We start from the raw sequence: 92,187 nt of genomic DNA on the forward strand, positions 1-92,187 counted from the left end.
TGACTTCACGCACAAGATGACGACCTCGCTCGCACGTGAAAACCAAACGTTGGGCATCGAGGACTTGTCTGTGCAGGGAATGACTGCAAGCGCCAAGGGGAGTGTCGACAAACCAGGAAGAAATGTCCGTCAAAAGGCTGGCCTGAACCGCGCCATTCTCGACGTGGCATTTGGGGAGATTCGTCGCCAGATCGAATACAAGAGCGCTTGGTATGGGACAACACTAGTGACGGCGGATCGCTTCTTTCCTAGCTCAAAGCGCTGCTCATGCTGCGGCGAGGTAAATTCGGCTTTGACGTTAAAGGATCGAGAGTGGACTTGCGTAAGCTGTGAAACGCGCCATGACAGGGACTTTAACGCGAGCGTAAACCTTGAACAAATGATTTCACTACCCGGGGCTATCGGGAAAGTTAAGCCTGTCAGATACGAGCCTGGTCAGTCAGGGGGTTCGGGGCAGGAACCGGACGCGCACATTTGTGCACGTTTTGGATAGCAGCTATTGGCGACTTCTGCGCGATGAATCCGTGGTGGGCATTTTGATAGACAACACAGATCAATCGATCGAAAAATACAAATTAACGAATGAATCGGGGGACCTTATACTCCGCTCAACAACAAGGACGATAGGTGGAGACAACCATGCAAAAGACAGCCAGATTCGTTTCGCTTGCCTTGCTAATCGCTTCCGGCCTCGGAATGCATGGGGTGGCATTGGCGGCTGAAGGCTATCCGTCCAAACCGATTCACTTTATTGTGCCGTACCCGCCTGGCGGGCCGACGGACCTGATGGCGCGGCTGCTGCAAGCCAGCATGCAGTTGCGGCTTGGGGTGCCGGTAGTTGTGGAAAGCCGCCCCGGGGCTGGGGGAAATATCGGTACGAGCGCGGTGGCAAAGGCCGCACCGGATGGCTATACGATCCTGCTTGCCGCAAGTGGCCCGATGGCGGTCAACCCGACGCTGTACAAGCAACTTTCGTACAACCCGCTGACTGAACTGGCTCCGGTCATACAGATTTCCGCGTTTCCGCTGGTGCTGGAAGTGAATCCTGGTACTTCAGTCAAGGATGTGAAATCGTTCATTGCCGCGACCAGAAACAAGCCAGGCGAGTATAGCTTCGCCTCGGCCGGCAACGGCACGCCGCAGCATCTTGCCGGGGAACTGTTCAATACCGCTGTGGGCACGAAGATGCAACACGTGGCATACAAGGGGGCAGGTCCTGCGCTGAACGACGTCCTGGGTGGTCAGGTACCGGTCATGTTCGATATCCTCGCCAGTTCGCTGACCTATATCAAGGCGAGCAAACTGCGTCCACTTGCTGTCACCACCAAAACCCGTTCGCCGGCATTGCCGGATGTGCCGACGCTTGCGGAATCAGGCCTTCCAGGCTTCGAGTTCGTCGCGTGGCACGGTATTGCGGCCCCGGCGGGAACACCGCAAGCTATCGTGCTCAAGCTCAACGGCGTGATCAATGAAATCTTCAAGGATGCGGAGTTCCGCGCGCGCTGGGAGGCGATTGGCACGCCGGTGGTCGGCGGCACGTCTGAGGCATTCGGCGCGCTGATCCGCAGCGAGACTACGCGACTTGGGAAGATTGTGCGGGATACCGGTGCCACCGTGGACTGATATGTATTGACCGTGTCAAGTGCTCGTTTTCGTGTTCATCTGTTGGGTTGAAGTCCATATACGCCGTACGCGTTCATGATAAGCACGGATTTTTCCCCGTGCGAGCGTAAAGAGCGTCTTGAGCCCCAGCCACGGGTTCCGCACGCATCGATATACCTGCTCGCTACGCCCGGCGCCTGACACACACCATGTACAGAAGTGCTCGCAGTTGTTGGTCAGGACCTGATACCTGTCTTCGCCCAGGCGGGACCTAGCTCTTTCCACCACTTCCGTTCCGGCGTAAATGGCATCGGGATCAGCCTGAATGCTGACGCCCTTTCCTGCCGCAAAGCCACGCAACCGGATGTATTCGATGGGACGGCGCTTGGCGGAACGGTCAAAGCCGCCATAGTGAATGACTTGTCCTTCTCCCGCATAAATGCCGTGGTGGGTGTAGCCATCGCGCTCGGTAATCAGATGGGCACCGATTTCGATATGGTGGTCCGCGCTGGCCCACGCTGGCGACGCTGTGAACTGATCAAAATACAGAGTTTCCATGACGAGCGGCTAATAGCTTGAATGCAATGAATTCCGTATCACTAGCGGACCTCATGGATAAACCCACCGACGCGCTGGTCACCGTTGCCTGACTGAAGACAATGGGATCCCGCCGGGGAGGGTCCTCCTCGGGAAAAGACTTCACTGCGTAACTTCGGATTTGCTCCCCGGCGTGGTGCGGTCGCACTGCGAGATTGCACCGGCCATGAGCCAAGGGTAGGCGTCGTGTGCCACGAAGCCCATTCTACGGACGGCTGCTGCTGCCCCTACATAGGCGTCGCCCCCTCATACTCGGGTATATCCACGGCGATACTATGAGCATCGTCGCACGGCCAACGAGCCCGCATGGCGATGCGACGCCCATCGAGAATGAATGATTTTCGCTTTTTTTGGGATTTTTCAGGTGAGCTATCCGTCTCCTGGGGCGACCTGGTGGTTCGGCGGCTTCCGCGGAGGGCGCCACTATTTGGCCCGTTCTGATCATCTAAACTACCTACGGTGATTAGCGGGCGCTGCCCGGAATGGTGCCGGCCGGCAAAAGGAGGCAAGATGAGTTCGTCGTCGCATTCGACATCGGCCCAAAAACCAAACGACCGCAAGGAGCCCGTGGTCTATGTGGTCGACGACGACGAGTCGATGCGGCTCGCCCTGTGCGGTCTGCTGCACTCGGTCGGGCTACGGGTAGAGACCTTTGAATCGTCTCAAGACTTCCTGGTTTTCCCGAAATACGACGCGCCCAGTTGCCTGATTCTTGACGTCAGGCTGCGGGGCGAAAGCGGCCTTGCCTTCCAAGAACAGATCGCGAAGAGCGGCGTGCACATGCCGATCGTATTCATGACCGGGCATGGCGACATCGCGATGTCGGTCAAGGCCATGAAAGCGGGCGCCGTCGATTTCTTCGCAAAGCCGTTTCGCGACCAGGACATGCTCGACGCCGTTGCAAATGCGCTGACGCGCGATGGTGAGCGTCTTGCGGCCGAACAGTCGATTGCGGCGCTGCGTGCCGCCTTGCATTTGCTGACGCCGCGTGAACGCGAGGTCATGGGATTTGTCGTAGCCGGCCTGATGAACAAGCAAATCGCCGCCGAGCTGAATCTCAGCGAGATTACCGTGAAAATCCACCGTGGGCAGGTAATGAAAAAGATGGCGGCGCGATCCGTTGCGGACCTTGTCAGGATGTCCGAATCGCTGGGCGTCAATCCGCAGCCGAAGAAGCCATCTTGAGTCTGGCGCCAGCGGAAAGCGGCGATCCCGCCGGTCGTTGTCCGCTATGGCCGGTCCAGCGCGGTGCTGAGCCAATGCGCAATGGCGTCGGCATCAATCGGCTTATCCAGAACAGCCAGCGCGCCGTTCGCCACGGCCCTGGCCTTCAGGTCGTCCCCCGGGAATGCCGTTATGAAGATGGTCGGCGGCGCGTATCCGAGCGCAAGGATGCGGTCGTGCATCGCGATGCCCGACATGCCGGGCATCATCACGTCGGAGATCAGGAATGAGGTCTCGGCGATGTGGCCGGACGCCAGAAACTCCTCCGCGGACGCGAACAGCCGTGCAGGCCTGCCGAGCGAGCGTACCAGGCTCGCCGTCGCGAGGCGGACGGACTCATCGTCGTCCACAATCGAAACTGTTTGAGCGGAACACAAAAGACCGGCCCTCGACGTTCGGGAATTGCGTGCCACGCAGCCAACGCTCCTCTCATGACCCAGAGGGTACCGGCGTAGCACTACGATACCAAGCATAATTCCCATGACAGCGCCTGGGAATCATACGAACGTATAGGACACCTCAGTCCACGATCAGGAAGAGTCCTGCGCAATGGATGCTGCACTTCCGGCCTCCACTCTCACGCTGCGTTATACCCGAGTATGAGCGCTCGACGCCTACGTAGGATCAACGCCACCGCTCCGTAGAATGGTTTTGCGGCGCCCGCCAGCTACCCTTTGCTCTAGGGCAATGCGATCGCGCAGTGCGTTCGCAAGCGTCCTGAGCAAGCGTGGGAGTCAGCAATGGACCAATCGGATATTTCGCAGCGTGGCTTTCGCGTTGGCTTGCCCACTCCCGCTGACGACTTGTCAGCATGCTTCGCGACAAGCTACACGGGAATCATCGCGTTCATGGCCGTCGCGACGGAGGGAAGCTTCGTCAAGGCCGGTGAACGATTAGGGGTCGGCCGCTCGGCGGTCTGCCGGAACGTGCAGAAGCTTGAAATGCAGCTGAGCACCCGGCTGTTCCTGCGCACCACGCGGTCAACACACTTGACGCGGGAGGGCGAGAGGTTCTTCGAGAACTGCAACCGCGGCGTGGCCCATATTGTCGAGGCGATGAATGACATGCTGGAGCTTCGCCAGGGACCGCCGCGCGGCTTGCTGCGCATCAGCGTGCCCGTCGACTTTGGACGCAAGGTGGTTGCGCCGCTGCTCTCCAGGTTTGCCGAGCTTTACCCCGATATCGCGGTCGACCTGATGCTGGATGACCGGCCAGCGGATTTCGCCGCCGAACAGATCGATGTCGCGTTCCGCAATGGCCGCATCGAGGATGCCAGCATCATCGCAAAGCAACTGACCCCGATGCAGACGGTGCTTTGCGCGTCCCGATCCTATGCCGCAAAGCGGGGGCTGCCCGCCACGCTGGATGCACTGAGCCAGCACGACTGTATCAACTTCCGATTTCCCGGCGGCCGTATCTGCGAGTGGGAGTTCAAAGTTGACGGCCAGCGGCGCAGGTATCTTCCGACCGCCCGGCTGACGTTCAATGACGAGGATCTTGTCTTGCGGGCAGCTCTTGACGGCCGCGGCATCGCCCAGATGGCGGGATACCAGGTACGTGAGCACCTTGCGCGCGACGCGCTTGTCATGGCCTTGGCGCCGCATATGCCGGACGACCGGGGCCACTATATCTGCTACCTCTGCCGGCAGCATTTGCCGAGGCGCATCCGCGTCTTCATCGACTTCATGACCGAACAGGTCCGCGCACTCGATCTGGCCTACCGGGACGGCATCTATGCAGGTGTCGCCAACAGCCCGCCTGAGAAGTTGGCTGCATAAGTGGGGTTCGCCACCAAAGCTGTCCTTCCCGCCCCGCAGCTGTCCCGGCAGACAGATCGGGCCGAGTCCGCCAGGGATAAATCATCACAAAGTGCCTGTTGCGCCACGAACGGGGCGGCGGCGAAATCTGTTACCTGGCCACTGGCTAAAGCGAGCCGCTGCTCTCCCATCCCGCCCATCCCTGCCCTCCCTTCCATCCCTTCCATCCCTTCCATCACGACCGGCGGCGACGCGGTCACCACCGTGTATTCTGTAGGCTTGTCGCCTTTGTGGCGTTGGCTTCTGGCGTGTACCCTGCCCCGGCTGAATCGGACTCATGTCGCCATTCCATTGCAGGTCGGGTGGCAGCCTGATGGCAGCGTGCGGCGGATGGAGAGCTGCATATGGTTCCGGAACCGATGGGTAGCGCCCCTCAGGTCTTGTGGGACGATGGGGAGCGCGTTTTCTGTCGCGTGCGGCGGCCCGGCAACGGCGGCGACCAGGACGTGCTGCTCGCTCGGCCCGCGGCTGAACATCCCCTGCCGGCCAGCCTGGATCGCCTCGCTCACGAGTTCGGCCTGAAGGAGGAGCTCGATGGCAGCTGGGCGGTGCGCCCGCTGGGGTTGGCACGCGAGGCAGGCCGGACCCTGCTGGTGCTGGAGGACCCAGGCGGCGAGCCGCTTTCGCGTCTGCTCGGCGCCCCCATGGAGGTGAGCGAGTTCCTGCGGCTCGCGGTCTGTATCGCTGCGGCGCTGGGCAAGTTGCACCGGCGCGGCCTGGTCCATAAGGATCTAAAACCCACCCATATCCTGGTGAACTGTGCCAACGGCCAGGTGCGCCTTACGGGGTTCGGCCTCACATCGCGGCTGCCGCGCGAGCGTCAGCCGCCCGGGCCGCCAGAGACCATTGCCGGCACGCTTGCCTACATGGCGCCCGAGCAGACCGGACGGATGAATCGCTCGATCGATTCGCGCAGCGACCTCTATGCGCTTGGCGTCACGCTCTACGAGATGCTGACCGGTACGCTGCCGTTTGCGGCCGCCGATCCCATGGAGTGGGTGCATTGTCATATCGCCCGCATGCCGACGCCACCCTGCGCGCGGGAGGCAACCGTCCCGGCTATGGTCTCGCACATCGTGATGAAGCTCCTCGCCAAGACGGCCGAAGAGCGCTACCAGACGGCCGCAGGTGTCGAGCATGATCTGCAGCGCTGCTTGGACGACTGGCACCGGCAGCGCCGCATCGATGACTTTCCCCTGGACGAACACGGCACGCCCGACCGCTTGCTCATTCCCGAGAAGCTGTACGGGCGTGAACGAGAGGTCCACACGCTGGTGGCCGCATTCGAGCGCACAATCAGTAAAGGCGCCCCGGAACTGGTGCTGGTCTCGGGCTATTCCGGCATCGGCAAATCGTCGGTCGTCAACGAGTTGCACAAGGTGTTGGTGCCGCCGCGCGGGTTGTTTGCGTCCGGAAAATTCGACCAGTACAAGCGCGACATCCCCTATTCGACGCTGGTGCAGGCGTTCCAAAATCTAGTGCGGCCGCTGCTTGGCAAACGCGACACGGAGCTGGCGAGTTGGCGCGCCGAGTTGCTCGAAGCGCTGGACCCAAATGCCCGGCTCATGACCGACCTGATCCCGGAGCTGAAGCTCATCATCGGTGAGCCGCCACCGGTCACGGTACTCGAGCCGCAACAGGCGCAACGCCGCTTCCTGCTCGTGTTCCGGCGCTTTATCAGTGTGTTTGCACGGCCGGAACATCCGCTCGCCTTATTTCTTGACGATCTTCAGTGGCTCGATGCCGCGACGCTCGACCTGCTCGAAGACCTGCTGACCGGATCGGACCTGCAGCACCTGATGCTGATCGGCGCCTACCGCGACAACGAGGTGGACGCAACGCATCCACTGATGGTCAAGCTCCAGGAGATCCGCAACGCGGGGGTCAAGATCGATGAAATCACGCTGGCGCCGCTCGCCAGCGAGCACGTCAGGCAGTTGATCGCGGAGGCGCTGCGATGCGAGCCAAAGCGCATCGAGCCATTGGCGCACCTGGTGCATGACAAGACCGGCGGCAACCCGTTCTTCGTGATCCAGTTCCTGCACGCCCTTGTTGACGAGGATCTGCTCGCCCTCGATCATGGGGCGAGGCATTGGCACTGGGATCCAGACCGCATCCATGCCAAGGGCTACACCGATAATGTTGTGGACCTGATGGCCGGCAAGCTGACCCGCCTGCCGGCGGGGACTCTGCACGCGTTGCAGCAGCTTGCCTGCCTCGGGAACGTCGCCGAGGTCGCCGCGCTGTCTACCGTTCTCGGGCGACCGCCGGCGCAGGTCCACGCGGCGCTGTGGGAGGCGACCCGCCAGCAGCTAGTCGAGCGACAGGACACTTGCTACGCCTTTGTCCACGATAGGGTCCATGAAGCTGCATATTCACTGATCCCTGAAACCTCGCGCACCGAGGCCCATCTGCGCATCGGGCGCCTGCTCGCCGCGCAGACCCCCCCGGAGAATCGAGAGGAGGAAATTTTCGAGATCGTTGGCCAACTCAATCGCGGCGCCGCTCTGATCACCGCGCAGCATGAACGGGAGCAACTGGCGGAGTTCAACCTCCTCGCCGGCCAGCGTGCCAAGGCATCCACTGCCTATGCATCGGCTCTCACCTATCTGGTGAGCGGTGCGGAACTGCTGGACGGCGATTGCTGGCCGCGCAGGCACGGCCTGATGTTTGCGCTGGAGCTGAACCGGGCCGAATGCGAATTCCTGACGGGGCAGTTGTCCGTGGCAGATGAGCGCCTGGCGGCGCTGTCAGCGCGCGCCACAACCACGGTCGAGAAAGCCTTGGTCACATGCCTGCAACTGGATGTCTACTTGGTCCTGGATCGCAGCGACCGCGCGGTCGCGGTTTGTCTGGCCTACCTGCAGCATGTCGGCATCCAGTGGTCACCCCATCCGGACGATGCGGACGTGCGGAGCGAATACGATCGCATCTGGTCGCAGTTGGGTGATCGAACCATCGAGGAACTGGTCGATTTGCCGCTGATGGAGGACGCGGCCACCCTTGGGACCGTCGAGGCACTGAGCAAGCTATTCGCGCCGGCCTTGCAGACCGATGCAAACCTGGCTTGCCTGACGATTTGCAAGGCGGTCAGCCTCAGCCTTGAGTATGGCAACTGCGATGCCTCTTGCGTGCTTTACGCCAACGTCTGCCGGGTCGCGGGGCGGCGTTTCGGCGACTATCAGGCCGGATACCGGTTCGGCCTGCTCGGGTGCGAGCTCGTCGGCCGGCGCGGACTCAAGCGCTTTGAGGCCAAGACTTATCTGTGCTTCTCGATTTTTGTCGTGCGCTGGCTGAAACCCGTGCGGACCTGCCGGGAACTGTTGCGTCGCGCCTTTACCGCGGCGAACCGGATCGGAGACCTGCCGTATGGTGCCTACGCCGGCAATAGCCTCAACTCCGACCTGCTGTTTGGTGGCGAGTCGCTGGCCGAGGTACAGCGCGAAGCAGAACAGGGTCTTGCCTACGCCAAGAAGGTGCGTTTCGGCCTTGTCATCGACTTCATCACCACGCAGCTCGCGCTCATCCGAATGCTACGCGGCCTGACACCGAGGTTCGGGTGCTTTGATGACGGACAGTTCGCAGAGCTTGACACCGAAGCCCATCTGGCGAGCTGCCCTGACCTGGCGTTGGCCGAGTGCTGGTACTGGATCCGGAAACTGCAGTCGTACTATCTCGCCGGCGACTATGCGGCAGCCCTGGCAGCCGCAGCGAAGGCGCAACCGCTGCTCTGGACCTCCACGTCGTTCTTTGAGGAAGCCGAGTATCATTTTTACAGCGCGTTGGCTCACGCCACCCGGTGTGACTTCGCGCCCGCCAGCGAGCGGGCGCAGCATTTGGATGCGATGACTGCGCACCACCACCAGATCGAGGTCTGGGCGCAACACTGTCCGGACAACTTCGCGGACCGCGCCATGCTCGTCGGTGCCGAGATCGCCCGCGTCCAAGGCAACGTGGTAGATGCCGAACAGCGCTACGAGCAGGCCATCCGCGCAGCGCAGGACAGCGGCTTTGTCCACATTGAGGCGCTCGCCAACGAACTCGCGTCCCGCTTCTATTCAGCACGTAGTCTCGCGAAGATCGCCCGTGTGTATCTGCAGGACGCCCGCTACGGCTACTTGCGGTGGGGCGCCGAAGGGAAGGTGCGGCAACTCGAGGAGAGCTATCCGTTCCTGAGGACGGAAGAGACCGCGCCGGGCCCGACGAGCACGATCGCCACGCCGGTCGAGCACCTGGACCTCGCCACCGTGCTCAAGGTATCGCAGGCCGCCTCGGGCGACATCGTGCTGGACAAGCTCATCGCCATGGTCATGCGCACGGCTATCGAGCAGGCCGGCGCGGAATGCGGCCTACTGATCCTGGCGGACGGCGCCGAGCAGCGGATCGCAGCGCAGGCAACGACCGGCGGCGATGCCATCGATCTGCAGCTACGCGATGAGCCGGTAAGCGCGCAGATGCTGCCTGAGTCGATTCTCTACCACGTTCTGCGTACCCGGGAGAGTGTCGTTCTCGACGATGCCGCGTCCGAGCCTTCTTTTGCTGCAGATCCCTACATCCGTCAGCGCCGCGCCCGATCCATTCTGTGCATGCCCATGATCAACCAGGCAAAGCTCACGGGCGCGCTTTACCTCGAGAACAACCTGACGGCCTGCGCGTTCAGCCCGACCCGGATTGCCGTGCTGAAGCTGGTGGCTTCGCAGGCCGCAAGCTCGCTGGAGAATGCCCGCCTGTACCGTGACCTCGCGGAGCGGGAGGGCAAGATCCGGCGCCTCGTCGATGCCAACATCATCGGGATCATTGTCTGGAATGCCGGCGGTGACATCATCGAAGCCAACGACGCATTCCTTCGCATGGTGGGATACGAGCGGGAGGATCTGGTTTCGGGTCGCGTGCGCTGGATAGACCTGACGCCCCCGGAATCGCGCCAGGACAGCGAACAGGCCCTGGCGCAGGCGGTGCAGACGGGCCGCGCCCAACCCTTCGAGAAGGAGTACATCAGGAAGGACGGCAGCCGCGTACCCGTCATCGTCGGTCTGGCGACGTTCGCCGACAGCCGAAAGGAAGGAGTCGCGTTCGTCCTCGACCTGACCGAGCGCAAGCAGGCGGAAGAACGGGTCCGCGAGAGCGAGCGGCGCTATCGCGACGTGCAGACGGAGCTCGCGCACGCTACCCGCCTCGCCACCATGGGGCAGCTCACGGCCTCGATCGCGCACGAAGTCAACCAACCGATCGCTGCGACGGTAACCAATGCCCAGGCCGCGCTGCGCTGGCTGAGCGCCCGGCCGCCCGACATCGACGAGGTCGGACAGGTGCTTGGGCGGATCATCAAGGATGCCAATCGGGCCGCTGATGTGCTGCACCGTATCCGCGAGCTGGTCAGGAAGGCGCCACCGCGCAAGGAGCCGGTGGACATTAACGAGGCGATCCGCGAGGTGATCGAGCTGACCCGGGGAGAGACCGCCAAGAGCGGTGCCTCGGTCCGGACGCAACTCTCGGACGGCTTGCCAGATATCGAAGGCGACCGCGTCGCGCTGCAGCAAGTGCTGCTGAACCTCATCATCAACGCGCTCGAGGCGATGCGCGAAGTCAGCGACGGCACGCGGCAATTACTTATCAGCTCAGGGGTTGCGGAACCCGGGTGCGTGCTCGTCACCGTGCGTGATTCGGGGCCTGGCTTTGCTCCGCAGAGTGCCGATCACGCCTTCGTGCCCTTTTATACAACCAAGCCCACCGGTCTTGGAATGGGGCTGTCGATCTGCCGTTCGATCATCGATGCGCATGGCGGTCGTCTGTCGGTCAGCGCCAACCTGCCGCGCGGCGCGATCGTTCAGTTCACCGTGCCCGCCTATCGGTCCGATCCGTCCTGATTGCCGCGCAGTGCGAGGGCCAGAAGTGCCGCAGAGGTGCCCGTTTCGACACTGTTCGGGCCGTCTAATGGGACAAGGCCACATCGGGGAGAAGCAACGTACCAAATGGGAATCCAAGGTCATGTCGCAATCGGCCAGAACAAGGACTACCATTCAAGCCGAGATAGGCGCTCAACTTTGGAGACTGCCACCCGATCTGCACTGCGGGATGCGGCAATGGAGCCGGCACCTGTCGTGAGAACAGGATTCGATGAGGTCAATCCTTCCTCAGCGCAATAGCGATCATGCTGCATTCCATCCCTATACCGCCCGAAACCGTCAAGAAGTGGCAAGAGATTGTCAATCTGCTCGCCGAGATCATGCGCGTTCCTTCCGCACTGATCATGCAAGTAGAGCCGCCGAACATAAAGGTCTTCGTATCCAGCGAGTCCACAGGGAATCCTTACGATCCGGCCGAAACCGCGCCTTTGAACACGGGGCTGTATTGCGAGACCGTGATGAAGACGCGCCAACCGCTGCTTGTTTCTGACGCTCTCCAGGACGAGGCGTGGAAATCGAACCCTGATATCAAACTCGGAATGATCTCGTACCTGGGTGTCCCGATCAGTTGGCCCGATGGCGAGATCTTCGGAACGATTTGCGCGCTTGACAAAGAGAGAAACGACTATTGCGAGCCCTTCCTCAGGCTTCTGCTCATGTGCCGCGACGTGTTGCAGGCTGACTTGAAATCCTTGACGATACTGAACCAACAGCTTGAAGAGCGCGAAGCCAAGATCCAGCGCTTGGTCGACGCCGACATTATCGGCATCTTCATCTGGGAACTCGGAGGCCGCATCATCGAGGCCAACGACGCATTCCTCCGCATCCTGGGTTACGAACGTCGGGATCTCATCTGCAGTCACCTCCGCTGGATCGACCTGACGCCGCCGGAATGGCTGGAGCGCGATGTCCACCAATGGCTGCCAGAGCTCAGGAGGACTGGCCGACTGCAACCGTTCGAGAAGGAGTATTTCCGAAGGGATGGCAGCCGGGTGCCCGTGCTGATCGGCGTGGCGAGCTTCGATGAAAGCGCGGATCAGGGTGTCGCATTCGTGCTCGATTTGACCGAACGTAAGCGCGCGGAGGCCGAAGCGCGCGAAAGCGAGCGCCGCTACCGCGAGATCCAGACCGCGTTGGCACACGCAAACCGCATCACGACGATGGGGCAGATCACAGCCTCGATCAGCCATGAGCTGAAGCAACCAATCTTCGCGTGCGCCGCCAATGCCGAGGCGGGTCTACGCTGGCTTGGCGCCCGGCTGCCAAATTTGGAGGAGGTTCGGCTGGCGTTGGAGCGTATCACCAACGACGCAAAGCGCGCCGGCGAGATCATGAACCGCATACGTGGTCTCGTCAAAAATGCCCCGATGTATATGGAATGTGTCCAGATCAACGAAGCGATTCGTGATGTCATTACCCTGACGCGCGGTGAAGCCATGAAACACAACGTTTCCGTGCAGATGGAGCTTGCAGAGGACCTGCCACTCGTTCAAGGCGACCGGGTACAACTCCAACAGGCGATGCTGAACCTGATTGTCAACGCCATTGAAGCGATGAGCACGGTTGACGACGGACCGCGGGAACTGACGATTAGCACCAGCAAGGATGAGCCGAGTGCCGTCCTTGTAGCGGTGCGCGATTCGGGGCCGGGTGTCGCAGCCGAGAACATCGCGCACCTCTTTGAGCCGTTCTATACGACGAAGAGCGGGGGAATGGGCATCGGGCTGTCCATATGCCGCTCGATCGTACAAGCGCACGGCGGAACGCTACGGCTGGACGCGAATATGACTCGCGGCGCCGTATTTCAGTTTACCGTGCCCGCCTATCCTACCGATTTGTCCTGATAGCGCCTCCATTGCATCGTCCGGATGCCGATAAGGCATGGTAAGCACCGAAGTCATCCCGGGGTAGGCACTTACCGAGCCCCTCGGCGTTTCCTCTTTAGCACCAATGCGTCAGTCCGTAACATGAAGGGGCCAGGCGAGGCGACCACCACCGCGGACACCGTTGTCCGCATTGAATTCAGTCAGACAATTCAGGTCGAGTGCACGGATTTTCTCCGTCATGAAGTCGATGAAGACGCGAATGCGAGTCGGCAAGTGTTGCCGACTGAGGTAGCAGATGTAGTGCCCTCGGTCATCGGGGGCATGCCCGGCCAGCGCCATGACGAGTTCGTTAGCTGCGAAGTGGTCGCAGACCTGGTAGCCGGCCATCTGTGCAATGCCCCGTCCCTCCAGAACCGCTTGCAGCACCAGATCGGCATCGTTGAACGTGAGACGGGCAGTCGGCATGTATTTCCGCACGTGACCGTCGACCTTGAATTCCCATTCGAACACCCGGCCGCTGGAAAAGCGGAAGTTGATGCACTCGTGCTGGCTCAGATCGTCCAGCGTCTGCGGCAGGCCGTGTGTGGCCACATAGGATGGCGCCGCGCAAAGCGCCATCTGCATCGGAATGAGTTGCTTGGCAATGATGCTGGAGTCCTCGATGCGGCCTTTGCGGAACGCGACGTCGATTTTCTCGGAGGCAAAGTCGGTCGGCCGGTCGTCGAGCAGCAGATCGATGCCGATCTCGGGGTAGGCTTTCATGAATATCTCCAGCAGCGGCGCGACCACCTTTCTGCCGAAACCTACCGTCGAGCTGATACGGACAATGCCGCGCGGCGGGCCCTGGCGCAGCTCCAGCATGTCATTCATGGCCTCTACGATGTGCGTGACACCCTGGTGACAGTTCTCGAAGAACCGTTGGCCTTCGCTCGTCAATTGAGTGGTGCGCGTGGTGCGCAAAAAGAGTCGCGTACTCAACAATGCTTCGAGTTTCTGGACGTTCCGGCTGACTGCTGGTCTGCCGATGCCCAAACGCTCGGCGGCCTTGGTGAAACTCCCCTCGTTCGCCACGGCTATGAATGCCATGATGCCTGTATAACTCGCGGCAAAACTCGTGGACAACGCGTCAGCGCGATTCGGCAAGCTGAGACGAATGCCGCGCTCCGATGAGTCTGATTGATCATTTCCGCTGGCCCGAAACATGTCGTTGGTAGCCCGGGATCAGTCTTTTTTGGCCTGCGCGAGCCACTGGTCGAGACTGATGCGGCCAATCCGCGCGTCGCCGAGCGGCACGAGCGACTGTTGTTCGACACGCCCGCCGTAGTACCGCGCGTCGCGATCCGTCACTACCGGGCGTGCGTCGCCCACTGATTTTAGATAACGCGCGACGATGTCCGCGAAGGGTGCGCGGTCCGGGCCCGCGATCTCGACCGTGCCGTTCAGCGGGGCAGCGAGTGCAACCTGTGCGAGAGCGCTCGCGACGTCATTCGCGGCGATCGGCTGAAACAGCCCATCGCCGACGCGCGCTGTGCCGCCCTCAGTGCTGAAATCCGCGATACCGCCGATGAATTCCATGAATTGCGTCGCGCGCACGATCGTGTATGGCACCCCCGCTGCTTCGACCCCCTCCTCCTGCGCGACCTTGGCAGCGAAATACGCGTTCTCCGCCATGCGGTCGGCGCCGACGATCGACAGCGCGACGTGATGGCGCACGCCTGCGGCCACTTCAGACTTGCCGAGATTGCGCGCCGAGGTGCGGAAGAAATCGAGCACCGCCTGGGGCTCCCATGACGGCGCATTCGTCACATCCACGACGACGTCCGCGCCCGCGAGCGCGTCGCTCAGGCCGTCGCCCGTAACTGTGTTCACACCGCTGCGCGGCGACGCGGCGAGCACCTCGTGGCCCGCCTTGCTGAGCAGCGCGGCAACACGCGAGCCGATCAGGCCGGAACCACCGATTACGACGATCTTCATGGCAAATTCTCCCATATGAAAGGAAATGGTTGCGCGGAGGCGCCTGGCGGGTCTCATATCGCGTAATAACGCTCGCCGCCGTCGCATCGCGTCAACCTAGACGAAGCGGCCATACCGGAGATTGGCCAGCATGCGATAACGGAGATGCCAACAATGCACGACACCAAGCACACCCCATGCGCAGAAATGTTCTGCTGTTATTGATCAACGCGTATCCATTTCTTGCATCAATTCCGTGGCCTGTATTGGTTGATCACTCAATGGCAAGCGCACTGACCTCAATGCTGCATTCTGCGCTGGTCAAAGCCGGTGAAGTTGTGAGCCGATTAACATGAGAGCTTCCAAGGCGAGGCACCACCAACGTACCTCCGTTGAAGTCACTATCGTAGGTACGAAGTCCATACCTGGGTAGATACGCATCAGAACACTCACTGTTTCCTCCTCGACACCAATTGGTGAAACTGCGGCACTGTTCCAGAAGCCAGTGGGCAGGCAGCTTGCGGACGACTCTGGCATAAGAGCCCGCATACGCCCGCTAACGTCGTCGAGTACTCTCGCCGAAAGACGCGCGGCTTCTACTCCAGGGCGCAATCCAACCGATGGACCTGGTTGCGAGGGAGTGCGGCTTTGGCAGCAAAGAGCGGATATGCGTGGCTTTACACTTCGGACTCTGCCCCCGCGAATACCGCCTGAAGGTGTATCGACAAGGCGCCAAGTTACGATCTTCTGCCAGCCAACCCCACCTTGATCGACCTTCTCCAGCACCAAGGCCGATGTAGGCTGCCTGCGCAGCGTCTGATTGATGCAAAGTTGGAAACACTGTGCGTCCCGAGCCGATCTGGTGCGGTCTCATGCTTTTACCTAGCATGCAATATTCGTCAACAGGCGCCTGGTGGATATCGTATGGACAACGAGAGATTGCAACCTCCACCCCTTACGTTGCTCGACAAGTACCGGGGGCAAGGATTCACTGCGCTCTATACGACAACGGTCACGGTGTCGGGGGGAGAGTCCGGACACGGCCGTGCATCGGGCGTCGCGAGATCCGACGATGACAACCTCATCCTCGATCTGCGATTGCCCCTCGCGCTGGGCGGGCCGGGAAGCGGCACCAATCCCGAGCAGCTTTTTGCCGCCGGCTACGCCGCTTGCTTTCATGGGGCGCTGAGTCTCCTGGCAAAGCGCGAGCGGATTGATATCCAAGGGGCAACGGTTGCGGTCGAGGTCTCTTTCGGCCGCGATCCTATGGACGGGGGCTATGCCCTGATTGCCGACGTTAGCGTCCGTATGCCGGGCGTAGACAGGCATGTCGCGGAAGAGCTCGTTCGCAATACGGAGCGCCTCTGCCCGTATGCAAAGATGGCCCGTGAGGGGATACGCAGCGTTGTCACGGTTTCGGGCTGAGCATTGGACCTCGATGCATGCCATCGACTGCGGTAAAAGTTCGTGGTTATCTTCAATGCCTGGCGGACAGATTGGTGTCGAAGCGGCAACAGAGTGCGCACCTTGCCGGTACTACTGCCCCCCCCGATGGACGGCTACGATGCATCCCAAGCAGGTCCTGCGGCAAATTGTTCGACGCAGGTTCGGCGAACACAACCCCTCCAGCTCAGGAACAAAGATCATGACGCAACGCCTCAACTACTTTCAGCACTCCTCGGAACTGACAAAAAAGCTCGTGGAGCTTGGCGCGCTGTTTGCGAAAACGACTATCGAGTCGCAGATCCGCGAACTCGTGGAGATTCGCGCGTCACAGCTCAACGGCTGCGCATTTTGCGTCGACATGCATATCAAAACGGCGAAGATCCACGGCGAGCGCGAACTGCGCCTGTATCACGTGATGGTCTGGCGCGAGTCGACACTGTTCTCGCCGCGCGAGCGCGCCGCGCTGGAATGGACCGAGGTGTTGACCCAGCTTCCCGCCCAAGGCGTGTCGGATGATATCTACGAACGAGTACGCACTCAGTATTCCGAAAAGGAGCTGTCAGATCTCACGTTCCTCGTGGGCGCGATCAATAACTGGAATCGCCTGAACGTAGCGTTTCGCATGGTGCCGGGCTCGTTGGACAAAATGTTCGGGCTCGACAAGGCCAATCTGGAGTAATGCCATGAAGGGGCGTCATTTCGATTGCGGCACCCCTGATGTTGTCGTGCCTGCTGGTTGCACAGCCGGCAGTCGCCGAGCCGGAGGCCAAAGTCACGCCGCTGGCCACGGAGCTGTTGCCCGAATATCCGGGCAAGGAAGCCCAGATGATCGTCGTGGAGTATCCGCCAGGCAGTGTCGATCCCGTGCACCGTCACCACGGGCACGCCTTCATTTATGTGATCGAGGGCAGCATCGTCATGGGGGTTAAGGGCAGCAAGGAGGTGACGCTCAAGGCTGGCGATACGTTCCACGAAGGGCCGCAACGACATCCATACCGTCGGACGTAATGCCAGTTCCACGCAGCCGGCCAGGTTTGTCGTTTTCCTGCTCAAGAACAAGGGCGCACCGATCCTGACCCCGGTGAAGTAGAAGAGCCGTTCGCGCAGGCACCGGCAACGCCGGTGCATCTTCTGCGGATAGGAATGACTCCACCGCAGTGTTCCTGCCGCGCTCCCTGTTTTCCAAGAGAGACGATCCGTCGGTCCGCACGCGACCGGGGGGCGGCTCTTTGCCATTCGACACAACACCTGAGCAGGATCATGAGCATGTCGACAACGATTCCCTCGCGCCGCGATCTGCTGATCGTCGCATCGCAGCGCCATCATCGAGCGCGCCGCTTCGCCGGACCCGCCGTTTCCGCGCTGATGGTCGCCGCGTTGGCCGGCTGTGCCAACTATGCCGGCATCAAGAGCGACAAGCACATCACCGACGCCACCAGCTACGCCACCACGCAGAGCATCCCCGCCGAGCAAGGCCGCTGGCCCTCAGCCGACTGGGCCGGCCAGTTCGGCGACACGCAACTCAAAGCGCTGATCGACGAGGCGCTGATCGGCAGCCCTTCGCTCGAAAAGGCCCGTGCCCGCGTGGCCGCCGCTACCGCGTTCAGCGAAGGCGCCAACGCCAACACATTGCCGCAAGTGGGTGCCGGTTACTCCTGGACGCGCCAGCGCTTTTCGGAAAGTACGCTGATACCGCCCCCCTTCGCTGGCTCGTGGCAGTCCGAGAACAAGGGCTTCATTAATGCATCGTATGAACTCGACCTGTGGGGCAAAAACCGGGAGGCGCTCAAGTCTGCGGTGTCCGCGCTGCGTGCCAGCGAGGCCGAGGCGGAACAGGTCAAGCTGGCACTCAGCAGCGCAATTGCCCGTGCCTATAACGAACTAGCGCGCCTCTACGCGCTGCATGACATCGCCAAGGATGAAGTGAAGCAGCGCCGCGAAGTGCTGCGCGTGTCCAACGGGCGCGTCACCATGGGCCTGGATACCGAGGTCGAAAAGCGCACCGCGGAAGCCAACCTGGCCGCAAGCGCAGTTGCGTTGTCCTCGCTAGCCGGCGGCATCCAGCGCACGCGCTACCAGCTGGGCGCATTGCTCGGACAGGGCCCGGACCGCGGCATGGCGATCGACCGTCCGGCCCTCGAAGTCGGCGACGACGTCCGCCTACCCGACAACCTGCCGGCCGATCTGGTTTCGCGGCGCCCGGATATCGTCGCCGCGCGCTGGCGCGTGGACGCGATCCTTCACGACATCAAGGTGGCCAAGGCCGAGTTCTATCCGGACATCAACCTGAGCGCCATGATCGGCCTCGATGCCTTTGGCTGGGGCCGCTTCCTGCGGGCCGCCAGTCGCACCGCCTCGTTTGGGCCTGCGATTCACCTGCCGATCTTCGACGGAGGAGCACTGCGCGCCCAACTCAAGGGCCGCTATGCCGAATTCGACTTCGCCGTGGCCAACTACAACGAGACTCTGGTCAATGCCTTGACCGATGTTGCCACGCAACTCTCGGACATCCGTGCTATCGACACGCAGATCGACAATGCCGTGCGTACCGATACCGCCGCGCAACGCGCTCTGACCTTGGCGCTGGCGCAATACAAGGCTGGCCTGACCACGCAACTGACGGTGCTGAATGCACAGACCAACGCGTTGGCCAGCAGGCAGATACTCGCCAACCTGCGCATGACGCGTCGCGACCGGCAGGTCGCGTTGGCCGCTGCGCTGGGCGGCGGCTATACGGATACCTTTTACTCGACCGGACAAGCGGCGCTCGCCCGCTGATTCCGCTTTCAGTGAACACGAACAGGTGACGCCATGCACGAAACGACCAATTCCGCCCCCGCCGCTGAACAGATCAGCGCCCAGTCAACCGCCGGCACCCGGCCCGCCAGCAAGGACACCCGCAAGCACCTGCTTGCCCTGGTCGGCTTAACCACAGCGCTCGCGGCAGCCAGCTACGGCGTGTACTACTACACAGTGGCTCGATTCCACGAGGAAACCGATGACGCCTATGTCAATGGCAACCTGATCCAACTCACGCCGCAAGTGAGCGGCACGGTGGTAGCAGTCAACGCCGACGATACACAGATCGTCAAGGCCGGCGAGCCCATAGTCACGCTCGACGCTGCCGATGCAAAGATTGCGCTCGCCAATGCCGAGGCAGCGCTTGGCCAGACCGTGCGGCAAGTTAGCGCGCTCTATCTCAACAACAATGTACTGGCCGCGACGGTGCAGCAGCGCCAGACCGACCTCGCTCGCGCAAAGGACGATCTGCGCCGCCGCACCGAGGTTGTCGAATCCGGTGCGGTGGCCGCCGAAGACGTCGCCCACGCCCGCGACGCACTCAAGGCCGCCGAAGCCGCGCTCGAGACCGCGCGTCAGCAGCTTGCCTCCAACCATACACTGACAGACCAGGCCACCGTTGCCGACCATCCCAGCGTCCTGGCCGCCGCGTCCAAAGTGCGGGAAGCCTACTTGGCCCATGCTCGCAACACACTTCCCGCGCCCGTCACCGGCTACGTGGCGCGCCGCTCCGTGCAGGTTGGCCAGCGCGTGGCCCCCGGCAACCCGCTGATGGCCATTGTGCCGCTCGACGGCGTGTGGGTCGACGCCAATTTCAAGGAAGTTCAGCTCCAGCACATCCACATCGGCCAGCCGGTTGAACTGCATGCCGACCTGTATGGCAGCAATGTGACCTACCACGGCAAGGTGGTGGGCTTCTCGGCCGGCACCGGCAACGCGTTCTCGGCCCTACCCGCGCAGAATGCCACCGGCAACTGGATCAAGGTGGTGCAGCGCGTGCCCGTGCGCGTTCAGCTCGATCCGGCGGAGTTGCGCGAGCATCCGTTGCAAATCGGTCTGTCGATGCAGATCGACGTGAAAACGCGCAAGGAAGACGGCTTGCGCCTCGCGAGTGGCAGCCGCAGTGGTAACGAAGCGCCGTACCGCACGACCTATCGCACCGACGTGTTCCAGCGCTTCGGCGAGGAAGCCGATCGCGAAATCGCGCGGATCGTCTCGCAGAACCGTAACGGTACAGCCAGCGCGGAACTGGCGGCTGAACACGCGGCGCAACAAAAGCAGAAGGCCGGACCCCACCCGGCACGGCGCAGTATGCAAGCGGCCCCAGGCGCGTCAGCACATCGCGCCGAGTCGCCAGCCGCATAGGCAGCGCGCTCCGGCAATGGCCTGCCTCTGCTCATAGAGCTGACGCAACGGTTATATCACTCGTCACATCCAACCCGCGAACGCATCATGCAGTCCCAAGCCCAGACCACACTCGTGCCAATCCCATTGACCGGAGCCAAACTTGTAGCGGGTAGCTTCGCCGTGGCTCTCGCCACTTTCATGAACGTGCTGGACTCGTCGATCGCCAACGTCGCGATCCCGACGATTTCCGGCAACCTTGGCGTCTCCGTGGACGAAGGCACCTGGGTCATTACACTGTTCGCCGCCGCTAACGCCGTGGCAATACCGCTGACCGGCTGGTTAACCCAGCGCGTCGGCCAGATCCGCCTGTTCGTGGGTGCCATCCTCATGTTCGTGCTGTCGTCGTGGCTGTGCGGCATCGCACCCAACCTGGCCATGCTGTTGGCCGCGCGCATATTGCAGGGCGTGGTAGCGGGCCCCCTGATTCCGCTCTCGCAATCGATCCTGCTGTCCTCCTATCCCAAGGAGAAGAATGCCGTGGCACTTGCGCTGTGGGCGATGACGGCCACGGTTGGGCCCATCGCCGGCCCGGCCCTGGGCGGGTGGATGACCGACAGCTATTCGTGGTCGTGGATCTTCTACATCAATGTCCCTGTCGGACTGTTCGCTGCAGCCGTCACCTGGGCGATCTACCGTGACCGCGAAACGCCGACGCGCAAGCTGCCGATCGACCTCGTGGGCCTGGCCTCGCTCATCACCTGGGTAGCGTCGCTGCAGATCATGCTCGACAAGGGCAAGGACCTGGACTGGTTCAGCTCGCCGGTCATTGTCACCCTTGCCATCGTCGCGCTGCTCAGCTTCCTTTTCTTCGTGATCTGGGAACTGACCGAAGCGAATCCGATCGTCGACCTGCGCCTGTTCAAGGGCCGCAATTTCCTGACCGGTACGGTCGCCATCTCGGTGGCCTTCGCCGTTTTCTTTGCTAACCTGGTCGTCCTGCCTCAGTGGATGCAGCAATACCTGGCATACCCCGCCGTCGACGCCGGTCTGGCGATGGCGCCGCTGGGCATCTTTGCCGTTCTGCTTGCGCCGGTGGTGGGCAAGATCCTGCCCAGGTCGGACCTGCGCGTCCTCGCCACACTTTCCTTCCTCGGCTTTGCCGGCGTGTTCTTCATGCGCTCGCAGTACAGCATCGGCGTAGACACTTTCACGCTTGTACTGCCGACATTGCTGCAAGGCATTCCAACCGCGCTGTTCTTCGTCCCGCTGACGGCAATCATCCTGTCGGGCCTGCCGCCGGAAAAAATGCCGGCCGCCGCCGGCCTGTCCAACTTCGTCAGGGTGTTCTGTGGCGCAGTGGGCACGTCGCTGGCCACGACCGGCTGGAACAACCGGGCCGTGCTGCACCACGCGCGCCTTGTGGAGCAGGCCAGCCCGAACAACCCACTGTATGGCGCGGCCATCAATTCGATCCAGTCCACTCTTGGCTTATCCCCCCAGCAAGCCATTGCCTGGTTCGAGCGCAGCCTGAACACGCAAGCCATCATGCTCGGCCTAAACGACATATTCTGGATTTCAGGCGTGATCTTCGCCGCCATCATTCCGTTGATCTGGTTCACGAAGCCCGACAAGGGGGCCATGTCCGGCACCGCGGCCTCCGCCCACTGATACTCGGCCTGCGTTCTGCCACACTGCCGCGAGATGCGCATCATGCACTTGGGAAAATCGTACACATTATTCGAATTCACGCTCTGGTCGAGACGGCAACTCTATGCCTCCCTCGCATGCAGTTCGCTGCCCGTTTTCCTCTACCAGTTCCTCGGGGTGAAATGGCTGTCGATCCCGGTCTCCGTTGTGGTGCTGCTGGGCACGGCCACGTCATTCATCGTGGGTTTCAGGAACGTGCAGACCTACGGCAGGGCCCTGGAGGCACAGCAGATCTGGACTGACATCCTGAATGGCAGCCGGAGTCTGGGTGTGATGAGCCGGGACTTTCCGGCAGGACCGGCGGCGGGGCGAGAACTGATTCTCCGGCATTGCGCGTGGCTGACGGCACTCCGCTATCAACTGAGAAGCCCACGCATCTGGGAAAATGCGGGCAAGGTAGCCAATGTGGAGTACCGGAAATACTACCGGGTTCCCGAGTGGGAGACGCCATTGGAACTGGCGCTTGCGCGCTATCTGCCACTGGCCGAACTCGACTCGGTTCTGCACGCCGAGAGCAGGACAACCCGCTTGCTGGGAACGCAAGCGGCAACAATCAGGCGGTTGCTTGATGTCGGCGAGATCAGCAATGCCTTCTATCTGGAATTCGTTGGATCAATCAGGGGCCTCTTCGCGCAGCAAGGAAGGGCAGAGCGTGTCAAGGACTATCCATATCCCAGGCAATACGAGGTCATAAACAAGCTCTTTGTCCGTACCTTTTGCCTGCTGCTGCCCTTCGGCATTCTTACGGAGTTCGAAAAGCTCAATGACAGCGTTTCAGGCGTCATGCATGGCAATATGATCTGGCTGGTCATTCCATTCAGCACGATGATCTCGTGGATGTACCTAGTGCTGGAGCAGGTGGGTGAAAGCACGGAAAACCCGTTCGAAGGAAACCCCAATGACGTGCCCATGGCGCAGATCAGCTGGAAGATCGAAAGCGAGCTCATGGACATGCTTGGCGAGAAGAGCGATGTCCTCGAACCAACGACAGAGCACGGTATTGTCCTCTAGACCATTCACTGGCCCGCCGGACGCCTGCCCTTCGGGCGGGGCGCGAACGTCTGCATCAGGCGATTTTGGGTGATCGTCCCTTTGCTGCAGATTGATACGGCGACCGTCCGGAAAGCCTCTCGCAGCGAGGCTTTCCGACTTCCCTTTATATCGAGAATGTCGAGTCTTTCGCAAATCGTTGATTCACAGGAAATTTGGGAGCGCGACCGTATCAACTTGCAGCAAAAGAACGATCCCCCCTTTCTGCGGGCCGCCACCACGCCGAGCACGTTCCTGACCTCGTCCAATGTGAGTTTCGACATGACCACACTCTTCGCCACAAAAGCAGCCTGCCTTGGCAAATGGGGGGCAGGGAGTGAGCGACGCGCCTGCGGCAGGGCCTACCACACGCTGATGCTACTTCTACTTGCGGGACTCAGTGCCTGCGGGTCGCTTCCTCACAATGCTCCGCGCAATCTGCCTCAGGCCGCGGCTGGCAGCGCATCCGCGGCCATGCGCGAACCCATCGACGTCGTCGACCAGACAGCCATCGCCATGTCGTTCTCTGGCGGTGGCACGCGAGCCGCAGCCTTCGCCTTCGGGGCGCTGCAGGGGCTCAACGCCATGAGAGGTCCTGGGGGCGCGTCCCTGCTCGACGACGTCGCATTCATTAGCAGCGTGTCCGGAGGCTCCATCACCGCTGCGTACTACGGTCTGCACGGCACGGCCAGCCTGGCGACCTTTCGATCAGTGCTCCTGAAGAACGGAGAGGCGGGACTTCGCTTCAGTCTCCTGAATCCGGTCAACGTTGCACGCCTCTTCGCGGGGGGGCTCAACGATCGGGAAGATCTCCAGACATGGCTCGACGAAGACGTGTTCAAGGGCGCGACGTACGCCGACATGTTCCGCCGCGGCAAGCCAATCGTTTGGATCAATGCCACGAACGTCTACTACCGGGTCGCGTTTCCGTTCAGCCAGTTGGCATTCGATGCGCTATGCAGTGATCTTGCGAGCTTTCCCGTTTCCGAGGCCGTCGCCGCATCCATGGCGGTCCCGCTCTTCTTCGCACCGATCGTCCTTCAAAAGCATCCCGAGGCTTGTAGCGCACCGCTGCCGAACCTTGACCACGCCCAGGCGCCTGGGCGATCGCTGCTGCGTGGCGCGTTGGCAAACGCCGTTCGCGGTCTCAGGGACACGTCGAAGGGAAAGTACATCAAGCTGGTCGACGGCGGGGTGTCCGACAACTACGGATTGGCTACCATTCTACAATCGCGCCTGCTGCTGGGCACGGCTTATGGTCCCATGAGCGAGAACGACGCGATCAAGGTGCGGCGGCTACTTTTCATCGTTGTTGACGCCGGTCAGGGCCCGCGCGGCGATTTGAACCAAAGCCAGATTGGCCCATCCGGAATCGAAGTCGCAAGCGCGGCCATCGACGCGGCAATGGCGACCAACGTTCGAATGAGCTATGACGCCTTCGTTCCCATGATGCAGCAGTGGCGCGACGACCTCTTGGCCTATCGGTGTGGGATGCCGTATTCTCGGCAGCAGGAGATCGCTGCACGCCTCCCAGGCTGGCGGTGCGACGAAGTCGATTTCTTCGTCACGCGGATATCGTTTGAGGTCCTCGACAAGGAGCGTGCTGCAAGTCTGAACGATCTGCCGACCAGACTTCGTCTGCCCGAGAAAGACGTCGATAGCCTGATCGAAGCGGGAAGGGATGCCATCCTTGGCAACCCGGTGATCCGCGAGTTCGAGCGCGAATCGACTGCGGCGCGATAGTCCCGCGGCACGCGGCGTGGGTGAGGCCGCGCTCTTGCTGCTCAGCCGCGGCGCTCTCCTGGCGGAGGCACGCTCCGCACGGCCGATCTCGACGCTAAGGCGCCCCGACTCCCAGATGACCGTGGTCCCTTTCCGGCCATCTACGGCCAGTGGTCCGCGCCACTATATGGACATTTGAATGTCGCCTTCGCCCAGACAACGGCCCCTCGCGTGCCGACCGTGTCCGTCGCGTTGTCGGCCGAAGCGGCCGTTCACGCTTTTCCGACCGCAACTTGTGGGCAATGTCAGGTTCCTAACGGGGCCAACCGAGGCTGTCGCCCCCTATGCGGATAGTTGCGACCTACACCGAGCGACGGCGTACTTTGCGAAGGGGGCACGGTGAAGTACGCCTGGATCGACGAGCACCGGGCCAGTACAGCGCGAGCCGCGCTTCGCCAGCATCGGGCCGTCTGGCGCAGCGGCAATCGCCAGTAGCGCGTCGAACCTGCAGTGGTCTCTCGGGTGTTGACTTGCATGCGAGCCTGCCCCGTATTTTGCAAGTGCCGGTGACCTGGCTTGGCGACACCACCTACGCGGCGGATCTAGGACCTCAGGCGGAAGCTGTGGGTCAGCCAAAAATGCAAAGATGGGTCAAACGACGGAAGCGAAAGCCGCCGCCAAAGACGGGCAAGCGACTCCCGCGCCAGATCCGTAGTGATTTTACGGCATCTTTGGTTCGACAGATCGCCATCCCCATGCTGAAACGGTCTAACTGCTATAGACAATATGCCATTGCAAGTTCGTTGCGCTTGTACCAAATTGGCGGTAAGCGTGCGGCGCCCGTCTCACCTTCCTCGGTGGCGAGCACCGGCTTCCAATTGCATAGGTAGCGTAGAGAACGTATGGGAATTTCCAGGATAGTCAGAGCGTGCGATCGGGTGCAGAACCGCGCACTATCCTGCGAGGCGCTTCGCGAGCCGTTAGCAGGGGGGCGATGGCGTGTGGCCGGTATGCCGTGGTGATGCCGCTTAGCGTGCGGAACCGATGGGTGGCAAAGCCGATGCCGGTACCCGGAAACCGGCAGCGATAATGGAGCTGCTCTACAGTCCCGACTCGCCATATGCCAGGAAAGTGCGGGTTGCGGTGCGTGAGAAAGGCTTGCTCGACATCATCGACGAGGTCGTAGTGAATCCCAACGGGAACGGCGCCGAGCTGCTTTCCCTGAATCCTCTGGCCGAGGTGCTGACCTTGCAGCGCGGTAACGGGTCATTGTTCGACAGTCCACTGATCTGTGAGTACCTGGATGGACTGTCACCGATCGAGTCTCTGATTCCGCGAGCCTTTGAACCACGAATCGACGTGCTTAGGCTGCAAGCGATAGCCGACGGAGTCATGGGCGCTACGATGGCTTTCTTTCTTGAGGCGCGAAGAACTGATACGCAGCCCTGGCTTCTCCGGAGGGAGGAGACGATTCGACGTAGCGTGGGGGTGCTGGCGGAGCGCTGGCTCCCTTCGCATACAAACCTCGGCAGCATTTCCGTGGCTTGTGCTCTGGACTACCTCTCTTTTCGGTGCCCGGACATTGAGTGGCGAAAGGAGTATCCCTCTCTGGGGGCCTGGCTTGATCTTTATGTCGATCGACCAAGCTTCTGCGAGACTGCGCCACCGAAGCACTGAAGGTAGTTGAGGAATACGGCCCGGGCAATGTCCTGGCAAGGTTCCGATCTAAGTGGTGCCTAAAAAGCATAGCTGATATAAAAGCCAACCAATTGATGGATAGCCAGATCGGTAGAAGAATAAGGCCATAGCAACTCCATGGAGACGCAGCACACGCTGCACGGAAAAATGACACGCACTAAGACCGCTACCTCTTCCCACTCGATGCTCTCTGTCTTTGCCGCCAATGGTATTGATCGGGTGTTTCTCGTGCCCGGTGAAAGCTACCTAGGCATCCTGGATGCCCTCAATGAATTTCCGGAGATTGATGTCATAACTTGCCGGCATGAAGGCGGGGCCGGCTTCATGGCATGCGCCGATGGCCGGTTGACCCGCCGGCCTGGCGTTGTGATGGTAAGCCGCGGTCCGGGCGCCACTAATGCATCGATTGCCGTCCACACTGCCCAGCAGGACGCCATACCACTGATCCTTGTGGTCGGCCAGATTCCAAAGGCGGATCTCCGAAAGGAGGCCTTTCAAGAAATCGACTATCAGCAGATGTTTGGGTCAATCGCGAAGTGGGTGGTCGAAGTGACCGACCCGGCCAAGCTGGCGGACGCGGCGTTTAAGGCGATCCGCATTGCGACTTCGGGCACGCCGGGTCCTGTCGTAATGGTCGTGCCGGAGGATATCCAGCAGCAGGAAGTTGTACAGCCAGTCTGGCAGGCAGTCCGGCACGAAGCTGTGGTACCAACAGAAGAATCCCTGGCCAAGGTCGCGGCGTTGCTGGACCACGCTAGACGTCCGCTGATTATCGCAGGTGGTGCGTTGGATTCGCCAGCCGGGCGCCATGCGCTGCAGAATCTTGCGGAGAAGTTTCATGTCCCGGTCGCGGTCTCTTTCCGGCAGCACGACATTTTCCCTTGCACGCACCAGTTGTTCGTTGGCGAGTTGGGTCTCGCCAACCCGAAGGACCAGATCGAAGCGTTTGGGACGAGCGACCTGATCATCGCACTGGGTACTCGTCTTGGCGATATCACGAGCCAGGGCTATACGTTTCCCGCGCTTCCGAAACCCCATCAGAACCTTGTTCACGTTTATCCGGATGAGCATATAGTCGGCCTTCATTTCGCTCCCGACATTGGGCTCCTGTGCGACCCCGAACTGTTCGCGGCACAGCTCGCAAATTGCGCGTGCACCTCGATCCCGAGTGAACGCATGGAATGGGCAGGCAATCTGGGGGCTATCCACAAACGAATCTCCGCTTGGCCTCTGCTCCAGGCGAGCGACGGTGTACCCTTTGTAAAGGTGGTGGAAAGGCTTGCCAATGTTGCCCCCAAGAACACCATTGTCTGTCTCGACGCGGGCACGTTCGCAGCTCCTGTCTACCGGCACTTCCCGTTTGTTTTCCCGCAGCGCCTGATGGCTCCTCTCTCCGGCGCAATGGGTTATGGTACGCCGTCGGCGGTGGCCTCTCAACTGCGGTTGAAGGATCATACTGTCGTGTGCCTAGTTGGGGACGGTGGCTTCCTGATGACGGGAAATGAAATCATTGCTGCGGTGGAACGGAATCTGCCGATCCTCTTTATTCTGTCTAACAACAATTGTTATGGCTCCATTCGTGTGCACCAAGAAAAGACCTATCCGGGTCGCCACGTCGGGACGACACTAAGCAATCCGGACTTCATAGGGATCGCCCGTTCGTTCGGTGTTGAGGCGGAGCGCCTCACGAAGCTGGAAGAGATCGACGCCGCCATTGCGCGTGGTCTGGATGCTCGACGCCCCTATTTCATTGAGGTGCAGTCGAGCCTCTCTGCCATCCTTCCCGGCACGAAATCGGAGGTGGCGGCCGTCGAACGATCCGGCAATTAAATCAGATGAATCAGGTCTCGACGTAGGAACTGCGCAACGAGGGAACATCCGCGCTCGGTTCTGTATATGAGACACGCCTGGCAGGCAGGTAGATCAGATCACACCGCCTAGGATGAAACGTTGCGCCGAGCCCGAAAGACCAATACTGGTCCGTGGGCCATGCGGCAAGAGCCAAATCAAGGATACGACATGAAACTCTCTCGCCCCGATCTCTTCCGAGAAGCCGCATACCTTGCGGGCAGGTGGAATCCCTGTGGGAATGAAGCCCTGGAAGTTCGGAATCCATCGACCGGAGAGGTTATTGGCTATGTGCCCAATATATCTGCTGCTCAGACCAAGGAAACCATTGGCGTAGCCGAACTCGCGTTTCATGAGTTCAAGCGACTGACGGGCAAGCAGCGTGCGGCGCTGATCCGCAGATGGTACGAGCTAGTGCTCGAGCACAAAGAGGATCTTGCAGTGATCATGACCGCCGAGCAAGGCAAGCCACTTGCCGAATCGCGCGCGGAGATCGACTACGCGGCTGCCTATCTCGAGTGGTTCGCGGAAGAAGCGAAGCGCGTATATGGCGATACGATTCTTGCGCCAAAATCCTCGCAGCGCATCTCCGTAACCAAGCAGCCCGTCGGTGTCTGCGCGGCAATTACACCCTGGAATTTTCCGTCGGCTATGGTAACGCGCAAGGTAGGTCCTGCTCTGGCAGCCGGATGTACTGTTGTCCTCAAACCTGCACAGCAGACTCCCTTCTCTGCGTTGGCGCTTTGTGTACTGGCCGAAGAGGCTGGCTTTCCTCCAGGCACAATCTCGGTACTGACCGGAGAAGCCGCCGAGATTGGCGGAGAGTTGCTGAGCAACCCGGCGGTCCGCAAACTGTCGTTTACCGGCTCCACGCCTGTCGGCAAGATGCTGATGGCCGCCGCTGCTGAAACGGTCAAGAAGCTGTCTCTGGAACTCGGCGGCAATGCTCCGTTCATCGTGTTTGAGGACGCCGATCTTGATGCTGCCGTCGTGGGCGCCATGGCCTCGAAGTTCCGCAATGCAGGTCAGACTTGTGTCTGTGCAAATCGATTCTTGGTGCATACCTCGTGCCACGACGAGTTTGTTGCCAAGCTCTCCGCGGCAGTGTCTGGCATGACAATGGGGGATGGCTTCGAGCCTGAATCTCAACTCGGCCCGCTCATCGACGAGAAGGCGATCCACAAGGTCGGCAGGCTCGTCAAGGAGGCCGTGGACGGCGGCGCGACTGTGCTAGCGGGCGGCCATCAGCACAAAGCCGGACCGTTGTTCTACGCCCCAACAGTGTTGACGGACGTGACTTCCAACATGGAAATCTCTCGAGAAGAGATCTTCGGGCCGGTCGTAGCAGTACAACGCTTCTCAGACGATGCCGAAGCGGTCCAGATTGCAAACGGCACGCCCTACGGATTGGCGGCCTACTTTTACACCAAGGATCTGAATCGTGCACTACGCATCTCCGAGGCGCTCGATTTCGGCATTGTTGGTATTAATGAAGGCGCTGTTTCAACGGAGGTCGCGCCTTTCGGCGGCGTCAAGGAGTCTGGCTTTGGGAAAGAAGGCTCGATGTACGGGATTGAGGAATACCTCGAGAAGAAGTACGTTTGCATCGGAAACGTTCAATGAATCAACCCGTCGGTTAGTCGGGATGGACAGCGCCTAGCGTGTAGCGCATGTATGGAGCGCGGCCCTGCTGGCACCAGATAGTGCCAAACGATCGCGGAATTGTGACGCGGCGGGAGTGAGGGGACCCCAAAAAACGATAGGTGGTGATAAGCTATGCCGATATTATCTGGGAGTCGCGATGGACCTTCGGCGCTTGGAACTACTGATGCAGGTGGCTGACTTTGGAAGTTTCTCGAAGGCGGCTGCAGTACTCGGAATCGCGCAGCCCGCGCTCGGGCGCCAGATACAAAAGCTGGAAGACGAGTGCGGGGTTCGTCTCCTCTACAGGCATGGCCGCGGGGTATCCCTTACCCCAGAGGGCGAGCTTCTCCTTTCCAGAGCCAAGCCTCTGGTTCGGCAGCTCGAAGCAATCGCTGGAGATTTGCAGTCGGTACATGAAGCTCCACAAGGGACCGTAATCCTCGGTTTGACTCCCACGATATGTAACCTGATGGGCCTCAGGCTCCTGAAGTTAGTTCAGGAGAAGTACCCCAAGCTCAGTGTGAATATCGTCTCGGGATACAGCGGCTACGTCCACGAATGGCTCGTGGACGGCAGACTCGACATCGCTGTGTTGCATGATGCTCGCCGCTCGGCAACGGTTGCCGTTGACGCGATTGGCGCGGCCCGGCTTTTCCTAGTAACACATCCAGGCGCCAAGATACCAAACAAGCGGAAGAACGCTATTTCAATCGCCGATCTGGATGGATTGCCTCTGACGCTCTCGAGCAAGAATCACGGGCTCCGCCGTACCCTAGAACTTGCAGCAGGACATGCTGGCATTACGCTAAACGTCGTCTATGAAGTTGACACGCTGGCATTGGCAAAGGAACTGGTTGTTGAAGGCCTGGCGTCGACCGTGCTTGCTCGTCCGGCTTACTTGACCGAGTTCCAGCAAGGGAAAGTCACCGAAGTCGCGATAGAGAACCCGGTGCTGGAGACTCGGCTCATGCTTGCAGAAGCTTCGAACCGGCCAGTCACAAGGGGGATGCGAGTTCTCAGGCAAGAGATCCAGACTCTCATAGAGAAACTCACCATCGAGGCAGGTCGCGAGTACGGCCTCATTCCGCTAAGCTAGCGTTTCAATCGTGCCGGAATCGGATGCGCACGCGCGGCCTTGCCGTGCCTCCCTCAGCAGCCAGTGCCATTTCAACCGGTGGTTCACGGGCAGATCAGTCGAGTGCTTTGTCGTTTGGATTGATGATCACTGCCCTCCATGTCGTCGGAGCCTGGGAAATCAGGGTTCACTCCTACGCCTTGATACAGTTATATTGAAGGAGTTCTCATGCACTTTGATTTCGCTGACCTTCGGCTGTTTGCACGTATCGCAGAAGAAGAAAACCTATCGCGCGGGGCGAAAAAGGCATTTTTGTCTCCGGCGGGTCATCGAGCGCCAGTTCGAACACGTGCGCAGCGACTTTGAGGAATTCTCCAAGGATTCCGTTGGCCATATACGCATCTTTGCGAATACAACCGCAGTCACGGAATTCATGCCCGAGGTGCTTGCCCACTTTATGGCAGGGCGACCGGCGGTCACAGTGGACCTCCAAGAGCGCCAGACGCGAGACATTATTCGAGGGGTATTGGACGCTAGCGCCGATTTGGGAATTATCTCCGGACCGCTAAACGCGGAGGGTCTTGAGGTCGTCCATTTCAGTACGGACAAGTTGGCGTTGGTGACTCCTGCGGGGCATCCTCTGATGGAAAAGTCGAATGTTTCGCTTCTTGACACACTAGAGTATGAGCATGTAAGCATGCATGAAGGAAGCACCCTTCACGCGTTCGTTCCTTACCGACCTCGTCCGCGACGAGCGGCGCAAACTGCAAATTCGAATTCAGATTCGTAGTTTTGAGGCCATGTGCCGGATGATAGAAGCCGGGGTTGGCATTGATATCCTTCCGCTATCGGCGGCCCTTCGCCATCGTCGGACGATGAAGCTGGAAATCCTGGAACTCAACGAGCCATGGGTCATACGCGAGCGCGTAGTGATTGCTCGGGATTTAGACGGGCTTCCCGGCTGCGCGAAGGCCCTCATTGACGAACTGATCAAAGTCGCGGAGGCCGCAGGGGGAAGTCCTAGTGGAAGCGTTACCTGAGCGGCGGGTCTCACCAGCCTGCAGCATTCCGCTGATTCCCAGCTAAGCATCCATCGCCACGACACAGCATTCATAGACGCCAAGACCTTTGGCGAGATAACTCCATTCTTGTCGCTATCGACATTCATCAGTTTTTTCGGGAGTTCTATGGTTGCGGCCATGACAGTAGCGCATCGGCGGCTAGCTTCTCGAGCGTCACTCCTCCTTTAGCACCAAACTGTAAGCGCCCCCAAAACTGACAACCTCGGGCTCGCGTTGAGGAGCTCGGGCAGATTCGTGAGTGCTGTGCTGTGTACTTAAGCACAAAATAGAAGACTGGCGCGCAAGGCCATGTGATATGGCGCTCACTGTTTCCAAATTTGATGTGCCACGAGGCGCACTATGCCGAAAAGGTCTATCTGCTATAGACGGGATGCCATTGCGAGTTATCTCGATATGGACGAAATTAGCGGTAAGCCAGTCACGCACTGGCCCCGCAGGGTGCAAGCAAGCACCCGACTAATATATGGGTGGAGACAGCATGGCTAGCAACAGCACAGGTGCGGTGTCGAGCGCGACGTCGACCGAAGTACTATCCGGTTCCGACGCGCGCAAGGCGGTCATAGGGGCATCCCTCGGTACTGTTTTCGAATGGTACGACTTTTTCGTCTACGGCCTTGTCGCCACGATCATCGCCAAACAATTTTTCGCGGGACTGGATTCCACCTCGGCATTCATCCTTGCACTCCTTGGTTTCGGCGCGGGATTTATCGTGCGGCCGCTGGGGGCCGCGGTGTTCGGGCGGCTCGGCGATATGATCGGTCGCAAGTACACCTTCCTCATCACCATCGTTCTGATGGGTGTGGCCACCTTCGCCACGGGTCTCCTCCCCACTTACAACCAGGTCGGCATTCTTTCGCCGGTGCTACTCATCGCGCTGCGGATGCTGCAGGGATTAGCCATTGGGGGCGAGTACGGGGGTGCTGCGATCTATGTCTGCGAGCACGCTCCGGCCAATAAGCGCGGCATGTTCACCTCCTGGATCCAGACCACGGGCACCGCCGGCATGCTGCTGTCGCTGGTGGTTGTCATCTCGGTCTCCTACGCCACGGGTGACCAGTACGAGCAATGGGGATGGCGAGTGCCGTTTCTGCTCTCACTACCCTTGCTGCTGGTGTCGCTCTATATTCGTCTTTCGTTGCACGAATCACCGGTGTTCAAGAAAATGAAGGCAGAGGGAACCCGCTCGAAAGCGCCGCTGTCCGAAGCCTTCGGCCAATGGAAGAACTTGCGGGCGGTTCTCATCGCCTTGTTCGGCGTGTGCGCAGGCCAGACCGTCATTTACTTCACCTGCCAATTCTTCCCACTGTTCTTCCTCACACAGACGCTCAAGGTCGACGCCAAGACTGCGAACATGCTCGTGATGTTCGCGCTGGTGTTCGGTTGCCCGCTATTCGTGGTTTTTGGCTCACTGTCCGACAAGATCGGCAGAAAGCCGATCCTGGTAACGGGGTTGTTGCTGGCCGCTGTGACATTCTTTCCGATTTATCGAGGTTTGACGCACTTCGCGAACCCGGCCCTCGAACGCGCGCAGCAGTCAGCGCCGATTGTGGTGCAGGCGGACCCGCAGGAATGCTCCTTCCAGTTCAACCCGACTGGCACCAAGAAGTTCACGAGCTCTTGCGATGTGGCGAAGCAAGTCCTCGCGCAAAATGCCGCCAGCTATGAAACGCTGCCGGCAGCCAGCGGAACCGTCGCCTTAGTAAAAATTGGAAGCCTCGAGATTCCCTCATATGATGCCTCGCGGCTCGCCCCCGCGGAGCTTAAGGAGGCCGAGAAAAAGTTCAAGGCCGCCGTTCTGGATGGTATGACAAAGGCCCAGTATCCGCACGCCGCCGCGCCCGAGGATATCAACAAGGCAGCGGTATTTGCCCTGCTGGCGGTATTGATGATCTACGCTGCAATGACCTATAGCGTGGTCGGTGCAATCCTGGTGGAGTTGTTCCCCGCGCGGATTCGCTATAGCTCTTTCTCGGTGCCGTATCACATTGCCACCGGATGGTTCGGGGGGCTTCAACCTACTGTTTCGTTCGCGCTGATCGCGCAGTTCGGCAATATTTATTTCGGCCTCTGGTATCCCACCATGGTCGTCGCCGTTTCGCTGGTAGTCGCCGTGCTGTTCCTTCGTGAAACCAGGCATGTCGACATCCACGCCTGAGCGCCCATGACGATGATGAAACTGCTCTACAGTCCAGGCTCGCCCTATGCGAGGAAAGTCCGGATCGTGCTGAGGGAGAAAGGCCTGATCGACAGCGTCGAGGAGGCCGTGGTGAACCCTCACGATAACGGCGCCGAATTTCTCTCGCTGAATCCGCTGGCCAAGGTGCCAACCCTGCAAATCGGCAGTGATTCGCTGTTCGACAGCCCACTGATCTGCGAATACCTGGACGGGCTTTCCGGGGTCGGGCCGCTGATTCCCCGGGAACCGGAATCGCGGATCAGCGTACTTTGGCTCCAGGCCCTGGCCGATGGCATGATGGACGCGGCCGTGGCCTCCGTCCTAGAAGCGCGCAGGAGCGATACCGAGCCCTCAAGACACTGGCTGCTGCGCTGGGAGAATGCGATCAGGCGTTCCCTGGCCGCGCTTTCCACGACTATGCTTCCGTCCCAGATGAGCCTGGGCGGCATAGCGGTGGCCTGTGCGCTGGACTACGTCTCTTTCCGTTGCCCGGCGATCCGGTGGCGCGACGAGTACCCCGAGCTTGCCGCGTGGTGCGACCTATACGTCGACCGGCCCAGTTTTGCCGAGACCACCCCTCCACGTTCTTGAGAGGTTCCCAATGGATCCAATGCCGAAGCCAATCATCGCCATCATTGATGACTACGAACGTTTTGTCCCCGGCCTGGCAGCCTATCGGGAGCTAAGGGCGGCGCTACCGGCAGCGGACATACGCCTGATCAGCGAGCAACCGCTAGGGGCCGCCGGGCTGGCGCAGCTTGAGGACGTGGAATACCTTGTGTTGATCCGGGAGCGGACCCGCATAACGCGCGAGCTGCTCGCGAAGCTGCCATCATTGAAGACGATCGTGCAGACAGGCTCTACGGGTATTGGAGTCACAGCTCATGTCGATACCACCGCTTGCGCGGAACGCGGGATCGACGTGCTCGAAGGTAAAACCGATGGGCATTCGGCCGCTGAGCTGACCTGGGCACTGGTCCTGGCCGCCCATCGGCGCCTTCCTCAGTATATCGATAGCCTCCGAACGGGTCGCTGGCATCAGGGCAGCGGCGCCGCCATCGGGGAAACGCTCCGGGGCAAGACCTTTGGCATTCTCGGCTACGGCCGAATTGGCCAGTTGCTGGGTGGCTACGCCAAAGCTTTTGGTATGACCGTACTGGTGTGGGGCCGGCAGCGCTCGCTGGAGGCGGCACGGGCGGACGGGGTCAAGGTCGCGGAGAGCCGTGCGTGTCTGTTCGCCAACAGTGATGTGCTGACGATTCAGTTGAGGCTCAACGAGGAAACGCTGCACTCCGTCAAGCTCGCCGATCTGCAGGCAATGAAGCCAAGCGCAATATTCGTTAATACGAGCCGGGCGGCTCTGGTCGAGCCGGGTGCCCTGGCGGCTGCGTTGAAAGGCGGTACGCCTGGGATGGCCGCCATCGACGTCTATGAAAGCGAGCCGATATCTGCGGACCATTCCCTGCTGCAGCTTGGCAATGTGTTGGCGACACCCCACATAGGATATGTAGAGCGAGACAGCTACGAAATTCTCTTCAGGTCGGCATTCCAGAAACTTGTCGCTCACGTGCAGGGTGACTTCGCCAGGCACTGCCAGGTGCGGTAGCGCCCAACGCCGCTCCGGCCTGACCGGGCTATTCCGTAGCCCCGGAGGCGGTCAGTGCGGGAAAGTATTCTTAAGGAGACTAAAGATCATGCAACAGGTATATGACGCGGCAGATTCCCTAGACATTCCTTTCAGCCCGAGGCCGGAGAAAATTAGCGCGCCTTCGGTCAATGTCCCCGTCAATGCTACCGATTGCCACTTTCATATCTTCGGGCCGCGGCAGCGTTATCCGCTTTCCCTAGGAAGAATGTACAACCCGGAAGAGGCATCAGTCGAATCGTATCGGCAGATGGCAGATACGGTGGGCATAGGACGCATGGTGATCGTTCAGGCTAGTCCCTACGGGATGGATAACCGGTGCCTTCTGGATTCTATTGCTTTGCTGGGTGAGGAAAGGACGCGGGGTATCGCGGTCATCGACCCCGCCATCACGGACGAAGAGCTGGAGCGGATGCACGAGGCGGGAGTACGTGGGATACGTTTCAATGCAATTTCAGGCGGAACGCCGCTTGAACATTTGGATGTGTTGGCTGCGCGTATTGAGCGATTTGGCTGGCATATCCAGCTTTGGGTAAAGGGCGAGCGGATTCCGTCGCTGGAATCGCGTCTGCTGGATCTGCCCGTGCACGTTGCGATCGACCACATGGGCCAAGTCTCCCCGGCGAAGGGGCTAGCCCATCCGGAATTCCTTAGCCTGCTTCGTTTGCTTCGCTCAGGGCGGGCGTGGATCAAGTTGTCCGGATATCGCGCGTCGGCCCAAGAATTCCCTCATGGCGATATGCTCGATCCGATCCGCGCGATCATCGCGGCCGCTCCTGAACGCTGCGTCTGGGGAAGCGACTGGCCGCACCCTTTGCTGGAGCATCGCAAGATGCCTGATGCTGGAAAGCTGGTGGATTTGCTTGCGGCGTGGGCCGGTGATACTGCAATGTTTGAGAAGATTCTCGTAAGCAATCCGGCCAATCTGTATGGCTTCCCCAGTCAGGTGAGTCTGGGAGGACAAAATGAGTCATGAAGCGCACCCCACTGTTACCAGACGAGGAAAGGCCGCTCGCCCTGGACTACCGGATTCGTCAGTCCGAATAGGATTGATCCTGCCGAGCGTGAACACGGTGGCGGAGCCGTGGATGCACGAGGCGACTCCTGCCGGGACAACCATACACACGGCCAGAATGTTGATGCCGGATGCGTTGACTCCGGCGACGATCGAGCGAATGGACTGCGAAGACGGTCCGCGGGCGCTGGCCCAAATCATGACGTGCAGGCCAGCGGTTGTTGGCTACGCCTGCGCATCCAGCAGTATCGTGCAGGGCCCGGAGTACGACCGTCATCTGCAGGGCGATCTTGAACGGCAGGCGATGCGGCCCTGCACCACGGCGATGGGGGCAATTGCCAGTGCACTGCGCGCTTGTGGAATCCGCAGCTTGTCCCTTGTGTCACCGTATGGTCAAGAGATTGCCGCCGCGGAGCATGTCTACCTTGAGGCGCTAGGATTCCATATTGTTGACGAGGTGCATCTCGGCATCAACTCCGCTTTCGATTTGGCGACGCCATCGGCAGACGAGATCTTCGAAGCGGCAAGCGAGACTTTCAACGCGCGCGCGGATGGCCTTCTGCTTAGCTGCATCAATTTCCCGGCGCATGCTGTCATTCACAGGCTGGAGAAAGCAACGGGAAAGCCTGTGGTGACAGCCAATCAGGCGTTGCTCTGGAAGCTGCTGCGGCTTGCCGGGATTGAGGCGCCAATCCATGGTTTGGGTAGGCTGTCCGAACTGGCGTAGGCTCTCAATTCCTCGCATAGGGGAAGACTGATTCTAGTCACCGCAATCGCAAGGGTCGCAGCAATGGCTCGGGCGAGATTTCGGCACAACGCTTCATCCTGTTGGGTCTAGCCAATCTGGTGCTGGGGAAAAGTCGATTGTGGGCGTCTGTCTGCGGGGAGCTGCCCGTCTTGAGCGCGTAAAGCGTGAAATGGCGGAGGAATCGCGCTCAGCCTGCCGTCAGGACACCAGGAGGGCGGAAATGTCCGCAGCGAGAGTCTTCGATCAACTATTAACTAACGATTCGATTACTTTCGGAAGAATCCCAGCGCCATTTTGACCCATTACAACGGGAATTATTCTATTCGTTAAGGAGACAATTCATGCTACACACTCGCCGCTCATTTTTGAGATTGGGAGTGGCGATCGGCACTGGCGCCCTTGCTCTGCACGCACACGCGAAAGAGCTTTTCCCATCTAAGCCCGTCACCTTGGTCGTGCCATTTTCGCCAGGCGGGAATCTCGATCTTGTCACGCGATCGCTAGGAACCCCTCTCGGGAAATTGCTGGGGCAGACAATCGTGGTTGTCAACAATTCTGGAGGATCCGGGTCAATAGGTGCAAGTCTCGTTGCCCGGGCAAAACCCGATGGCTACACATTGCTGAGTGCGACACCTGCGCAGGTGGCTACGGTGCCGCAGTTGCTCAAGACCCCCTACAAGCTCTCGGACTTTACTTCGATCGGAGTCGTCAGCAGGACCGCAATCGTATTGGTGGTGCGAAGGAGTGACACTCGATTTAAGAACTTCGAAGAGTTCTTAGCGTATGCCCGCGCACACCCAGGAAAACTAAATGTGGGACATGCCGGCGCCGGCTCTCCTAATCATCTCGCCGGGCTGCAATTCGAAAGTGCTGCAAACGTCCATCTAGGTTTTGTGGGTTACAAGGGCATGGGTCCCGCGCTAATCGACCTCATCTCTGGTCAGATCGATGTGATATTTGATCAAATAAGCAGTTCGCTGCAGCATTTGAAGTCGGGTAATCTCAAAGCGCTTGTGGTTTGTGGTCCGTCGCCAGCAGCGGCGATGCCCTCGATCCCAACTTTGAAGCAAGTCGGCGTGCCAGAATTTGATGCCAGCACCTATATCGGCATTCTGGCTCCCAAGCAGACACCCCCCGACGTGGTGGCAATCCTGAGCAAGGCTGTGGAGAAAGTTGTATCGGACCCGCAATTCGCGGCGATGTTGCTTGAAATGGGAAGTGGCGCGTATTACGGCAACGGCCAGCGCTTCGATCAGATCCTGAAGGCCGAGGAAGAAGTCGCCGCTGCCTTGATCAAGCAGGGAAAACTCACGGCTGAGTAGCCCCCAGCTAACGCACGACACCGTCCCGAACGCCGCACAAACGCCGCTAGGCTCTGCATTTCCCTCCCAGAATGGATGGCTAAGCATGTGGCGGCGTCGCCGCCAACGGCGCCGGCAAGCCACGATGTGCTGGCATAAGAAGCCTCGCGGTTTCCCCAACAGGGGCTCGGGTGCTCGGCCACATAGCGAGGAGTATGAAAGTCGATCTCAGCGCCATGGGTTGGCAGTCGTCTCTTCAGACGGTAGAGTCGACGCGGTGGCGATAGGTTCAGGTCGTCTGTTGCAACCCTTTCGTCCGGCGATGCCCAAGTAACCTCACCATGGTTCCGTTTTCATACGCCGCTCATCGAACCCGTCGTGCGGATTTCCCGCAATGCGCTCTCCGGACAAGGCATCACCCCTTCGACCACGGCAAGCTACAGCCAAGGACCCGACAGACGAACGGGACCGAAGTGCCCATAGACTACGAGGGTGGAGTTCCCACCCCTACCACGCATGACCTTGTACTTGTTGCGTAACCACAGGCGCAACCGCGCAGCAGTATAGCTATGGAGCGGCTGATACGCGCCGGAACGCCGTCTCGGCCAAGCGGAAGAAGCTACTATTCTGATAGCCTTCCTCGCATCGGAGGCGGCGAGCCATGTAACCGGTACCGATAATCTCGACAGTGATGTCTCTGCAGTGGTGTAAGCTCCGTACGTCGTTCACTTCTTACTGGCGAAGCCATCGTCCACGATGATCTCAAGCAGCGACGGGCCGCCGGAGTTTACAGCGGCAAGAAGCTCCGCTTCAATTGCCGACGGGTCTGAGATACGCTTGGCGTGGACTCCCAAGCCCGTCGCGACACGCACGAAATCGATCGGCGGATCCGTCATGTCCATCGCCACGAAGTGGTCCATACCCCGGAGAGCTTGCGGCCGCTCCTTGACAATACGATAGCTCCGGTTGTTCACTACGACGAAAGGCCGCCGCTGGCAAGGCCATAGTAGCTTCGTGAATCATTGGACTTGAGAACCGAAGCCAACGCGGGTGCTGACGTCAGAGCTTCCTCAACAAGGATCGCGTTCTGCGGCAAGACTTCGCTAATCTGGAGCATCAGATAGTCTTGATGGATCGGCACCTGATCGGCCAGCCTTCGGAGGGCCTCGGCTTTTCGTGCTCGCTTCACGCTCCAGTTCATCGAGGCCAACTGCGCGTTGCGCTCCTTTGCTTGATCGATGTAGGCTTGGTTGCTTCCCGCACGCAACCCATCAAGCAGAGCTCTCAAAGTCTCCTTGACGTCCGCACAGACCGCGATATCAGTCGCATAGTTTTTCCCCAACTCCCACTGACGCTCGGAAAGGTGGATGACCGGAAGGCTTTCGGGCAATGGCTCGATCGCGCCATATGGAGACATGCGGAGCAGATCAGCTCGGAGGCATATCAAGAGGTCGTACTCCGACAACGTGGCCCTCACCAGCTCCTGCTTCCGGATACACCAACATGGTTCGGATGCTCTGCGGGGAACCTAGTGTTGTAGGGCACAGGTTCCTGATAAACCGCGGCCCCGATAAATTCGGCGAACTCCTCCGCCTCCTCAAATGCTTCTCAGTCGGACAACTCCTTGCCCGCCAGTATCACCGGACGCCGCGCCGTCAGAATGCGCAAGGCTAACCTCCCCGCCAACGCATCAGATGGACGGGTGCCGAGTTCGACACGAGAGACGGCTCCCATATCGAGCTCCGCCTCTTCGTCGAGGATACTGCCGGGCAAGCTAGTGAAGACAGGGCCCGTTGGGGGGCGCTAGCGCGATCTTCGCTGCTCGATGGACGATTCTGGGTAGGTCTTCGGCCCGTTGGACCTCGACCGCCCACTTCACCAGCGGCTGGGCGATCGGAACCAAGGGCTTGTAGAGTAGAGGCTCTGTGAGTCCATATCCAATCTCATATTGTCCGGCGGTAACAATGATTGGCGAGCCTGAGAATTTGGCGTTGTACAACGCGCCCATCGCGTGCCCCAAACCCGGGGTGCAATGAAGGTTGCATGCGGTAAGTCTTCCCGACGCGCGCGCATATCCGTCGGCCATACCCAAGACAACAGACTCCTGCAATCCCAGCACATACCTCAGATCCGGGAAGCTCGGTACTGCCTCCATGATTGCCAATTCGGTCGTGCCGGGATTGCCGAATAAGTGTGTCACACCTTCATTCAATAGGAGTTGGAGGAAGGCGCTGCGTCCGTTCGTGTACTGCTTGGGCATGACGTAGATTAGATGAAAAATGCCAATGGACGTTTGCTTGCCGCGTCGGGCAAGTCCAAGCGCCAGACCCAAACTACAGCTTGTAGCTCGGATCCTTGCGGTCCACTAGACGAAGCATCGCGGCCCACTCCATCTCGCCGTAAGGCCTGCGCGTTGTCGGCCGATAGAGATGATGCGTTTTCTCGATCACTTCCTGGGGCGGGTAATACAATTCGCTGTTGCAACCCTGGGCGTCGACCTGAGCCTTGCACGCCATCTCCAACCAGTAAATGGTGTTGAAGGTCTGAGCGATAGTTGGTCCCACGGCAAGCAGACCATGATTCCTGAGCACCATGGCATCCCGATCGCCTAAATCGGCAACCAACCGCTCACGCTCGCTCAAATCCAAGGCGACGCTCTCATAGTCGTGGTATGCAATCTTCGCGAATCGCATCGCAGTCTGAGTCAGCGGAAGTAGTCCGCACTTTAGGCTGGAGATCGCCATGCCCGCGCGTGTGTGCGTGTGCAGAACACATTGAACATCCTGGCGCGCCTTGTGCACAGCGCTATGGATAACGTAACCAGCTTGGTTGATCCCATAGTCAGGATTGGCATTGCGGATCACATTCCCTTGGATATCGATTTTGATCAGGTTGGACGCGGTGATCTCATCGTACATATACCCATATGCATTGATGAGTAGATGGTCGTCGGGACCGGGAATTCTGGCAGTGATATGGTTGTAGACCAGGTCACTCATTCCAAAGTGCGACACTAGCCGATAACATGCGGCAAGCTGAACGCGTGTTTCCCATTCATGCTCACTCATCTCGGAGCTACTCATTTTTCCCATTTCGCTCTGGCTCCTTCCTTCACTCAGCCTTAACATCAAAATCACGCACAATCTTTCCCCAAGAGTCGTACTCACTCTTCATGAATGCCCCGAACTCAGTTGGTGAAGACGTGGTGCGAACTTCGGCTCCTAGCTGAGTCAGCTTCGTTCTGGTCTCTGGTTCTTGCAGGATGATGTTCACCTCCTTCGCCAGTTTTTTCCGGATATCGGCCGACACACCGGCCGGCGTAATGAGCCCAAGCCAAGCCCCCATATCGAAGCCCGGGAACCCTTGTTCAGCCGCAGTCAGCACGCCCGGCAAAATCTCTGTGCGCTTAGGCGTACTCACTGCAAGCGCCTTGAGCTTGCCGCTCTTCACCATAGCCAGTTCCGAAACCAAAGTATCGAACGTGCATGCGACCTGCCCGCCGAGGATGTCGGTCTGCGCCTGGCTGCTTCCCTTGTACGGAACGTGAACCATCTTCACGCCCGCCTTCGACATAAGGACCGACATCACGAGATGACTGGTGGTTCCTACCCCTGTTGTCGCGTAACTCAGGGTATTGGGGGCTTTCCTTGCCGCGTCCAAAAACTGCTTTAGATCCTTTGCGGAGTTCTCTTTGCTGACAACGAACAGATACGGCAGCCACGTAAGTAGACCGATTGGGGCGAAGTCCTTCTGTGCGTCGTATGTCAGCTTGCTGTATAGATGGGGATTGATTGCCTGAGGCGCAGACGCACCGATCAGCAGCGTGTAGCCGTCAGCCTTCGCCCGTGCGCCGATACCCGCGCCGATGCTCCCGCCGGCGCCTGGGCGATTGTCCACGATGAACTGTTGACCAAGCCGCTTCGAAAGACGCTCGGCCATTACTCGGGCGACGGTATCCGTCGCGGTTCCCGGTGGAAAACCGACCACAATCGTCACTGGCTTGCTCGGGTAGACATCTTGTGCGATCGCCAAAACCGAAGCCGAACCAAGGACAACCGCCAGAATGGTCGCAATCGATACAAAGGTGCGGCGACGCATCAACAGGGGTCTGCTGTCTGAATCAAGCGCTTCCTCGGTGTGCGGGATGTGAAAGGTGCTGACTAGCATAAAGTCTCCAGTGCTGTCTTCTTATTCGCTCGCGCGTTAGCCTGGGCACCCAAGCTGCGCACGAACGAGGAGCGTCAATGGCTCCTGCGCACAAGTTCTCATATGCTGACGCTGCCGGCAACGGCACTTCGCATATAGCAGATAGTCTATTTCGGCATGGCCGGGGCGCCTTGGCATTTGGACGTTTATCGAAAGTCAATTGTTGCGAAATGGACTTCGCCGCGGCTCCACCAGTATCTCCACGTGGCGACGAGTTCTACAGCCCAGGGCGAGCCGCAGGCATGAAGCGCTCCTTCGGCGTGAAGGTAGTCCTCTTGTCACAATCACCGCGAGTGCTTGCCGCTGGCAACACAAAGCGAATCATCCTGGTGACGTCCATCGTTAGCCTTGACCACGGCCACTTGACCAAAATACAAGGTGCGCACGAGTCCCGTGTCAAAGATGGGCCGGACTCTGGAATCAGCGCTCCAGGTATGCCGGAGTTCTCGGCGGCGATTGTCAGGCGGAGCGATAACTTCAAGAAGCTGGTGCCGGCCAAGAAATCGCGTTAAGACGCTCACTTAGGGTGTATAAAACCGGACGGCGGAAGCGCTGCTCCTCAAAGGTCATATACGGTGTCGCGCCATCGGGATCGCGTTTTTTCCACTCTTGCTTATTGGACTTGTTCATGGCGTTCCTTCCTGATTCCCTCAGCGCTGACTCCGCAACAGTTTGAAATCCTGATCAAAAGCATAGTCAAGAAAGCATTGCTTGCTGGCGCCCACAAGCAAACTGCTGCCTGCCCAGTCTATTGCGCCGGTATGGTGATAAGCGCCAGCCCCTCCTTGCCCCCGTATCCACCAACGTAAAAAAAGCACAACCCCGGGCATGCCTACACGACAACGATCCGCCCATCGGCAAGCAATTGCGAGAACCAGCTTCCTGTCAGCGCTGCCAGTTCTTCAATCGCTGCGGGTTCCTCGAATACCCTGCCCTCGCCCGCCACCAGCCGCAATTGCCGGGGACAGCGAAGCCTGCCGAACACCAGGTCATTGATCCGAATGCCCTCCGGATCGCTGGCGCCCACCACGAGAAGCGTAGGTATGGTCACCTTGCCCAAGATTTCGGCATCGGCCAGGTCCACGCGTCCCGCGGCAAGGACCAGCGTGCGTAAATCCGTCCCCTCCTCCGCCGCCACGCTCAATGCGGCGGCCGCAGCGGTGCCGGTGCCAAAGCAGCCGAGCGGGAGCGCCGGCAAACGCAGCCGCGCGTGCACGTAGCCTGGCACCGCCTGTATTACCCCGCGCAGCCTGCCGGACAGCATGGCGATGTCCCGGCGCTTCTCCATCCGCATCACCTCTCGTGGCCCGATCAGGTCCACCAGTAGCGTGGCCAGCCCCCTGCCGCGCAGTTTCCTCGCCACATACTGGTTGCGCACGGCATGGTCGTCGATGCCGTTGGCATGTACCATCAGCACCAATCCCACAGGACTGGCGGGGGCGTCGAGCACGCCGTGCAGCCTGATGCCGTCGCACGGGATGCCTACCGGCACAGCGGCCGCCAGGGTTTTCGTTCCGATGGCCTCGGCATTGTGCGGTTCGATATCGCGCCAGAGCAGTGCGCGGACTACTCCGTCGTCCACCTCCGGAAAGCACTGGTAGGCATGGTGGACATCGTGATCTGGCCCGGCGGTGCGCAGGCACACCACCTCATCGGCGCTGGCGCGAACCGCCGCCAGCCCCTGGAGGGTGCCCACGGGAACCGCGCAAACCAGCCTGGCTGGCTGCTGCCTGCGTACCGCGTGGATCGCCGCCATCATGGTGGCGCCGGTGCAGAGTCCGTCGTCCACCAGGATCACGACGCGGCCATGCGGGTCAGGCCGTGCGCGATGCGATGTGTAGATTGCACATTGCTGCCGCAGCAGATCGAGTTTTGTCAGCCGTTCCCGCGCAAAATGCATGGGATCGGGCTGCCCGCCTACCGGGTTCTCCACGCGGTAGGTCCAGCCGTTCTCGGTCACCGCGCCGATCGCGGCGATGCCGTTGGCGGGGCCGGCCAGCTTGCTGACCAGTGCCACATCGAGTTGCCCCTCCAGCGCGTCGGCGAGTCCGCGACCGACGGGTACGCCGCCCTTCGGAATGGCAAGGATCAAGGGATGCTGGCCCCGATATTCGGAGAGTGCCGCGGCTAGCTGCGCTGCGGCTTCCTCCCGCCCCGCAAAGCGGGCAAGTGGCGAATTCATCGATTTGCCTCCCATCCTTCGTGCGGCGGCTGCGCGCTGCGAGCTAGTTCCCGCTTGCGCTCAGAATAGGCCGTAGGCGAAGCCAGTCCTTGTGCTATATCAAGGGTTGGGCCACGGATCCCCGGATAGCGCCTCAGTCAATCGAAAAACGCCGGATCAGCCATCCGCGCAGCGCATAGGTCAGGCAGCAATAGCCGAGGATGATCGGCGGCAGGAATAGCCAGAGCGTGCCCGGCGGGGATAGCAGGCCCAGCGGCGCCGCCAGCGGCGAGTACGGCAGCCAGATGCCGATCAGGCAGATCGTCAATGTGGTGGCAATCAGCGTGGTGCTGCCGCGGCTTTGCACAAAGGGAATGTTCCGCGTGCGAATCACGTGGACGATCAGGGTCTGCGACAGCAGCGACTCCAGGAACCAGCCGGTCTGGAACAGGTGCTGCTGCGCGGGCGTGCTGGCGCCCAGTACCCAGTAGAGCGTCGCAAAGGTGACGTAGTCGAACAGCGAGCTGATTGGGCCGATGCACAGGATATAGCGGCCGAGCTTGCCGATCTCCCAGCGGCGCGGCCGGCCGACGGCATCGTCGTCCACGTTGTCGGTCGGCAGCGCAGTCTGCGAAAAATCGTAGAGCAGGTTGTTGGTCAACACCTGGATCGGCGCCATCGGCAGGAACGGCAGCCAGGCACTCGCGCCGAGCACGCTGAACATATTGCCGAAGTTGGAGCTAGCACCCATGCGCAGGTACTTGAGCAGGTTGGCAAAGACCTTGCGACCTTCGATCACGCCGTCATGCAGGACCAACAGGCTCTTTTCCAGCAGGATGATGCTGGCAGACTCCTTGGCGATATCGGCGCCGCTGTCCACCGAGATGCCCACGTCGGCCGTCTTTAAGGCAGGCCCGTCGTTGATGCCATCGCCCAGTACGCCCACCACCCGTCCGCGCGCCCGCAGGGCCTTGACGATGGCCGCCTTGTGCGCCGGCGCCAGCTTGGCGAAGAGCTGCGTGCGCTCCGCGAGTTCCCCCAGCGCTTGCGACGAGAGCCCGTCGATGTCCGCGCCGAGTACGGCCCGATCCACGTCGAGGCCGACTTCCCGGCATATCTTGCGCGCGATCACCGGGCTGTCGCCGGTCAGCACCTTGACCTCGATGCCGCTGTCGCGCAGGGCGGCCAGCGCCGGTGCCGCGCTATCCTTGGGCGGGTCGATGAACGCGATATAGCCAAGCAGGATCAGCGCGGATTCGTCGGCCACCGAATACGGCTGCGTGTCCGGCGCCGGCGGCAAAAGTTTGTAGGCGATCGCGATCACCCTGAAGCCATCTTCGTTGAGTGCGTTGCAGACCGTCATCAGCGAGTGGCGATGCGAGTCATCAAGCGCCATGGCCTGCCCTCCGAGTTCGGCGCTGGCGCATGCGGCATAGACTTCCTCCACCGCACCCTTGCAGACCAGAAGCCTGCCCTGCGGCCCGTCCACCACAACCGACATGCGGCGCCGCTCAAAATCGAACGGCACTTCGTCTATCTTGCAGTAGCCGCCCTCCTGCCGCAGCGTTTCGCCCACCTCGTCATGCAGGAGCACCGCCTTGTCCAGCAGGTTGTGCAAGCCGGACTGGTGGTAGCTGTTCAAGTAGGCGAATTCCAGCACACGCGCGGTCTCATGCCCCGCCAGATCCACATGCTTCTTCAGGATGATGCGGTCCTGCGTCAGAGTGCCTGTCTTGTCGGTGCACAGCACATCCATGGCGCCCAGGTTCTGGATGGCGCTGAGGTGTTTCACGATCACCTTGCGGCGCGACATGGCAAGCGCTCCCTTTGCCAGGTTCACGGTCACCAGCATCGGCAGCATCTCGGGGGTCAGCCCCACGGCGACGGCCACCGCGAACAGCAGCGCCTCCAGCCAGTTTCCCTTGGTCAGCCCGTTGATCAGGAACACCAGCGGCGCAAGGATCACGATCAGGCCGATCATCAGGCGTGCAAAACGCTGCAGGCCTTGCTCGAACACGGTGCCGGACGTCTCTTCCTCAAGCGAGCGGGCGATGCCGCCGAACACGGCGCGCGGCCCGGTCAGCACCACCACGATGGTCGCGCTGCCGCTGACCACGGCCGTGCCCATCAGCACCATATTCTCCAGCGTGCCAGGTCCGTCGCCGCTAGCGCTCTCCAGCGCGAACTTTTCCACGGGCAGCGATTCTCCGGTGAGGGCCGACTGGTTGACGAACAGGTCCTTGGAAGTCAGCAGCCGGGCATCGGCCGGAACGAGGTCACCTGCCGACAGGTGAACGATGTCGCCCGGCACCAGCGCGCCGATCGGCAGTTCGCTGGTGATGGGCAATGCCCCTGGCTCCGACCGGCGCTGCGTGGTGGCGGTGGTATGCACTATGGCGCGCAACGCCGCAGCAGCGCGTCCGGAGCGGCGCTCCTGCACCGTGGCCAAGCCAACGCTAAGCATCACCATCACGGCAATTACCGCGGCGGCGTCGTAGTCGTGGATAGCTGAGGATACCGCTGCCAGGGTCAGCAGCATCACATTGAGCGGATTGAGCAAACGGCGCAGCAGGTCCAGCACCGCCGGGCGCGGGCGCTCGTGATCCACCAGGTTGGGGCCGACGTTTTGCAGGCGCGCGATGGCCTCGGCGCCTGTCAGCCCCTCCGGGCTGGTATCCAGTTGCTGCAGCAGGGTCGCCGGCGGAATGCCGGCGGCCCGCAGCAGCGCGTCCGGCACGCCGCCGGAGCCTGTCCGTCGGCGCGGTACCTGCCGCGCCTTGCGCCGATGCAGGAGGCTGGCACCGTAGCCGGCCCACCGTTTCGCCCAGGTACTGGATCGCCCGGCCAATCATGATGGCGGCCTTGCCTGTGCTTGCGCAGCACTGGCGTCCCAACTCCCGCCCAGCGCCAAGAACAAGGCCGCGGTGCCCTGCAGCCGCCGGGTCCTCGCCTGCAGGTAGCCGATCTCGGCCTGGTGGTACTGCGCGTCCGCCACCAGCACTTGAAGGTAACCGGCGGTGCCGGCCTGGACGTCGGCCTGCAACTCCTGCAGCACGTTCACCAGCAACTGGTAAGCGAGGTTGGGAATGCCAGGCACCATGGTCTTGCAAGTACGATGTCGCGATCCGTTACGATGCCCATCGCGCGCTGGCCGCCTCCGAATGGCTCTGTCACCATCAGCGCACCGACATGGCGGTCGTGCCTCTGCCCCGCGGTGTGCACTTATGCGGGAGATGAACGGCGGACAGCGGGCAACTCTCTTCGATCCTCATCATGCTTCTCCTGGCCTGACCTTGATACGGGCCGATCAAGTCGCCCATGGAGTACATCGGCGATGGCCAGGGGTCGCCAAGGCACGCCGGTGCCGTGCATTCAGTCTAGTGTCGGGCGCTCGGCGGCCATTGATGCAGATCAATCACGCCTGTGGCGCGGAGCGTCCTTCCGGACTTGACGCCGGTCAACCGACGCGCCGGAGCCCTGCCTATAGTTGGAGATACCATTCCGCCATCCCCCATGGCGGATCCGACACGCCTCATCCCACCGCATTCACTTCGTTGAACCAGCCAGGAGACCGCCGTGAACGACCTCAGATCCGCCCTGTCCGCGCACCGTGCCACGCTACAGCGCGATATCAATGTCCTGTTGTCAGATGTGCAGGCATTGCTGCGCGACGCCGCCGCCTTGACCGGCGAGCAAGCCGGTCAAGCCCGCGAGCAGTTCAAGACACGGCTGGAGACATTGCAACTGCGGCTACGCGAGTTGCAGGCGCAGGGCCGCGAGCAGGTACGGGATTGGGCAGATTCCGGCGAGGAGTATGTACAGGCACACCCATGGCGCGCGCTTGGCACGACCGCAGCCATTGCCGCCGCCTGCGGGGCGCTTCTCGCCATCGCGCTCACCCGCCGCGATTGATCTTGACATGGCGCTCGCGGAGCCTCGCCGCCATCCCTGGCTCGATCTGGGGCTCCTGGCGGCCTCCGCGGTCACGCTAACCGCAGGATCGCTGCTGTATTGGTTCGGATCGGCCGCGCTCGCCCGCACCGTGTGGCTGATCGGCATCCTGCCGGTGTTGGTCGCCCTGAGTGCCGGCACAGTCCTGGCGGCATGGCGCCGCAAAGCTGGGGTCGATGTCCTGGCGCTGCTGGCCATCGGCTTCGCATGGTGGCTTGGCGAGCGCTTCGCCGCGGCCGTGATTGCCCTGATGCTGGCGAGCGGACGCGCACTAGAGAGCTACGCGGAAGCGCGCGCCTCAAGCGAGATGAGCGCCCTGTTGCGCCACGCCCCGCGCGAGGCAAGCCGCTACGAAGAGGGCGAATGGCGGCTGGTGCCGCTGGACCTCGTGCATCCGGGCGACCGCCTGCTCGTACGCGCCGGCGAAGTGGTACCCGTCGACGGGACGCTGATCGAGGCCGCTGACCTGGACGAATCCACCCTGACCGGCGAGGCGATGCCGCAGCGTCGCGCGCCGGGCGAGCCGCTGCATAGCGGCGTGGTCAACGCCGGAGCGCCGTTCGAGATGCTTGCCGGCGCCACGGCGGCACAAAGTACCTACTCTGGCATTGTCCGCCTCGTGATGGAAGCACAGCAAAGCCGCAGCCCGTCGATGCGTATGGCCGACCGCTACGCCCTGCTGCTGGTGCCCCTTGCACTGGTGGTGGCTGGTGTGGCCTGGTTCATTACCGGCGATGCACGGCGGGCGCTTGCGGTGCTGGTCGTAGCGACGCCCTGCCCACTGATCCTGGCGGTGCCCGTGGCCATCGTCTGTGGCATGTCGCGTAGTTCCAGCCGGGGCATCCTGGTCAAAAGCGGCGCCGCACTCGAAAGGCTGGCGCAGAGCCGCGTGCTGTTCTTCGACAAGACGGGCACGCTGACTGCCGGCCATGCCCACGTTTCGGCAATCGAGGCAGCGCCGGGACACGCGCCAGACGACGTGCTGCGCCTGGCGGCCTCGCTGGCACAGGCATCGGTGCATGTGAGTTCCCGCGCGCTGGTGGCCGCGGCACGCGAGCGCGGCCTGGCGCTGGCGTTGCCAGCGCAGGTCTGCGAGGAGCCAGGCGCCGGCCTGAGAGGCATCGTCGACGGACACGTTGTCACCATGGGCTCCTTGGCCCATGTGGCTAAGACAACCGCGCCCAAGCCATGGAGCACGGCGCTGTTGCGGCGAATGAGCTATGAGGGCACGTCGGCCGTCTTTCTTGGCATCGATGGCGCCATGGGCGGCGCGCTGCAGCTCGAGGACCAGATCCGGCTCGACACGCCCCGTGCGTTGCGGTTGCTCAGGCAGGCCGGAATCTGGCGCATGGTCATGGTGACCGGAGATCGCGACGACGTGGCGCAGATGACCAGTGCGATGCTTGGCGTGACGGAAGTGCGCGCCCAGCAGACGCCAGCGCAGAAGCTCTCGGCAATCCGCGAGGCGCAGCGCCACGATACGGTCATCATGGTCGGCGATGGCGTCAACGACGCGCCCGCGCTGGCGGCTGCCGATGTCGGGGTGGCGATGGGCGCGGCGGGCGCCGCTGCGTCGGCGCAGGCAGCAGACGTCGTACTGCTGGTGGACCGCCTGGACCGACTGGCTGAGGCGATCCAGATCGCCCGCCGCGCGCGCCGTATCGCCGTGCAGAGCGTCGTGGCGGGCATGGCGCTATCCCTGGCGGCGATGATAGTAGCCGCGTTCGGCTACTTGCCGCCGCTGGCAGGTGCGCTGCTGCAGGAACTGATCGATGTCGCGGTGATCCTGAATGCACTGCGGGCACGCAAGCCAGGGCCGGACTGGCGGCCCGCGCAAATCACGCCGGCCGAAGCCACGAAACTGAAGGCCGAACACAGCGAACTGAGACAGGTGCTCGGCCAAGTGAGATCGATGGCGGATCGCGTAGCCGGCCTCCCTGGGAGAGTCGCGGCCGTGGAACTCGCGCAACTCAATCAGGCATTGCGCCAGCAATTGCTCGCGCATGAGCTCCGCGACGACGCCAATCTGTATCCGGAGCTGGCGCAACGGCTTGGCGGCAAGGACCCGCTGGCCGCCCTGAGCGGCGGGCATCGCGAGATATTCCATCTGGTGGGCATGCTAGAGCGCATCGCCGCCGACCAGGCGGCGGACGGCCTCGACCTGGAAAGCGCGCAGGAGGTCCGGCACCTGTTGTATGAGCTGAATGCGATTCTGCGTCTGCATTTCGCGCAGGAGGACGAGCTGTATCAGGCGTTGGGCGACGCCTGATTGCCAACGCCGCCGCACATGAGGGCAAAAGAATGGTCGACGACTCGTTCCACCTCGCGCCGCATTGCGCTGGATCAAGCCGCGCGCGGCGTCACCGACAATACTGGAACAATCGGCGCCCGCAGTCAGATTGACACGGACCAAAACCATCATGGCTGGCAAGCGTGTCGTCGCCTGTTCGCCTGCGCGTCAATGAGATGGAAGGCGACTGGGTCTATTGCGAGTCGAAGTGCCCGCGACGCGGCCGCTGACACGGGAGCCGTTTAACGGCGCGGCAGGCACTCCAGCGCTGGTACGCATCAAAGTTGCCATAGATCAACGCCACCGGTAGCCAGCTGGATATATTGGGCTCGTGCAGCCGCCGAATTGCGAAACGAACCCGGCGACGCCGCACCTGTATTTAACGGGCTATCGAAAGGAGGACGCTGTGCAAACCAATATCGGTACGGTTGACCGCACTCTCAGGATCGTCGTCGGCCTGGCCTTGATCGGCCTTGCCGTCACCGGCACGATCGGTGTGTGGGGATGGATCGGCGTGATTCCGGTCCTGACGGGGCTCGTCCGCATCTGTCCTCTCTACAGCCTGCTCGGCGTCAGGACCTGCCCGGCCTCGGGCGGAAAGCCCGGCTGATCCGGCCGACGCCCGCGGCAACGGCCAGGAGTCGCCGCCATTCCCACTGGCGACACGCCATGGAAGGCCCAACGCTCGATGTGGATCAACGAGCGCGGCCGCCACGCTTCAGAAGCATCTCGCAGACGAGTTGCCTGACATGCATGCCCTGCACTCGTCCTTTCCAGCAATGCCAATCCGGGGCTCTTCCCGCGTGGGAATAAGCATGGCGTTGCAGCGGCACAGGGTATGCGCGCCAATCACGGAGAGAGACCATGACGGACCAGACTGACGTCCCACTCGCATACTTCAGCGCCAATTGCGAGGCGGGCCTGCGTGCGCTGACCCTGTTGCAGGAGAGCCGCCAGCGTTTCCTTGAATTCCAGTTGGAAGCCATCCGCAAGGACATCAAGACAACGCGCGAAGTGGGTGCGCAACTTGCCAATGCAAACAACATCGCCGCGCTCGCCGCGCTGCCAGTCACTTTCCTGCGCACCGAAGCCGAGCATTGCGCGCACCTGATGCAAGCGTGGATGAGTCTAGCCATCCACAACCAGACCGCCATCGTCGAACAGATGCGCGAGATCGGCGAGTCCTGGCAGCGATGCCAGGCGATGAGCTTGCAGCAGGCGGGGAATACCGCTTCGATGGTGGCGCCGGTGCAGGAAATATTCGAGAAATTCAGACAAGCCACGGCGTGGAATCCCGCGTTGAACGGCACCGGCGCCGAAGTAGGAGGTGGCGCCGCAGCCAGTTCGCGAAAGAGGCCCGCCCATGCCAGTTGAGCACGCAGGCGAGGCGCCGGCCAGCCTACCTTCATGGCGGATCGCGCCGGTGACCGGCGGCGGGTGGACTGGGTGAAGCCATTTCGATCCGCCTGAGCGACGCCGGATAGCACGTGGCAGCCACTCATTCGCCGGGCAATGACCACGTGCAAACCTGGCTAGACCGCTAGCGCCAGGCTACCTTGCCAGGCACATGGTCACGGACATCCCTGCCGACATTCTCCAGACCAGGATCATGCCTCAGATCCCGGTCGGCAGGCCGGGGCGGCCGGACGAAGTGGCCGCGCTGCAAGCAGACCGTTGCCATGCGAGCCCGCGCGCACCGCAACCGCGGCGTGTGGCAGTGTTCAAGGCGTGATGGCTACCTTCAGCACGCCATCGCGCTGGTTGGCGAACAACTCGTACGCCAATTCGATCTGATCAAGCTTGAACCGATGCGTGACGAGCGGCCCGAGATTCAACCTGTCGCTCTGAATGACCTGCATCAGGCGGCGCATCCGCTCCTTGCCACCGGGGCACAGCGCCGTCAGGATGCGATTATCGCCAAGGCCGCCATGGAAAGCGTCAAGTGGGATGCGCAGGTCGCTTGAATAGACGCCCAGGCTTGACAGCGTGCCTCCCGGCTTGAGCACACGCAACGCGGTCTCGAAGGTCCCTTGCGTGCCCAGCGCCTCGATGGCCGCATCGACGCCCCGGCCACCGGTCAGTTTCAGGATCTCGTCGACCACATCGACCTGATGGAAATTGATCGTTATATCCGCACCCATCTCCTTGGCCATGCGCAGTCGCGTGTCGATGCCGTCTACCGCGATGATCAGGGCCGCGCCGCGCAACCGCGCGCCCGCCGTCGCGCACAGGCCGATCGGCCCCTGCGCGAACACCGCAACCATATCGCCGATCTTGATGCCCGCATTCTCGGCGCCGGCAAAACCGGTGGACATGATGTCCGGACACATCAACACCTGCTCGTCGCTCAGGCCGTCGGGGACGGGAGCAAGGTTCGCCTGCGCATCGGGCACAAGCACGTACTCCGCCTGCGTACCGTCGATGGTATTGCCGAAGCGCCAGCCACCGGCCGGCTTGTAGCCATGTCCGTGCGACTGGCCGTCTTGTGAAGGTAGCCCGTCCTGGCAAGCATAGGAATGGAAGCTGGGGCAGATCGCCCCGGCAATCACGCGCTGCCCTTCCCGGTATCCCTGGACTTCCCTGCCGAGTTTTTCGATCACGCCCACGGGCTCGTGCCCGATGGTCAGGCCGGGCTTGACCGGATACTCACCTTTCAGGATATGAATGTCCGTACCGCAGATGGTGGTGGTAGTGATACGGACCAGCGCGTCAGTCGCGCCGATATCCGGCACTGGCTTGTCTTGCAGGACAATCCGTCCGGGCTCGATAAAGACCGCTGCCTTCATGCTGATCATCGGGTTCTCCTGTTCAAATTAGGTTTCCCCTAGGTGTCATGCGCCCTGGCGATCTTTCGCTGATCGCGGGGCGCGACGGAACCCCCACTGGACGATCGCACCTAACAGTTGCAAGTGTCGTGGTGTGACACAGTCTTGCGAGCCATTTTTCATCATTCCCGTTCCTCCGTTGGCTAGTCCAGCGAATATGAACGAAGATACTCCGGCATCGTGACCGGCCAGCGCAGCTCCCGCTCGATCCGCTGCCGCAGGGCGTCGCTCGCAGCTGGCTCGCCGTGCACCACGAAGGTCTGCCGTGGCGGGCCACCGAAGCCGCCAAGCCATGTCATCAGTTCGTTGGCGTCCGCATGCGCCGAAAGCGAGGTGATTTGCTCCACCGAAGCCTGGATGGCAACCCGCTTGCCGTGGATCCGCAGATCGCGCATGCCCGAGGCTAGCATTGCGCCGCGGGTACCGGCGGCCTGGAAGCCGGACAGCAATATCGTGTTGCGCGCGTCCTGGCCATATGTCTCCAGGTGATGCACCACCCGGCCGCCGGTTGCCATGCCGCTGCCGGCCAGGATGATCTTGGGCGCGCGGTCATGGTTCAGCCAGACGGACTGCTGCATGCTCTGCACCAGGATGGCCAGGTTGCACGCTGCCGTGCAGGCGGCGCGGTCGATCCAAAGTTCGTCGGGGTGCAAGGCAAAGACCGTGGTGGCGTCGATGGCCATCGGGCTGTTGAGGTAGACCGGCACGTGCGGAATGCGATTTTGCTGGCGCAGCTTGTAGAGGCAGTACAGCAGCGCCTGGGTGCGCCCGACGGCAAACGCAGGAATCACCACGCTGCCGCCGCGGCCGATGGTGCGGCTGACGATTTCACCCAGCCTGTCGAGCGGATCGTCTGCGGAATGGGCGCGGTCGCCATAGGTGGATTCCACCAGCAGGTGATCCGCTTCGCGGACGATCTCAGGTGCGCGCATCACGATGTCCTGCTGCCGCCCCAGGTCGCCGGAGAAAACGATCCGCTTGCCGTCCACGTGCAGCGTCACGATGGCCGAGCCAATGATGTGTCCGGCGCGATGAAACTCCACCTCCACGTCGGGCGTCACCCTTACCCGCGTGTCGTAGTGGAGCGGATCGAGCCGGCGCAAGGCGCGCACGGCGTCCGCGCCGTCGTAGAGCGGCAACGCCGGCTGATGCCGCGAGAAGCCCTTGCGGTTGGCGTATTGCGCATCCTCCTCCGCCAGGTGCGCGCTGTCTGGCAGCAGGATCTGGCACAGCTGCGCGGTGCCCATGGTGCAGAACACCCGTCCCCGAAAGCCGTTGCGAACCAGCAATGGCAGGTATCCGCTATGATCGATATGCGCGTGCGTCAGCACCACCGCGTCGAGCCTGGACGGATCGACCGGCAAGCGGTCCCAGTTGCGCAGGCGCAGCGCCTTGTAGCCCTGGAACAGCCCGCAGTCCACCATCACACGGCTGCGTCCAGTGTCGAGCACATATTTGGATCCCGTGACCGTATCTGTCGCGCCGAGAAATTGCAACTGCATGGGGCGCTCCGTCAGTGCGACAACAGCAGTGGCACCGGCGCATGGTGCATCAGCGTGCGCGTGGTGCCGCCCATGATCAGTTCGCGCATGCGCGAGTGCCCGTACCCCCCGGCCACCAGCATGTCGGCCCCCAGTGTCCTAACCACGTCAAGGAGGGTGGAGCCGACCGGCCACGCTTTCTGCTCGTTGCGCACGCCGGCCACGATGCCGTGGCGCTGCAGGTAATGCCGCAAACCAGCCACCGGCTCCGAGTCTGCCTGCGGTTCGCCGCGATCGTCCCAGACTCCGACGATGGTGACGTGGCTGGCGCGCAGCAGCAGAGGCATGGCATCGGCCACGGCCCTGGCCGCCTCACGCTGCCCGTCCCATGCGATTGCCACGTGCCCGCCATGCAGCCGCCGATACTCCGGCGGCACCAGCAACACCGGGCGACCGGCATTGAGCAGCACGTACTCGGCCTCCCCGGCGCCCAGGGATGCCACTTCCTGCGTTGCCACAGGTCGCGCCATCACTGCCAGGTCGGCCACGCGGGCCTCCCGCGCCAGGACCCAGCCGGTCTCCTCTTCCACCACGCGGTGCGAAAAAGGCACGCCCGGCGCATGCGCTGCCATGACTTCGCTCAGGATTTCGCCCTGCCGTGCTGTCTGCGACAGCAGCCTGTGGCGGGACGCCGCCATATACCGCACAGCGTCATCGCCAACACCCCGGATCGGGTCCATGCGCAGGCCGGTGGCGCTGACGCCATTGATATGCGCGCCAAAAGAGGCTGCCAGGTCGGCGGCCATCCTGACGCGCGATGCGCAATCGGGATCCGCTCCGAGCGCGACCAGCACGGTTCGGTAGTCCATGATGTGCTCCGTGTATTGGCTGTATTGGCCAGCACGCCCGTGGGCGGACCCGGAAAACACCGGGTCAGCGGATCGTCACGCGCTGCTGCGGCGAGGCTTCCTTCTTGGGCAGTACCACGCGAAGGACGCCGTTCTCGTAGCTGGCATCCACCTTGCCCTCGTCCACGGAACTGTCCAGCGTAAAGACCCGTTGCATCGAGCCACTGTAGCGCTCGCGCCGGATCACCCGCTCGCCTTCCTTCTGCTCGGAAGACTTCTCCACCTTGGCCGAAATCATCACCGTGCCGCGATCGACGGACACTTCGATATCTTCCTTCCTGGCGCCGGGGATCTCCGCGACCAGGTTGTAGGCCTTGTCGGTCTCGGTCACATCGACCTTGAATGCGAAGCCCCCTTCGTAGTTGCCGCGAAACGCGCGCAACATGCCTTGCAGCATGTCGCCAACCGGTTCGATCGACAGCGGATCGTAGATCCTCAGATTGCTCATTTGTCGCCTCCTTGGAGTGACGGGTCCGCATGAGGCGCGGACCTCCACTTCATGGTGGCACAGCATGCTTGACGCGCCTTGTCTCAGATCAAGCGCGGCGTCGACGGACAGCGAGACGTCGTCGGGGGCCAGGGCTGGTCTAGAGGTCGCCTTCGCCGAACAGGCGATGGCGGATCGCATAGCGCACCAGCGCCGCCTCGCTGGGCACCTGCAGCTTTTCCATCAGCCGCATCTTGTAGGTGCTCACTGTCTTGGCGCTCACGCACAGGCCGGCGGCGATCTCAGTCAACGGCTCGCCCAGCACCAGGCGTCGATAGACCTCCATCTCGCGGTCCGACAAGTGTAGGTGGGGATCCTCGAGATGTTCGTCCTGCAGGCTGTTGGCCAGCTTCTCGGCCATTGCCGGGCTGACGTAGGTGCCGCCCGCAGCGACCTTGCTGATGGCGCTGACCAGTTCCGTGGCGGCGCTTTCCTTGGTCAGGTAGCCCGCCGCCCCAGCCCGGAACGCACGCACCACGTACTGCTCCTCGGCATGCATAGTCAGTACCAGGATACGCAGTGCGGGCTGCTCGACGCGCAACTGCTTGATCAGCTCCAGCCCGCTGCGCCCCGGCATGGAGAGGTCCAGCAAGAGCACGCGGGGCTTGCACTCGCGCGCCATCTGGAGCACGGCGGTGCCATCCACCGCCTCGCCCACCACATCGAAGCCGCCCGCGCGGCTCAGGATATGGCGCAGCCCGTCGCGCACCACGGCGTGATCGTCGGCGATCATCACGGGAATCATGGACTTGCCTCCGCGCTCGCAGTCGTGGTCAATGGGAAACACACGGTCAGGCAGAAGCCTTCGCCAGGCGCTTGCCTGGTCGCCACGGTGCCGCGAAGCAGCCGTGCGCGCTCCCGGATCCCGACCAGCCCAAGCGATACCCGCTCGCCACCGGCAGGTTGCCTGGGGAGATTGCCGCGGCCGTTGTCCCGCACTGTCAGCTCGTAATGTTCCTCCTGGCGAACCAGCTCGATATCGACACGGTCGGCCTGAGCATGCTGCACGACATTGCTGAGCGCCTCCTGCACGATACGGAACACCGCGATGGCCGCCTGCTCGCCGACGTCTTCCTCCTCGGCGGCATGGGTGATGACAGTGATGCCGTAGCGTGCGGAGAATTCCTTCGCCAGCCATTCGATCGCGGGAATCAGGCCAAGCTCGTCCAGCAAGGCCGGGCGTAGGTCCGCGGCGATGCGCCGCACCGAAGCCACGGTTTCGTCAATGACAAGGTGCATGGCTGCAGCTTGGTCCAGTAAGCCGGGCGCGGTTCCAGCGTCCTTGAGGTCGCTGGCGAGAAGAGCAAGGTCCATTTTCAGCGCGCTCAGGCGCTGGCCGAGGTCGTCGTGCAATTCGCGGGCGATACGGCGACGTTCCTCTTCCCGCGAAGCCTCGACCCGGTCGGACAGTTGCTGAAGCTCCTCCCGCGACTGCCGCAAGGCCGTCTCCGCCCGCACCCGCTCCGTCGTGTCCCGCAGGATAACGGTAAACAGCTTGCCGCCGCCCTCCTGCATCTGGGAAATGGAAGCTTCGATGGGAAACTCCGTGCCGTCCTGCCGCAGCGCATGCAGTACCCGCTGCTGGCCCATCTGCCGGTCCGTGACCCCAGTGACGCCGAACCGGCGCACGTGCGTCTCATGGGCCAAGCGGAAACGCGCCGGAATCAGGTCCGCCAGAGGGCGGCCCATCATGTCCGCGGCGGCATAGCCAAACAAATGCTCCGCCATGGGGTTGAACAACACGATTCGCTGGCCTTCGTCCACCGTGATGATCGCTTCCATTGACGAGCGGATGATCCCTGCCAGCCGGGCTTCGCTGCCCTGGGTACGCGCCAGGTTCTCTTCTGCGTCACGCTGCAGCCGCCGCAAGCGCACCAGCAGCAGGGACAGCATCACGGCCACGGCCAGTCCCCAGGCGCCGAGCATCGGCGCGGCCAGGCCCCCAGGCCGTGGGGCAAGCGCGGTGATAAAACACAGCGCCAGCGACATCAACAGCAAGAGCACGGTGCCGCCCACCGCCAGTTCGCCAAGCTTGGCATGAAGCGATGTCTTCGCCGCAGAAGGCAGATTCGGTGAAGGAGGCTCTTTGATCGCCATGGCTGGTCACGGAGTGCTTCTGGATCCTCGGCAAGTCCTGCCGGGGGCCGCCGGAGACTCTCCTGTTAAGGTAGGCTATCCGCGCAAAATGCACACGCAAATTGTGATGCGCCTGTAATTTTGCGAGACGGAAGCATCTGGCGCCATCAGCCGGATAGCCGATGACCCTTGTCAGGCTTTCCTGACAAGGAGGCTCTCTTTCCCGACGACACTCTCAGCCGCCCCTTCTTTCGAGAGGCCCCGCCATTAACCATACTCGGAAGCATGAACCACCCGGCCCGCCCCGACCTCCTGACTGTACTGCTGCTCGAGGACTCTACCCTGATCGGCGCGCGGCAGACCAGGATGTTGAGATCGATCAAAGAGTTGGAACTGCTCGCATTGGCCCGGGATGCGTGCGCGGCCCTGCTGGCAGCACAGATCCTTCTGCCCGATGTCGTCATTCTCAGCCTGAACCGGCACGAAAGATCCTGGCTGAACGTGCTGCAGGACCTGAAGCGGATGCGTCGCCACGTAACGGTGGTCGTACTTAGCAACTGCTCGGTGCCGCCGATGCGTAGTGCCTACCTGCAGGCCGGTGCATCGCTCTTTTTCGACAAGACCACGGAGTGCGACGCGCTGCGCCGCGCCCTGCTCCGCCTGGCAGCGGACAAGAGCGCGGCGACGGGTACGGTCCAGGAGTCCACAGCGGCATAGCCAGCGCGGGGCTCTAGCGCCGCGCTTGGTGCCGGCAGCGAGGGCGAACCACAACAGCGGCCAGTCGGACCGGCTGGGCCCAGGAGACAAAGGAAGCAACCATGTCAGAGTATCTGCAGCGGGCAACACCGGCGGCAATGCCTGTCGCCCCCATCGGTGCTGAAGTCCTTGAGTCCCTGTCCATGTACAGGGACACCGCGCCGCCAGCAGGTGTGACCCGCAAGGCAAATTGCTCCAGCTGCGCAATGCGCGCCATCTGCATGGGTGGCAACCTGAACGACGCGGATCGCACTAGGCTGGATACCGTGATCCATAACTGGCGCATGGTGCGGCGCGGCGAAGCGCTCTACCGTGCCGGCGACGCGTTCCAGAGCATCTATGCCCTGCGTTCCGGATCATTCAAGACGGTGGTGTCCCACCAGAACGGATGCGAGCAGGTGAGCGGCTTCTTCCTCACCGGCGAGACGCTCGGGCTCGACGGCATCTGCACCGAGCGGCACGCCTGCGATGCCATCGCCCTGGAAGACAGCGCGGTATGCGTGATTCCCTTCCATCTGCTCGAAGCACTCTGCCGCGAAATGCGTTCGCTGCAACAGCATGTGCACCGGATGCTAAGCAGCGAAATCGTGCGCGAATCGGGCGTCATGCTCCTGCTCGCCAGCCTGTCCGCGGAGCAGCGCGTGGCGGCATTCCTGCTCAATATCTCGGACCGCCAGCAGGTGCGCGGCTACTCCCGCCGCGAACTCACGCTGCGCATGACGCGCGAAGAGATCGGCAGCTACCTGGGCATGAAGCTCGAGACCGTCAGCCGCACCTTGTCGCGCTTCCAGCGCGACGGCCTCATCGATGTCAAGGGAAAACGCGTGACCCTGATGGATCTTGACGCACTGGACCGGATCTAGGGGCCTGCAGTGGGACTTGCATGGTGCGCTTGAGTAGCACTTGCATTGCCGTCAGCGAGCGGGTATTGGCGGCCATATGCGCGGCGGCGGGCCTGCCGCGGCCCAAGACGTGCGCATGCTCTCCCGCCGACACCGCCGACGCCGCCATGGAAGTGCCATGCTTGGCGAGATCAGAGTCGTCGCTCGGTTCTCGCTCGGCGGACACAGTGCGGGAAACGGCAGCGGCGTCCATCTGGCCGCGGATTCTCTGCTCTCTGCTGTCCAGCACAGTGACCAGGCTGGATATCTGCTCTTTGGTCAAATTGGACATCGCAGGCTCCCGGGCACGGAAAGGTGGATCCTCTCAATGAGCCGATGAGAGCGGGCAAGCGGCTTGCGCCAAGTCAGGTGTCGTGATCCGGATCTTGTCGCCCCCGGCGCCATTGCGGGCAACGCCGGGATCGCCACGAACGGTGGCCTCCGCCCTTGGCTTGGGCGGGCGAAGCCAGTTCGGTTCCGACGCACAGCCGGCGCAAAGCATGGCGGCAAGGCAAGCCGCAAGGCCACGCGAACGCGTGGAGCCGCCACCCCGACCTTCTTCGGACCTCCTCATCGCCTCTCTCCCGTCGCAGGCGCATGGACCCCCGACAACAAGTGTCCGCGGCGTCGCGCGCCGAACCCTCATTCCGCTTCAAGCTTCAATATAGGCGGGTCGCCGCCGGCCAACTTGATCCGCGTCAATCCGAATTCCGGCCACGTGCATAGCATGGGCATATGACCTGGCCCGATCGGGGAGGCAGGCACCTGGGAGGGCCCGGCATGGAACCGGCGGTACTCACGCAAGCGTTGATGCGCCCCACGGCCTACCCACATCCCGTGGGCAAAGTCAGCGTCATCGAGACGCACATCTCGCAAGTGTTCCTGGCCGGCGCCTTTGCCTACAAAGTGCGCAAGCCGGTGCGCCTGGATTTCGTCGACCTCTCCACTCTGGCTGCACGCAAAGCGGATTGCGAAGCCGAACTGGAGTTGAATCGCAGGATGGCGGCGGCGCTCTACCTCGGCCTGGTACCGATTGTGGCGGGCCCTGGCCAGCGGGATGTCCGGGTAGGAGGCACTGGCGAAGCGCTGGAGTATGTGGTGAAGATGCACCGCTTCCGTCAGCGAGATCTGTTCTGCCGCATGGCAGAGTCGGACCGGTTGACCGCATCGCATATCGAGACGCTGGCCCATCGGCTTGCCGCGATCCATCTGGCTGCGCCCGTAGCAGTGGCCAGCAGCGGGCACGGCACGCCAGGACGGATCGTGGCGGTGGCGGAGCAGGCCATCGCGCGCGTTGCCATGCTCGCCTCGGCCACCGATGCAACATCACACCTGGCGGCGCTGCTGCGCGAGCGGGCCGCTTCGCTGCACCCCGCCTTTGAGAAGCGGCTGGAGAGTGGTCATATCAGGGAGTGCCATGGCGACTTGCATCTCGGCAATATCGCCTTGATCGACGGTGTCCCTACGCCTTTCGACTGCCTCGAATTCGATGCAGGGCTGCGCTGGATCGACACGATCAGCGATATCGCTTTTCTCTTCATGGACCTGCTGCATGCCGGCAGGCAAGATCTTGCCTATCGCCTGATCAATACCTACCTGGAGTGTACCGGCGACTATGCCGGCCTGGCTTTATTGCCGTTCTACACGGCCCTGCGCGCCGTGGTGCGCGCCCGCGTGCTGCTTGAGCGGGAGCACCAGCGCAGCGTGGCGGGGTTGAGCAACGCCGCGGAAATGGCGACGATGCAGATGCGCTGCGTCGATTTGCTTGCGCTGGCCAGCGTTACCCTGACGCGGCCTCCGGGCGCGATCGCCATCATGCATGGCCTATCGGGCAGCGGCAAGAGCACCGTTGCCCAGCAGATCGCGGTGGCCGCAGCCATGGTGCGCGTGCGCGCGGACGTTGAGCGCAAACGTCTTCCACATAGGCAAGTCGCTTCACAAGGCGATCTTTACACGGCTGAACACACCGCCCGCGTCTACGGGCGACTACTAGCAATCTGCCGGCTTGGCAGTGCCGCTGGCTTCCCCATGATCGCCGACGCGACCTTCCTTGCACGCGAGCACCGGCTACGGTTTGCGTCGCTGGCCACGCGCCGGGGCGTGGCGTTCTCCATCGTCGACTGTAGTGCCGACCTGGCTACCCTGCGCGAACGCATCGCCGCGCGCGCGCGCCAGGGTGGGGACCCGTCCGACGCCGACCTTCAGGTGCTGGAGTGGCAGCGGCGCGTGCAGGAGCCGTTGGGCAGCGATGAATGGCGCCATGTAGTGCGTATTGGCGACGCCAGATCAACTGGCTGATGCGGATCAAGCTGTGCCATCGACGTAAGATTTGCCAGGTCAGGCTTCCTTGGGCGATAGCCAGGCAGGCCGTTGCGCGGTGTCGGCCCGTGCGCTTGCTGCCTCCACCTGTGCCGCGAAGGCACGCAGCGCCTGCAGCGCTGCCCCGCTGGCCACATTGCTCTGGCGCAGCGCAATGACCGGTGACGGCGCCTCCGAGGCCAGGCGGGCAACTTCCTCTGCCGCATTGAACCCACCTTGCCGGGCCATCACGCAGACCACCGACGTCTTACAGGTCAGTGGCAGCCTGTCACGCAGGAAGCTGCGCATAGGCGCGGCCAAGTGGCCAACCCAGACAGGCGCGACGATGACAATCTGTTGGTACTCGTCCAGTGAAGGGCCAGCGTAGCGGTAACCTACATGCCGCTGCAACAGGACGTCCAGTACACAGCGGGCATCGCCCAGCAAGCCGGCGCGGCTGACCTGGTCGCCGACTTCCGCGATCGGCCAGCCGGTGTGCGCAGCCAGTTCTTCCGCGGCTTGGCGCGACGTCCCGGTGCGTGAGTAATAAACGATCAGGATCTTTTCCATCGATGGCTCCTCAGCTCTCGATCCGCGTTATCCGCGTGCCGACGAGCGACAGGTTGATCATGATGCCGCTGTTGGTCAGCACGAAGCCCACAATGTCACCCCGCACGGTATTACTGTCTATGCTGGCCCCGATGCCCAGGCTCAGGATCGATACCGATCCGTCCACACCCACGGTCCAGCCCTGGCTGGCGCGAAAGCGCTCAAGCGCCTGCTCGGTCAGGAACACCAGCACGACCGCCTTGGATCCCATGCCCGCCTGCACCCCGAGCGATGCGCCTATGAGCCGGTAATAGGCCTTGTCTCCGCCCACGCCGCGCATCATGCCGTCACCCTGCTCCACGCCTGCCACTGCGCCACCGGCCAGCACATCGGGAAAGACCAGCACACCGCTGGACTTGCCCGCCAAGGCCCGCGCGCCAGGATTGCGTGCGTACAAGCGCGCCAGCACGGCTTCGCAGAGTGCATCGAGTTCGTCGGCATCCAGCACGACCTTGTCGGCGGCACCAGCCCACGCGGCCGCAGGCAGGCCTGCGGTGCAGCACAGCACGGCAACTCCGGCGAGCGCCTGGCATGCCAGGCGCCGCTGCTTGGCGGCAGGCGGCAATGTGCGCGTCATGGCCCCACCATCATGCGGGCCACCAGCTGAGTCACGCGCGGTGCGGACCATGCCGTCTCGCGGGCGGCTCGGATCTCGGCCCAGTTGCGCAGCGTGCCGGACAACATGACCTTGCTGGCGTCGTCGCTGACCTGGGCAGCGATGCCCGCGGCACAAATCTGGGGGACCCACTCCAGTTCCTCGCGGCCGTCCTGCCTGAGTTTCGCATCGCTCTTCATCGTGTTCTCCGGTGCGCTTGTGTATCGTGGCGACGCAGTGCCGGCAGTTAATGCGACATCAGTACCGGCACCGTCATGGTGTCCAGCAAAGCCGCGGTGACACCGCCCAGTACCAGCTCGCGCAGGCGGCCGCGCCCGTAGGCGCCCATCACCACCAGATCGGCGCCGAAATCCGCCCCGCGCGAGAGCAAGGTCTCGCCGATGGCGATGTCCGATCCTTCCTGGCAGTGTTCGATGTCTGCGTGGACGCCATGGCTTGCCAGCGCAGCAACAGCATGGCTCGGCGGGCTCGCATCGGGCCGCGCGCGCGCGCCTTGCGCACAAAGCACCTTGGCCTGGCCACCGGCGATCAGGGGCATGGCGTCATGCAAGGCGCGAGCGGCCTCGCGCCCGCCGTCCCACGCCACCATGGCACGTGCGCCGGGCACGGCGAACCGGCCGGCGAATGGAATGACAAGGACCGGCCTCCCCCCATCGAGGATGATGCTTTCCAGGAACTGGGTCGCGACAAAGCTGTCCGGGGCGGCCGGATCGTATTGCCCGGCAACGACAAGGTCGGCCTCGCGCACCTCGCGCAGTGCCATCATCAATGGATCGCCCTCCACTGCGCGCCACTCGATTTCCACCCCAAGGTCCTGCGTTGCGGCCTCGAAGCGGCGGCGCACTGCCTCGCGTGCATCGCTGCGCCGCTGGCGGTCCTCGTCGATATAGGTCGCAGCCCCCTGCATCAAGTAAAACCAGGCAGCATCAGGCATAAAGCCGGCAAACAGCCCGATCAGCCGTGCATGGCGGGCGACGGCGAGCCGGGCAGCGATTTCAAGCCGGTCCAGCGCTCGTGGACTGGTGTCCAGATGGACCATGATGCTGGCGTAATCCATGACATTTCTGCGCGGTTGGGAGGCCTGTATCCAGTCTAGGAAACGCCTGGATAGGGCTATTGACTCAGGTCAAGCCGATGCCCCTTGCTTACTTCGGCTTACGCCGACCTTGCGCCGGCGCTCCCTTCTGCCAACGGCGCGTTGCATGCCGCCTTCTGGACCGTAGCCTTGGCCTTGGCTTCGTCCAGCAGGATCTGTCCACCCTCGAGCAGGCTGGCGCGCAGGTCTGTCAGGTCGACATAGTCCACCTCATACCTGAGATAGCTGTTATCGATCACGTGCGCCACCTGCTCGGAGCCTATCGCAGTCGCCGGGCGAGGCGCCTCCGCCAGCGCCCGATTGGCCAAAGCGCTGCCGTCCACCGCAAACAGTATCTTGCTGTACTTCATGCACCTCCAGCATCAGCGAAATCGGCGGATGGCCGGCACGCACACGCCTGCGCGCCGCCCTTGGATGCATCTAGCGTGTATGCTCGGACGCGCTCGGTGCAGATGCGGATCATGGCATCGGAAACTGTATGGGACGCCCGCCTGGCGCGCGCCATTGACGCGAATCAAGCGGCGGCGGCGGGCGTCGCCTAGCATGAATGCTGGGTGCCTCTGGGGGCGTTCGCGGAGGATGGCAACATGCAAGGTACGATGCGCGCGATGATCTTCGACGGCACCGGGCCAGCCCTGCGCTTGGCGCGCGTCCCCGTGCCGGTTCCCGGCCCCGGCGAAGTGCGCATTGCCGTGAGCACCTGCGGCGTCTGCCGCACCGACCTGCACATTCTCGACGGCGAACTCGCGCACCCTAAGGCGGCGCTGATTCCCGGCCACGAAATCGTTGGCAGGGTGGAGTCCTGCGGCGCAAGCGTGACGGGCCTCGCCCCCGGAGACCGGGTAGGCGTGCCCTGGCTTGGTCGGACCTGCGGGCACTGCGGCTATTGTGCAGCGCATCGCGAAAATCTGTGCGATACGCCGCAGTTCACCGGCTATACGCGCGACGGCGGCTACGCCGAGTATGTGGTGGCCGACAGCCGTTATTGCTTCCCCGTCCCGGAGCACTACGACGACGTGCATGCTGCGCCCTTGCTGTGCGCGGGCCTGATTGGCTACCGCACGCTGTGCATGGCGGGAGACGCCCGTGACGTCCGTTCTATCGGCATCTACGGTTTTGGCGCGGCCGCCCACCTGGTGGCACAGATCGCAGTAGCCCAGCAGCGCGAGATCTTCGCCTTCACACGCCCCGGCGACGACGCCGCCTGCCAGCTCGCCCGCGACACCGGGGCCTGCTGGACCGGTCCGAGCGACCAGCCCGCGCCGCAGCCGCTCGATGCCGCGCTGATCTTCGCGCCGGTGGGTGCGCTGGTGCCGATGGCGCTGCAAGCCGTCGCCAAGGGCGGCACCGTGGTTTGCGGTGGCATCCACATGAGCGATATTCCGGCCTTCCCCTATCGCTTGTTATGGGAGGAGCGGTCGATCGTGTCGGTGGCCAACCTCACGCGCGACGACGGGCTGGAACTGATGCGAATCGCCCGCGCCACGCCGCTGCGCACCACCACGACGGTCTATCCGCTGGAGCAGGCCAATGCCGCACTGGCCGACCTGCGCGCGGGCCGCCTGGCCGGCGCGGCGGTACTGCGCATCGCCTAGCCTGCCTGCTGCCGGTGTCTTGATGCAGGTCAATACGGCATCTGGCCCGCCCCCTATGCTGCAGATGGCGGCGGCGCCCATGCGCGCACACCTCCCTATATCCAGCCAAGAGGCACGAACCATGTATCAGCGAATACTGCTCGCGGTGGACGGCAGTCACTCTTCCGACCTCGCCCTGAGCCAGGCCATCACCGTCGCCAAGGCTACCGGCAGCGAGGTCAAGGTGCTCTTCGTGGCGGACGATAGCGATGTCTTCTTCTCCACTGGCAGCTACGATGCCAACAAGCTCATGGAGAGCATCCTGGCCGTGGGGCGCGATGCGCTGGCAGCCGCCGCCAGGCGCCTGTCGGAAGCGGGTATCGCGCATACGACGAAGATTCTCGAAAAGCCCGTTTCCCCCGGGCAGATATCCACCACCATCGTGGAAGAAGCCGATCGCTGGAGTGCGGATCTCATCGTAATTGGCACGCACGGCCGCCGCGGCTTCCGGCGCCTGATCATGGGCAGCGTTTCCGAAGGCGTGGTGCACAAGAGCAACAAGCCTGTGCTGATGGTCCGCAGCGAGCGCCCTGAATGAGCGCAGAACGCGGATGATAGGCGTCGCGCCGGCGGCGCGCAGCTTGGTGCTAGGCGTGTCGCTGATCCGCCGCGCCGGCACGCCCAGAATCGTGGCGGGCTTGCTGGCCGCATGGGCCTCGAGTTGGCATGCGGGAGTGCTGGCCACGGATGTCGCGCTCTGGTTTTCGCACGGCCACCCCACTGCCGACGCGCGGCAGGCCGCGGATATCCTGGTCGCCGCCGCGGCCGACGGGCTGGAGCCCCGCGACTATGACGCCGACGTCCTGCATCGTGCGCTTGACCAGGCCGCGCAAGGGCCGCCACTGGCACCGGAAGCGGTGGCGCGGCTTGATGGCGATCTGACGGGCGCAATGCTGCGCTACCTGTCCGACCTGCACGGCGGCCGCGTCGAGCCGCGTCAGATCCACGAGAATTTTGCCGCCGCACCGGATGGGCAGTTCGATCCTTCGGCCTACCTGCGCACAGCCGTCGCCAGGCACAGCCTGCCGAGGGCCGTCCAGCAGGCGGCGCCGTCGTTTCCCCTGTATGGCACCCTGCGCGAGGCACTCGCCCGTTACCGGGCGCTGGCAGGTGATCCGGCCTGGCAGGCGCCGCTGCCGCCGCTACCGGGCAAGAAGCTGGCGCATGGCCAGGCCTACGCTGGCGTGCCGGTGCTGACGCAGCGACTGATCGCGCTGGGCGACCTGCCCACGGGCACGCCCGTCCCGGAGCGCTACGAAGGCGCGCTGGTGGAAGGTGTCAAGGCATTCCAGGCCCGCCACGGGCTGGAGGCCGATGGCGCTATCGGGGCCAGCACACTAGCGCAGTTGAATGCCTCGCCCGCCAGCCGCGTGCGGCAGATCGAACTGACGCTGGAGCGCCTGCGCTGGACGCCGCTGCTGGAGAGCCCGCGCATGATCGTGGTCAACGTGCCGGAGTTCGTGCTGCGCGCCTATGAAGTCCACGACGGTAACGTCCAGGTCAAGGTGGAGATGAAGGTCATCGTCGGCAAGGCGCTCGACACGCGGACACCGCTCTTCAAAGAAGACATGCGTTTCATCGAGTTCAGCCCGTACTGGAACGTGCCACCCTCTATTGCGCGTGCGGAGACCTTGCCCAGGCTGCGGCGCGACCCCGGTTATTTCGAGCGGCAGGGCTTCGAATTCGTCGGTGCCGACGGCAAGGCGGTGACCACGCTGTCGGCGGCCAGCCTGGATGCCGTCCAGCGCGGGCAGATGCGCATCCGGCAGCGCCCGGGGCCGATGAATGCGCTTGGGGACATCAAGTTCATCTTCCCCAACAACGACAACATCTACCTGCATCACACGCCCGCGCCCGGGCTGTTCACGCGGGACCGGCGCGACCTGAGCCATGGCTGCATCCGGGTCGAGGAACCGGCGGCCCTGGCCAGCTTTGTGCTGCAGGACATGCCAGGCTGGACTGAAGCGCGCATTCGCGATGCCATGGACAAAGGGCAATCCAGCACGCTGCGCTTGCAGCAGCCGCTGCCTGTGGTGCTCGCGTACGGCACGGTCATCGTCAAGGCCGACGGGCGCGTGTATTTTTTCTCCGATATCTATGGGCTCGACCGAGTGCTGGACGAGGCGCTGCGGCAACGCTCCGCGAACCTGCGGACTTCCTCATGGACTAGTACACGCGCAAGATTGAGCCAATAAGTCAAGGGAGAGTGTTCGATGACCGGACCGCACAGCGACCCTCGCCGCCTTTTCCTGCGCCGCACCGGCGAACTCGCCCTGGCCGGCATGCTGCTGCCGCTACCGGCCCACCCCGCGCTTGCGGCCCTGCCAACGTTGCCGGCTGCCCGCAGCCTCGCCTTCGACCATACCCACACCGGCGAGCGCATTGCCATCGTCTACGCCGTGGGCGAGCAGTTCGTGCCCGAGGCGCTGGCCGCGCTCAACCGGTTCCTGCGCGATCACTATTCCGGCGAAGTCGGTTCGATCGACCCGCAACTGTTCGCGTTGCTCTACAGCCTGAAGCAGACACTATCCTGCGAAGCACCCTTCCAGGTCATCTCAGGCTATCGCAGCCCGGCCACAAACGCGCGCCTACGCAAGACGGGCGCCGGCGGCGTCGCCACCCATAGCCTGCATATGGACGGCAAGGCCATCGATATCCGCCTGCCCGGCGTGCCGCTGGCGGATCTGCGCGATGCCGCCCTGTCGCTGCGCGGTGGCGGTGTGGGATTCTATCCGCAAGAGCAATTCGTGCATGCGGATACGGGGCGCGTGCGGAATTGGTAAGTGTCAAGGTTCTATCGCGTTCGCTTGCGCGCGCCCGGCCCGCCGCAGAGCGGCTTCCAATTTGGTCAGCAGGCGCCTCCACTCTGCCGTCCCCTGCATGCGTGCCTGCTCCGCTGCTCCCCACTGCCGGCTGAAGGTCGCGCTGAGCTTCCGCCTCGCTCGCCTGCAGCCGCGCCGCGGCTCGCAAGATGGCCGACTCGCCGGTCGCCTGCCGAACCGACTGCACCGCATCCGTGGCTCACGCTTCCTGTGGTGCCCTCACAAGCATGACAGGCACCTTGCACTGGTGTGCAAGCCCTTCAGCTACACTGCCCATCAGCAGCCGGGTCACCCCGTGACGTCCGTGGGTGCCGATCACGACGAGCCGAGCGTGGCTGCCTTCCACGACTTGCCGGATCTGATTGGCAATGTCACCGAGCGCCGCGACGTCGTCGACCAGGACGACATGGCAGTGCAGATTGTTGGCTTCGGCCTTCGCCTGTGCCGCCGTCAGCAGTTCCTGCCCCCTCCTGACCAAGCCTACCCGCACCTCTGCCAATTCATATCCACTGTCAATGACGTGAACAATCTCCAGCTCCGCGCCGCAAGCGCCGGCAAGATCGATCGCCTCTTCCAGGGCCTGATCGCTGCAGTGGCTGCCGTCGATCGCCACCGAGATATTCTTGTACATGCGCCATCTCCTTCAGGATTGCTGGATTGTGTTCAGCCTGCGGCCAAGCACGCCCCAACTGCTGGCCAATCAGTCCGACAACAGCACTGGTACTGTCGTCGACTCCAGTAGCGCGCGCGTGACACTGCCCCCCACAAGTTTGCGCATCCGCTATGCGTTCATGGGCACCCATTGCACTAGGATCAGAACAATGATCTGGTCTGCGGCTCGGGTGAGCTACCTTTGGCCGAGATGAGCGCCGCTTACCGTCGCAGACTCAAGGAGACGCGCTTCGACACCATGGCACGCATCCTCCGACTGGATGGTGCTGTAGGCATATCCCGTGAGGGCTAGCTGCGAGCAATACACTAAGCGTATCGACCGTATCAGTGCACGAGATACCTCCGTACTTTGGCCACCGCCCTGAAGAAGCCGCATGAGCCCCAAATTCACTAGAGCTTACCGCGAGGGACAGGTGTCACCGCAAATCTGGCTTTCCGCATTCATCCTAGGATGCGCGGATGACAGGCATCTTGATTTCGCTCAACAACAGGTTAGCCGCATTTTCTGTACCCGCATGGCGATGTGGAACCAATCGACAACGTACTCATCGCGGTCACCAAAGCCGAGTTGGGCAAACCGTACGGTATCCCCGCCGTCCGACAGGAAGGTGACCGGCTGACTGGGTTGCACACCTTCTCGTAGCAGGAAGTTCCACATACGATCGGCCGGTCGGCGCTCCAGCTTGTGCGCGTAGGCAAAACTATTTCCGCCATCCCGATCCCGCAGGGACTTCCCGACGATCACTTCAAACCAGCGTCCTGGCGGCGCCGGTGGCCGGCCCCCCCGAAGGTAGCCGCCGACAATGCCGACCGCGCGGACCGGACTGGGCTCCGGGATCTCGAGCGAGCGGACGTTCGCCGCCACCTCAGCCTGCTGCCGGGCGTCGGCGGCCCGTTCCGCTCCCAACCGGCGACCGAGCGTGGTGACCTGCCGCCGGATCGAGCTGGCTGCCAGCACAAGATCGAGCGGCAATACCTCCTGCAGGACGTTGACAGTCAGACCATACGACATCAACGCGGCAAACTTGACCTCGAGATACTGAAGTTCTGGACTGACCCGCTCAGGCAGATCGCCACCGAAATGTGAGCCGCATGCGCCCAAAGTACGCTTCTGGCGCCAGATGTCGGCACAACTGAATGGCTAGTTTCCGGTTGCGAACTGCCATTCCGATGCGTGATTGGGAATGGTGGAGAAGGGTCGCCTCCTGCCGGCTGGCGCAGGCGCAGCGAACCTCGGGGGCGACTAGGCGCTTGCCGGGGCGAACAGGGGCCCTGTCGATGCCCTTATCCCGATGAGGGGCACCAATCGGGATTCAGTCGCTAACGCCCCAGTAACGCGCACGCCCGGACGATGTCGGGCTGGTCGAAGCTTCGATGAATCGCAAGCGACGCCTCGACCGCCCTATGCGGATTTGTGCGCCCCTGCGAAGTTCGCAGCGTTGTCCATGACAGGGGGCAAAGAACGCCTGAGCCTTCGCAGACGTCCTCGCAAGCTCCGGGTGTTCAGGAACCAGGTCGATGTCCGAGTTATGACTCCATTCCGTCATCGTAGTGGGCGTGCACCCCCTATTCCTTGCCGGTCTCCCGGCGCGCTCAGGACTTGTGCCTGACGCCGACCGCCACCCCAAACATGTGATCCTTGTCTGTACCGAGGTAATAGCCGTTTGTGTAGCCGATCGCGGCGGAACAAATGTTCAATGCCGCATTGCGCGTGTACGCCGATACACATCGGTCCGCCTGGAGAAGCTGTAGTCCGCGATGAACATTCGGCCACGGATGACCGGTTTGGAAGCTGATATGGAATCGGGCCGCAAGGGTCCGGGACAATCAGAGGTGGGAGGCTGCCGAGGTGCTTACTCGACGACGATCCCGCGCTCCTTGATCAGCGTTGACAGCCGCCTGCTCTCGTCAGTCAGCAGGTTTCGGAAAGCTAACTTGTCCAGTGCCACCGGTTCGGCGCCGAGTTGCGCGAACCGTTGCTTGAGCACTGGCGAGGCCAACACCTTCTTTAACGCCGCAGAAAATCGCTCGCTGATGTCGGCCGGGACCTTATTCGGTGACCACACCCCGAACCAGACATCAAGACTCGCATTGCGGATGCCCAGGTCCCCGTATGACGGTGCGTCCGGAAAGAACGGCGACCTGCTCTCGCTCGCCACTGCCAGCAGCTTGACCTTGCCACTTCGGATGTGGGGGAAGCCAATCCCCGGGTCGAATACGACGTCCGTCTGACCGGCCATCACATCCTGCAGCGCAGGGGCGGAGCCTTTGTACGGCACCTGCGTGATCGACGTGCCGATGCTCTGGTTGAATAGCTCGGCGGCGAGATGCGGTGCCGTCCCGGTACCGGCCGACGCGATGGTGATCTTGCTCGGTTGCGACTTCGCCAAAGCGATGAACTGCTTGGCGTCCCTGGCCTCAAGCGTGGGACGGGCGACCAGATACATCTGGGCGCGTCCGATCGCCATGACGGGCGTTAGATCCCGGGACGGGACGAGATTCGACTTGAACAGATATGGGTTGGCCGTCTCAACCGAGGTGGGCGCAATCAGAAACGTGTACCCGTCCGGCGCCGCCCTCACGACTTCGCCGACCGCCAGGTTGCCGCTCGCCCCCGGCTTGTTTTCGACGATCACTGTCTGCCCCAGTGCTTCATTCAGCAACTGTGCAATCGCACGCGCCATCACGTCCGTTCCGCCGCCGGGAGCGAAACCCACCACTAGGCGGATGGGCCGTGCCGGCCACGCCGCACTCTGGCTCGCGGCCGGAAACGCCGCACCAGCCAGCATGGCGGCCCCCAGCGCCAATACGGCGCGGCGTGAACGGAAATGAGAAATGGGGCTGAAGCGGTGGGTCATGGTGGTTGTCTCCTGAATGGTGATTGCGGTCGAAAGCGCCGTCGGTCAAACCATAGACGGACGATTCATGGTTGTAAATAGGGATTCAACGTTGTCCATAGGATAATTTTAGGAAAAGTGATCCCCGGGTTGTTTGCGTAGAAAATTATCCTATGGATAACGATACAACCCTATTTACAAAGAGGAGGCGATGCTCTACCGTTCGATTCATCGGCAGCATCCCGGCCATGATCGGTACGCCGCAACGCAAAAACTACGAGAGACAACGTGCTTGATAAGAGACAGTTCCATATCGGTGGGAAGTGGGTAATGCCCGCACGGCCCCAAGACCTGACGGTGATCGACCCATCCACCGAACAACCCTGCGCGGTGATATCCGTCGGCGATACGATCGATGCCGACCGCGCGGTGCAGGCGGCAAGGCAAGCCTTCGCAGGCTGGTGTCGCACCGAGCCGGGCGAGCGGCTTCGGCTGGTCGAGCGGCTGCTGGAGATCTACGAACGACGCGCCGCGGAAATGGCGCGGATGATCAGCCTGGAGATGGGGGCGCCCGTCGACATGGCGCGGGCCGAACATGTCGGTGCTGGCGCGTATCACATGAGGAACTTCATTACCGCGTTTCGCACGTTCTCGTTCGAACGTTCCATCGGCACGCATGCACCCAACGATCGGATCCTGATGGAGCCGATCGGCGTGGCCGGCCTCATCACACCATGGAACTGGCCCATGAATCAGGTCACGCTGAAGGTGGTGCCCGCACTGCTGGCCGGATGCACCGTCGTGCTGAAACCATCGGAAATCGCGCCGCTCTCTTCGATGCTCTTTGCCGAGTTCATCGAGGAAGCCGGCTTTCCGAGCGGCGTGTTCAATCTCGTGAACGGTGACGGCACGGGGGTCGGCGCGCGCCTGTCGTCGCATCCCTATATCGACATGATCAGCTTCACCGGCTCGACCCGCGCTGGCATCGCCATATCGAAAGCCGCCGCCGAGACACTCAAGCGAGTGGTGCTCGAACTCGGCGGAAAAGGGGCCAACCTCATCTTTGCCGACGCCGATGCGGATGCGGTGAGACGCGGGGTGCTCCATTGCTTCAAGAACACCGGTCAAAGCTGCAACTCCCCTACCCGCATGCTGGTCGAGCGCTCGATCTATGCGCGCGTAGTCGACGAGGCCCGGGAAATCGCCGAGAACTTCGCGGCCGAGGCGGCGCACGCGCCGGGGAAGTTCTTCGGCCCGCTGACCTCGGCGGCGCAATTCAGGAAAGTCCAGGAGATGATCGAGACAGGCACGGCGGAGGGCGCGCGACTTGTTGCAGGCGGCCCCGGGCGTCCCGAAGCGCACGAATGCGGCTACTTCGTGCGGCCGACTGTTTTCGCCGACGTGACCAACCAGATGACCATCGCCCGAGAGGAGATCTTCGGCCCTGTGCTCTCCATTATTCCGTTCGACACCGAGGAAGAGGCGATCGCCATCGCGAACGATACGCCGTATGGGCTGGCCAATTACGTGCAATCGACCGATGACGAACGATGCCGCCGCGTCGCGGGCCGGCTGCGTTCGGGCATGGTGGAGATGAATGGCAGGCCGCGCGCCCCGGGATCTCCTTTCGGCGGCATCAAGGCGTCCGGACGCGCCCGCGAAGGCGGGATCTGGGGCATCGAGGAGTTCCTCGAAGCCAAGGCAGTTTCCGGTTGGACGGATCCTGCCTGCTCGCGCTGACCCCACGCGACCCATCCTCATCGAACCGGAGAACACACAACATGAACGGCGCTGAAAGTCTGGTCACCACACTGCTCGAGTCGGGCATCGATACCTGCTTCGCCAATCCCGGCACCAGCGAAATGCATTTCGTCGCGGCCCTGGATCAAATTCCAGGTATGCGGTGTGTGCTGGGACTGCAGGAGAACGTCGTGACCGGCATGGCCGACGGCTATTTCCGCATGGCCCGCAAGCCCGCGAGCACGCTATTGCATTGCGGACCGGGACTTGCCAACGGGTGGGCGAACCTTCACAACGCTCGCCGCGCGAATAGCGCGGTCGTCAACATCGTGGGAGATCAGGCGACCTATCACCGCCCGTATGATGCGCCCCTCACTGCCGATACGGCCGCGCTCGCGGGCGCCGTATCGGCATGGGTCCGCACGAGCCAGTCCGCAGCCGACGTCGGTCGTGATGCGGCCGCCGCAGTAGCCGCTGCGCGGACCGCGCCCGGGCAGATCGCCTCGCTGATCCTGCCTTCCGATACGTCATGGGATGCGGGCGGCGCTGCCGCGCGCGCATTGCCCGTACCGTCAGCGCCATCGATCGATACGTTTGCCGTCGACAACGCGGCGCGCATTCTGCGCCAGAATAGCAATGACGTGCTGATTCTGCTTGGCGGCGAGTGCGCGCTGCCCGAAGCGCAGGCGCTCGCGTGGCGCATTGCCAGCGCGACGGGCGCGACCCTGAAATATGAGTACGTGATGGGGCGGGTCTCGCGTGGACGAGGCCGTCTGCCGATCGAGCGGGTGCCCTACAACACCGATCAAGCCATCACGATGATGGCATCGTTCCGGCACATCATCCTGGTCAACGCCAGGCCACCAGTCGGATTCTTCGCCTATCCCGGCAAGCCCTCCCTCCAGTATCCGCGCGAAGCCCAGATCCATCATTTGTCGCGCGTCGACCAGCATCCCGAAGCGGCCCTGCTCGCGCTGGCGGAGGCGCTGAACGCGCCAGTGGTCGATATGCCGCCCGCGCAGCCCTGCCCGGAGATCGCTACCGGTGTACCCACGCCGGAAGGGCTGGCCCAGACGATCGCCGCCGTGATGCCGGAGAACGCGATCATATCGGACGAAAGCATTTCGTATGGCCGCAGCTTCTACCGATTCACCCACGCTGCAGCACCACATGACTGGCTCTCACTGACCGGCGGTGCCATTGGCGACGGACTCCCGGTTGCAACCGGCGCGGCGGTGGCCTGTGGGGGCTCGAGACGGGTCATCAGCCTGCAGGCTGACGGCTCGGCGATGTATTCGCTTCAGTCGCTTTGGACGCAGGCACGTGAACGACTCCCCTGCACGACGATTTTGTTGGCCAACCGCAAGTACAACATCCTGATCGGCGAATACGAGAACGTCGGGGCATTACCGGGGCCCACGGCCATGAGCATGCTGGATCTGTCGAATCCCGATCTCGACTGGGTCAGGCTCGCCAACGGCATGGGGGTGGAGGCCGCACGCGCAACGACGCTCGAGCAGTGCGCCGACCTCATGAAGCAGAGCTTCCGCCAGGACGGCCCCTTCCTGATCGAACTGTTGATCTGAGTGAAGGCCGGCACTGCAACATTACCCGAAGCACGACGCGCGCGGCACCGACTGGTAGACGCGGTGCGCGGAAATCTACCCAGATACGGAGACATACGAACGTGAGCAAGATTACCCAAGTCGGCTTTTTAGGCCTTGGCAACATGGGTGCCGCGATGGCAATGCGGCTTATTCATCCCGGGTGCCGACTGCACGTCTACGACCCTAACGCGGAAGCCGTGTCGCGACTTGTGGACGCTGGCGCAGTGGCGCATGCCAGTCCACGTTCGGTGGCGGATGCCGCCGCCATCGTCATGGCCTGCCTGCCAAGCCAGGCGGTATGCGAAGCGGCGATTTTCGGCCAGGACGGCGTGGCGGCCGGCAACGCGCTGCATACGTACATCGAGATGTCGACGATCGGTCCGACTGCGGTGTCCTCCATCGCACAGAGACTTCAGCGTCAGCATATCGCCACGGTGGACGCGCCAGTCAGTGGTGGGCCGTCCGCCGCGCGTGCGGGCACGCTGTCCATCATGCTGGCCGGCGCGAGCCATGACATTGCGCGCGCCATGCCCTCGCTGGATCGCATCGCGAAGACAATTCACAAGCTGGGCGATCAGCCCGGCCAGGCACAGGCGATGAAGCTGGTGAACAACATCATGCTGGCCGCCAACATGGCCGTTGCATCGGAGGCGTTGGCAATGGGCGCCAAAGCAGGCCTGAACGCCGACGCCATGGCCGACGTCATCCGATCCAGCACCGGCCAGAGCGCGGCAGCAGACATACTTGCTCGCTTCGCCCTCCCTGGATCGTTCGACTTCGGGGCACACATGTCGATCCTCGCAAAGGATGTGGAGCTCGCCATCGCAGAGGCCCGCAATCTGCGCATCCCGGCGCGCGTTCTAGAGCAGGCCCGGGGCGTCTGGCAAACGGCAATGGAAGAAGGACGCGGCCAGGACGATTTCACTTCGATCATCAAGAGTGTGGAAGAACGCGCCACCGTGCTGGTACGCGGGGCACCACGGCGGCAACCCGCCAATCAGCAACTTTAACAACGACAACACCCACGGAGCAGACCATGGACTCATCCACCGAACACGTTCATTCCGCCACGTCGATTGCCGACGCCGAAGCGCTTGCGCAAAGGCTTTCCTATGCCACGCCCGAAACGGCGCCACTGGTGCCGGGACGCCGCTCATTCTTCAAGTATCGGGACCTGGGCGTGACGACTGCCACGGATGGCCGCATGCGCGCGCAGATAACTCTTGCAACGGGCGAAATGCAGCAAACCGGGTGGCACTATCACCTCTGCGATTCGCAGTTCATTTATACGCTGCGCGGTTGGGTCGACCTGGTCTTCGAGGACGGCCGCCATATTCGCGTCAGCGCGGGAGAATCGCTCCTGATCCCTGGCGGACTCAAGCACAACGAGTTGGCGATCTCACCAGACCTCGAGCTTCTCGAAGTCTCGATTCCGGCAAAGATGGGAACGGTGGCCTGCGACGCTCCAGCGAACTTCACCTCATCCTTCTGACGGGAGACGACATGACGAAAGGTTACATTTTTGCCGAGGTAGACATCCACCCCCGGCGCGGAGTGGGATGAGTACGCCAGCAAGGTCCAGCCCACGCTGGATTCCTATGGCGGCGTGTTCCTGATTCGGGGAGGCACGCCCCACGTGCTCGAGGGCAACGCCAAAACCGGGACGTTCGTGGTTCTGGAGTTCGAGAGCCCCGAGGACGCCACGGCCTGGTACACCTCCACAGACTATCAGCGCATTTTGCCGCTCCGCCTCCGCAATGCCGATGCGCGCGTCATCTGCTTGCCTGGAGCTGGCTGAATTCCCGTGTCATCGCCCGTGATAAACTCAAAAATCGTTCGCGCACCCTGAATCCGAGGTTCGCCCCCTTCCGAGAGGAGTATCGACGGCTTTGACAGAAGCAAAAAAAACCATCGCAGAACCATCGGCGGTGTCGGCGGACGACCCGCCACCGACTGCTGCCGGCAATAGCGGAGGACGACGCCGGATTCAGTCGGCCGACAAGGCAACGGAGGTTCTTCTTGCGCTTGTCGAGGCGGGTAAGGCGACACCCCTCCGCGATCTGGCGCGCGCCATCGGCATGCCAAACAGCCTCGCGCATCGCTACCTCGCGAGCCTAATGGCAAGCGGTCTCGCGGTACAGGATGAAGTCACCGGTCTCTACGACCTTGGGCCGACGGCGGTACGCATCGGCGCGTCTGCCCTCGCGCGTATTGATCATCTGCGCCTCGCCAGTGAAGCAATGCCACAGCTAGTTTCTATCACGGGATTGCCCGCCCTCCTCTGTGTGCTCGGCGATCGCGGCCCCACTATCGTGCGATGGGAACGCAGCTATGTGCCGTTCATTACTACGTTGTCGGTGGGCTCGACATTCCAATTGACAAATTCGGCAACGGGTCGCGTGCTGCTCGCCTTCACCCCCGATCAGGTCAGAGATGACCTGATCGAGTTGGCCGTTTCGAAGAACCATGAACAGCCGCCAGTGAAGTTGCTTGAGCGTCTTTCGACGATCCGGCGAGTCGGATACGACGAAGCGGAATCGGTTCTCATCCCAGGACTGTCCGCTGTGAGCGCGCCGATTCTCGATGTTCAGAACGAGGCAGTCGCGTGTCTGACGCTAATCGGCGCAAGCCCCGATGTCCGGCGCATCAAGACAAAGGCAATCAAAGCGCTGGTCGACGCAAGCGTGAGCATCTCGCGATCTTGCGGGAGCAACCTGTCGTTCGGCTCGTCATTGGCGGATCCGACAACATAAGCCTGATTTCCTGCATTGCCGCCTGATCGTCTGCCAAAACCTGGCATCCAACTTGCGGGCGACGGTCGCAACACCGAACCGGGCGACCGCTCTTGTCGCGACTTCAGTCAGAACAATTAGACCGGTCGACCGGCGGAGAAGGGTCGTGGCAAGAGACGACCGTTGAGTGTCCGCGGGATGCCATGGTCACAACCCAGTACTTTCACCATCGTGAAAATATTGATTGGGAATCCGGAACTGAGGGCCAGCGCGCCGACGGCTGACTTGAGTTGTTGGCGGCGCAGACAGACATCCGCCCTTCCCCCAATAACGTAGCCACCCAAAACCCGGCCAGAAGGAGAGCTAGTCCGGCCGTGAGGCCTTGGTGAAAAAAATGAGGCACGCCTACCGCAGACGTATATCTGTCCGATCGCTGGTCTGGATCGGCCTGGTCAGCCTGTTGTCTGTGGGGTGTGGTCCGGTACCGAAGGCAAACGATTTACCACCATTGTTGCGCAATGTGACGGCTGGAGGCGGCCATGCGAGTCCGTGCCCGCCCAGCAACAAGACGGAAGTGGAGATGCTGAAGGGATGGGGCGGGAAGCTGGCAATCTCGCCAGAGTTCGACGCTCGGCTGCGAACATTATTCCCGCCTGGGTCACCTGTGGCCGCGCTCGAAAATGCGCTTCGGAATCAGGAGTTTAAGATTGATGGTGTGTGTAGGAGTGACATCTCCATCCATCGTGCGGAGTTCTTCCGCAAGGGAAAGGGTCCATTGCCATACGATGTGTCCGCGCAGGTTTTTTGGAAGGCTGACGAAGAAGGTCACATTGCTTGGACCAAGGGATTCGTCATGTATAGCGGCCTGTAGCTACTCGTAAGCGAATACAGTCGGCAGCCTCTTCGAGGTCATGCCTGTTTCTCCCGCCACCGCGTCGTGCGCTGTCAAGGCGCGTTCGCCGGGCGCTTACGGTCTAACCGCCGCGCCCCCCTCCGCGTAGGAGTCCAGTCCTGCTGCTCCCCCTTCACCCCGCTGCACTGCCAGGCTCCGCTGTTTCGCCGAGGGTGGAGGCTACCGGAACGCCGACGAACTCCCCGCCCTCTTTTTTGTCGCCACTTATGCGCGCCGCGTTGGAGCACGCCGCCAGGCGTAGCGGCTTCATCGACATTTTGGGCCAGGGGCCAGGCATTGATCTAACCTTGCGAACGTTCATCGCCGCATAGGCATCGGAAAGGCACTCCCCTCGCCGTATGCGGCCGGCTGTCCCCGTGCCACGCGCCATCCCGCGATGGGAAAACGCTCAGTTGCCGGCGCCGGCCGGTATTGCCTTAGTCACTTCGCCCAAACGTCGTTCCTTTAATTCTTCCTTAAGGCATACGGCGTTAGCCTTAACTCCATCCTTTGCTGCCCGTTTCCGTGTCGGGTATCCAGTTGGTTGCGTACCGCGACCATGTATCTGGCCAGATGCGACTGCGCACGCCAACCCGCTGACCGAATCGGAGAGCCCTTTATGCCCACCGTACTGCAAGATCCCATGTCCAATTGGCAGAACAAGGTGCCGCAAGTCACCCTCGGTTTTTGGATCATCAAGATTATGTCGACCACCGTTGGCGAGACTGGTGCCGATTACCTCGCTGTCAATGCGGGACTGGGACAGGCGGCCACACGTGCTGGTATGTTCGGTCTGCTGTGCCTTGCTTTGCTCACCCACGTGCGGCAGCGTCGTTACGTTCCATGGCTTTACTGGCTGACGGTAGTGCTGGTCAGCGTAGTAGGCACCCAGATCACCGACGCTCTGACTGACGGCTTAGGCGTGAGCTTATACCTAAGCACCGCGCTTTTCGCCATCCTGCTCGCTGGGGTTTTCCTGCTCTGGTACGGCCGAGAAAGGACGCTATCTATCCAATCCATAGATAGCCCCCAAAGAGAGCTGTTTTACTGGGCTGCGATTCTTTGCACATTTGCACTGGGCACCGCAGCAGGCGACCTCGCCACCGAAGCCCTGGGACTGGGATTCCGACTCGGCTGCGTGGCATTTGGCACGTTGATCGCGCTCACCGTCGCGGCCTTTTACTGTGGCTTAAACACTGTCTTGGCGTTCTGGATCGCTTATATCCTCACGCGTCCCCTGGGCGCTTCGCTCGGTGACATGTTGTCACAGTCGCACGAGTATGGCGGCGTTGGTCTCGGCGCCTTGGTGACAAGCGCGATCTTCCTATCGGTGATCGTTCTGATGGTCGCCATCGCCCAACGGAATGTTAGTCAGCGCGGGCCCGGTAATCCCGCCCCTCGCACCTCGTAATGCATCACGCGAATCCTTTAGGAGTACGACATGAAGCGACACATCATTCACCGCCGACTTGACGCGGCCTTGCTCGCCGCAGCCGTGCTGGCGCCAAGCTACGCAAGTGTTTCCGCGGCCCTCGCCCTCCTCCCTCACATCGCTGTGGCGGCCACTCCTGCGGACACGCCCACGCAATCCAGGCTAGGCGACCTGTCCGCCTTTCGCGTGATCGCTGCAGACGTGGCCTTGCTCGTTGAAAAGGGCAATCTACCCGCGGCAAAGACGAGGATCAAGGACCTAGAGGTTGCGTGGGATAACGCCGAAGCCGGCCTGAAGCCGCGCGCCGCCGCGGACTGGCACGTCGCCGACAAGGCCATCGACCGCGCGCTCGGAGCAGTGCGGTCTACCACACCAAATGCGGTGGAGTGCAAGCAAGCATTGACGGATCTTTTAGGCACGTTTGACCGGCTCGGCGGACGACGTTAAGGTCCGGGACATCGCATGTTATCCACCGGATTGCTCAGTTGGCTCTTCAATGACCAGCAAATTATGTCGATGCTGGCCCAGAACTGGGTCACCGGCGTGCTGTTCGTGGCAGCCATCATCTTCCTGGAGACCGGCTTCGTCATTCTGCCGTTTTTGCCGGGTGATTCATTGCTGTTCGCGACTGGCGCATTCCTCGGCGTCAATGGTTTGTCGCCGCTACCAGCAATGGCAATGATTTGCACCGCAGCCATTGTCGGCGACGGCGTCAACTACCTGATAGGCCGGTCCCCCCTGGGTCAGCATCTGCTGCGCGGTGGCTGGGTTAAGCCGCAATATATTGCAAAGACTCGTGCCTACTTCGATCACTACGGGGGCTCGACCATCACCATCGCGCGCTTCGTGCCGATCGTCCGCAGCGTGGCCCCCTTCCTCGCCGGCCTGACTGGCATGCACCCCCGGCGCTTCGCTGCCTTCAACGTGCTCGGCGCGGTGGTGTGGGGAAGTGGCTTACTGCTTGCCGGCTTCTGGCTGGGCGGCATCGAGTGGGTGCGTTCGCATATGAGTTGGCTGACGATAGCAATTATCGTCGTATCGCTGTTACCGGTGGTGGTGCAGGTCCGAAGGGGATGGGGCCGGGTTGAGGGGTAAATGCTCGGCCGCGCGAAAGTTGGTAAGGGCGGTTATGGGAAGAACATCGGCCAATAGGGATTATTAGCTGGCGGGACATTTGTCCTGCCCTCTGTTGCTGCATGGCCGAAGTTTCCTTCGCGCGGCAAAATGCCTGTAGCCACGGGACATGCGCCCCGCCGGTCCCCCGTCACGCTGAGCACAACATTTGATTGGCATTAATCTTCGTGCTGTTGCGCTCATCTATCCGACGGCGGCGCAGCTTACGGCCATGCCACTTTGCCATTGGCCATGCAGTTGCTATCCCAATCATTCGCTCGGCCAGGTCAACGATTGGATGAACGCGCTCTATCCGCGCTGGGTAGGCGCCCATGGCGTGATGATCGTCTCGCCGGTCTATTGGTATCAGGCCACAAGTCCGCTCAAGCTGATGATTAACCGGCTGGTCTGTGCCGATGGCGGTAACCCCGATCCGAGCAGCACGCATGGCAAAAGCCGGAGCAAGCCAAGGCGCTGGAATTGCGGGGCTGGGACTACCCCAAGCACTTGGCCGGGCGCGTCTACGGTGTGGCGGTACATGGCGACGTGGCCGGAATCGATGGTGTGCGACGCGCATTGTGCGACTGGATGGACTGGATGGGCTTGATAGACGCAGGCATCTGGCGAAACTCGACCGCTATATCGGCTATTGGCGCCCGTACGCCACCAGCCATGCTGACCTCGATCACGACCAGGCGATGCCGCGCGAGGTGGACAATGTGGCCGGCGCGATTGCCGAGGCGGTAAGTCTGCGCCGTGCGGGCAAGCTGGAAGCGCCCGACCGCAAGGTGTTGGCGCCACGGCAGAAGTGATGTGATGGGGCACAGTATGTGAATGCCCCGCCCTGCTGCCTATACGCGCTTTGCGCCCATGGCAATCAAGGCATTCAACTGCGTCAATGCGGCTGGCTTGACCAGATAGTGATCAAAATCCCGCCGTTCGCCGAGGCCTCCTTCCGGCCTCCCGTATCCGCTCAGGGCCACCAGCCGGACATCGGGCAGATTGGGGTTCGCCCGGATCAGCCGTGCCACTTCATTGCCGTCGATATCTGGCAAGCCGATATCAAGCAAGACGACCTCGGGATGAAAGTTATCCACGCATGTCAGGGCACTCGAGCCGTCCCGCGCGACCCGCACCTCGTGGCCGTCCAGGCGAAGTAACGTCGCGATGCTGTCGCCAGCATCGCAGTTATCGTCGACCACGAGTATGCGGCGGGGTAAAACGACCGAAGCCGTCACGGTGTGCAAGGGCTCGGGCGCAGCCGCTGGCGTGCCGTCCGGCAGTGCCGGCAGGCGCACGACAAACCGGCTCCCGACATTCTGCCCGTTGCTGGTGGCCGTCACGGTCCCCCCATGGAGTTCGGTCAGCTTGCGCACGAGGGCCAGCCCGAGGCCGAGTCCTGACGCGCGGCGGTCGGTAGCCGGTTCGGCTTGCACGAAGATCTCGAAAATGCTGGCAAGAAACTCCTTGCGGATGCCGATGCCGTTGTCGGTGATGCTCAGCACCGCATCTTCGCCCTGCCGTTTGATCCTCAGATCGATGACGCCACCGTCCGGGGTGTACTTGATGGCATTGCCAGCCTTGCGATGCAGTCGCAGGTAGAAGGCGAGCGATCCAGATGAGCTCATTTCTTTTTATACACGGCGTCCAGGCGTTGCACCCACCTCGGCACTATGTCAGCGCCTACGCGGCCATGCCCCCGTGGGAGGACTGGGCCGAAACCTGGGCAGACTATCTCCACATCGTCGATACCGTGGACACCGCCGCGGCATGCGGGCTTGCGCTCAAGCCAGCCACAGTCGGAGAGCCTACCCTGACGGACCAGACACCCGTCGAGGATGCCAGCTTTCAAAGTCTGATGAATCGGTGGTTTCCGCTCACCTACGTGCGCAACAGCCTCAACCGAAGCCTGGGCGTGCCGGATGGCTATCCGTTCGCACTGAGCCCTGTCGTGGTGGACAAGCTCCGCTTCGTGCACGAGGTTGTGGCGGCGGGGCCACAGGCAGCATTGCCTAATCCGTAGGGCGCTTATTCCGGCTCGATATTCGTCACCGTTGCCACGCCACTAACCTTCTCAAAGGTTGCACGGACCTTGCTCCCTTCCTTTAGTTGTCGCCGATGAAAAGCCCGGACTGACCCTGAGCCGCCACCCGCTCGCCCTGCCGCGCACGCGCACCGCTCGCTGCGCTCCCATGGAATTATTCATAAATCAGATAGGAAAACCCGGCGCATTCTTGATCCGTTGCGCGGTCACACCGGTGCTGAAGCACTTATCGTCGGTGTCCAGGCTGAGCGCGCCCCAGGGACTGGCATGCAGGGAATCGCCCATTCCGAGGAAGCCACCGTTGGTCAGCACAGCGTATGCGTCCGCCACGCACGTCGAGCAGGATCTCCGAAATTTTGCCAACCTCCGGCCGAGGGAGGAATTTCAAGGCCGGTAATTTTCTATGCAGCCGTGCGCGAGAGGCAGGGCTGCTGGATTCGCCGCGAGGGCTTGGTTCTGGTCGCATCACGGCTGCCGCGCTGCTCCCCGCAGTGACCGACCGGCGATGCCTGGCCAGAGCGCGCTCCACTTGGGGGTAATGATGCATTCATGGCATGAAACATGCGCTGTGTACCTGGCCTGCGCCGCCGACGAGCAGGCGGACGACCACGGGGTACCGCGCGGCGTGTCCGGCGCGCGATGACCTGATGCCGAACGACCGACTTTCAGGAGCACGACTAATGGAAACCCAAGGCAATACCCAATCCTCCGTCCAGAACGATTCGCCGGGTATCGCCGGCAAGTTCGGCACGGCAACCACAAACATCCTGGACGCTGCCAAGGACGCCGGCAAACAGGTCGGTGCGGTCGCACGCAGCGAAGCCTACGGCTTGAAGCGGGAGCTCGACGACCTGATCAGCCGCATTCCCACCCTGTCCGGGGCTGCGCTGGACGAGGCCAAGGAAGAGTTCCTGAGCAAGATGAACGCGACCAGGGATGCCGCAAAGGGCATCTCGGAAAATGTGCGCCAGCAAATCTCCCGGCGAGCCGAGGATACCGCCGCCTATGTTAAGGATCAGCCGCTGCGTTCCATGAGCGTGGCGGTCGGGGTCGGCATTATCCTGGGCCTGTTGATGGCAAACCGGGGTGGCGACCGGGGCTAGGACTGAAGATAGACTGAATCGCGGACCAGGCCCGACCCTCTTGCGCGCCGGCACCTGGTTTCGCTAGGGCGCTCAGTCGCAGCCGCCACCGCCCAGGTGCGGAGGTTGCCTCCGCGCGCCCGTCCTGATTGGCCCGATCAGCAGGACCCAAATTCCAAGCGGCAATTCGGGACCTTCAATGCGTCGAATGGGCAGGAAAGCCTCCGCCCCCTGCACCGCGCGCATTCCCTCACGCACGCTCACGCCGACGAAATACATTAATCATCCCAGGGAACTGCGCCGTGCGTAAGCAGCATTGCGCTCCTGGTCGATCTCATGCAGCGTCCGGTAACGGCGGCCCATTCGCGTGCCAACGCGACCTGCGCGCGTATGCGTTCCAAGTGGTCGAGAATTGGGCATTCATTCTTGACGCAGACTTCGCAACTTATGCTGGAGCTTTCCTCGAATTGCTTGAACAGTTTCTTGGCCGCACGATGGTCGTCTGCCAGGAGGCCGTGAGCTGCACGTTGGTCTGTTGGTACTTTTGCTTTGTCCATGGTCAACTCTTACGTGTCATTTTGGGGAAACGGCATGCGCTTCGCATGCTCGCAGTCAAGAGAGCACACTCTGTTCCCGCGCGCAAAGGACGATTGGGCAAAATTTAAGCCAATGAGCTAGCTACACGCAGCTCCCGCTGTCAGGGGCACCGTCATAGCGATTTTGAGTTGAATGTGACGCGGAGGGTCGGTCTGCAGAGGGTACGATTCTGGGCCCGGAAGCGCGAAAGCACGTTTTTGGCCGAGTTAAGCTCGCCGAGAAAGCTCCGGATCCCGGGCGGAAGCCTGAGAAATCTGCCTGGCAGTTGAAGTGTTCAGATTCCTATTCGCATTTCGCAAATGATCTAGCCGTTATGCCTGAAGACTTCGGTCATTTCCGGTCGCGCAATTTCGACACGATCGCGGCAGCTTTCGGATGTACTTCTCATCGCACATCGGGACGTCACAGCAGCAGCGCGCTCGCCGCGAGATGAGCTACGCGAGCAGATGGGCTACCAACGTGGCGAGCTTGTGCGGCGGCGCACTGAAGCCCCACGACGGATTCGGCCCAATGGTTTCTTTCGATCATACTCATCCGCCGAGAGGTTCCAGATGAAGGCTATCATTCGACAGATCCTTAGCGACGTCGCACGGCTCGACGTGCCCGTCGAAGCGCTTGACGACCAAGCAGATCTTTACGCAGCGGGCCTCTCCTCCCTGGCTACCGTGCACGTGATGCTGGCCATTGAGAATGCATTCAACATCGAGATCCCCGATGCAATGCTTTCCCGCCAACTGTTTCGAAGCGTAAATTCGCTCGCGGCGGCAGCCGAAGAACTCCAGTCTTAGCGGGCGGAATCCGCGTGGAGCCTGGACCATTCCGCTCGGTCGGATACTACCGGCCGCTGCCAGCTCAGCATGAGGCCCATTTCTACTGAGGAAAGGCCCGCATCTCACATGACATGGTTTTAATGGTGAAGACGTGAACGAATTGCCGTTTGAAACAGCTAGCTGTCCACTCTGCCAGACGCTCGCGGAACGCCGGCGCACCTTGGCTGGCTACGTATATCACTGCGCGAGTTGCGGTGGCCCATTTGAGGTCGGCGTCGGCGCACAGGCCCGATCCGAGCGCGACGAGATGCCTCCTCATATCGTCTCCGACATGCGGGACTGTCTCGTGCAGGGCAACCGCCCCCGCGTGGAGTTGGACGCAAATCAAGATCGCCTCATCGTTAAGGCGGAATCCAAATCGCAAAAAAACTAATGTGCGGGGCCGCAGTGCTGTTGCAGGAGGCTTTTCCATAAATTTCTACGGCCCCCTGACACAATTGATCCTGACCCTCACCCCCGCCGACGGACTCACTCGTACCCATCTCCGACAATGCGAGGATCAGCCTGCGACATAACGGCCCGGCCTTAGGCGCGCGCCGACACCGAGCGAAGGTGGTCAGCCAAACGACCAATAGCGATGCTTCGTGCGCTCCATTACCTTCCTATCTGCATTACTTTGCTGGAAGGCCCGCCGCTGCCATCAAGCGCCCGGCGGGAGGTTCAATCGCCCCATCAACACGCCAAGCATCGCCGGGGGCGTTTTCCTGCGAAAGGTGCGCGATACTATTTCTCGACCTCAAGGCCGTCCACGACAGATTGCACGCCCTCCACTGTTCGGACCGCATTCAAGGCCGTCAGCTTTTCGGTGTCGCTTTGCACCTTGCCATTGAGCTGCACGATGCCGTTCTCGGTACTCACCCGCATCCGGCCTGATCGAAGCCCGGAGGCTAGAAGCTGCTCTCTCACCTTCATGGTGATTGCATTGTCGGAAACGTTTGTCGCGGGTGCTGCGATCGGCGCGGACTTCATGATGCCGCCGCCAAACTCACCTTCTGGGGCTCCGACGGGTCTATTATTTATGGCGGGGACGCCCTCCGTTACCGTCGGCAATCTGGGCGCATCTGTCCCGGCGGTTACCTCGCCTGCGGTCGCAAGCAATCCCGCAAGACTAGCGAGACACATCTTCACGATAAGTTTCATCATCGTCTCCTGTAATGCCTCCCAACTCGTTTCATATCGCGCTCGTCCCAACAGCGCTATGGCCTCCCTATAAAGACGGACAATCTCGGGAAGCGGGGAGTTCCGCCAGTGCATGATGCCGATCGAGCCGACAGCCAGAAATGTAGGATTACGCTGACGCCGGAATCCACGAGACCGCCCTACACTCTAGTTGTATGGATAATGGGTGGGCCGTCGGCTTATTGGTGATGCTCAAGTTCCGCGCCAGGCTTATAGGGGGTAAGGAGGACGAACAGATTCACTTTCGCGCCTCGGGCACCTACCCAAAATGTCGCTTGCGAGGTCGCTATAGAGACCAGGTGATCGATGTGACCGCGACGGACTTCTTTCAAGCCCTTTGCCAAATCCGAGAGGTATTAGCGGCGTGTCGCCTGTACCCACAGTGCTACGGGTCTAGTCTAAATGTGTACGCGAAGCGGCGCGTCACGTCGAACGGTTTTCGCTCCTTCAGGATATTAGGAAGATGCAACAATTGGGACAACTCTCGGGTTCAGAATCGGGACGACTGATCTGCGACCTTTTAGCGAAACTCAGCCCTGCCAGGCCTAGCTTTCCGATCCGTCCATTTTTTTGGCGTCAATTCACATCTGCCGGCTTTTTGTTGCCCGCGACCTAGCGCCCGATGACCACCTGGAAGACCACGCCGGTCGGAACGGCGACCAGTAGGTAATCCCCGCCAACCCCCACCCACTGGTATCCGCGCGGCGGAGGCGATAGCCGATAGGCGCGCCAGTCATCGACCACGTACTGACGGTGACGGTATTCCGACGGGATCCTTTCACCCTTTTGCCAATGGCCAGGGCCCGGGCGATCAGCGCGACGGTCAGGGCCGTACCCTCTGTCCATCTGCCCCCTGCCCCTGTCACCTTCCCAACCTATGTCACCTTGCCGGCCGTGGTCACCGTCCCGACCGCGATCGTTGTAGCCGTGCTGGTTATCGTGATTTTGACCCTGATCGTGACCCATGGGGGGCCTTCCGCGATCATCTCCACCAGGACCCCTATCCTGGGCATAGGCGGCAATCGAAATGACAGTGCACGCCGCTAGCGCCAGGCTGGCGAACATCTTGATCTTCCGCATCTCGATCTCCAGAGGCTATGTAATTGAGGACCCTACCATTCAGTCTATTCCGGGCTCCGGAGGCTACTCGTAACGAAATCGTAATGCGTATTCATCACATGGCCTCGCGCACTCGCTAGCGAGGCGCTAGTATCGCTGCCCGCCCTGCCACCGGTCTCTGTCGCTACCGTCGTCCCGGTGATCGCTCCGGTCGCGATTGCCGTGGTCCCGGTCGTGGTCCCCTCGGCCATCTCCGCCGTAGTACCCGCCACCGCCCCGGTGCTCATCTCCATAGGGCGCCACAACGCAGCCACTGAGCAATGCAATGGAAGCGGCAAGCAACACAAGGATGAGCTTCATAAGGTTCTCCTATTCAACTTCGTTCTTTCTTCAGGGTACGCATTGGATTGCCGGTTGAATGTAGGAAATGGGCTCTCCCACAACGAGGATTCCTCCTACAACGAGCCATGACGACAACCTGAGCCTGCGCGAGATTGAGGAGCTGCTGTTCGAGCGCGGTGTGATCGTCAGCTACGAGACGATCCGCCGCTGATGCGACAAGTTTGGCGCGGCCTTTGCGCATCGCGCCAAGGCTGCGCGCCGCAAACCAGGCAGCACGTGGCAACTGGATGAGATGCTCGCGACGTTGCGTGGCGAGCCCTACGTGCTGTGGCGGGCCGTCGATGAATATGGTGCCGAACTCGACATCCTGCTGCAGAAGCGGCGCGACAAGGCCGCCGCCCGACGCTTCTTTCAGCGCGTGCTGCGTTCCTGCCCGGCGCCACGCAAGATCGTCACCGATCAACTGCGCGGCTACCCAGCCGCAAAGGCCGAAATCTCGGAGCTGGCCAGCGTCAAGCACGTGTTCGTGAAGGCCCCCGCCCGCGTGAACAATCGCGCCGAGAACAGTCATCAGCTGACCCGCGAACGGGAGCGGCGCATGCGCGGATTCCGCGACCCAAGGCGCACGCAGGCCTTCCTGCCGAACTTCGGCCTGATCTGGCAGCATTTCGCTCTCAAGCGTCATTTGCTGCGCGCTTCGCTTTATCGCAAACTCCTCAACTGCACACCGCCGAGATGAGTACGGGTCAACGCCCCGCCTATTGAAAACCCGGCTTCAGGCCGCTTGCGCCAGCGCCTTGTACCCTGCAACTCTTCAACATAGCCGCGGGTGCTTTCCATCTTGCGCCTGCCGAGAACTCAGCCCACAGCGGTCTCTAGCGCAGCTTCGTATTGCCCCAGGCAAGCCATGCCATTCATCCGTGAGCGCTGCAGTAGCGTCCGTTGCGCTCGGCACCATGCTGGGCTTCAGCAGCATGTGTTCGAGCACCACCGCATGCCGGTGCAAGGCGTGAAAGACTTCGTGCAGCACGGCCTCGGTGACCTCGGCGCAACGCGCCATGGAGTGCGCGCCATCCATCAGCACCTCGGGTTCGACGATGGGCACCACGCCCGTCTCCTGGCAGATCGCTGCATAGCACGCCAGCGCCTCCGCATTGGCCTGGATGGCGCGCCAGCCAGGCAGTTTGTCGGACACGTTGTACACCGCGCGCCACTTGGCAAAGCGCGCGCCCTGCTGGCGATAACCGGCAAGGCGCTTGGCCAGTCCGTCGAGGCCCTCGGTGATCTCGTCGCCGGGAGCGTGGGCGAGCGCGAGCTTGCCCTTATCCACCTTGATGCCGGGCACGATGCCATGGCGCGCGGCCAGTTCTGGCAGCGGCGTGCCATCGTCGGCGCGCTGGCCCAGCGTTTCCTCGTGCAGGATCACGCCGCTGATGAATTCACCAAGACCTGGTGTCGACAGGAGCAGGTTGCGCCACGACCGGCGATTTTCCTCGCTTGATTCCACACCGATGCGCTCGAACCGTTTGGCGATCGTCGGCCCGCTTTCGTCGGCGGCCAGCAGGCCTTTGCCCGCTTGAACCAGAGCGTCCACAGTGGCTTGCAGTTCGCTTCGTGTGTCCATGATGTTGCTCCGCGCAGGTGACATGAGAACAAGCATTAGCTCGCAAATGCAATTGTGCAAGCGAGCCCGGGGCCCGTGGCCGGTGCTTTGGTGGCCGCCCG

The 92,187-nt window shown here is 61.9% G+C and carries 76 protein-coding genes and 9 pseudogenes; 53 read left to right on the top strand and 32 right to left on the bottom strand.

The features are described 5' to 3' along the window. A partial coding sequence (locus tag AC1DKV_RS15820; RefSeq protein WP_477137631.1) for an RNA-guided endonuclease InsQ/TnpB family protein occupies positions 1-493 on the top strand: 493 nt, incomplete at its 5' end. A 146-nt stretch (positions 494-639) separates the two neighbouring features. Further along, a complete protein-coding gene (locus AC1DKV_RS15825) occupies positions 640-1,623 on the top strand; it encodes a Bug family tripartite tricarboxylate transporter substrate binding protein (RefSeq protein ID WP_441620349.1) in 984 nt (327 codons plus the stop codon). Between the two features lie 15 nt (positions 1,624-1,638). Here AC1DKV_RS15825 and AC1DKV_RS15830 read toward each other — a convergent pair whose 3' ends face one another. Next, positions 1,639-2,160, bottom strand: coding sequence for a lecithin retinol acyltransferase family protein (locus AC1DKV_RS15830; RefSeq protein WP_441620351.1), 522 nt, complete (start codon positions 2,158-2,160; stop codon positions 1,639-1,641). Between the two features lie 549 nt (positions 2,161-2,709). On the opposite strand from AC1DKV_RS15830, the gene AC1DKV_RS15835 reads away from it, so the two are divergent. Beyond that, complete coding sequence (locus tag AC1DKV_RS15835; protein ID WP_441620353.1) at positions 2,710-3,384, top strand: response regulator transcription factor; 675 nt, start codon at positions 2,710-2,712, stop codon at positions 3,382-3,384. 44 nt (positions 3,385-3,428) lie between these two features. Here AC1DKV_RS15835 and AC1DKV_RS15840 read toward each other — a convergent pair whose 3' ends face one another. Further along, positions 3,429-3,773 carry a response regulator transcription factor gene (locus tag AC1DKV_RS15840; RefSeq protein ID WP_441620355.1) on the bottom strand — a complete coding sequence of 115 codons (345 nt, stop codon included), beginning with the start codon at positions 3,771-3,773 and terminating at the stop codon, positions 3,429-3,431. Between the two features lie 390 nt (positions 3,774-4,163). Here AC1DKV_RS15840 and AC1DKV_RS15845 point away from each other — a divergent pair, with 390 nt between their 5' ends. From AC1DKV_RS15845 to AC1DKV_RS15855, 3 genes are all read left to right on the top strand, one after another. Beyond that, complete coding sequence (locus AC1DKV_RS15845) at positions 4,164-5,201, top strand: LysR family transcriptional regulator (RefSeq protein ID WP_441620357.1); 1,038 nt, start codon at positions 4,164-4,166, stop codon at positions 5,199-5,201. Positions 5,202-5,584: 383 nt separating this feature from the next. Continuing rightward, positions 5,585-11,107 (top strand): trifunctional serine/threonine-protein kinase/ATP-binding protein/sensor histidine kinase, encoded by a 5,523-nt coding sequence (locus AC1DKV_RS15850; protein ID WP_441620359.1) that lies wholly within the window; start codon positions 5,585-5,587, stop codon positions 11,105-11,107. A gap of 284 nt (positions 11,108-11,391) precedes the next feature. Further along, positions 11,392-12,990 (top strand): GAF domain-containing sensor histidine kinase, encoded by a 1,599-nt coding sequence (locus AC1DKV_RS15855; protein WP_441620361.1) that lies wholly within the window; start codon positions 11,392-11,394, stop codon positions 12,988-12,990. A gap of 111 nt (positions 12,991-13,101) precedes the next feature. Here the strand turns inward: AC1DKV_RS15855 and AC1DKV_RS15860 are convergent, their stop codons facing one another. Together AC1DKV_RS15860 and AC1DKV_RS15865 are read right to left on the bottom strand one after the other, a co-directional pair. Then, complete coding sequence (locus AC1DKV_RS15860) at positions 13,102-14,175, bottom strand: LysR family transcriptional regulator (protein WP_441620363.1); 1,074 nt, start codon at positions 14,173-14,175, stop codon at positions 13,102-13,104. Between the two features lie 18 nt (positions 14,176-14,193). Beyond that, entirely contained in the window at positions 14,194-14,946 is a 753-nt protein-coding gene (locus tag AC1DKV_RS15865) for an SDR family oxidoreductase (protein ID WP_441620365.1), read from the bottom strand. A 903-nt stretch (positions 14,947-15,849) separates the two neighbouring features. Between AC1DKV_RS15865 and AC1DKV_RS15870 the strand changes: the two genes are divergently transcribed. From AC1DKV_RS15870 to AC1DKV_RS15965, 20 genes and pseudogenes are all read left to right on the top strand, one after another. Continuing rightward, positions 15,850-16,350, top strand: a complete 501-nt coding sequence (locus AC1DKV_RS15870; RefSeq protein ID WP_441620367.1) for an Ohr family peroxiredoxin — start codon at positions 15,850-15,852, stop codon at positions 16,348-16,350. Between the two features lie 220 nt (positions 16,351-16,570). Further along, complete coding sequence (locus AC1DKV_RS15875) at positions 16,571-17,050, top strand: carboxymuconolactone decarboxylase family protein (RefSeq protein WP_441620369.1); 480 nt, start codon at positions 16,571-16,573, stop codon at positions 17,048-17,050. 38 nt (positions 17,051-17,088) lie between these two features. Beyond that, positions 17,089-17,461: pseudogene (locus tag AC1DKV_RS15880) on the top strand (cupin domain-containing protein). Positions 17,462-17,736: 275 nt separating this feature from the next. Continuing rightward, positions 17,737-19,149: an efflux transporter outer membrane subunit gene (locus AC1DKV_RS15885; protein ID WP_441620483.1), complete on the top strand. Its 1,413-nt coding sequence runs from the start codon at positions 17,737-17,739 to the stop codon at positions 19,147-19,149. A gap of 33 nt (positions 19,150-19,182) precedes the next feature. Then, entirely contained in the window at positions 19,183-20,535 is a 1,353-nt protein-coding gene (locus AC1DKV_RS15890; protein WP_441620371.1) for an HlyD family secretion protein, read from the top strand. Between the two features lie 87 nt (positions 20,536-20,622). Further along, positions 20,623-22,185, top strand: a complete 1,563-nt coding sequence (locus tag AC1DKV_RS15895; protein ID WP_441620373.1) for a DHA2 family efflux MFS transporter permease subunit — start codon at positions 20,623-20,625, stop codon at positions 22,183-22,185. A 42-nt stretch (positions 22,186-22,227) separates the two neighbouring features. Next, positions 22,228-23,235 (top strand): bestrophin family protein, encoded by a 1,008-nt coding sequence (locus tag AC1DKV_RS15900; protein WP_441620375.1) that lies wholly within the window; start codon positions 22,228-22,230, stop codon positions 23,233-23,235. Positions 23,236-23,304: 69 nt separating this feature from the next. Further along, positions 23,305-24,996, top strand: coding sequence for a patatin-like phospholipase family protein (locus tag AC1DKV_RS15905; RefSeq protein WP_441620377.1), 1,692 nt, complete (start codon positions 23,305-23,307; stop codon positions 24,994-24,996). Between the two features lie 1,068 nt (positions 24,997-26,064). After that, positions 26,065-26,652 (top strand): glutathione S-transferase N-terminal domain-containing protein, encoded by a 588-nt coding sequence (locus AC1DKV_RS15910; RefSeq protein WP_441620379.1) that lies wholly within the window; start codon positions 26,065-26,067, stop codon positions 26,650-26,652. Positions 26,653-26,790: 138 nt separating this feature from the next. Further along, positions 26,791-28,503 (top strand): thiamine pyrophosphate-dependent enzyme, encoded by a 1,713-nt coding sequence (locus AC1DKV_RS15915; protein ID WP_441620380.1) that lies wholly within the window; start codon positions 26,791-26,793, stop codon positions 28,501-28,503. Between the two features lie 189 nt (positions 28,504-28,692). Further along, positions 28,693-30,144 (top strand): NAD-dependent succinate-semialdehyde dehydrogenase, encoded by a 1,452-nt coding sequence (locus tag AC1DKV_RS15920; RefSeq protein WP_441620382.1) that lies wholly within the window; start codon positions 28,693-28,695, stop codon positions 30,142-30,144. Positions 30,145-30,337: 193 nt separating this feature from the next. Then, positions 30,338-31,261, top strand: a complete 924-nt coding sequence (locus AC1DKV_RS15925; RefSeq protein WP_441620384.1) for a LysR family transcriptional regulator — start codon at positions 30,338-30,340, stop codon at positions 31,259-31,261. Between the two features lie 412 nt (positions 31,262-31,673). After that, a complete protein-coding gene (locus AC1DKV_RS15930) occupies positions 31,674-32,030 on the top strand; it encodes a LysR substrate-binding domain-containing protein (RefSeq protein WP_441620485.1) in 357 nt (118 codons plus the stop codon). Beyond that, positions 31,942-32,280, top strand: coding sequence for a LysR substrate-binding domain-containing protein (locus tag AC1DKV_RS15935; RefSeq protein WP_441620386.1), 339 nt, complete (start codon positions 31,942-31,944; stop codon positions 32,278-32,280). Before AC1DKV_RS15930 ends, AC1DKV_RS15935 begins: the two co-directional genes overlap by 89 nt. A 520-nt stretch (positions 32,281-32,800) precedes the next feature. After that, positions 32,801-34,477, top strand: a complete 1,677-nt coding sequence (locus AC1DKV_RS15940) for an MFS transporter (RefSeq protein ID WP_441620388.1) — start codon at positions 32,801-32,803, stop codon at positions 34,475-34,477. A gap of 6 nt (positions 34,478-34,483) precedes the next feature. After that, entirely contained in the window at positions 34,484-35,089 is a 606-nt protein-coding gene (locus tag AC1DKV_RS15945) for a glutathione S-transferase N-terminal domain-containing protein (protein ID WP_441620390.1), read from the top strand. 19 nt (positions 35,090-35,108) lie between these two features. Continuing rightward, positions 35,109-36,104 carry a D-2-hydroxyacid dehydrogenase family protein gene (locus AC1DKV_RS15950; protein WP_441620392.1) on the top strand — a complete coding sequence of 332 codons (996 nt, stop codon included), beginning with the start codon at positions 35,109-35,111 and terminating at the stop codon, positions 36,102-36,104. A gap of 88 nt (positions 36,105-36,192) precedes the next feature. Further along, a complete protein-coding gene (locus AC1DKV_RS15955; protein WP_441620394.1) occupies positions 36,193-37,119 on the top strand; it encodes an amidohydrolase family protein in 927 nt (308 codons plus the stop codon). 112 nt (positions 37,120-37,231) lie between these two features. Beyond that, entirely contained in the window at positions 37,232-37,885 is a 654-nt protein-coding gene (locus AC1DKV_RS15960) for a maleate cis-trans isomerase family protein (protein WP_441620396.1), read from the top strand. Between the two features lie 362 nt (positions 37,886-38,247). Beyond that, positions 38,248-39,228: a Bug family tripartite tricarboxylate transporter substrate binding protein gene (locus tag AC1DKV_RS15965; protein ID WP_441620398.1), complete on the top strand. Its 981-nt coding sequence runs from the start codon at positions 38,248-38,250 to the stop codon at positions 39,226-39,228. Positions 39,229-39,932: 704 nt separating this feature from the next. Here AC1DKV_RS15965 and AC1DKV_RS15970 read toward each other — a convergent pair. The 9 genes from AC1DKV_RS15970 to AC1DKV_RS16010 all read right to left on the bottom strand — a co-directional run bounded on the left by AC1DKV_RS15970 (position 39,933) and on the right by AC1DKV_RS16010 (position 48,674). Continuing rightward, complete coding sequence (locus AC1DKV_RS15970; protein WP_441620400.1) at positions 39,933-40,181, bottom strand: thiamine pyrophosphate-dependent enzyme; 249 nt, start codon at positions 40,179-40,181, stop codon at positions 39,933-39,935. Next, positions 40,181-40,684 (bottom strand): hypothetical protein, encoded by a 504-nt coding sequence (locus AC1DKV_RS15975; protein WP_441620402.1) that lies wholly within the window; start codon positions 40,682-40,684, stop codon positions 40,181-40,183. The genes AC1DKV_RS15970 and AC1DKV_RS15975 overlap by 1 nt, the downstream gene beginning before the upstream one ends. Positions 40,685-40,981: 297 nt before the next feature. Beyond that, positions 40,982-41,467, bottom strand: a complete 486-nt coding sequence (locus AC1DKV_RS15980) for a thiamine pyrophosphate-binding protein (protein WP_441620403.1) — start codon at positions 41,465-41,467, stop codon at positions 40,982-40,984. 73 nt (positions 41,468-41,540) lie between these two features. Then, entirely contained in the window at positions 41,541-42,299 is a 759-nt protein-coding gene (locus AC1DKV_RS15985; protein WP_441620405.1) for a class II aldolase/adducin family protein, read from the bottom strand. Between the two features lie 19 nt (positions 42,300-42,318). Beyond that, on the bottom strand, positions 42,319-43,374 hold the full coding sequence (locus AC1DKV_RS15990) for a Bug family tripartite tricarboxylate transporter substrate binding protein (RefSeq protein WP_441643468.1): 1,056 nt from the start codon (positions 43,372-43,374) through the stop codon (positions 42,319-42,321). Positions 43,375-43,890: 516 nt separating this feature from the next. Further along, complete coding sequence (locus AC1DKV_RS15995) at positions 43,891-44,043, bottom strand: hypothetical protein (RefSeq protein WP_441620409.1); 153 nt, start codon at positions 44,041-44,043, stop codon at positions 43,891-43,893. 202 nt (positions 44,044-44,245) lie between these two features. After that, positions 44,246-45,595 (bottom strand): phosphoribosyltransferase family protein, encoded by a 1,350-nt coding sequence (locus AC1DKV_RS16000; RefSeq protein WP_441620411.1) that lies wholly within the window; start codon positions 45,593-45,595, stop codon positions 44,246-44,248. 133 nt (positions 45,596-45,728) lie between these two features. Beyond that, entirely contained in the window at positions 45,729-48,311 is a 2,583-nt protein-coding gene (mgtA, locus tag AC1DKV_RS16005; RefSeq protein WP_441620413.1) for a magnesium-translocating P-type ATPase, read from the bottom strand. Between the two features lie 111 nt (positions 48,312-48,422). Next, positions 48,423-48,674: a hypothetical protein gene (locus AC1DKV_RS16010; RefSeq protein ID WP_441620414.1), complete on the bottom strand. Its 252-nt coding sequence runs from the start codon at positions 48,672-48,674 to the stop codon at positions 48,423-48,425. Positions 48,675-49,150: 476 nt separating this feature from the next. Between AC1DKV_RS16010 and AC1DKV_RS16015 the strand changes: the two genes are divergently transcribed. From AC1DKV_RS16015 to AC1DKV_RS16035, 5 genes and pseudogenes are all read left to right on the top strand, one after another. Then, positions 49,151-49,486 carry an ElaB/YgaM/YqjD family protein gene (locus AC1DKV_RS16015; protein ID WP_441620416.1) on the top strand — a complete coding sequence of 112 codons (336 nt, stop codon included), beginning with the start codon at positions 49,151-49,153 and terminating at the stop codon, positions 49,484-49,486. A gap of 7 nt (positions 49,487-49,493) precedes the next feature. Next, positions 49,494-51,794, top strand: a complete 2,301-nt coding sequence (locus tag AC1DKV_RS16020) for a heavy metal translocating P-type ATPase (protein ID WP_441620418.1) — start codon at positions 49,494-49,496, stop codon at positions 51,792-51,794. Between the two features lie 427 nt (positions 51,795-52,221). Beyond that, a complete protein-coding gene (locus AC1DKV_RS16025; RefSeq protein WP_267601401.1) occupies positions 52,222-52,425 on the top strand; it encodes a YgaP family membrane protein in 204 nt (67 codons plus the stop codon). 254 nt (positions 52,426-52,679) lie between these two features. Further along, entirely contained in the window at positions 52,680-53,189 is a 510-nt protein-coding gene (locus AC1DKV_RS16030) for a hypothetical protein (RefSeq protein ID WP_441620420.1), read from the top strand. 166 nt (positions 53,190-53,355) lie between these two features. Further along, positions 53,356-53,547: pseudogene (locus tag AC1DKV_RS16035) on the top strand (hypothetical protein); the annotation flags it as partial. Here AC1DKV_RS16035 and AC1DKV_RS16040 read toward each other — a convergent pair. From AC1DKV_RS16040 to AC1DKV_RS16065, 6 genes are all read right to left on the bottom strand, one after another. Beyond that, complete coding sequence (locus tag AC1DKV_RS16040; RefSeq protein ID WP_441620422.1) at positions 53,537-54,610, bottom strand: NAD(P)-dependent alcohol dehydrogenase; 1,074 nt, start codon at positions 54,608-54,610, stop codon at positions 53,537-53,539. The pseudogene AC1DKV_RS16035 and the gene AC1DKV_RS16040 sit on opposite strands and share 11 nt — an antisense overlap. Positions 54,611-54,783: 173 nt before the next feature. Next, complete coding sequence (locus AC1DKV_RS16045; protein ID WP_441620424.1) at positions 54,784-56,142, bottom strand: MBL fold metallo-hydrolase RNA specificity domain-containing protein; 1,359 nt, start codon at positions 56,140-56,142, stop codon at positions 54,784-54,786. 11 nt (positions 56,143-56,153) lie between these two features. After that, on the bottom strand, positions 56,154-56,990 hold the full coding sequence (locus tag AC1DKV_RS16050; protein ID WP_441620426.1) for a universal stress protein: 837 nt from the start codon (positions 56,988-56,990) through the stop codon (positions 56,154-56,156). 64 nt (positions 56,991-57,054) lie between these two features. Then, a complete protein-coding gene (locus AC1DKV_RS16055; protein WP_441620428.1) occupies positions 57,055-57,477 on the bottom strand; it encodes an Hsp20/alpha crystallin family protein in 423 nt (140 codons plus the stop codon). A gap of 139 nt (positions 57,478-57,616) precedes the next feature. Further along, a complete protein-coding gene (locus tag AC1DKV_RS16060) occupies positions 57,617-58,261 on the bottom strand; it encodes a response regulator (protein WP_441620430.1) in 645 nt (214 codons plus the stop codon). Continuing rightward, a complete protein-coding gene (locus tag AC1DKV_RS16065) occupies positions 58,258-59,613 on the bottom strand; it encodes a PAS domain-containing sensor histidine kinase (protein WP_441620432.1) in 1,356 nt (451 codons plus the stop codon). The genes AC1DKV_RS16060 and AC1DKV_RS16065 overlap by 4 nt, the downstream gene beginning before the upstream one ends. Before the next feature lie 264 nt (positions 59,614-59,877). Between AC1DKV_RS16065 and AC1DKV_RS16070 the strand changes: the two genes are divergently transcribed. From AC1DKV_RS16070 to AC1DKV_RS16080, 3 genes are all read left to right on the top strand, one after another. Beyond that, complete coding sequence (locus tag AC1DKV_RS16070; protein WP_441620434.1) at positions 59,878-60,309, top strand: response regulator; 432 nt, start codon at positions 59,878-59,880, stop codon at positions 60,307-60,309. A gap of 182 nt (positions 60,310-60,491) precedes the next feature. Further along, positions 60,492-61,211 (top strand): fumarate/nitrate reduction transcriptional regulator Fnr, encoded by a 720-nt coding sequence (fnr, locus tag AC1DKV_RS16075; protein ID WP_441620487.1) that lies wholly within the window; start codon positions 60,492-60,494, stop codon positions 61,209-61,211. 798 nt (positions 61,212-62,009) lie between these two features. Continuing rightward, positions 62,010-63,527 carry a bifunctional aminoglycoside phosphotransferase/ATP-binding protein gene (locus tag AC1DKV_RS16080; protein ID WP_441620436.1) on the top strand — a complete coding sequence of 506 codons (1,518 nt, stop codon included), beginning with the start codon at positions 62,010-62,012 and terminating at the stop codon, positions 63,525-63,527. A 39-nt stretch (positions 63,528-63,566) separates the two neighbouring features. Here the strand turns inward: AC1DKV_RS16080 and AC1DKV_RS16085 are convergent, their stop codons facing one another. The 5 genes from AC1DKV_RS16085 to AC1DKV_RS16105 all read right to left on the bottom strand — a co-directional run bounded on the left by AC1DKV_RS16085 (position 63,567) and on the right by AC1DKV_RS16105 (position 66,198). Then, positions 63,567-64,097 carry a flavodoxin family protein gene (locus AC1DKV_RS16085; RefSeq protein ID WP_441620438.1) on the bottom strand — a complete coding sequence of 177 codons (531 nt, stop codon included), beginning with the start codon at positions 64,095-64,097 and terminating at the stop codon, positions 63,567-63,569. 10 nt (positions 64,098-64,107) lie between these two features. After that, positions 64,108-64,713, bottom strand: coding sequence for a lipid-binding SYLF domain-containing protein (locus AC1DKV_RS16090; protein ID WP_441620440.1), 606 nt, complete (start codon positions 64,711-64,713; stop codon positions 64,108-64,110). Then, entirely contained in the window at positions 64,710-64,931 is a 222-nt protein-coding gene (locus AC1DKV_RS16095) for a BON domain-containing protein (RefSeq protein ID WP_441620441.1), read from the bottom strand. Before AC1DKV_RS16095 ends, AC1DKV_RS16090 begins: the two co-directional genes overlap by 4 nt. Before the next feature lie 47 nt (positions 64,932-64,978). Further along, the gene (locus AC1DKV_RS16100; RefSeq protein ID WP_441620443.1) at positions 64,979-65,809 is read right to left on the bottom strand and encodes a universal stress protein; all 831 of its coding nucleotides are present in this window, start codon (positions 65,807-65,809) and stop codon (positions 64,979-64,981) included. 98 nt (positions 65,810-65,907) lie between these two features. Then, positions 65,908-66,198, bottom strand: coding sequence for a hypothetical protein (locus AC1DKV_RS16105; RefSeq protein ID WP_441620445.1), 291 nt, complete (start codon positions 66,196-66,198; stop codon positions 65,908-65,910). Positions 66,199-66,435: 237 nt separating this feature from the next. Here AC1DKV_RS16105 and AC1DKV_RS16110 point away from each other — a divergent pair, with 237 nt between their 5' ends. From AC1DKV_RS16110 to mepK, 4 genes are all read left to right on the top strand, one after another. Continuing rightward, positions 66,436-67,443: a zinc-dependent alcohol dehydrogenase family protein gene (locus AC1DKV_RS16110; RefSeq protein ID WP_441620447.1), complete on the top strand. Its 1,008-nt coding sequence runs from the start codon at positions 66,436-66,438 to the stop codon at positions 67,441-67,443. Positions 67,444-67,564: 121 nt separating this feature from the next. Continuing rightward, positions 67,565-68,020, top strand: a complete 456-nt coding sequence (locus tag AC1DKV_RS16115; protein WP_441620449.1) for a universal stress protein — start codon at positions 67,565-67,567, stop codon at positions 68,018-68,020. Between the two features lie 13 nt (positions 68,021-68,033). Beyond that, a complete protein-coding gene (locus AC1DKV_RS16120; protein ID WP_441620451.1) occupies positions 68,034-69,677 on the top strand; it encodes a L,D-transpeptidase family protein in 1,644 nt (547 codons plus the stop codon). A gap of 18 nt (positions 69,678-69,695) precedes the next feature. Further along, positions 69,696-70,265: a peptidoglycan L,D-endopeptidase MepK gene (gene mepK / locus AC1DKV_RS16125; RefSeq protein ID WP_441620453.1), complete on the top strand. Its 570-nt coding sequence runs from the start codon at positions 69,696-69,698 to the stop codon at positions 70,263-70,265. A gap of 238 nt (positions 70,266-70,503) precedes the next feature. Here the strand turns inward: mepK and AC1DKV_RS16130 are convergent, their stop codons facing one another. The 3 genes and pseudogenes from AC1DKV_RS16130 to AC1DKV_RS16140 all read right to left on the bottom strand — a co-directional run bounded on the left by AC1DKV_RS16130 (position 70,504) and on the right by AC1DKV_RS16140 (position 73,834). Then, positions 70,504-70,935: a universal stress protein gene (locus AC1DKV_RS16130; protein WP_441620455.1), complete on the bottom strand. Its 432-nt coding sequence runs from the start codon at positions 70,933-70,935 to the stop codon at positions 70,504-70,506. Between the two features lie 540 nt (positions 70,936-71,475). Then, positions 71,476-72,045, bottom strand: a pseudogene (locus AC1DKV_RS16135) (ISKra4-like element ISBte1 family transposase); the annotation flags it as partial. A 784-nt stretch (positions 72,046-72,829) separates the two neighbouring features. Continuing rightward, a complete protein-coding gene (locus AC1DKV_RS16140; RefSeq protein ID WP_441620457.1) occupies positions 72,830-73,834 on the bottom strand; it encodes a Bug family tripartite tricarboxylate transporter substrate binding protein in 1,005 nt (334 codons plus the stop codon). 267 nt (positions 73,835-74,101) lie between these two features. Between AC1DKV_RS16140 and AC1DKV_RS16145 the strand changes: the two genes are divergently transcribed. The 11 genes and pseudogenes from AC1DKV_RS16145 to AC1DKV_RS16195 form a co-directional block, all read left to right on the top strand. Further along, positions 74,102-75,553 carry an aldehyde dehydrogenase family protein gene (locus AC1DKV_RS16145; RefSeq protein ID WP_441620459.1) on the top strand — a complete coding sequence of 484 codons (1,452 nt, stop codon included), beginning with the start codon at positions 74,102-74,104 and terminating at the stop codon, positions 75,551-75,553. A gap of 41 nt (positions 75,554-75,594) precedes the next feature. Beyond that, positions 75,595-77,139: an acetolactate synthase large subunit gene (locus AC1DKV_RS16150; RefSeq protein WP_441620461.1), complete on the top strand. Its 1,545-nt coding sequence runs from the start codon at positions 75,595-75,597 to the stop codon at positions 77,137-77,139. A gap of 101 nt (positions 77,140-77,240) precedes the next feature. Further along, positions 77,241-78,170: an NAD(P)-dependent oxidoreductase gene (locus AC1DKV_RS16155; RefSeq protein WP_441643469.1), complete on the top strand. Its 930-nt coding sequence runs from the start codon at positions 77,241-77,243 to the stop codon at positions 78,168-78,170. Between the two features lie 26 nt (positions 78,171-78,196). Beyond that, positions 78,197-78,652 (top strand): cupin domain-containing protein, encoded by a 456-nt coding sequence (locus AC1DKV_RS16160; RefSeq protein ID WP_441620464.1) that lies wholly within the window; start codon positions 78,197-78,199, stop codon positions 78,650-78,652. Positions 78,653-78,718: 66 nt separating this feature from the next. Next, positions 78,719-78,958, top strand: a pseudogene (locus AC1DKV_RS16165) (DUF1330 domain-containing protein); the annotation flags it as partial. Between the two features lie 91 nt (positions 78,959-79,049). Next, positions 79,050-79,913, top strand: a complete 864-nt coding sequence (locus tag AC1DKV_RS16170; RefSeq protein WP_441620466.1) for an IclR family transcriptional regulator — start codon at positions 79,050-79,052, stop codon at positions 79,911-79,913. A 373-nt stretch (positions 79,914-80,286) separates the two neighbouring features. After that, entirely contained in the window at positions 80,287-80,763 is a 477-nt protein-coding gene (locus AC1DKV_RS16175) for a hypothetical protein (RefSeq protein WP_441620467.1), read from the top strand. A gap of 664 nt (positions 80,764-81,427) precedes the next feature. Beyond that, complete coding sequence (locus AC1DKV_RS16180) at positions 81,428-82,195, top strand: COG4705 family protein (RefSeq protein WP_441620489.1); 768 nt, start codon at positions 81,428-81,430, stop codon at positions 82,193-82,195. A 30-nt stretch (positions 82,196-82,225) separates the two neighbouring features. Next, complete coding sequence (locus AC1DKV_RS16185; protein ID WP_441620469.1) at positions 82,226-82,663, top strand: hypothetical protein; 438 nt, start codon at positions 82,226-82,228, stop codon at positions 82,661-82,663. Between the two features lie 15 nt (positions 82,664-82,678). After that, positions 82,679-83,311, top strand: a complete 633-nt coding sequence (locus AC1DKV_RS16190; protein WP_441620471.1) for a VTT domain-containing protein — start codon at positions 82,679-82,681, stop codon at positions 83,309-83,311. A gap of 244 nt (positions 83,312-83,555) precedes the next feature. Beyond that, a pseudogene (locus AC1DKV_RS16195) lies at positions 83,556-84,141 on the top strand (flavodoxin family protein); the annotation flags it as partial. Between the two features lie 39 nt (positions 84,142-84,180). Here the strand turns inward: AC1DKV_RS16195 and AC1DKV_RS16200 are convergent. After that, entirely contained in the window at positions 84,181-84,957 is a 777-nt protein-coding gene (locus tag AC1DKV_RS16200; protein WP_441620473.1) for an ATP-binding protein, read from the bottom strand. Between the two features lie 38 nt (positions 84,958-84,995). On the opposite strand from AC1DKV_RS16200, the pseudogene AC1DKV_RS16205 reads away from it, so the two are divergent. Then, positions 84,996-85,352: pseudogene (locus AC1DKV_RS16205) on the top strand (putative zinc-binding metallopeptidase); the annotation flags it as partial. Positions 85,353-85,547: 195 nt separating this feature from the next. Here the strand turns inward: AC1DKV_RS16205 and AC1DKV_RS16210 are convergent. Further along, positions 85,548-85,737: pseudogene (locus tag AC1DKV_RS16210) on the bottom strand (PRC-barrel domain-containing protein); the annotation flags it as partial. A gap of 316 nt (positions 85,738-86,053) precedes the next feature. Between AC1DKV_RS16210 and AC1DKV_RS16215 the strand changes: the two are divergent. Together AC1DKV_RS16215 and AC1DKV_RS16220 are read left to right on the top strand one after the other, a co-directional pair. Beyond that, the gene (locus tag AC1DKV_RS16215) at positions 86,054-86,476 is read left to right on the top strand and encodes an ElaB/YgaM/YqjD family protein (RefSeq protein ID WP_441620475.1); all 423 of its coding nucleotides are present in this window, start codon (positions 86,054-86,056) and stop codon (positions 86,474-86,476) included. Between the two features lie 1,127 nt (positions 86,477-87,603). Then, complete coding sequence (locus tag AC1DKV_RS16220; protein ID WP_441620477.1) at positions 87,604-87,840, top strand: acyl carrier protein; 237 nt, start codon at positions 87,604-87,606, stop codon at positions 87,838-87,840. A 765-nt stretch (positions 87,841-88,605) separates the two neighbouring features. Here the strand turns inward: AC1DKV_RS16220 and AC1DKV_RS16225 are convergent. Beyond that, the gene (locus tag AC1DKV_RS16225; RefSeq protein WP_441620479.1) at positions 88,606-89,025 is read right to left on the bottom strand and encodes a BON domain-containing protein; all 420 of its coding nucleotides are present in this window, start codon (positions 89,023-89,025) and stop codon (positions 88,606-88,608) included. A 648-nt stretch (positions 89,026-89,673) separates the two neighbouring features. Next, positions 89,674-90,141, bottom strand: coding sequence for an RcnB family protein (locus AC1DKV_RS16230; RefSeq protein WP_441620481.1), 468 nt, complete (start codon positions 90,139-90,141; stop codon positions 89,674-89,676). Positions 90,142-90,598: 457 nt separating this feature from the next. Between AC1DKV_RS16230 and AC1DKV_RS16235 the strand changes: the two are divergent. Further along, positions 90,599-91,201, top strand: a pseudogene (locus tag AC1DKV_RS16235) (IS6 family transposase); the annotation flags it as partial. Between the two features lie 180 nt (positions 91,202-91,381). On the opposite strand, the pseudogene AC1DKV_RS16240 reads toward AC1DKV_RS16235, so the two are convergent. Further along, positions 91,382-92,086 (bottom strand): annotated as a pseudogene (locus AC1DKV_RS16240) (class I fructose-bisphosphate aldolase); the annotation flags it as partial. Positions 92,087-92,187 lie beyond the last annotated feature (101 nt).

It is taken from the genome of Cupriavidus sp. 05T41 (genome assembly GCF_056396525.1).

What these genes read in the sequence shown, in the direction of transcription:
- AC1DKV_RS16200 (WP_441620473.1), bottom strand. Translation starts at nt 84,957, where the DNA reads ATGAGCTCATCTGGATCGCTCGCCTTCTACCTGCGACTGCATCGCAAG.
- AC1DKV_RS15870 (WP_441620367.1), top strand. Translation starts at nt 15,850, where the DNA reads ATGGACAACGAGAGATTGCAACCTCCACCCCTTACGTTGCTCGACAAG.
- AC1DKV_RS16030 (WP_441620420.1), top strand. Translation starts at nt 52,680, where the DNA reads ATGACGGACCAGACTGACGTCCCACTCGCATACTTCAGCGCCAATTGC.
- AC1DKV_RS15940 (WP_441620388.1), top strand. Translation starts at nt 32,801, where the DNA reads ATGGCTAGCAACAGCACAGGTGCGGTGTCGAGCGCGACGTCGACCGAA.
- AC1DKV_RS15935 (WP_441620386.1), top strand. Translation starts at nt 31,942, where the DNA reads ATGAAGGAAGCACCCTTCACGCGTTCGTTCCTTACCGACCTCGTCCGC.
- AC1DKV_RS16140 (WP_441620457.1), bottom strand. Translation starts at nt 73,834, where the DNA reads ATGACCCACCGCTTCAGCCCCATTTCTCATTTCCGTTCACGCCGCGCC.
- AC1DKV_RS16085 (WP_441620438.1), bottom strand. Translation starts at nt 64,097, where the DNA reads ATGGAAAAGATCCTGATCGTTTATTACTCACGCACCGGGACGTCGCGC.
- mepK (WP_441620453.1), top strand. Translation starts at nt 69,696, where the DNA reads ATGACCGGACCGCACAGCGACCCTCGCCGCCTTTTCCTGCGCCGCACC.
- AC1DKV_RS16080 (WP_441620436.1), top strand. Translation starts at nt 62,010, where the DNA reads ATGGAACCGGCGGTACTCACGCAAGCGTTGATGCGCCCCACGGCCTAC.
- AC1DKV_RS15845 (WP_441620357.1), top strand. Translation starts at nt 4,164, where the DNA reads ATGGACCAATCGGATATTTCGCAGCGTGGCTTTCGCGTTGGCTTGCCC.
- AC1DKV_RS15980 (WP_441620403.1), bottom strand. Translation starts at nt 41,467, where the DNA reads ATGCCCAAGCAGTACACGAACGGACGCAGCGCCTTCCTCCAACTCCTA.
- AC1DKV_RS16220 (WP_441620477.1), top strand. Translation starts at nt 87,604, where the DNA reads ATGAAGGCTATCATTCGACAGATCCTTAGCGACGTCGCACGGCTCGAC.
- AC1DKV_RS16060 (WP_441620430.1), bottom strand. Translation starts at nt 58,261, where the DNA reads ATGATTCCCGTGATGATCGCCGACGATCACGCCGTGGTGCGCGACGGG.
- AC1DKV_RS16090 (WP_441620440.1), bottom strand. Translation starts at nt 64,713, where the DNA reads ATGACGCGCACATTGCCGCCTGCCGCCAAGCAGCGGCGCCTGGCATGC.
- AC1DKV_RS16130 (WP_441620455.1), bottom strand. Translation starts at nt 70,935, where the DNA reads ATGTACAAGAATATCTCGGTGGCGATCGACGGCAGCCACTGCAGCGAT.
- AC1DKV_RS15910 (WP_441620379.1), top strand. Translation starts at nt 26,065, where the DNA reads ATGGAGCTGCTCTACAGTCCCGACTCGCCATATGCCAGGAAAGTGCGG.
- AC1DKV_RS16000 (WP_441620411.1), bottom strand. Translation starts at nt 45,595, where the DNA reads ATGAATTCGCCACTTGCCCGCTTTGCGGGGCGGGAGGAAGCCGCAGCG.
- AC1DKV_RS16175 (WP_441620467.1), top strand. Translation starts at nt 80,287, where the DNA reads ATGAGGCACGCCTACCGCAGACGTATATCTGTCCGATCGCTGGTCTGG.
- AC1DKV_RS15890 (WP_441620371.1), top strand. Translation starts at nt 19,183, where the DNA reads ATGCACGAAACGACCAATTCCGCCCCCGCCGCTGAACAGATCAGCGCC.
- AC1DKV_RS15920 (WP_441620382.1), top strand. Translation starts at nt 28,693, where the DNA reads ATGAAACTCTCTCGCCCCGATCTCTTCCGAGAAGCCGCATACCTTGCG.
- fnr (WP_441620487.1), top strand. Translation starts at nt 60,492, where the DNA reads ATGTACAGGGACACCGCGCCGCCAGCAGGTGTGACCCGCAAGGCAAAT.
- AC1DKV_RS16185 (WP_441620469.1), top strand. Translation starts at nt 82,226, where the DNA reads ATGAAGCGACACATCATTCACCGCCGACTTGACGCGGCCTTGCTCGCC.
- AC1DKV_RS16215 (WP_441620475.1), top strand. Translation starts at nt 86,054, where the DNA reads ATGGAAACCCAAGGCAATACCCAATCCTCCGTCCAGAACGATTCGCCG.
- AC1DKV_RS16230 (WP_441620481.1), bottom strand. Translation starts at nt 90,141, where the DNA reads ATGCGGAAGATCAAGATGTTCGCCAGCCTGGCGCTAGCGGCGTGCACT.
- AC1DKV_RS16180 (WP_441620489.1), top strand. Translation starts at nt 81,428, where the DNA reads ATGTCCAATTGGCAGAACAAGGTGCCGCAAGTCACCCTCGGTTTTTGG.
- AC1DKV_RS15930 (WP_441620485.1), top strand. Translation starts at nt 31,674, where the DNA reads ATGCCCGAGGTGCTTGCCCACTTTATGGCAGGGCGACCGGCGGTCACA.
- AC1DKV_RS15945 (WP_441620390.1), top strand. Translation starts at nt 34,484, where the DNA reads ATGACGATGATGAAACTGCTCTACAGTCCAGGCTCGCCCTATGCGAGG.
- AC1DKV_RS15835 (WP_441620353.1), top strand. Translation starts at nt 2,710, where the DNA reads ATGAGTTCGTCGTCGCATTCGACATCGGCCCAAAAACCAAACGACCGC.
- AC1DKV_RS16100 (WP_441620443.1), bottom strand. Translation starts at nt 65,809, where the DNA reads ATGGATTACGCCAGCATCATGGTCCATCTGGACACCAGTCCACGAGCG.
- AC1DKV_RS16105 (WP_441620445.1), bottom strand. Translation starts at nt 66,198, where the DNA reads ATGAAGTACAGCAAGATACTGTTTGCGGTGGACGGCAGCGCTTTGGCC.
- AC1DKV_RS15850 (WP_441620359.1), top strand. Translation starts at nt 5,585, where the DNA reads ATGGTTCCGGAACCGATGGGTAGCGCCCCTCAGGTCTTGTGGGACGAT.
- AC1DKV_RS15860 (WP_441620363.1), bottom strand. Translation starts at nt 14,175, where the DNA reads ATGTTTCGGGCCAGCGGAAATGATCAATCAGACTCATCGGAGCGCGGC.
- AC1DKV_RS15990 (WP_441643468.1), bottom strand. Translation starts at nt 43,374, where the DNA reads ATGCTAGTCAGCACCTTTCACATCCCGCACACCGAGGAAGCGCTTGAT.
- AC1DKV_RS15875 (WP_441620369.1), top strand. Translation starts at nt 16,571, where the DNA reads ATGACGCAACGCCTCAACTACTTTCAGCACTCCTCGGAACTGACAAAA.
- AC1DKV_RS16095 (WP_441620441.1), bottom strand. Translation starts at nt 64,931, where the DNA reads ATGAAGAGCGATGCGAAACTCAGGCAGGACGGCCGCGAGGAACTGGAG.
- AC1DKV_RS15855 (WP_441620361.1), top strand. Translation starts at nt 11,392, where the DNA reads ATGCTGCATTCCATCCCTATACCGCCCGAAACCGTCAAGAAGTGGCAA.
- AC1DKV_RS16225 (WP_441620479.1), bottom strand. Translation starts at nt 89,025, where the DNA reads ATGATGAAACTTATCGTGAAGATGTGTCTCGCTAGTCTTGCGGGATTG.
- AC1DKV_RS16020 (WP_441620418.1), top strand. Translation starts at nt 49,494, where the DNA reads ATGGCGCTCGCGGAGCCTCGCCGCCATCCCTGGCTCGATCTGGGGCTC.
- AC1DKV_RS16150 (WP_441620461.1), top strand. Translation starts at nt 75,595, where the DNA reads ATGAACGGCGCTGAAAGTCTGGTCACCACACTGCTCGAGTCGGGCATC.
- AC1DKV_RS16160 (WP_441620464.1), top strand. Translation starts at nt 78,197, where the DNA reads ATGGACTCATCCACCGAACACGTTCATTCCGCCACGTCGATTGCCGAC.
- AC1DKV_RS16115 (WP_441620449.1), top strand. Translation starts at nt 67,565, where the DNA reads ATGTATCAGCGAATACTGCTCGCGGTGGACGGCAGTCACTCTTCCGAC.
- AC1DKV_RS15965 (WP_441620398.1), top strand. Translation starts at nt 38,248, where the DNA reads ATGCTACACACTCGCCGCTCATTTTTGAGATTGGGAGTGGCGATCGGC.
- AC1DKV_RS15895 (WP_441620373.1), top strand. Translation starts at nt 20,623, where the DNA reads ATGCAGTCCCAAGCCCAGACCACACTCGTGCCAATCCCATTGACCGGA.
- AC1DKV_RS15915 (WP_441620380.1), top strand. Translation starts at nt 26,791, where the DNA reads ATGGAGACGCAGCACACGCTGCACGGAAAAATGACACGCACTAAGACC.
- AC1DKV_RS15830 (WP_441620351.1), bottom strand. Translation starts at nt 2,160, where the DNA reads ATGGAAACTCTGTATTTTGATCAGTTCACAGCGTCGCCAGCGTGGGCC.
- AC1DKV_RS16040 (WP_441620422.1), bottom strand. Translation starts at nt 54,610, where the DNA reads ATGATCAGCATGAAGGCAGCGGTCTTTATCGAGCCCGGACGGATTGTC.
- AC1DKV_RS16120 (WP_441620451.1), top strand. Translation starts at nt 68,034, where the DNA reads ATGATAGGCGTCGCGCCGGCGGCGCGCAGCTTGGTGCTAGGCGTGTCG.
- AC1DKV_RS16070 (WP_441620434.1), top strand. Translation starts at nt 59,878, where the DNA reads ATGAACCACCCGGCCCGCCCCGACCTCCTGACTGTACTGCTGCTCGAG.
- AC1DKV_RS16110 (WP_441620447.1), top strand. Translation starts at nt 66,436, where the DNA reads ATGCAAGGTACGATGCGCGCGATGATCTTCGACGGCACCGGGCCAGCC.
- AC1DKV_RS15825 (WP_441620349.1), top strand. Translation starts at nt 640, where the DNA reads ATGCAAAAGACAGCCAGATTCGTTTCGCTTGCCTTGCTAATCGCTTCC.
- AC1DKV_RS15885 (WP_441620483.1), top strand. Translation starts at nt 17,737, where the DNA reads ATGGTCGCCGCGTTGGCCGGCTGTGCCAACTATGCCGGCATCAAGAGC.
- AC1DKV_RS15995 (WP_441620409.1), bottom strand. Translation starts at nt 44,043, where the DNA reads ATGAACAAGTCCAATAAGCAAGAGTGGAAAAAACGCGATCCCGATGGC.
- AC1DKV_RS15955 (WP_441620394.1), top strand. Translation starts at nt 36,193, where the DNA reads ATGCAACAGGTATATGACGCGGCAGATTCCCTAGACATTCCTTTCAGC.
- AC1DKV_RS15960 (WP_441620396.1), top strand. Translation starts at nt 37,232, where the DNA reads ATGCACGAGGCGACTCCTGCCGGGACAACCATACACACGGCCAGAATG.
- AC1DKV_RS15985 (WP_441620405.1), bottom strand. Translation starts at nt 42,299, where the DNA reads ATGGGAAAAATGAGTAGCTCCGAGATGAGTGAGCATGAATGGGAAACA.
- AC1DKV_RS16045 (WP_441620424.1), bottom strand. Translation starts at nt 56,142, where the DNA reads ATGCAGTTGCAATTTCTCGGCGCGACAGATACGGTCACGGGATCCAAA.
- AC1DKV_RS16190 (WP_441620471.1), top strand. Translation starts at nt 82,679, where the DNA reads ATGTTATCCACCGGATTGCTCAGTTGGCTCTTCAATGACCAGCAAATT.
- AC1DKV_RS16050 (WP_441620426.1), bottom strand. Translation starts at nt 56,990, where the DNA reads ATGGACTACCGAACCGTGCTGGTCGCGCTCGGAGCGGATCCCGATTGC.
- AC1DKV_RS15950 (WP_441620392.1), top strand. Translation starts at nt 35,109, where the DNA reads ATGCCGAAGCCAATCATCGCCATCATTGATGACTACGAACGTTTTGTC.
- AC1DKV_RS16055 (WP_441620428.1), bottom strand. Translation starts at nt 57,477, where the DNA reads ATGAGCAATCTGAGGATCTACGATCCGCTGTCGATCGAACCGGTTGGC.
- AC1DKV_RS16065 (WP_441620432.1), bottom strand. Translation starts at nt 59,613, where the DNA reads ATGGCGATCAAAGAGCCTCCTTCACCGAATCTGCCTTCTGCGGCGAAG.
- AC1DKV_RS16010 (WP_441620414.1), bottom strand. Translation starts at nt 48,674, where the DNA reads ATGGTGCCTGGCATTCCCAACCTCGCTTACCAGTTGCTGGTGAACGTG.
- AC1DKV_RS15865 (WP_441620365.1), bottom strand. Translation starts at nt 14,946, where the DNA reads ATGAAGATCGTCGTAATCGGTGGTTCCGGCCTGATCGGCTCGCGTGTT.
- AC1DKV_RS15900 (WP_441620375.1), top strand. Translation starts at nt 22,228, where the DNA reads ATGCACTTGGGAAAATCGTACACATTATTCGAATTCACGCTCTGGTCG.